Source organism: Ulvibacter sp. 2210JD10-4 (assembly GCF_058148525.1).
On record NZ_JBYVJZ010000001.1, the window covers coordinates 575,061 to 690,403 of the forward strand.

107 protein-coding genes and 2 pseudogenes (2 of these 109 cut by a window edge) are annotated in these 115,343 nt (G+C 36.9%); 64 read left to right on the forward strand and 45 right to left on the reverse strand.

All coding sequences use genetic code 11. The features are described from left to right. The 3 genes in view from dapB to ACY2RT_RS02905 are tightly spaced (at most 41 nt apart) and all read left to right on the forward strand, a layout consistent with a single transcriptional unit that may run on beyond the window. Positions 1-489, forward strand: the 3' portion of a protein-coding gene (dapB, locus tag ACY2RT_RS02895; protein ID WP_490154367.1) for a 4-hydroxy-tetrahydrodipicolinate reductase. Its footprint begins 213 nt before the window's first position; the window shows 489 of its 702 coding nt (coding positions 214-702); its start codon lies beyond the left edge, outside the window; its stop codon occupies positions 487-489. A 41-nt stretch (positions 490-530) separates the two neighbouring features. Further along, positions 531-2,099 (forward strand): signal peptidase I, encoded by a 1,569-nt coding sequence (gene lepB, locus ACY2RT_RS02900; protein ID WP_490154368.1) that lies wholly within the window; start codon positions 531-533, stop codon positions 2,097-2,099. A 21-nt stretch (positions 2,100-2,120) separates the two neighbouring features. After that, complete coding sequence (locus ACY2RT_RS02905; RefSeq protein WP_490154369.1) at positions 2,121-2,750, forward strand: WbqC family protein; 630 nt, start codon at positions 2,121-2,123, stop codon at positions 2,748-2,750. Here the strand turns inward: ACY2RT_RS02905 and ACY2RT_RS02910 are convergent. The 7 genes from ACY2RT_RS02910 to ACY2RT_RS02940 form a co-directional block, all read right to left on the reverse strand. Further along, the gene (locus ACY2RT_RS02910) at positions 2,734-3,780 is read right to left on the reverse strand and encodes an endonuclease/exonuclease/phosphatase family protein (protein ID WP_490154370.1); all 1,047 of its coding nucleotides are present in this window, start codon (positions 3,778-3,780) and stop codon (positions 2,734-2,736) included. The genes ACY2RT_RS02905 and ACY2RT_RS02910 overlap by 17 nt on opposite strands. A 4-nt stretch (positions 3,781-3,784) precedes the next feature. Then, positions 3,785-4,660, reverse strand: a complete 876-nt coding sequence (locus ACY2RT_RS02915) for a rhomboid family intramembrane serine protease (protein ID WP_490154371.1) — start codon at positions 4,658-4,660, stop codon at positions 3,785-3,787. Between the two features lie 2 nt (positions 4,661-4,662). After that, on the reverse strand, positions 4,663-5,436 hold the full coding sequence (locus ACY2RT_RS02920; RefSeq protein WP_490154372.1) for a rhomboid family intramembrane serine protease: 774 nt from the start codon (positions 5,434-5,436) through the stop codon (positions 4,663-4,665). After that, positions 5,437-7,281 (reverse strand): DNA mismatch repair endonuclease MutL, encoded by a 1,845-nt coding sequence (mutL, locus tag ACY2RT_RS02925; protein ID WP_490154373.1) that lies wholly within the window; start codon positions 7,279-7,281, stop codon positions 5,437-5,439. After that, the gene (locus ACY2RT_RS02930) at positions 7,281-7,571 is read right to left on the reverse strand and encodes a riboflavin synthase subunit beta (RefSeq protein WP_490154374.1); all 291 of its coding nucleotides are present in this window, start codon (positions 7,569-7,571) and stop codon (positions 7,281-7,283) included. The genes mutL and ACY2RT_RS02930 overlap by 1 nt, the downstream gene beginning before the upstream one ends. 104 nt (positions 7,572-7,675) lie before the next feature. Beyond that, complete coding sequence (gene ribH / locus ACY2RT_RS02935; RefSeq protein WP_490154375.1) at positions 7,676-8,173, reverse strand: 6,7-dimethyl-8-ribityllumazine synthase; 498 nt, start codon at positions 8,171-8,173, stop codon at positions 7,676-7,678. Next, positions 8,173-8,940 (reverse strand): tetratricopeptide repeat protein, encoded by a 768-nt coding sequence (locus tag ACY2RT_RS02940; protein ID WP_490154376.1) that lies wholly within the window; start codon positions 8,938-8,940, stop codon positions 8,173-8,175. The genes ribH and ACY2RT_RS02940 overlap by 1 nt, the downstream gene beginning before the upstream one ends. 149 nt (positions 8,941-9,089) lie before the next feature. Between ACY2RT_RS02940 and recF the strand changes: the two genes are divergently transcribed. Genes recF through ACY2RT_RS02955 form a run of 3 tightly spaced genes read left to right on the forward strand, consistent with a single transcriptional unit; the run spans position 9,090 to position 10,879 of the window. Continuing rightward, on the forward strand, positions 9,090-10,169 hold the full coding sequence (recF, locus tag ACY2RT_RS02945; RefSeq protein WP_490154377.1) for a DNA replication/repair protein RecF: 1,080 nt from the start codon (positions 9,090-9,092) through the stop codon (positions 10,167-10,169). Continuing rightward, on the forward strand, positions 10,166-10,579 hold the full coding sequence (locus ACY2RT_RS02950) for a lipocalin family protein (RefSeq protein ID WP_490154378.1): 414 nt from the start codon (positions 10,166-10,168) through the stop codon (positions 10,577-10,579). The genes recF and ACY2RT_RS02950 overlap by 4 nt, the downstream gene beginning before the upstream one ends. Before the next feature lie 6 nt (positions 10,580-10,585). Beyond that, entirely contained in the window at positions 10,586-10,879 is a 294-nt protein-coding gene (locus tag ACY2RT_RS02955; protein WP_490154379.1) for a DciA family protein, read from the forward strand. A gap of 55 nt (positions 10,880-10,934) precedes the next feature. Here the strand turns inward: ACY2RT_RS02955 and ACY2RT_RS02960 are convergent, their stop codons facing one another. Both ACY2RT_RS02960 and ACY2RT_RS02965 read right to left on the reverse strand, forming a co-directional pair. Beyond that, on the reverse strand, positions 10,935-11,354 hold the full coding sequence (locus ACY2RT_RS02960; protein ID WP_490154380.1) for a nucleoside-diphosphate kinase: 420 nt from the start codon (positions 11,352-11,354) through the stop codon (positions 10,935-10,937). A 64-nt stretch (positions 11,355-11,418) separates the two neighbouring features. Further along, positions 11,419-12,474, reverse strand: coding sequence for an alkaline phosphatase D family protein (locus ACY2RT_RS02965; RefSeq protein ID WP_490154381.1), 1,056 nt, complete (start codon positions 12,472-12,474; stop codon positions 11,419-11,421). A 78-nt stretch (positions 12,475-12,552) separates the two neighbouring features. Between ACY2RT_RS02965 and ACY2RT_RS02970 the strand changes: the two genes are divergently transcribed. The 3 genes from ACY2RT_RS02970 to ACY2RT_RS02980 are packed head-to-tail and all read left to right on the forward strand — an operon-like array spanning position 12,553 to position 15,237. Beyond that, positions 12,553-13,575: a DHH family phosphoesterase gene (locus ACY2RT_RS02970; RefSeq protein ID WP_490154382.1), complete on the forward strand. Its 1,023-nt coding sequence runs from the start codon at positions 12,553-12,555 to the stop codon at positions 13,573-13,575. Beyond that, a complete protein-coding gene (gldI, locus tag ACY2RT_RS02975) occupies positions 13,565-14,119 on the forward strand; it encodes a gliding motility-associated peptidyl-prolyl isomerase GldI (protein ID WP_490154383.1) in 555 nt (184 codons plus the stop codon). Before ACY2RT_RS02970 ends, gldI begins: the two co-directional genes overlap by 11 nt. A gap of 8 nt (positions 14,120-14,127) precedes the next feature. Next, positions 14,128-15,237 (forward strand): peptidylprolyl isomerase, encoded by a 1,110-nt coding sequence (locus ACY2RT_RS02980; protein WP_490154384.1) that lies wholly within the window; start codon positions 14,128-14,130, stop codon positions 15,235-15,237. Between the two features lie 54 nt (positions 15,238-15,291). On the opposite strand, the gene ACY2RT_RS02985 is transcribed toward ACY2RT_RS02980, so the two are convergent. Next, on the reverse strand, positions 15,292-16,749 hold the full coding sequence (locus ACY2RT_RS02985; protein ID WP_490154385.1) for an aminoacyl-histidine dipeptidase: 1,458 nt from the start codon (positions 16,747-16,749) through the stop codon (positions 15,292-15,294). Positions 16,750-16,836: 87 nt separating this feature from the next. Between ACY2RT_RS02985 and ACY2RT_RS02990 the strand changes: the two genes are divergently transcribed. The 3 genes from ACY2RT_RS02990 to ACY2RT_RS03000 all read left to right on the forward strand — a co-directional run bounded on the left by ACY2RT_RS02990 (position 16,837) and on the right by ACY2RT_RS03000 (position 22,247). Next, positions 16,837-17,904: a DUF3810 domain-containing protein gene (locus ACY2RT_RS02990; protein ID WP_490154386.1), complete on the forward strand. Its 1,068-nt coding sequence runs from the start codon at positions 16,837-16,839 to the stop codon at positions 17,902-17,904. A gap of 80 nt (positions 17,905-17,984) precedes the next feature. After that, positions 17,985-20,948 carry an amidohydrolase family protein gene (locus ACY2RT_RS02995; RefSeq protein ID WP_490154387.1) on the forward strand — a complete coding sequence of 988 codons (2,964 nt, stop codon included), beginning with the start codon at positions 17,985-17,987 and terminating at the stop codon, positions 20,946-20,948. A 6-nt stretch (positions 20,949-20,954) separates the two neighbouring features. Then, positions 20,955-22,247 (forward strand): amidohydrolase family protein, encoded by a 1,293-nt coding sequence (locus ACY2RT_RS03000; RefSeq protein ID WP_490154388.1) that lies wholly within the window; start codon positions 20,955-20,957, stop codon positions 22,245-22,247. Between the two features lie 63 nt (positions 22,248-22,310). On the opposite strand, the gene ACY2RT_RS03005 is transcribed toward ACY2RT_RS03000, so the two are convergent. Together ACY2RT_RS03005 and ACY2RT_RS03010 are read right to left on the reverse strand one after the other, a co-directional pair. Continuing rightward, entirely contained in the window at positions 22,311-23,222 is a 912-nt protein-coding gene (locus ACY2RT_RS03005) for a T9SS type A sorting domain-containing protein (RefSeq protein ID WP_490154389.1), read from the reverse strand. A gap of 98 nt (positions 23,223-23,320) precedes the next feature. Beyond that, the gene (locus tag ACY2RT_RS03010) at positions 23,321-24,817 is read right to left on the reverse strand and encodes a T9SS type A sorting domain-containing protein (protein ID WP_490154390.1); all 1,497 of its coding nucleotides are present in this window, start codon (positions 24,815-24,817) and stop codon (positions 23,321-23,323) included. Positions 24,818-24,885: 68 nt separating this feature from the next. Here ACY2RT_RS03010 and ACY2RT_RS03015 point away from each other — a divergent pair, with 68 nt between their 5' ends. The 13 genes from ACY2RT_RS03015 (at position 24,886) to ACY2RT_RS03075 (ending at position 41,150) form a co-directional block, all read left to right on the forward strand. Further along, positions 24,886-25,692 (forward strand): TrmH family RNA methyltransferase, encoded by an 807-nt coding sequence (locus ACY2RT_RS03015; RefSeq protein ID WP_490154391.1) that lies wholly within the window; start codon positions 24,886-24,888, stop codon positions 25,690-25,692. A 4-nt stretch (positions 25,693-25,696) separates the two neighbouring features. Continuing rightward, positions 25,697-26,938 carry a M48 family metallopeptidase gene (locus ACY2RT_RS03020; RefSeq protein ID WP_490154392.1) on the forward strand — a complete coding sequence of 414 codons (1,242 nt, stop codon included), beginning with the start codon at positions 25,697-25,699 and terminating at the stop codon, positions 26,936-26,938. 132 nt (positions 26,939-27,070) lie between these two features. Continuing rightward, complete coding sequence (locus tag ACY2RT_RS03025; RefSeq protein WP_490154393.1) at positions 27,071-29,278, forward strand: RelA/SpoT family protein; 2,208 nt, start codon at positions 27,071-27,073, stop codon at positions 29,276-29,278. A 22-nt stretch (positions 29,279-29,300) separates the two neighbouring features. Beyond that, positions 29,301-29,753, forward strand: a complete 453-nt coding sequence (locus tag ACY2RT_RS03030) for a Fur family transcriptional regulator (RefSeq protein ID WP_490154394.1) — start codon at positions 29,301-29,303, stop codon at positions 29,751-29,753. A 6-nt stretch (positions 29,754-29,759) separates the two neighbouring features. After that, positions 29,760-31,031, forward strand: a complete 1,272-nt coding sequence (locus ACY2RT_RS03035) for an adenylosuccinate synthase (protein ID WP_490154395.1) — start codon at positions 29,760-29,762, stop codon at positions 31,029-31,031. A gap of 51 nt (positions 31,032-31,082) precedes the next feature. Next, complete coding sequence (locus ACY2RT_RS03040; protein WP_490154396.1) at positions 31,083-32,819, forward strand: OstA-like protein; 1,737 nt, start codon at positions 31,083-31,085, stop codon at positions 32,817-32,819. 9 nt (positions 32,820-32,828) lie between these two features. Further along, positions 32,829-34,019 carry an aspartate aminotransferase family protein gene (locus ACY2RT_RS03045; RefSeq protein ID WP_490154397.1) on the forward strand — a complete coding sequence of 397 codons (1,191 nt, stop codon included), beginning with the start codon at positions 32,829-32,831 and terminating at the stop codon, positions 34,017-34,019. A 137-nt stretch (positions 34,020-34,156) separates the two neighbouring features. Next, positions 34,157-35,557, forward strand: a complete 1,401-nt coding sequence (locus ACY2RT_RS03050) for a tetratricopeptide repeat protein (protein WP_490154398.1) — start codon at positions 34,157-34,159, stop codon at positions 35,555-35,557. Positions 35,558-35,590: 33 nt separating this feature from the next. Continuing rightward, a complete protein-coding gene (locus ACY2RT_RS03055; RefSeq protein WP_490154399.1) occupies positions 35,591-36,610 on the forward strand; it encodes a DUF368 domain-containing protein in 1,020 nt (339 codons plus the stop codon). After that, the gene (locus ACY2RT_RS03060) at positions 36,610-37,632 is read left to right on the forward strand and encodes a DUF368 domain-containing protein (protein WP_490154400.1); all 1,023 of its coding nucleotides are present in this window, start codon (positions 36,610-36,612) and stop codon (positions 37,630-37,632) included. Before ACY2RT_RS03055 ends, ACY2RT_RS03060 begins: the two co-directional genes overlap by 1 nt. Beyond that, on the forward strand, positions 37,625-38,356 hold the full coding sequence (locus ACY2RT_RS03065) for a shikimate dehydrogenase family protein (protein ID WP_490154401.1): 732 nt from the start codon (positions 37,625-37,627) through the stop codon (positions 38,354-38,356). Before ACY2RT_RS03060 ends, ACY2RT_RS03065 begins: the two co-directional genes overlap by 8 nt. A gap of 102 nt (positions 38,357-38,458) precedes the next feature. After that, the gene (locus ACY2RT_RS03070) at positions 38,459-40,507 is read left to right on the forward strand and encodes a DUF349 domain-containing protein (RefSeq protein ID WP_490154402.1); all 2,049 of its coding nucleotides are present in this window, start codon (positions 38,459-38,461) and stop codon (positions 40,505-40,507) included. A gap of 10 nt (positions 40,508-40,517) precedes the next feature. Further along, positions 40,518-41,150 carry a class I SAM-dependent methyltransferase gene (locus ACY2RT_RS03075; protein WP_490154403.1) on the forward strand — a complete coding sequence of 211 codons (633 nt, stop codon included), beginning with the start codon at positions 40,518-40,520 and terminating at the stop codon, positions 41,148-41,150. 6 nt (positions 41,151-41,156) lie between these two features. Here ACY2RT_RS03075 and mazG read toward each other — a convergent pair whose 3' ends face one another. From mazG to ruvX, 4 genes and pseudogenes are all read right to left on the reverse strand, one after another. Continuing rightward, positions 41,157-41,930: a nucleoside triphosphate pyrophosphohydrolase gene (gene mazG / locus ACY2RT_RS03080; RefSeq protein ID WP_490154404.1), complete on the reverse strand. Its 774-nt coding sequence runs from the start codon at positions 41,928-41,930 to the stop codon at positions 41,157-41,159. Positions 41,931-42,183: 253 nt separating this feature from the next. Further along, positions 42,184-42,600, reverse strand: a pseudogene (locus ACY2RT_RS03085) (DUF5606 family protein); the annotation flags it as partial. 59 nt (positions 42,601-42,659) lie between these two features. Then, positions 42,660-43,250, reverse strand: a complete 591-nt coding sequence (gene def / locus ACY2RT_RS03090) for a peptide deformylase (protein ID WP_490154405.1) — start codon at positions 43,248-43,250, stop codon at positions 42,660-42,662. A gap of 6 nt (positions 43,251-43,256) precedes the next feature. Continuing rightward, positions 43,257-43,667, reverse strand: coding sequence for a Holliday junction resolvase RuvX (ruvX, locus tag ACY2RT_RS03095; RefSeq protein ID WP_490154406.1), 411 nt, complete (start codon positions 43,665-43,667; stop codon positions 43,257-43,259). A gap of 95 nt (positions 43,668-43,762) precedes the next feature. Between ruvX and ACY2RT_RS03100 the strand changes: the two genes are divergently transcribed. Then, on the forward strand, positions 43,763-44,578 hold the full coding sequence (locus ACY2RT_RS03100) for a 2,3,4,5-tetrahydropyridine-2,6-dicarboxylate N-succinyltransferase (protein ID WP_490154407.1): 816 nt from the start codon (positions 43,763-43,765) through the stop codon (positions 44,576-44,578). An 8-nt stretch (positions 44,579-44,586) separates the two neighbouring features. Next, a complete protein-coding gene (locus ACY2RT_RS03105; protein ID WP_490154408.1) occupies positions 44,587-45,648 on the forward strand; it encodes a glycosyltransferase family 9 protein in 1,062 nt (353 codons plus the stop codon). Here ACY2RT_RS03105 and ACY2RT_RS03110 read toward each other — a convergent pair. Next, positions 45,645-46,466 (reverse strand): glycosyltransferase family 2 protein, encoded by an 822-nt coding sequence (locus tag ACY2RT_RS03110; RefSeq protein ID WP_490154409.1) that lies wholly within the window; start codon positions 46,464-46,466, stop codon positions 45,645-45,647. The genes ACY2RT_RS03105 and ACY2RT_RS03110 overlap by 4 nt on opposite strands. Positions 46,467-46,505: 39 nt before the next feature. Here ACY2RT_RS03110 and ACY2RT_RS03115 point away from each other — a divergent pair, with 39 nt between their 5' ends. Continuing rightward, positions 46,506-47,267 carry a glycosyltransferase family 2 protein gene (locus tag ACY2RT_RS03115; protein WP_490154410.1) on the forward strand — a complete coding sequence of 254 codons (762 nt, stop codon included), beginning with the start codon at positions 46,506-46,508 and terminating at the stop codon, positions 47,265-47,267. Here ACY2RT_RS03115 and ACY2RT_RS03120 read toward each other — a convergent pair. Further along, positions 47,244-48,050 carry a lipopolysaccharide kinase InaA family protein gene (locus ACY2RT_RS03120; protein ID WP_490154411.1) on the reverse strand — a complete coding sequence of 269 codons (807 nt, stop codon included), beginning with the start codon at positions 48,048-48,050 and terminating at the stop codon, positions 47,244-47,246. The two genes, ACY2RT_RS03115 and ACY2RT_RS03120, sit on opposite strands and share 24 nt — an antisense overlap. Before the next feature lie 92 nt (positions 48,051-48,142). On the opposite strand from ACY2RT_RS03120, the gene ACY2RT_RS03125 reads away from it, so the two are divergent. The 17 genes from ACY2RT_RS03125 (at position 48,143) to ACY2RT_RS03205 (ending at position 65,035) form a co-directional block, all read left to right on the forward strand. Next, positions 48,143-49,207, forward strand: coding sequence for a glycosyltransferase family 4 protein (locus ACY2RT_RS03125; protein WP_490154412.1), 1,065 nt, complete (start codon positions 48,143-48,145; stop codon positions 49,205-49,207). Positions 49,208-49,225: 18 nt separating this feature from the next. Continuing rightward, entirely contained in the window at positions 49,226-50,464 is a 1,239-nt protein-coding gene (locus ACY2RT_RS03130) for an MFS transporter (protein ID WP_490154413.1), read from the forward strand. After that, complete coding sequence (locus ACY2RT_RS03135; RefSeq protein ID WP_490154414.1) at positions 50,457-51,017, forward strand: L-threonylcarbamoyladenylate synthase; 561 nt, start codon at positions 50,457-50,459, stop codon at positions 51,015-51,017. Before ACY2RT_RS03130 ends, ACY2RT_RS03135 begins: the two co-directional genes overlap by 8 nt. 3 nt (positions 51,018-51,020) lie before the next feature. Beyond that, on the forward strand, positions 51,021-52,448 hold the full coding sequence (locus ACY2RT_RS03140; RefSeq protein ID WP_490154415.1) for a CCA tRNA nucleotidyltransferase: 1,428 nt from the start codon (positions 51,021-51,023) through the stop codon (positions 52,446-52,448). Further along, the gene (locus ACY2RT_RS03145) at positions 52,448-53,473 is read left to right on the forward strand and encodes a COX15/CtaA family protein (protein WP_490154416.1); all 1,026 of its coding nucleotides are present in this window, start codon (positions 52,448-52,450) and stop codon (positions 53,471-53,473) included. Before ACY2RT_RS03140 ends, ACY2RT_RS03145 begins: the two co-directional genes overlap by 1 nt. 23 nt (positions 53,474-53,496) lie before the next feature. Beyond that, a complete protein-coding gene (locus tag ACY2RT_RS03150) occupies positions 53,497-54,003 on the forward strand; it encodes an IS1096 element passenger TnpR family protein (RefSeq protein WP_490154417.1) in 507 nt (168 codons plus the stop codon). A gap of 41 nt (positions 54,004-54,044) precedes the next feature. Next, on the forward strand, positions 54,045-55,103 hold the full coding sequence (locus tag ACY2RT_RS03155; protein WP_490154418.1) for a nucleoid-associated protein: 1,059 nt from the start codon (positions 54,045-54,047) through the stop codon (positions 55,101-55,103). Positions 55,104-55,281: 178 nt separating this feature from the next. Further along, a complete protein-coding gene (locus tag ACY2RT_RS03160; RefSeq protein ID WP_490154419.1) occupies positions 55,282-56,181 on the forward strand; it encodes an ABC transporter ATP-binding protein in 900 nt (299 codons plus the stop codon). A 6-nt stretch (positions 56,182-56,187) separates the two neighbouring features. Beyond that, complete coding sequence (locus ACY2RT_RS03165; protein ID WP_490154420.1) at positions 56,188-57,024, forward strand: ABC transporter permease; 837 nt, start codon at positions 56,188-56,190, stop codon at positions 57,022-57,024. A gap of 129 nt (positions 57,025-57,153) precedes the next feature. Continuing rightward, on the forward strand, positions 57,154-59,526 hold the full coding sequence (locus ACY2RT_RS03170) for a T9SS type B sorting domain-containing protein (protein WP_490154421.1): 2,373 nt from the start codon (positions 57,154-57,156) through the stop codon (positions 59,524-59,526). Between the two features lie 22 nt (positions 59,527-59,548). Further along, the gene (locus ACY2RT_RS03175) at positions 59,549-59,845 is read left to right on the forward strand and encodes a hypothetical protein (RefSeq protein WP_490154422.1); all 297 of its coding nucleotides are present in this window, start codon (positions 59,549-59,551) and stop codon (positions 59,843-59,845) included. Between the two features lie 67 nt (positions 59,846-59,912). After that, positions 59,913-60,722, forward strand: coding sequence for a class I SAM-dependent methyltransferase (locus tag ACY2RT_RS03180; protein WP_490154423.1), 810 nt, complete (start codon positions 59,913-59,915; stop codon positions 60,720-60,722). Next, on the forward strand, positions 60,719-61,234 hold the full coding sequence (locus ACY2RT_RS03185) for a DinB family protein (RefSeq protein WP_490154424.1): 516 nt from the start codon (positions 60,719-60,721) through the stop codon (positions 61,232-61,234). Before ACY2RT_RS03180 ends, ACY2RT_RS03185 begins: the two co-directional genes overlap by 4 nt. Positions 61,235-61,477: 243 nt before the next feature. Beyond that, complete coding sequence (locus ACY2RT_RS03190; protein WP_490154425.1) at positions 61,478-62,059, forward strand: hypothetical protein; 582 nt, start codon at positions 61,478-61,480, stop codon at positions 62,057-62,059. Between the two features lie 155 nt (positions 62,060-62,214). Next, complete coding sequence (locus ACY2RT_RS03195; protein ID WP_490154426.1) at positions 62,215-63,288, forward strand: hypothetical protein; 1,074 nt, start codon at positions 62,215-62,217, stop codon at positions 63,286-63,288. Positions 63,289-63,454: 166 nt separating this feature from the next. Further along, positions 63,455-64,630, forward strand: a complete 1,176-nt coding sequence (locus ACY2RT_RS03200) for a DUF6932 family protein (protein WP_490154427.1) — start codon at positions 63,455-63,457, stop codon at positions 64,628-64,630. Positions 64,631-64,657: 27 nt separating this feature from the next. Next, positions 64,658-65,035, forward strand: a complete 378-nt coding sequence (locus ACY2RT_RS03205) for a VOC family protein (RefSeq protein ID WP_490154428.1) — start codon at positions 64,658-64,660, stop codon at positions 65,033-65,035. Positions 65,036-65,116: 81 nt separating this feature from the next. Here the strand turns inward: ACY2RT_RS03205 and ACY2RT_RS03210 are convergent, their stop codons facing one another. Both ACY2RT_RS03210 and ACY2RT_RS03215 read right to left on the reverse strand, forming a co-directional pair. Beyond that, complete coding sequence (locus tag ACY2RT_RS03210) at positions 65,117-65,494, reverse strand: helix-turn-helix domain-containing protein (protein WP_490154429.1); 378 nt, start codon at positions 65,492-65,494, stop codon at positions 65,117-65,119. Continuing rightward, on the reverse strand, positions 65,472-66,038 hold the full coding sequence (locus ACY2RT_RS03215) for a TlpA family protein disulfide reductase (protein ID WP_490154430.1): 567 nt from the start codon (positions 66,036-66,038) through the stop codon (positions 65,472-65,474). The genes ACY2RT_RS03210 and ACY2RT_RS03215 overlap by 23 nt, the downstream gene beginning before the upstream one ends. Before the next feature lie 97 nt (positions 66,039-66,135). On the opposite strand from ACY2RT_RS03215, the gene ACY2RT_RS03220 reads away from it, so the two are divergent. From ACY2RT_RS03220 to ACY2RT_RS03230, 3 genes are read left to right on the forward strand one after another with little or no spacing between them, the layout of a single operon-like run. Further along, entirely contained in the window at positions 66,136-67,497 is a 1,362-nt protein-coding gene (locus ACY2RT_RS03220) for a Gfo/Idh/MocA family protein (RefSeq protein ID WP_490154431.1), read from the forward strand. A 5-nt stretch (positions 67,498-67,502) separates the two neighbouring features. Continuing rightward, positions 67,503-68,594 (forward strand): mevalonate kinase family protein, encoded by a 1,092-nt coding sequence (locus tag ACY2RT_RS03225; protein WP_490154432.1) that lies wholly within the window; start codon positions 67,503-67,505, stop codon positions 68,592-68,594. Between the two features lies 1 nt (position 68,595). Continuing rightward, positions 68,596-69,435: a sugar phosphate nucleotidyltransferase gene (locus tag ACY2RT_RS03230; protein ID WP_490154433.1), complete on the forward strand. Its 840-nt coding sequence runs from the start codon at positions 68,596-68,598 to the stop codon at positions 69,433-69,435. Between the two features lie 53 nt (positions 69,436-69,488). On the opposite strand, the gene ACY2RT_RS03235 is transcribed toward ACY2RT_RS03230, so the two are convergent. The 7 genes from ACY2RT_RS03235 to ACY2RT_RS03265 all read right to left on the reverse strand — a co-directional run bounded on the left by ACY2RT_RS03235 (position 69,489) and on the right by ACY2RT_RS03265 (position 79,059). Next, entirely contained in the window at positions 69,489-71,756 is a 2,268-nt protein-coding gene (locus ACY2RT_RS03235; RefSeq protein ID WP_490154434.1) for an aconitate hydratase, read from the reverse strand. Positions 71,757-71,925: 169 nt separating this feature from the next. After that, positions 71,926-73,089: an acyltransferase family protein gene (locus ACY2RT_RS03240; RefSeq protein ID WP_490154435.1), complete on the reverse strand. Its 1,164-nt coding sequence runs from the start codon at positions 73,087-73,089 to the stop codon at positions 71,926-71,928. Positions 73,090-73,142: 53 nt separating this feature from the next. After that, positions 73,143-74,096 (reverse strand): AAA family ATPase, encoded by a 954-nt coding sequence (locus ACY2RT_RS03245; protein ID WP_490154436.1) that lies wholly within the window; start codon positions 74,094-74,096, stop codon positions 73,143-73,145. 14 nt (positions 74,097-74,110) lie between these two features. Next, complete coding sequence (locus ACY2RT_RS03250; RefSeq protein ID WP_490154437.1) at positions 74,111-75,562, reverse strand: peptidylprolyl isomerase; 1,452 nt, start codon at positions 75,560-75,562, stop codon at positions 74,111-74,113. Further along, positions 75,540-76,394 carry a peptidyl-prolyl cis-trans isomerase gene (locus tag ACY2RT_RS03255; protein ID WP_490154438.1) on the reverse strand — a complete coding sequence of 285 codons (855 nt, stop codon included), beginning with the start codon at positions 76,392-76,394 and terminating at the stop codon, positions 75,540-75,542. Before ACY2RT_RS03255 ends, ACY2RT_RS03250 begins: the two co-directional genes overlap by 23 nt. Further along, the gene (locus ACY2RT_RS03260) at positions 76,394-78,355 is read right to left on the reverse strand and encodes a peptidylprolyl isomerase (protein WP_490154439.1); all 1,962 of its coding nucleotides are present in this window, start codon (positions 78,353-78,355) and stop codon (positions 76,394-76,396) included. The genes ACY2RT_RS03255 and ACY2RT_RS03260 overlap by 1 nt, the downstream gene beginning before the upstream one ends. A gap of 170 nt (positions 78,356-78,525) precedes the next feature. Then, entirely contained in the window at positions 78,526-79,059 is a 534-nt protein-coding gene (locus tag ACY2RT_RS03265; RefSeq protein ID WP_490154440.1) for a hypothetical protein, read from the reverse strand. Between the two features lie 364 nt (positions 79,060-79,423). Between ACY2RT_RS03265 and ACY2RT_RS03270 the strand changes: the two genes are divergently transcribed. The 6 genes and pseudogenes from ACY2RT_RS03270 (at position 79,424) to ACY2RT_RS03295 (ending at position 83,365) form a co-directional block, all read left to right on the forward strand. Further along, complete coding sequence (locus ACY2RT_RS03270) at positions 79,424-79,876, forward strand: hypothetical protein (protein WP_490154441.1); 453 nt, start codon at positions 79,424-79,426, stop codon at positions 79,874-79,876. Between the two features lie 240 nt (positions 79,877-80,116). Further along, a pseudogene (locus tag ACY2RT_RS03275) lies at positions 80,117-81,340 on the forward strand (IS1380 family transposase); the annotation flags it as partial. 287 nt (positions 81,341-81,627) lie between these two features. After that, positions 81,628-82,083, forward strand: coding sequence for an SRPBCC family protein (locus ACY2RT_RS03280; RefSeq protein ID WP_490154442.1), 456 nt, complete (start codon positions 81,628-81,630; stop codon positions 82,081-82,083). Continuing rightward, positions 82,083-82,325 (forward strand): hypothetical protein, encoded by a 243-nt coding sequence (locus ACY2RT_RS03285; RefSeq protein ID WP_490154443.1) that lies wholly within the window; start codon positions 82,083-82,085, stop codon positions 82,323-82,325. The genes ACY2RT_RS03280 and ACY2RT_RS03285 overlap by 1 nt, the downstream gene beginning before the upstream one ends. Next, positions 82,322-82,765 (forward strand): DinB family protein, encoded by a 444-nt coding sequence (locus tag ACY2RT_RS03290; RefSeq protein ID WP_490154444.1) that lies wholly within the window; start codon positions 82,322-82,324, stop codon positions 82,763-82,765. The genes ACY2RT_RS03285 and ACY2RT_RS03290 overlap by 4 nt, the downstream gene beginning before the upstream one ends. Positions 82,766-82,861: 96 nt before the next feature. Continuing rightward, positions 82,862-83,365: an OmpH/Skp family outer membrane protein gene (locus ACY2RT_RS03295; RefSeq protein ID WP_490154445.1), complete on the forward strand. Its 504-nt coding sequence runs from the start codon at positions 82,862-82,864 to the stop codon at positions 83,363-83,365. Between the two features lie 35 nt (positions 83,366-83,400). Here ACY2RT_RS03295 and guaB read toward each other — a convergent pair whose 3' ends face one another. The 8 genes from guaB to ACY2RT_RS03335 all read right to left on the reverse strand — a co-directional run bounded on the left by guaB (position 83,401) and on the right by ACY2RT_RS03335 (position 90,949). Continuing rightward, positions 83,401-84,873, reverse strand: coding sequence for an IMP dehydrogenase (guaB, locus tag ACY2RT_RS03300; RefSeq protein WP_490154446.1), 1,473 nt, complete (start codon positions 84,871-84,873; stop codon positions 83,401-83,403). Positions 84,874-84,953: 80 nt separating this feature from the next. Continuing rightward, positions 84,954-85,442, reverse strand: coding sequence for a hypothetical protein (locus ACY2RT_RS03305; protein WP_490154447.1), 489 nt, complete (start codon positions 85,440-85,442; stop codon positions 84,954-84,956). Further along, positions 85,442-85,972 (reverse strand): FMN-binding protein, encoded by a 531-nt coding sequence (locus tag ACY2RT_RS03310; RefSeq protein ID WP_490154448.1) that lies wholly within the window; start codon positions 85,970-85,972, stop codon positions 85,442-85,444. Before ACY2RT_RS03310 ends, ACY2RT_RS03305 begins: the two co-directional genes overlap by 1 nt. A gap of 100 nt (positions 85,973-86,072) precedes the next feature. Further along, complete coding sequence (locus tag ACY2RT_RS03315; protein ID WP_490154449.1) at positions 86,073-87,251, reverse strand: porin; 1,179 nt, start codon at positions 87,249-87,251, stop codon at positions 86,073-86,075. 136 nt (positions 87,252-87,387) lie between these two features. Beyond that, complete coding sequence (locus tag ACY2RT_RS03320; RefSeq protein WP_490154450.1) at positions 87,388-87,864, reverse strand: heme-binding domain-containing protein; 477 nt, start codon at positions 87,862-87,864, stop codon at positions 87,388-87,390. Between the two features lie 3 nt (positions 87,865-87,867). Beyond that, a complete protein-coding gene (locus ACY2RT_RS03325; protein ID WP_490154451.1) occupies positions 87,868-89,406 on the reverse strand; it encodes a bifunctional metallophosphatase/5'-nucleotidase in 1,539 nt (512 codons plus the stop codon). A gap of 1 nt (position 89,407) precedes the next feature. Beyond that, positions 89,408-90,271, reverse strand: coding sequence for a hydroxymethylglutaryl-CoA lyase (locus ACY2RT_RS03330; RefSeq protein WP_490154452.1), 864 nt, complete (start codon positions 90,269-90,271; stop codon positions 89,408-89,410). A 63-nt stretch (positions 90,272-90,334) separates the two neighbouring features. Next, entirely contained in the window at positions 90,335-90,949 is a 615-nt protein-coding gene (locus ACY2RT_RS03335; RefSeq protein ID WP_490154453.1) for a LysE family translocator, read from the reverse strand. Between the two features lie 68 nt (positions 90,950-91,017). Between ACY2RT_RS03335 and ACY2RT_RS03340 the strand changes: the two genes are divergently transcribed. Continuing rightward, positions 91,018-91,935: a T9SS type A sorting domain-containing protein gene (locus ACY2RT_RS03340; protein WP_490154454.1), complete on the forward strand. Its 918-nt coding sequence runs from the start codon at positions 91,018-91,020 to the stop codon at positions 91,933-91,935. Here the strand turns inward: ACY2RT_RS03340 and ACY2RT_RS03345 are convergent. Then, positions 91,925-92,938 carry a quinone-dependent dihydroorotate dehydrogenase gene (locus ACY2RT_RS03345; protein WP_490154455.1) on the reverse strand — a complete coding sequence of 338 codons (1,014 nt, stop codon included), beginning with the start codon at positions 92,936-92,938 and terminating at the stop codon, positions 91,925-91,927. The two genes, ACY2RT_RS03340 and ACY2RT_RS03345, sit on opposite strands and share 11 nt — an antisense overlap. Before the next feature lie 578 nt (positions 92,939-93,516). After that, positions 93,517-96,366, reverse strand: a complete 2,850-nt coding sequence (locus ACY2RT_RS03350; RefSeq protein WP_490154456.1) for a TonB-dependent receptor — start codon at positions 96,364-96,366, stop codon at positions 93,517-93,519. Positions 96,367-96,846: 480 nt separating this feature from the next. Here ACY2RT_RS03350 and pepT point away from each other — a divergent pair, with 480 nt between their 5' ends. Further along, positions 96,847-98,088: a peptidase T gene (gene pepT, locus ACY2RT_RS03355; protein ID WP_490154457.1), complete on the forward strand. Its 1,242-nt coding sequence runs from the start codon at positions 96,847-96,849 to the stop codon at positions 98,086-98,088. 119 nt (positions 98,089-98,207) lie between these two features. Here pepT and yajC read toward each other — a convergent pair whose 3' ends face one another. The 4 genes from yajC to ACY2RT_RS03375 form a co-directional block, all read right to left on the reverse strand. Then, positions 98,208-98,498 carry a preprotein translocase subunit YajC gene (gene yajC, locus ACY2RT_RS03360; RefSeq protein ID WP_490154458.1) on the reverse strand — a complete coding sequence of 97 codons (291 nt, stop codon included), beginning with the start codon at positions 98,496-98,498 and terminating at the stop codon, positions 98,208-98,210. 3 nt (positions 98,499-98,501) lie between these two features. Continuing rightward, on the reverse strand, positions 98,502-98,990 hold the full coding sequence (locus ACY2RT_RS03365; RefSeq protein ID WP_490154459.1) for a DUF1573 domain-containing protein: 489 nt from the start codon (positions 98,988-98,990) through the stop codon (positions 98,502-98,504). Between the two features lie 54 nt (positions 98,991-99,044). Continuing rightward, the gene (gene nusB, locus ACY2RT_RS03370; protein ID WP_490154460.1) at positions 99,045-99,989 is read right to left on the reverse strand and encodes a transcription antitermination factor NusB; all 945 of its coding nucleotides are present in this window, start codon (positions 99,987-99,989) and stop codon (positions 99,045-99,047) included. 82 nt (positions 99,990-100,071) lie between these two features. Further along, on the reverse strand, positions 100,072-101,166 hold the full coding sequence (locus tag ACY2RT_RS03375; protein ID WP_490154461.1) for a Glu/Leu/Phe/Val family dehydrogenase: 1,095 nt from the start codon (positions 101,164-101,166) through the stop codon (positions 100,072-100,074). A gap of 118 nt (positions 101,167-101,284) precedes the next feature. On the opposite strand from ACY2RT_RS03375, the gene ACY2RT_RS03380 reads away from it, so the two are divergent. The 6 genes from ACY2RT_RS03380 (at position 101,285) to ACY2RT_RS03405 (ending at position 111,073) form a co-directional block, all read left to right on the forward strand. Further along, positions 101,285-103,042, forward strand: coding sequence for an ABC transporter ATP-binding protein (locus ACY2RT_RS03380; RefSeq protein ID WP_490154462.1), 1,758 nt, complete (start codon positions 101,285-101,287; stop codon positions 103,040-103,042). A gap of 65 nt (positions 103,043-103,107) precedes the next feature. Next, positions 103,108-103,506 (forward strand): PUR family DNA/RNA-binding protein, encoded by a 399-nt coding sequence (locus ACY2RT_RS03385; RefSeq protein WP_490154463.1) that lies wholly within the window; start codon positions 103,108-103,110, stop codon positions 103,504-103,506. 84 nt (positions 103,507-103,590) lie between these two features. Next, positions 103,591-106,110, forward strand: coding sequence for a M14 family zinc carboxypeptidase (locus ACY2RT_RS03390; protein ID WP_490154464.1), 2,520 nt, complete (start codon positions 103,591-103,593; stop codon positions 106,108-106,110). 223 nt (positions 106,111-106,333) lie between these two features. Beyond that, on the forward strand, positions 106,334-108,205 hold the full coding sequence (locus ACY2RT_RS03395) for a CBS domain-containing protein (protein ID WP_490154465.1): 1,872 nt from the start codon (positions 106,334-106,336) through the stop codon (positions 108,203-108,205). Beyond that, positions 108,186-109,397, forward strand: a complete 1,212-nt coding sequence (locus tag ACY2RT_RS03400; protein ID WP_490154466.1) for a succinylglutamate desuccinylase/aspartoacylase family protein — start codon at positions 108,186-108,188, stop codon at positions 109,395-109,397. Before ACY2RT_RS03395 ends, ACY2RT_RS03400 begins: the two co-directional genes overlap by 20 nt. A 59-nt stretch (positions 109,398-109,456) precedes the next feature. After that, positions 109,457-111,073, forward strand: coding sequence for a SulP family inorganic anion transporter (locus ACY2RT_RS03405; RefSeq protein WP_490154467.1), 1,617 nt, complete (start codon positions 109,457-109,459; stop codon positions 111,071-111,073). A 1-nt stretch (position 111,074) separates the two neighbouring features. Here the strand turns inward: ACY2RT_RS03405 and ACY2RT_RS03410 are convergent, their stop codons facing one another. Beyond that, positions 111,075-111,407, reverse strand: coding sequence for a tRNA-binding protein (locus ACY2RT_RS03410; RefSeq protein WP_490154468.1), 333 nt, complete (start codon positions 111,405-111,407; stop codon positions 111,075-111,077). Between the two features lie 82 nt (positions 111,408-111,489). On the opposite strand from ACY2RT_RS03410, the gene ACY2RT_RS03415 reads away from it, so the two are divergent. Continuing rightward, entirely contained in the window at positions 111,490-112,044 is a 555-nt protein-coding gene (locus tag ACY2RT_RS03415) for a thioredoxin family protein (protein WP_490154469.1), read from the forward strand. Here the strand turns inward: ACY2RT_RS03415 and ACY2RT_RS03420 are convergent, their stop codons facing one another. Together ACY2RT_RS03420 and ACY2RT_RS03425 are read right to left on the reverse strand one after the other, a co-directional pair. Then, positions 112,045-112,575: a YfiT family bacillithiol transferase gene (locus tag ACY2RT_RS03420; protein ID WP_490154470.1), complete on the reverse strand. Its 531-nt coding sequence runs from the start codon at positions 112,573-112,575 to the stop codon at positions 112,045-112,047. A gap of 68 nt (positions 112,576-112,643) precedes the next feature. Further along, complete coding sequence (locus ACY2RT_RS03425) at positions 112,644-113,576, reverse strand: peptidylprolyl isomerase (protein ID WP_490154471.1); 933 nt, start codon at positions 113,574-113,576, stop codon at positions 112,644-112,646. Between the two features lie 212 nt (positions 113,577-113,788). On the opposite strand from ACY2RT_RS03425, the gene ACY2RT_RS03430 reads away from it, so the two are divergent. Further along, on the forward strand, positions 113,789-114,865 hold the full coding sequence (locus ACY2RT_RS03430) for a serine hydrolase domain-containing protein (protein WP_490154472.1): 1,077 nt from the start codon (positions 113,789-113,791) through the stop codon (positions 114,863-114,865). On the opposite strand, the gene ACY2RT_RS03435 is transcribed toward ACY2RT_RS03430, so the two are convergent. Beyond that, a protein-coding gene (locus ACY2RT_RS03435) for a RecQ family ATP-dependent DNA helicase (protein WP_490154473.1) crosses the window boundary here: on the reverse strand, positions 114,846-115,343 show its end. Its footprint extends 1,695 nt past the window's final position; the window shows 498 of its 2,193 coding nt (coding positions 1,696-2,193); its start codon lies beyond the right edge, outside the window — the gene reads right to left on this strand; it ends in the stop codon at positions 114,846-114,848. The genes ACY2RT_RS03430 and ACY2RT_RS03435 overlap by 20 nt on opposite strands.

A 115,343-nucleotide genomic window follows, 5' to 3' on the forward strand; every position in this document is an offset into this window, starting at 1 on the left:
ACTACAGGATGGTTATCACATTATAAAGAAATCATAAATAAATGTGAAGCCTGTAACGGAAGCTTTATTTATGCGTCCAATTTTTCCGTTGGTGTAAATTTATTTTTTAACCTTAATGAATATGCAGCAAAATTACTAAGACATTGGAAGGAATATAATGTTACCATTAAAGAATTTCACCATACGCAAAAGAAAGATGCACCAAGTGGAACAGCAATTTCATTAGCTGAAGGAATTATAGAGCATTCCAATAAAAAAGATTGGAAATTGAATGATGCACATGAAGATGAAATTGAAATTACGGCACAGCGTGTCGATGATGTAAAAGGAACACATCTTGTTTCATATACGTCACAGATCGATACCATATCATTGAAACATGTAGCACATTCCAGAGATGGGTTTGCCATAGGAGCAATTCTGGCAGCAGAATGGCTTCAGCATAAAAAAGGAGTATATTCGATGCGAGATGTACTTCAGATCACATAAAAATTAAAATGCTGAAACAATTCAGTATAAAAAATTAGATTATGAGTTTTACAGGTTGGTTACTATTTATTCTTATCATTCAGCTGATCCATTTTATGGGTACCTGGAAGTTGTATGCCATAGCAGGGAGAAAGGCCTGGGAAGCAGCCGTTCCCATATACAATTCTATTGTATTAATGAAAATTATCAACCGCCCCTGGTGGTGGACTATCTTGCTCTTTGTCCCTATTGTAAACCTCATTATGTTTCCGGTGATCTGGGTTGAAACACTTCGGAGTTTTGGAAGAAATAGTACTACAGACACTGTTTTGGGAGTAATTACTCTAGGACTTTATATTTTTTACATTAACTATACACAAGATGTAACATATATAAAAGAAAGAGACTTAAAACCAAGAACATCCACCGGAGAATGGGTAAGCTCAATTTTGTTTGCAGTAGTGGCAGCTACCATTGTACATACGTACTTCATGCAGCCCTTTACTATTCCAACTTCTTCTTTGGAAAAGACCTTACTAGTTGGTGATTTTCTATTTGTAAGTAAATATCATTACGGTGCACGGACACCAATGACACCAATCGCCTTTCCGATGGTGCACGATACTATTCCGGTAATAAAAACAAAATCGTACCTGCCAAAACCACAAATACCCTACTTTCGCTTTCCCGGATTTCAGGATATAGAACGAAATGATATTGTTGTTTTTAGTTGGCCAGTAGATAATTTTATAGACATAGGGCCTCCTCCCAAAGGCTATGCTTACAAGCCAATTGATAAAAAATCAAACTATGTAAAACGTTGTGTGGGCCTTCCGGGAGACTCTTTGGAAGTGCGTGACGGCTATGTATATATTAATGGTAAACAAAACGAATTACCGGACAGGGCCAAGCTTCAGTTTGGCTATGCATTTGCGACTTCAAAATCATTAAATCCACAGTTTGCCATAGAGCAATATAATATTACCGATCTATATCCCATGGATCAAAACTATCGGACTTTTCAAGCACATATGACCGATGCCGAATATGAAAAGTTTAAAAATTATCCGAATCTTGATACTATCATTAAAACTACGGCAAAAAAGGGAGAGCGTAATCCCGGTACCTTTCCGCAAGATTCTCAATTTTCCTGGAATACCGATTTCTTTGGCCCAATCTATATCCCAAAAGCCGGTGCCAGTGTAGCTATTACACCCGAAAGCATTTCTTTATACAAAAGGATCATAGAAGTGTATGAAGGCAGTGAAATTGGGCTAGACAATAAAATTACCCAATCCGGAACCCAAGTCTTACTAAACGGTTCTCCAATTACCGAATATACTTTTAAAATGGATTACTACTGGATGATGGGTGATAACCGAAGTAATTCTCAAGATGCTCGTATGTGGGGCTATGTTCCATTTAATCACGTAGTGGGGAAACCCGTGTTTGTATGGATGAGCTGGGATAGCAATGCAAAAGGCCTCGCCAATAAAATTCGTTGGGAACGTTTATTTACTACAGTAGGCGGAAGTGGACAACCGGTATCATATTTTAAATACTTCTTAATGGTACTTGGAGCCTGGTTTGTTTTTAATTTCTTTAGAAAAAAGAGAAAGGCTAAAAAATAAACGTATCAACACAAAACGTTTATGAAAAAGATCCTTCTTCATCCAACCTATTTTCCTTCCATTGCTCAAATGGTAAGTGTGGTAAATGCGGATGAAGTAATTTTTGAAGTAGAGGATAATTACCAAAAACAGACTTATAGAAACAGAGCCTACATTGCCCATTCCAATGGAAAGCTCTTGTTGAATGTGCCCATCAAACATTCCAAAGACGGTACACGGCAAAAAACAAAAAATGTGATTGTGGAAAATGACTTTAACTGGCAGTCACAACATTGGAAGTCTTTACAAACTGCATATCGGACTTCCCCTTTTTTTGAATTTTATGAAGACGAATTAGAACCCTTATTTACAAAACCGGTAAAAGGCCTGTTACACCATAACCTTACCATTTATGAAGTTCTTTGTGATTTAATAGGAATTGAGGTTGTTTTTTCAAAAACGGAAACATTTGAGAGCAGCCCTATCATTACTGACCTTCGCTTTATGGTGGAAGCAAAAAAAGAAAAAAAATACAATTTATCGCCTTACACTCAGGTATTAGAGACGCATCATGATTTTTTATCCAATCTTTCGGTACTGGATCTTTTATTTAATGAAGGGCCTAATACACTATTTTATCTGGAGTCGCAACAAATCAATCTTCAGCTTTAGCTCCCCACCCTAAAGTTGCGGTCACCGGATAGTGATCCGAAAAAGATTTCTTTACCGTGTCAAACATTAAGACGTCAAACATTTCAGAAGTTAGAATATAATCAATACGCATAGGGTACCCGTCAAATTTATAAGTAGTTCCAATTCCGGAACCACGTGCAATAAAAGCATCGGTCATATTTTCTTGTAGCTTTCTATATACATACGAAAAAGGTGTGTTATTAAAGTCCCCGCTAACAATCACAGGATATGGCGAAATTGCTTTATGATCCAAAATAGCATTGGTCTGTTTTTCTTGCATTACAAAAGCGCGGGACATTCTCTTACGTAACCTGTCTTTATTCCCTTCTTGCAAATAACCAACCGTTGGTAAAATTCCCAGCGATTGTAAATGCAAATTATATACCCGAAGTGTGTCTTTTCCTTTTACAACATCAGCATATAAGGTATTGTTATGTGAATCTGCAAAATCAAAAGCTCCGGTTTTTGCAAAAGGATATTTTGAAAAAATAGCATGCCCTAATTTATTATTACCATCTTTAAAATGAATAAATTGAAAAGGATATAAGGAAAAATCAAAGTTACTGTCCCTATAATATTCCTGGATACAAACAATATCCGGATGTTCCTTCTCCAATATTTCTGAAATAGTTTCTGAAACATCTGTAGACGGTTCTTTTTCGTATGCATTGAACAATCGGACATTATAACTCAAAATACTTAATGTATTGGTATATTTTGAAGGGTCTCCCTCCGAAGAGATTTCAAAAAAAGGATTAAAGTGAAAATAGGCAATAAATAACACGGAAAGTGACACTAAAGCTTTTCGTTTCAACCGAAACAACCAATAGGCAGCAAATAGTATATTAAGTAATAGTAACGGAGAAACTGCAAGGCTTAATAATGAAAGTGTTGGAAAGGTTTTGGGGGGTAAATAGGGCAAAATAAAGGAAACCAATAGCAGAAACGCTGCTATGGAGTTACCCCAAAAAATAAGTTTATAAAAAAGCCCCTTTTTTTTTGAACGCATTTGGTTAGTCTTCTTTTCCTGCCTTGAACAGAAAATCTTTTTCAGCTTTTGTAAGACTATCATACCCACTTTTCCCTATTTTATCTAAAATAGCGTCTACTTTCTTTTGGTTGTTAGTCTTTTCGTTATTATTCTTAGAACGAACAGAATCCTTACGTGTTGTACGATGTACTTTTTTAAATGGTTTTTTTGTGCGAGGAGTGAATATACCTTCAAACCAATCTAAAATATTTTCAAACCAGCGGCCTATATCATTTCCTTTTGCTAATTGCATTGCATATAGATAACCAAATACAGCACCTCCTAAATGAGCCAAGAGTCCTCCGGCATTCCCAGAAGTAGGTAATTGAATCAAGTCCTTCAACACAAAAAAGACTCCGATATGCCATAGCTTAACGGTAAAAAAGAAAATCCTTACAGCTGTGTTAGGTGTATATGCTGCAATAAATACAACAATGGCTGTTACTGCTGCCGAAGCTCCTAATAAATAACCTCGTTCGTTGGAGAAAACAGGAAACAAATTATACGAAAGTACATATAACAAGCCTCCGCAGATGGCTCCTAATAAATAGATGGTTAAAAACCTTTTAGGAGTAAATAAATTGAGAACAAAACCGCCAAACCAATAAAGCCAAAGCATATTCCAGAAAAGATGCCAAAAACCAAAATGCAGAAAACCATAGGTTAGAAATGCCCAGGGTTGGGTGATAAATTCAGTAAAAGAATCCGGCAATACAAACCAACTGGTTAGTTGTGCAACCGGGATGTTAAAAAAGAATGCAAAAAGATTTACCAGCAGAAAAACAGCAAGATTAATTACAATTAATTTTACTACTATTCCTGCAGTTTTAAATTGATATGATAAACTATTAGCTGCCATCTCTAATTCCAACGATGATTATCAAAACTGTTCTTTTTCCAATAGTAGGCCATAATAAATCCAAATAGTGCCCCTCCAATATGCGCCCAATTTGCAATATTCTGCCCAAATAGTGAAAACCCTGTGATCCCGGAAAATAAATCCAACACTATTAATGCAGGAATAAAATACTTAGCTTTAATGGGTATTGGTAAAAAGATAAGCATCAATTTCACATTTGGGTACATCAATCCAAAAGCAACCAGTACTCCGTAAATAGCTCCCGATGCACCTACAGCACTTGTAATATAGGTCCTTATCATATCCTCGATATTAGAAGTATCCATTCCATTAGGCACATTAACACTGTATTGACCTGAAGAAAGAATCTGGCCCTCTGCTGAATTTAATAACTCAAAAATTTGTGTTTCATTAAGCCCTGCCTGTACCAAATCTGAAAAACCCGCATGAAAATGATAATAACCAACCAAAGTATGTATTAGAACAGCACCTAATCCGGCTGAAAAATAAAAGAATAAAAACTTATTCCGGCCCCACTGTGCTTCTAAAGGCGAACCAAACATATACAGCGCAAACATATTAAATAATATATGCATGAAGCTATTGCTGTCATGCATGAACATATGCGTGATAGGTTGCCAGATCTGAAAATTTGGATTTTCGAAATAATACAAGGAAAATAATCTGTACGCTGCTTCACCAGATAGCATGGAACCAGCATAGACCAAAACGTTAACAATGATTAATATTTTAACTGTTTCTGTAATTCTTCCCATCTACATAAATTTTTTATCAAAGTCGGTTACATCAAACGTAACTAAAATTGGTTTGTTGTAGGGCGACATACTTGGTTCTTTGCATGCAAACAATTGATTGATCAAATGTTCACGTTCCACTTTGTTTAAAGTTGTTCCGGTTTTTATTGCCATACTCTTTGCCATAGACTTTGCCAGAAGGTCATTTTGGCTAAATCCGGCCTCCGGAACTTCCTCATTAATATCACTTATTAAAGATTCCAAAACATTTTCTACATGGCTTTCAATAATAGATACGGGAATACCACTAATTTCTACCTGCTCATCTTTTAATGCAGAAAAAACAAAACCGGTGTGCTCTAATTGTTCTCTTACTTTTTCTAATACTTTGATATCTGGTTTGGTAAAATGTAGTTGTAATGGAAACAGTAATTGTTGACTTACAGCTTCTTGTACCGTAATATTTTTAAGTAATTCTTCATATAAGATACGTTGATGAGCCAAATGCTGGTGAATTACCATCATCCCACTCTTTATAGGGCTCATAATGTATTTATTTTGAAGCTGAAAGGTAATTTGCCTAGCTTCTTCATTTTCGTTGTTAAAAAGACTTCCGGTCACTTCTTCACTTTCAAACTCAATGTTCTCCACAGACGTAACTTCCCCGGTATCTTGTTTTAAGCCTACATAGAGAGATTCCCATGATGCATCTTTCTCACGTTTATACGAAGTATTTCCAATACCCTTCTTTGCGTCTTTCTGAAAAGGATTAAAATCTCTGTCCACCTCGATCGTAGGAGCTACCGGTGATTTCTTACTGTATTCATAAGGAGTATCGAAGCCGGAATCTTTATTAAAATCGAGAACGGGAGCAATACTAAATTGCCCCAGACTATGCTTAATTGTAGCCCGAAGCATTGCATAGATGGCATGTTCATCATCAAACTTGATTTCGGTTTTGGTAGGATGGATATTGATATCGATGGATTTTGTATCCACTTCAAGGAATAAAAAATACCCTGGTTGTGTACCTTCTTTTATCAATCCCTCGAACGCGGCATTAACTCCATGGTGTAAATATGGACTTTTAATAAAGCGGTCGTTCACAAAAAAGAACTGCTCACCTCTGCTTTTTTTAGCAAATTGAGGTTTTAATACGAACCCGTTTACTTTAACGATCTCTGTTTCTTCTGCTACCGGAACTAACTTTTCATTGGTTTTGGTTCCAAAGATATTTACAATTCGTTGCCGTAAATTACTGGAAAGTAAATTAAAGACATCACTCCCGTTGTGGAGCATAACAAATGTGATCTGTGGGTGTGCTAATGCCACACGATGAAATTCATCAATAATATGGCGTGTTTCCACAGGATTACTCTTCAAAAAATTACGCCGAGCAGGAATATTATAAAACAGGTTTTTTACTAAAATAGTCGTGCCCTTAGGTACAACAGCTACATCTTGTGAAGTAACTTCACTTCCCTCGATTGTGATCTTTGTACCAACCTCCGTTTCCCCGGTTTTGGTTTTTAACTCAACATGAGCAATAGCTGCAATAGATGCCAGTGCTTCACCTCGAAAGCCTTTGGTATGGATATTAAAAAGGTCTTCTGCAGATTTGATCTTTGAAGTTGCATGACGTTCAAAGCACAAACGGGCATCGGTTGCACTCATTCCAATACCATTATCAGTAACTTGTATAAGTGTTTTCCCGGCATCTTTAATTACCAAAGTGATAGTGGTAGCTTTTGCATCGATGGCATTTTCCAACAATTCCTTTACTACAGAAGCAGGACGTTGTACGACCTCTCCGGCTGCTATTTGATTGGCAACATGATCTGGTAAAAGCTGAATAATATCAGTCATTATAACTTCTGAAAAAATATAGATAAATCGAAATCGATTATGTACAGAAATAATAAAACTAAAATTGCAATAATGAAAATGAGCCTTCGGTTTGCACTTCTGTTTTTAGAATGGCGTAAATCTTCCCAGGCATTTCTAAACTTTCCTTTTAGTCCGGGATTACTGCCAACAGTAGTTCGAAATTCATCAAATCTATGTTTAATCTCAAAGGGGCTTCCTTCTCCTTCGTTTTTGTAATAACGCGGATTATAACTAAATTTTTTGTTTTTGCGTGTTTTTAAAATTCCCATACAAGTCGTTTTCAAATGTACTCAAAATACAGCAGTTTTTGAAGTAGTTTGTTATGCTTTCTTATCAACAATTATCGTTCCGAAGAAAAAGAAATCAGAAAAATTTAAAACTTAGCCTCTTTGCCTAGTTGTGCCATTTTAATGGCAGCTATAGCAGCTTCGGTACCTTTATTACCGTGTTTTCCTCCGCTACGGTCTATAGCTTGTTGCAGATTATTATCGGTTAACACACAAAAGATGACCGGGATATTATTTTGAATGTTTAGGTCTTTAATTCCTTGGGAAACAGCTTCACAGACATAATCAAAATGTTTGGTTTCCCCTTGTATCACACTACCAATAGCAATAATGACATCCAGCATATCGTAGCTCTGCTGCATTTGTTTACAACCATATACCAATTCAAAACTACCGGGAACATTCCATCGAACTATATTTTCACTAATTGCTCCGCAATCTTTCAAAGCATTAAAAGCGCCCTGAAACATACCTTCTGTGACATCATAGTTCCATTCTGAAACAACAATCCCAAACCGAAAGTCTTTCGCGTTTGGGATTGTGGCTTTATCGTAAACAGATAAATTTTTATTTTCAGTAGCCATTACTTATTCATTGCTTCTGTTTGGCCTACATATAATTGTGCTTTGGCAGCTTCAGGAGAACCCGAGAAATCATCGGTGATCTTCTTGAAATGCTTTAATGCTACTTCTGTCTTACCCAGATTCATAGCTGTAATACCGGCTTTCAGTAAAAAACGAGGAGCAGATACTTCATTATCACTTAAAGTAACTGCTTTTTCATAATATGCCAAAGCATCACCTTCTTGCCCCAATTGTACAAAAGCATCACCTATAGCTCCTTTTGCCAGAGGCCCTAACATTGCATCTTTACTTTTAAAATCATCCAAACGATCAATTGCGTTCTGGTATTCGCCAATATTCATAAATGCCATTCCGGCATAATAGTTAGCAAGATTGCCGGCTTTGGTACCGCCGTAATTATCAATAATATCCAGGAAACCGTATTTACCTTCACCTCCGTTTAAAGAGAGGTTATACAATGAATCTTTAGTTGTAGATGTTAGAGCTTGCTCAAAATATTGTTGTGCCGGGAACATTTCGTTCATAGCTTCGCTTTCCTTTGGTTCCTGAATAAATTGCTGGTATCCCAGATATCCAAGTACACAAACTGCCACAGCCCCTACGAATATTAAAATATACTTTTGGTTTTTCTCTACCCAGGCTTCGGTTCTCGAAGCACCTTCATCCAGTGTATTAAATACTTCTGCCGTTGTACTATTCTCTTCTATTTGAGATTGTCTCTCAGCTTTATTTTTCGGTCTACCGCCTCTTTTCTTGTAGGTTGCCATAATTTTATTTGTTGAAGCGCAAAAATAAAATATTTATTAGAATTTTAAAGGGAAAAGATTCCTTATTTTTCAATAATTTGCAGGCTCGTTTCCAGTATTTTTTCTGAAATGATCTAAAAACTTTAAAAATAGATAAGTTTCTCATTATTATGTTTTTACAATCACTGTCTCTACTTAATTACAAAAACTTTGAATCTGAATCATTTACATTCGATCCAAAAATCAATTGTTTTGTAGGTTATAATGGTGTTGGAAAGACAAATGCACTGGACGCAATCTATCATCTATCATTTGGAAAAAGCTATTTCAACCCAATCACCAGCCAGAATATAAAACATGGAGAAGACTTTTTTGTGATCGAAGGGGTTTACAAGAAAAATGACAGAGATGAAAAAGTAATTGTAAGTGCCAAGCGTGGGCAAAAAAAGATCATAAAACGCAACGGCAAACCCTATGAAAAATTTAGCGAGCATATAGGCTTTTTACCCTTGGTCATTATTTCTCCTGCAGACCGCGACCTTATTATTGAGGGAAGTGAAACACGGCGAAAATTTATGGATGGGGTTATTTCTCAAGGAGATTCTGAGTACTTACAGAAATTAATTGCATATAATAAGGTCCTTGTGCAACGTAATTCACTATTGAAGTATTTTGCCGTCAATAATACCTTTAACCAAGATACTCTGGACATTTACAATGAACAGCTACATTCTTTTGGCTTGGTAGTTTTTGAAAAAAGAACCGCTTTTCTGGAAAAATTTGTACCTATCTTTCTGAAACGGTATCAATCCATAAGTAATAGTAATGAAAAGGTAAGCTTAGCATATAAAAGCCAACTGCAGGAAAAAGAACTATTGTCACTCTTAGAAGAAAATATTACGAAAGATAAATTTACACAGTATACCAACTATGGAATTCATAAGGACGACCTGTACTTTGAAATTGAAGGGCATCCTATTAAAAAATTTGGATCTCAAGGGCAACAAAAATCGTATTTGATCGCTTTAAAATTAGCACAATTCGATTTTATTAAAGAACAAAGTAAAGTAACTCCCATTTTGCTGCTGGATGATATTTTTGATAAGCTGGATGAGCAACGGGTAGCACAGCTCATTGCCTTAGTTGACAATGAGAGTTTTGGGCAATTGTTTATTAGTGACACACATGGTGACCGTACAGAAGAAGTGGTGAAAAAAGTCCATCAAACATATAAAATGTTTCCATTATGAGAGTTATTGCTTTTTTATCTTTATTTGTTTTGATCTCCTGTGGAAGACAAGATCCAGCAGTTCAAATTGAAAAATTAAACGGGTATTGGGAAATAGAAAGTGTGATAATGCCGGACGGTACTAAGAGGGATTTTGGTATTAGTACTACTATAGATTTTATTGAAGTGATTGGTGATAGTGGTATACGTAAAAAAGTAACTCCAAAACTGGATGGTAGTTTTCTGGTAAACAATTCGGCAAAGAAGTTTACTCTAAAAATTGAAGAAGATAGCCTTAGAATGTATTACGAAACTCCTTTTGATAGCTGGAAAGAGACCATCTTGATAGTAGAAGACAGCCTGCTAAAAGTAAAGAACAGAGACCAAAAAATTTATAGCTACAAAAGATTCAGTGCATTTAATTTTAACTAAAGTTCCATGGCAAAAAGAGATGGTGAAAATACAATTGGTGACGTACTCAAGAACTTCATTGAAAAAAATGAGCTTCAAAAGGGTCTGGATAAAATTTCGGTGAAAGAGGCCTGGCATACTGTTCTGGGAGATGCTATTGCCAAATATACAACCAATGTAACTTTGGATCGTGATACGCTTTATGTACAATTAAGTTCTTCTGTATTACGGGAAGAACTAAGCTATGGAAAAGAAAAGATTATCCGGCTCCTCAATGAAGAACTAGGAAAAGAACTCGTCAAAAAATTAATACTGCGTTAATAAAAAAGCCACTCGCTCAAAGCGAATGGCTTTTTATACATATTTTCAATATCTCTTAAAACATCTCTCTTCCCGAAAAATGAAAAGCTCCTTCGATAGCAGCATTTTCATCACTGTCACTACCATGAACAGCATTCTCACCTATAGAAGCAGCATATAATTTTCTAATAGTACCTTCGGCAGCTTCGGCAGGATTGGTAGCACCAATCAAAGTACGAAAATCTTCAACAGCATTGTCTTTTTCAAGAATAGCAGCTACAATTGGCCCACGGGTCATATATTCAACCAATTCACCAAAAAACGGTCGTTCTTTATGAATTTCATAAAATTTCTTTGCATCTGCAGTTGTCATTTGGGTTAGCTTCATGGCTACGATTCTAAAACCGGAAGCTGTAATTTTTTCAAGAATCGCACCAATATGTCCTTTTTCAACACTATCGGGCTTTAACATTGTAAACGTTCTATTTGTTCTCATAGGGTTTTTAAATTTTGGGCAAAAATACGCTTTTAGATGTCAAAAACAAGGTGTTAACCATAGTTTAATATTGTTGCTCAAATTCTCCTAAAATCTTATTCTCCCTACCTCGTATTTTCATCATTACTTTCTTTTTATCGAAATCAAACTGTAAGACTCCAAAATTAAGGTCTTTTACCAATTTACCTATGCGATACCTATTAGGATCATCCGGACTATCCGGATAGGTATGTGTCAACCCACTTGTTGTAAAATCTATCAGTTTGTAGTTTAGCTCCGGAACCGTTGCCACAGAAAATTCGGCTGAATGTCTGTCTCCACTTACAAATATTATATTTTTTGCTTTGGCACTTTCCAATATTCGGTACATTTTTGACACTTCAGAAGGGTGATTTGCCCATTTTTCCCATCCGTGCTCGTCTGCTAAAAACTGAATACTACTAACAATAATAGTAAAGTCAGTACTATCATCCTGTAGTTCGTTTTCAAGCCATTCCCATTGAGTTACGCCTAGAATACTTCCTCCTTCGTTTTCATTCCACGGGTCATAACGCCTTCCTTCTACTATACTTTTATGTAGAGAGTCGCGAAAAAAGCGAGTGTCTAAAAGTATTACCTTTATCCCTCCCTTATCTGTAAGGTATTTTCTTGAATAATAAATTCCTTTTTGTTTTCTTAAAGGGTCATTTTCAGGGACTTTCAGAAAATCCAGAAATAATTGTTGTGCTTCTTCCTTTTTTTCCCATTCTGCTCCTGCATCATTTTTCCCATAGTCATGATCATCCCAGGTACCAATGACAGTTGTCGATTCTGCTAACAAGCTATAATCCGGATTTGCAAGGACTTTATTGTAATCTGACCTCATTTTCTCCATATCGTCCGTATCTGCATAAATATTATCTCCTCCCCAGATAAACAGGTCGGGGTTATTTTCTAAAATTGGTTTCCACAGGGGCTGTTCCCGGTCTTGATCATTACAACTGGCAAATACAATTGTGAAGTCACTTTTTTCTTCGGAAGATACTGTCGTTTCTATAGTGGTTTCCGGGAGTGCTTCCTTTTTACTTTGCTTACAAGAAACTACAATTACTAACGCAATAAATAAAACAATGTTTTTCATTTAAATGTATGTTAAGGCACTCCAAAAGTAAGTAATCAAATATTACTTAAAAATTAATAAATCGTATCTTCGCCTCCTATGAATTCAGAAACCACAGCAATAGTTAAGAAACTACTCAATTCGCCTAAAAATATCGTGGTAACAGGGCACAAAAACCCCGATGGCGATGCAGTGGGTTCCTGTCTGGGAATGGCTTTCTTTCTAAATAGCCTTGGGCACAAGGCCAATGTGATCATGCCTAATGACTTTCCGGATTTTTTAAAATGGATCCCCGGATGTTCTGAAATTGTAGTTCACGAGCAGAATGTTGAAAAAAGCCTGGAATTAATTAATGCTGCTGATATCATTTTCACATTGGATTTTAATAGCCTTAACAGAACAGGAGAGCTTCAGAAATATCTCGAAGAAAGTGATGCAGATTTTGTAATGATAGATCATCATCAGGCACCGGATGACTATGCTGCAGTAATGTACAGTGATGTTACTATGAGTTCTACCTCAGAAATGGTATACCATTTTATGAATGCTTTGGATAAACTAGAAGTACTTTCTGTTGAAATTGCCACTCAATTATATACCGGAATAATGACAGATACAGGTTCTTTCAGGTTCCCGGCTACTACAGCAACTACACACAGGGTGATTGCGCATTTAATTGAAGTTGGTGCCAATGGTACTGCTATTCATCAAAAAGTGTATGATACCAATAGTCCGAACCGTATGAAATTATTGGGAGTAGCCCTTAAAAACCTAAATATCCTGCCGGAATATCATACTGCGTATATTTCCCTTACACAAAAAGAATTGGATACTAGCAATTTTAAAAAGGGAGATACCGAAGGATTTGTAAACTATGCTCTTTCGGTAAATAATGTTAAGCTCGCTGTCATTTTTATTGAAAACAGGCAGGAAAATATTGTGAAAATATCATTTAGGAGCAAAGGAGATTTTTCAGTAAATGATTTTGCAAGAAATCACTATAATGGTGGTGGTCATATTAATGCTGCAGGAGGAAGAAGTTCGAAATCACTCTCTGAAACAATTACTGAATTTATTAGTATCTTGCCTAGCTATAAAAAAGAACTATCTCATGTTTCGTAATATATCTTATCTCCTTATATTCGTTGTGATAGCTGTTTCCTGTAAGAGTCCTGAAGCAAGAAGACCTTTACAGAGAACTTCAGGTACATTTATTAAAGAATCTGCAGAACGAAACAAAAAGATTTATCAAAAAGAAGAAGCAAGCATTACCGAACTAATGAATTCAAACCCACAGAATGATTATATCGCTTCAGAAAACGGGTTTTGGTATTATTATAATATAAAAGATACTCTCATTACACAAATGCCGGTATTTGGTGACGAGGTAACATTTACATACAATGTTAAAGACTTAAATGGTAAAACTATTATTTCGGAAGTAGAGAACGGTTTACAAGCCTATAAAGTAGACCAAAGTAATCAAGAGTTGATCTCAGGAATAAGGGATGGTATTAAATTAATGAAAGAAGGAGAACAAGTAACATTTCTTTTCCCATCCTATAAAGCATATGGGTACTACGGTATTGAAAACAAACTGGGAACAAATATTCCAATTCAAAGTACAGTAACTTTAAAATCAATAGAACAATCACAAGAAAATTAATTAGAACTATGAGAAAACCAACACTGTTATTTTTATTATTATTATCCTTGTCATTTGTCGCTTGCGAAGACAAATATCCAGATTTGGGAGATGGGATTTATGCAGAATTTATCACTAATAAAGGAACATTTGTAGCAAAACTATACAATGAGGCAACTCCATTAACAGTTTCCAACTTTGTTGCCCTTGCAGAAGGTAATAATACATTGGTAGATTCTACATACAAAGGGAAAAAGTTTTTTAACGGACTTACATTTCATCGTGTTATAAAAGACTTCATGATCCAGGGAGGTGACCCAAAAGGAGATGGTAGTGGAAATCCGGGTTACCGTTTTCCAGATGAGTTTGTAGATAGCCTAAAGCATAGTAAAAAAGGGCTGTTGTCTATGGCAAACTCCGGGCCCGGAACTAATGGAAGTCAGTTTTTTGTTACCTTAAAAGAAACTCCCTGGTTAGACGGTAAGCATACCGTTTTTGGAGAAGTCGTATTGGGCCAGGAAATTGTAGATTCCATTGGTGTAGTAGAAACTACAAAACCAGGTGATAAGCCAGTTGATGCTGTTATTATGCAAGAGGTGAATATCATTAATAAAGGAGATTCAAAACTAAGCTCTTTTACTGAAGAGATGGAAAAGATCGAAACAGAAAAGAAAGAAAGAGAAGAACGTGTAAGTAAAGTTGCTGCAGACCAAGCTATTGAATTTAGTGCCTTAGCTGAAAAAGCAGAAGAACTGCCTTCAGGATTAAAGATATACTGGAACCACAAAGGAAAAGGAATGAGACCAGCCGAAGGAAGCAAAGTGAGAATGAACTATGCCGGTTATTTCCCTAACGGTAAACTATTCGATTCAAACATAGTGGAAGTTGCCGAAAAATATGAAACTGTAAATTCGGCAGGATTGGCAGCAGGCCAATACACTCCGGTTGGAACAGATTATAGTAAAGATGCCCGATTGATACCAGGCTTTAGAGAAGGATTATTGCAGATGAGCCTTGGAGATAAAATAACATTGTTTATCCCATCTCATTTAGGATATGGTGAACGAGGTTATCCACCGGCAATTCCACCTAACAGTGATCTAGTATTCGAATTGCAATTAGTTGATATAGTTGAGTAAGTAAAGTCTATAAACAAAAAAGCCGCTTGAAATTCAAGCGGCTTTTTTTAATCTTTATTTTTTTGGAATATTCTTTAATATTTCCAACACAAACTCCCAATATTTCTGAGTGGAAGAAATACTGGCCCGTTCGTCCGGAGAATGAGCTCCTTTAATCGTTGGCCCAAAAGAGATCATATCCATTTCCGGGTAATTTTGCCCCAATATTCCACACTCCAAACCTGCATGGCAAGCAGCTACATTTGCCTTTTTGCCGTTCATTTTTGTGTAAATTGAATCTAAAACTTCCAGGATCGGGCTATCCATGTTGGGAGCCCAACCCGGATAAGCCCCTGAAAAGGTGACATCACAACCCCCCATTTCAAAAACAGCTTTCAATGTATTTGCCATATCCTCTTTTGAGGATTCTACAGAAGAACGTGTTAGACACTCAATTTTTATATTTCCGTTCGCCACCGCAACCTTAGCAATATTGTTAGAAGTTTCCACTAAATCCTCAATAGCAGGGCTCATTCTGTACACTCCATTATGAGCTCCATACACTGAATTAACAAACAGGATTTGATCTTTAGCATTCATTATTTTTTCTGAAGAAACAGAAGTCTTTTCAACTGTAATCGTGAAATCAGGTTCCAGTAATTTATATTCAGTAGAAATTTCTGCAGCTATCTTCTTTATTTCTGAAAGAAATTCATCTTCATTAGCAGAAGGTACAACAATGGTAGCTACACTCTCTCTTGGAATTGCATTCCTAAGGCTTCCTCCATGTAATTCTGCAATATGCATAATATCTTTGGTTGCATATAACAGACGATTCATCATTTTATTTGCATTCCCTAACCCTTTTATAATATCCATTCCGCTGTGTCCACCCTGGAGTCCTTTTACTGTTATCGTATATACTTCGGAATTTGCAGGAGTATCCATTTGCATATAGTTTCGGGTAGCAGTAACATCGACACCTCCTGCACAACCTACTCCAATTTCATCATCTTCTTCAGTGTCCAGATTAAGTAAAATATCACCTTGTAAAACACCTCCCTTTAAGCCCATTGCTCCTGTCATCCCTGTTTCTTCGTCGATAGTAAATAAAGCCTCTAAAGCCGGGTGTGCAATGGTTTCACTCTGCAAAATTGCCATAATTGTTGCTACACCCAATCCGTTATCGGCACCCAGTGTAGTACCTTTGGCCCTTACCCAATCATTATCAATATACATCTCGATTCCCTGCGTATCAAAATTGAAATCGGTATCGTTGTTCTTTTGATGGACCATATCGAGATGCGACTGCATTACAACAGCTTTTCGGTCTTCCATTCCCTCTGTAGCAGGCTTGCGGATGATTACGTTTCCAACTTCATCTTCAATGGTTTCCAATCCCAGGCGTTGCCCAAAATCTTTCATAAAAGCAATGACACGCTCTTCCTTTTTTGAAGGTCTGGGTACTGCATTTAAATCGGCAAAATTATTCCAAATGACTTTAGGCTCAAGGTTTCTTATAACTTCGTTCATTTTAATTTTTTTTCTGAGTCACAAAATTACTGTTTTAACACACGTATAAAAATTATGTGGTAAAAGATTTCTTTGTAAGTTTGAGATATGCAAAGAAGAACCCGTCTCATCCTCACCTTTTTATTACCATTTCAAGTTATTGTTTTACAGATTCTGAAACATTTTCCCGAATTTGTAGAAACCTATTACAGTCGGGGCATATACCCCGTATTATCTAAAATATCACGTTATCTCTTTGGATGGATCCCTTTTTCATTAGGCGATATTTTCTACCTACTCATCGCGATTTTGGCATTGCGCTGGTTGTATAAAAATTTCTATCGTTTATGGAGACAGCCAGTTTGGTTTTTTGTAGATATAACTGCAACGCTTTCTATAGTTTATTTTATGTTCAACCTCCTTTGGGGTTTTAATTATTATCGTGTTCCACTGCATACATCTCTCAATTTACAAAACGATTATACAACGGAAGAACTTATAAGGACTACCGAGAGGCTTATTTTAAAATCCAATGAAATGCATCGCCAATTAGGCTATGCAGATTCTATAAAAATTGACCTTCCTTACACTCAAAAAGAAATTTTTAATAAATCTATTGACGGCTACCGGAATTTAGAAAAAGAGTTTCCAAGTTTAGGATATTCGCCTCGAAGTATTAAAAAAAGCGGCTGGAGTCTAGGACTAACCTATATGGGATATAGTGGTTATTACAATCCTTTTTCCGGAGAAGCTCAAGTCAACAATCTGATTAAAACCTACAAGTTTCCAGTAGTAAGTTGTCATGAAGAAGCACATCAAATAGGCTATGCCCGTGAAAATGAAGCAAATTTCATTGCTACATTGGCAACCCTTCATAACGAAGACCCTTACATACAATACTCTGGGTATATTTTTGCACTGCGTTATTGTGTCAATGAAATTGCACGAAGAGATATAGATAAATACCATGAGATCATAGAAACGGTGAATCCCGGAATACTAAAAAGCTATAAGGAAATGCGCGATTTTTGGGCAAGCTACCAAAACCCCTTTGAAACATTGTCCAAGAGCTTTTGGGATCAATTTTTGAAAGCGAACAATCAGTCCAAAGGAATTATGAGTTACAGTTATATGGTTGCTTTAGTAGTTAACTACTTTGAAGACAAACCTTTTTAAGTGTTAAACCCTCCTACTCTTTTTGCTAACTTATTTTGCATCCCTATCTTTAAAATTCTTTTTTAAATACTGATAACCAAATGAAAAAAATTACAAGTATTCTCTTGCTTCTTTTTTGTACCGGACTTGCCATGGGACAGGATTATTTCCCTAAGAACGATGGTGTAAAAGAAAAGAACAATAATTATACTGCGTTTACAAATGCAGTATTGTATGTCACACCATCTCAGGTGGTCAAAAAAGGCACCTTATTGATCCAGAATGGAAAGGTAATAGCGTCTGGAAAATCTGTGAACATTCCACAAAACGCGATCGTTATCGACTTAGAAGGAAAGCATATCTATCCTTCCTTTATTGATCCTTATACCGGATTTGGAATAGAAAAGCCGGAGCCTGCAGAAGGTCAAGGGCGTTCTCCTCAATACGAATCCACCCGTGAAGGGTTTTATTGGAATGATCACATCATGCCTGAAAATGAAGGAATTAGTAAGTTTAAATACGATAAAAAAGTTGCAGATGAATACCGCAAAATAGGTTTTGGTGTTCTAAACACTCATATTATGGATGGTATCGCGCGAGGTACCGGAGTGTTGGTAGCTTTAAATGATGAAGGTGGTGATGCCAGCCGTATCATAGAAGATGCATCCGGACAATATTATTCTTTCTCAAAAAGTGTCGCCAGCCGTCAGTCATATCCCGGTTCTTTGATGGGTGCAATGGCGTTGCTTCGCCAAATGTATTATGATGCAGATTGGTATGCTAAAGGAAATGTAACCACCAAAGATCGTTCTTTAGAGGCATTGATAGAAAACCGGAACCTTACCTCTTTCATTGAAGCAGGTAACAAAGGTAACAACCTAAGAGCAGATAAAATTGGTGACCTATTCAATATTAACTATGTAATTGTAGGTGGTGGTGATGAATATGAAATGATCGATCATATTAAAGCAACCAACGCAAGATATATTATTCCAATTAATTTTCCCGAAGCTTTTGATGTAAGCGACCCTTATATGGCCAATTATATTTCTTTGGAAGATATGCGTGCCTGGAATCAAGAACCCACGAACCCAAAAGTACTTTCCGATAATGGGATTACCTTTTCCCTGACGACACATGACTTAAAAAAGCCTTCAGAATTCAAAGGAAATCTAATGAAGGCTATTACCTATGGTTTGGATAAGACTAAAGCTTTGGAGGCTCTAACTACCATCCCTGCACAATTATTAGGTGAAAGTGATAAGATTGGATCATTACAACCTGGGCGCTATGCCAATTTTTTGATCACTTCCGGGGCTATTTTCGATAAGGAGACAACTCTTTACGAAAACTGGGTACAAGGAAATAAAAATGTAATTAACGATAAGGATCAAAAAGATATTCGAGGAAGTTATACGTTTTCTGCCGGTGGAAAAAATTATGATTTAATACTATCCGGTGAAGTAGCAAAACCAAAAATTGAAATAAAAGCAGGTGAAGTAAAATATCCTGCTAAGATCGAATATGAAAAGAACTGGGTAACACTTTCCTTTACTGATGAAGCTACCAAAGATGTATATCGGTCTACAGCTATAGTTCCAAAAGACGGAAACAACTTTTCAGGGAAAATAGTCCTGCCAAATGGATCGGAAAGTAGTTTTATGGCAACAAGAAAGGGAGATGCTCCTTCTAAAGGAAGTACCAAAAAAGAAAACACAGAAGCTAAAGAACCGGAGGTTGTACCTGTAACCTATCCTAACATTGGTTATGGTTTTAGTACAAAACCGCGTCAGCAAGATATGTTGTTTAAAAATGCAACGGTGTGGACCAGTGAAGATGCCGGTATATTAAATAATACAGATGTGCTAGTTAAAAACGGAAAGATCTCAAAAATTGGAAAAAACCTTTCTGCCGGTGGAGCAAAAGTCATAGATGCTACAGGAAAGCACCTCACCGCAGGAATTGTTGATGAGCATTCACATATAGCAGCTTTGTCAATTAACGAAGGCGGTCACAATTCTTCCGCAGAAGTGAGTATTGAAGACGTAGTTGACCCTGAAGATATAAACATCTACAGGAATCTCGCCGGAGGTGTAACATCAATACAGATCTTACATGGTTCAGCGAATCCTATTGGTGGGCGGTCAGCTATTATAAAACTGAAATGGGGAGAAGAAGCGGACAACCTGATCTATGAAAACAGTCCGAAATTTATCAAATTCGCATTGGGTGAAAATGTAAAACAATCCAATTGGCAAAGTTTTTCCCGTTTTCCGCAAACACGTATGGGTGTTGAACAATTGTTTGTTAATTACTTTAACCGGGCAAAAGAATACGATACAAAAAAGAAGAGTGGACAACCTTATCGATACGATGAAGAAATGGAAGTTCTGGCTGAAATCCTAACAGGTGAACGTTTAATTAGTTGTCACTCATACGTACAAAGCGAGATCAATATGCTAATGAAGGTAGCTGAACGTTTTAATTTCCGGGTAAATACATTTACACATATTCTTGAAGGTTACAAACTGGCAGACAAAATGAAAGCTCATGGTGTAGGAGGTTCTACTTTTAGTGACTGGTGGGCCTATAAGTTCGAAGTAAATGATGCGATTCCGTATAATGCTGCTATAATGAACAGCCAGGGAGTAACGGTTGCTATTAACAGTGACGATGATGAAATGTCCCGGAGATTAAATCAAGAAGCTGCAAAGGGAGTCAAATATGGTGGGATGAGCGAAGAAGAAGCCTGGAAAATGGTTACTATCAATCCTGCTAAATTGCTTCATTTGGACAGCCGGGTAGGAAGTATAAAAGAAGGAAAAGATGCAGATCTGGTATTGTGGACAGACCATCCTCTTTCGGTATATGCAAAAGCAGAAAAAACCATTATTGATGGAAAAGTATATTTTGACATTCAACAGGATAAGGTTAAACGGGAAGCTATTAAAGCAGAGCGCAACAAACTCATGAAAATGATGTTACGTGAAAAAGAAGGTGGCGGAAAAACTCAACCGCCTAAAAAGGAAGATAAGATTCATTTTGAATGTGAAACCATAAACTAGATCGCTATGAAAACATTACAATATTTTATAATCTCAGTAACATTGAGTTTAGGTTTTATCGGGCTTGCACAGCAAACGCCTGCTCCGGCCCAAGAAGAAGCCATTACCATTACAGGAGCTACGGCACATATTGGTAATGGCACTATAATTGAAAACAGCGTTTTGGTTTTTGAAAATGGTAAAATAACTGCTATCGGTGATGCAAATACACCTTCCAAAGGAAGAATAGTCGATGCCAAAAGAAAACATATATATCCGGGTTTTATAGCTCCTGCGAAATCGTTGGGGCTGGTAGAGGTCAATGCTGTACGCGCCAGTAATGATCAGGATGAACTGGGAGATTACATTCCAAATATTCGAAGCATCATTGCATACAATGCCGAAAGTAAAGTAGTAGAAAGTATGCGCCCTAATGGTGTGTTGCTTGGGCAAATAGCACCTAAAGGAGGGCGAATTTCCGGAACGTCTACCATTGTACAGTTTGATGCATGGAATTGGGAAGATGCTGCTATTAAAGTTGATGATGGTGTTCATTTAAATTGGCCAAATACTTTCCGAAGAGGACGTTGGTGGCTTGGAGAGCCTCGCGGATGGAATCCTAATAAAGATTATGCAAAGCAAGTAGACGAATTAATGGTCTTTATTGTAAATGCTAAAGCCTACGGAAAGGCAAACTCCTCTCCTCAAAATGAAGGTTTTAAAAATATGCAGGGGTTATTTAATGGTTCGCAAAAACTGTATATCTATGCACAAGGCGAAAAAGAAATGATAGATGCTGTGACAACCGCTAAAGAAATTGGAATACAAAATGTTGTCGTTGTTGGGGGTTATCAAGCAGATAAGATCATACCTTTTTTGAAGAAGCACAATGTTCCGGTATTAGTTCGTCATACCCATACAGTTCCATATATGGATGATGATGATTATGATTTTCCATACAAACTTCCAAAAATATTAGCAGACGGTGGCTTATTGGTCGCTTTGCAAAATGCTAATACTTCAAATTTTCAAGCCCGTAATATGCCTTTTTATGCCGGACAGTTGGTAGGACAGGGAATGGATAAGGAAACTGCTTTACAGCTAATTACTTCAAATACTGCAAAGATCCTGGGAATTGATGCCGATTACGGAACTCTGGAAACTGGCAAAAGTGCTACTTTATTTGTAAGCGAAGGAGATGCTTTGGATATGCGTACCAACCAACTTATACATGCTTTTATAGATGGGCGTGAGATCTCGTTGGAAACACACCAAACAGAATTATGGAAACGCTATATGGAAAAATATAGCAGGGAATAGAATTAGATTCTCAAAAATAAAAAGCAGCTCAATGAGCTGCTTTTTATATGTAAATCCATTAACCTATTTTTTGATCAATTTTTTAGTAACTGAATTTCCTTCAGAAATAATTTCAACAAAATACATTCCGCTTGTTAAAGTGCTTAGATTTATCGTAATACTTTTGTTTTGGGGTTGTTTTATTTCAGAAAATAATTGCTTTCCTCCAACATTATACAAAGTAACCAGAGTTTCACCCGTTAAAAATTGAGATTGAATTTGTATTTTTTCAGAAACAGGATTAGGATATAATTGCAGATCACTAAAAATTGTTTCGGTAATACCTAAGACCCCATCTGTTTCAATTTCAAAGTTATAGGTTTCAAAATCACATTGATCTTGTAAAGGGGCCATTCGTGTGTATATGATCTGTGGATTTGCTATATTTTGGTAGGTTTCCGGATCTGCTATCACATTAGTATCATTTATTGCATCCTGTGAAGTAATGTAGTATTTAAACTGAAAATTAAATTGATCCTGAGGTCCCAAAGCCTGGGATTCATTCGTGGTAAGGTCGAAAATAGCACTACCGTCCCCATCTCCTTCATTTATAAATATATCATCCGGTTGTTGGTCCAGAAAAGGAATTAAGGGTACAATCAATTCCATTGTAGTAACATCCCATCCTTGCCCGGCTGTACTTTGTAACCTTATAAAGACTACTTGCGGATTAGATTCATTGGTATGTGCTGTAGGATTTGCATATGCATTGATTCCGCTTAATGCATCTCCCGATGTAGGATGATATGTGACCACTACATTGCTTTGTCCGTTGATGACCTGACTTTCCCGAATAGTCATATCAAATATTTCTATTTGATCTCCGGGGTTATTCACATCACATAAGATTATTGGGTCAGGAATTCCTGCCGTAACTTGTCCTTTAACAACAAGTGTTGTAAGTACAGCTACTAAAAAAAGTAGTATTCTTTTCATTATATTTTTTTGGAAAGATACTAATTCTCTTGCGATCTATGTATTATGCAAAAAAACTATTTACAGTCTCCCAAACTCTTAGACGAAACAATATTTGCCTACCTTTTGACCAATTTTTTGATAACCGAATTTCCTTCGGAAGTGAACTTTACAAAATATATCCCGCTAGATAAAGCTGAAATATCTAAAGCAATACTTTTATTTTGAGGCTGCTTTACTTCAGAAAAGAATTGCTTACCACTAACATTATACAAAGTGACTTGGGTCTCACCCGCTAAAAATTGAGATTGAATTACAATGCTATCTGATGCCGGATTGGGGTACAATTGCAGGTCGCTAAAAATGGTTTCAGGAATATTTAAGACTCCATCCGTTTCAATCTCAAAACTGGTAAGTGCATACCCGCCTGTATCTGTATTGGTCAAACGTACATAAATACGCTGTGGATTTGCAATATTTTGGTAGGCTTCCGGGGTAGCAATAGCATTTTGCCCGGTATCCGAATCGGCTAAAGTTATATGATATGTAAATAAAAATATCAACGGATCCTGGCTCCCTAACATTTGAGCTTCAGAGGCAGTTAGGTCAAAAATGGCAAGTCCGTTGTCATCTCCTTCATTTATAAATATATCAACCGGATTTACTACTATAATTGGTGTGCTTCCTATAACTACCAAAGTAAATGATGACAATCTATAACAACCGGATGTTACGTATTCTAAACGTGTCCAAACCGTTTGTCCCGAGCTAACAAATGCCTGGGGTATTGCAATTGGATTTATATTATTTATTGCGTCTGCCTCACTCGTATAAAATGATATTGGTAAAAAATCTGCGGGGTTTTGTACTCCTATTATAAAAGGGGCATTTATGGTAAGGTCAAAAGTTTCAAATCCATTGTCATCACCATCAATTAACTCTATGGTTTCGTTAAAGCCCGGGTCCGGTTCATTCGGAATATTGTATACTACTAATTCTAATTCTACTACTTGAAAACAATTTGTAATGGCACTTTCAGCCCGCGCATATATAGTTTGAGAGTAAGGAGTATTATTTAAATATATACCATCTAATACTAATATCCCTGCTTGAGCATCTGCCAGATTTTCATGATAGGTTATTACGATATTGGGGTCTCCATTTGCTATTTCAGTATCTTTAGTTGTTAAATCAAAAGTTGCAAAACCGTCATTATTATCATCGCAAATTTCCAGAGGAGTTGGTGTAGCTGAGCTAGGAAGGGGTAATACGATAAGATTTAGTGTAGTAGTATCAAAATCTCCATTGGAAATATTTTCAACCCTGGGAAAGACAATTTGAGGATTTATTGTATTAAAATAAGACGTTGCACTTAAAATAGTGTTTATACCATTTTGTGCATCAGCTAGTGTTTCGTGATATGTTACATTATACTCTACCGGGTTTTGACCACCTAAAATTTGAGCTTCAGCCTGAGTTAAATCAAAGATCTCCATTTCATCACCGGGATTGTTCACATCACATTGCTCTAATGGATCTGGCTGATTTGCAACAGCTTGTGCCTGAACATTACTTACAAAGAAAACTAATACGACTACAAGTAATAGATTTTTCATATACTAATCGCTGGATATTTTTTGGAAAGATACTAATTATATACTAATGCTCTTGCTATCTTTGCTTCATGCACAAAACTATTTCCAGCCTTCAAAATCCTTTAGTGAAGCAGGTAGTACAGCTTTCTGAAAAAGCCCGGGAACGAAAAAAAAGCGGGTTGTTTGTAATTGAGGGGCAACGTGAAATACAATTGGCTCTTAAGGGAGGATATATTCTGAAAACAGTATTGTTTTGTCCGGAGATCATTACAGAAGAAGAAATTAAAAGTATCAAAGAACTGGCAAATTCTGAAGCCGAATTTATAGAAACCTCTATTGAAGTCTATCAAAAATTAGCCTATCGTACTACAACCGAAGGGCTTATTGCCATAGCTGAAGCAAAAGACCTGACTGTTAAAAATTTAAAATTTAAAACTAAAAATCCTCTGATACTAGTAGCTGAAGCACCGGAAAAACCCGGAAATATAGGAGCACTGCTTCGCACGGCAGATGCAGCTAAGCTCGACGCTGTCATTATCGCCGACCCAAAAACCGATCTGTATAATCCCAATACCATTCGCAGTAGTGTGGGATGTTTATTTACCAATAGTATCGCTACAGGAACTACAGGTGAGATCATTAACTTTTTAAAAGAAAATAACATCATTATTTACTGTGCCGCCTTACAGGCTTCCATCAATTATCACAATTGTAACTTTAAAGAACCCTCTGCAATCGTAGTTGGTACGGAAGCTACCGGGCTATCTCAGGAATGGTTAGAGAATAGCTCCCAGAATATTATTATTCCTATGCAAGGAGAAATAGATTCCATGAATGTTTCGGTGGCAGCAGGAATCCTTATCTTTGAAGCCAAAAGACAACGAGATTTTTGCTAAAATTATGACCTCACAAGCCCTTTTTTATACCATTATTGGTATTCTACTTTTAAACTTTATTGTAGATAAAATACTCGATTACCTTAATGCACAGCATTTTAACGATCCTATACCTCCTGAATTAGAAGATGTATATGACAGATCAGAATATCAAAAATCACAGTCGTATAAAAAAGAGAACTACCGCTTTGGTTTGCTTACCTCAACGGTCTCTCTAGTCGCAACTTTGGCATTTTTCTTTTTGGATGGCTTTGCCTGGGTAGATGAATGGGTACGTTCTTACAGTGAAAATAATATAGTAATTGCTCTGATGTTCTTTGGAAGTATTCTGTTGGCAAGTGATATTTTAAGTACTCCTTTTAGCTATTATCACACATTTGTGATCGAAGAAAAATTTGGATTCAATAAAACTACCCGAAGAACATTTTTTCTGGACAAATTGAAAGGCTGGGCAATGATGGCAATTGTTGGAGGGTTATTATTGACTGCTATTGTTTGGTTTTATGAATCTACAGGAAGTGATTTCTGGTTATACGCATGGGCGGTTGTAACGGTTTTTGCTGTATTTATGAATTTGTTTTACGCAAGGCTCATCGTACCAATTTTCAACAAACAAACTCCTTTGGAAGCCGGTGAACTTCGATCAAAAATTGAAACTTATGCCAACAAAGTAGGTTTTACTTTGGATAAGATTTTTGTAATCGATGGATCTAAACGAAGTACCAAAGCAAATGCATATTTTTCAGGTTTTGGAAGTGAAAAAAGAGTTACTTTATATGATACACTCATTAACGACCTGGAAGAAGAAGAAATTGTAGCAGTACTGGCACACGAAGTAGGGCATTACAAAAAGAATCATATTATTATTAATCTTGTCGCTTCAGTGCTTACTACCGGATTCACCTTTTGGTTACTTTCCCTGTTGGTTGGAAATCCACTACTTTCTGAAGCCTTAAGTGTATCTCAACCGTCATTTCATATTGGATTGATTGCCTTTGGAGTTTTATATACGCCTATTTCGGAAATAACAGGCTTACTCATGAACTATCTTTCCCGAAAATTTGAATATCAGGCAGATAATTATGCAAAAACAACATTCAGGGCACAACCTTTAATTTCCGGACTGAAAAAGCTCTCTAAAAATAGCTTGAGTAACCTCACACCCCATCCTGCCTATGTGTTTGCCCATTACTCTCATCCTACCCTCTTACAACGTTTTCAAAATTTGAAGAATACGGTGAAATAACATCATTTTACTAAAAATCTAATGCCAGGGATATATCTGAAATAAATTCCCGGTGATCACTGCCAATTTAGCACTTTCTCAAAGGGCATAAAATTTGTTGTTAGTTCCAAAGGTTAATTGTATTTTAGATTTATGACTGAAGCGGTTTTAGAAGAAGAAAAAAAAGAACTTGCCAGACAATACAAGGAGTTACTAAAGGTTAGCTACCGTACACTTTCCGCGAAAGATAAAAAGCTGATTCGTAGTGCTTTCGATGTATCGGTAGACGCGCATAAAGAACAGCGCCGTAAATCTGGCGAGGCGTACGTATTTCACCCTATTGCTGTTGCCAAAATAGTGGCTTCAGAAATTGGCCTGGATGCAACCTCTATTGCCGCTGCATTACTCCACGATGTAGTAGAAGATACTTCCTATACACTTGCCGATATTGAACAGATGTTTGGGGAAACCGTTGCGCGAATTGTAGATGGATTGACCAAGATCTCCAATATTCCATATGAAAAGGATGTCTCCTTACAGGCAGAGAATTTCAGAAAAATGCTGTTGACACTTAATGAGGACATTCGTGTGATCATTATTAAGATTGCCGACCGTTTGCACAATATGCAAACGATGGAGTCGATGCCGGCACACAAGCAGGTAAAAATCGCTTCGGAAACACTGTACATCTATGCACCTATGGCACACAGGATCGGGTTGTATAATATTAAGACCGAACTTGAAGACCTGGGCTTAAAATATACAGAGCCTGAAGTATATGAGGACATACTAAGTAAGATCAAAGATAGTAAAGAGCAACAGGACAAATACATTAAGACTTTTTCAAAAATAATTGAAGATTCGTTAAATGCCGAGAAATTAGATTATCTTATTAAAGGGCGTCCAAAGTCCATCTTCTCCATTCGCAGAAAAATGCTTGCTCAAAATGTTAGCTTTGATGAAGTATATGACAAGTTCGCTGTGCGGATTATATACAAGAGCGACAATCCGGAAAGTGAAAAATTCATTGCCTGGAAAATTTATTCGATTGTAACAGATCATTTTCGTCCTAATCCAATCAGGCTTCGGGACTGGATATCATCTCCAAAATCTACCGGTTATGAAGCTCTTCACATCACCGTTATGGGACCCAAAGGGCGTTGGGTGGAAGTACAGATTAGAAGTGAACGGATGAACGAAATCGCCGAAAAGGGATATGCTGCACACTACAAATACAAAAACGAGGAAAAAGAAGACGGTGGTTTAGACGACTGGTTGAATAAATTACAGGTTACCCTGGAGAATGCAGAAAGCAACGCAGTTGACTTTGTAGAAGAGTTTAAACTCAACCTATATGCCAAAGAGATCTTTGTTTTTTCCCCTAAAGGAGACCTGTATTCTCTTCCCAAAGGTTCTACCGCTTTAGATTTTGCATTTCACATTCACACCGAAGTTGGTTTGCACACGAGAGGTTCAAAAGTAAATGGCAAACTGGTTCCTTTAAGCCATGAGTTAAAAAGTGGGGATCAAGTAGAAATTATCACTTCAGAAAAAGCAAATCCCTCTGCAAACTGGCTCGATTACGCAACTACGGGTCGTGCCCGGTCTAAGATCAAGTCTTCACTTAAAGAAGAACAAAAACAGATAGCGAATGAAGGAAAGGTAATTCTCGCGAGAAAGCTTAAATCACTTAAGATAACCCTGGATGAAAAAACTATTAATCAACTGGTTGTTTATTTTAAACTAAAAACAAGTTTAGATCTGTTTTATCGTGTTGGTGCAGGTATTATTGACAATTCTATGCTAAAGGACTTTGCTGCATCCCGAAGTAATGCCTTTGTTAGTTTCTTTAAGAACAGGATCAGAAAACCGGGAACTCCGGAAGATGTAAATAAAGATGAGATCACACAGAAATTCGATCAATTGGTCTTTGGTAAAGAAGATGAAAAACTTGATTATAAAATGGCCAATTGTTGTAATCCCATTCCCGGAGATGATGTCTTTGGCTTTGTGACTGTAAATGAAGGCATCAAAGTACATAAAAAGAATTGCCCAAATGCTTTACAGCTACGTAGTAATTACAGCTATCGGATTATGCCCGCCAAATGGATAGACTCTACTCAAAGTGACTTCAAAGCAGAATTGTCCATTACCGGGATCGATACCATTGGTTTGGTCAATGAAGTAACTAAAGTTATCTCTGGCAACCTCCATATCAATATGAAAAGTGTTCATTTTGATAGTGATGACGGTGTTTTTAACGGTAAAATTGTCGTCGTTGTAAAAAATAAGGCAATTCTTGATAACCTGGTGAAAAACATTAAAAAAATAAACGGAATTGATAAAGTTACACGATCATAATTGAGTAACTTTGCTGCTTTGTATGAGCTCTAAAACAAATCAAAATAATCAGGCGATCGTTAAAAATGTTTTCACGGGCTTTTTAGAAGAAAGAGGACACCGTAAAACACCGGAACGATATGCAATACTCCAGGAGATCTATGATCATGACGATCATTTTGATATAGAATCTTTATATATCAATATGAAGAATAAGAACTATCGTGTAAGTCGTGCTACGTTATACAACACTATCGAATTATTACTGGAATGTGATTTGGTAAGAAAACATCAATTTGGACAAAACCAGGCACACTACGAAAAATCATATTTCGATAAACAACACGACCACGTAATACTTTCGAACGGAGAAGTGATTGAGTTTTGTGACCCACGCATACAATCCATAAAAAAAACTATCGAAGAAGTCTTCGATATCGAAATTACAAACCATTCTTTGTATTTCTACGGAAATAAAAAAACATCCAACTCTTAAAAAATTATGGCAGTAGACTTACTACTTGGACTACAATGGGGCGACGAAGGAAAAGGGAAAATCGTTGACGTTCTTACCAAAAACTATGATATCATCGCTCGCTTTCAAGGTGGTCCCAATGCCGGGCATACTCTGGAATTTGACGGTATAAAGCACGTTTTACATACTATTCCCAGTGGTATTTTCCACGAAAATGCTGTAAATCTGGTAGGTAATGGTGTTGTGATCGATCCAGTGATCTTCAAAAAAGAATTGGACAATCTTTCAAAGTTTGAAGGAGATTTTACAAAAAAACTCCTTATTTCAAGAAAAGCACATCTCATTTTACCAACACATCGTTTGTTGGACGCAGCTTCCGAAGCATCAAAAGGAAAAGCTAAAATAGGTTCAACCCTTAAAGGGATAGGTCCTACCTATATGGACAAAACCGGAAGAAATGGTATTCGTGTAGGAGATCTGGAAATGAAAAACTGGGGAGAAAAATACAGAGCTTTGGCAAATAAGCATGAAGCAATGATCGATTTTTATGATGTAGACCTGCAATATAATTTAGCAGAGCTGGAAGCCGATTTCTTTGAAGCTGTTGAAGTTTTAAAATCTTTACAATTCATTGACAGTGAAGAATACCTGCATCAAGCTCAAAGATCAAATAAGACCATTTTGGCAGAAGGAGCTCAGGGGTCACTCCTGGACATTGATTTTGGAACCTATCCTTTTGTAACCTCTTCCAACACTACTGCAGCAGGAGCCTGTACAGGATTGGGAGTTGCTCCTGGAAAAATAAAAGAGGTTTTCGGAATCTTTAAAGCTTATACCACCCGTGTAGGTAGTGGGCCCTTCCCTACCGAATTATTTGACAGTTATGGTGAAACTATGGGACGCATTGGAAATGAGTTTGGAGCTACTACCGGCCGCCCAAGGCGTTGTGGGTGGTTAGATCTGGTGGCATTAAAATATGCGGTACAGGTAAATGGCGTTACACAGTTGATGATGATGAAAGGGGATGTCCTGAGTGGTTTTGATAAACTGAAAGTGTGTACTGCCTACAATTATAAAGGAGAAACTATTAAGCATCTGCCTTATAATATTGAAGCTGAAAATGTAACACCAATTTATGCCGAAATGGAAGGTTGGAAAGATGACCTGACCAAAATGACCGATGTTTCTCAATTTCCAAAAGCATTGAACGCTTATATTGACTATTTGGAAAAAGAACTGGAAGTTCCTATTAAAATTGTATCAGTAGGGCCGGATAGAACACAGACCATTCATAGGTAACACTTTACCTTTGGTAGTTGACGTTAGTATTGTAATAAATAGCATTCTGTATTGAAATTATCAAAGAACATATTCTTTATACCTTTATTTTTCTTTGGAATTGTGCTTCACGCTCAAGAAGAAAATGATAAAACCATTGTTTCGGTACAATCCGGATATCTGGAAAAAAAACCGGAATTTCCCGACGCCGTAATTTATACAAAAGACAATACCGGGCAAGTCTATATAGTACACGAAGGAGTGGAAATGTGGTGTGATCAGGCCTTTGTATATTTAAAAGATAACTTTGTAAAAGCCTATGGAACTGTTCGAATTACACAAGGAGATACCGTTTCTATGAACAGCAAATATGCTGAGTATAATGGAAATACCCAGTTTGCATTTGCCAGTGGAGACGTCGTATTGACCGAGCCTAAAACCACGCTTCGCACAGATACCCTTTATTTTGACCGGATTAAACAACAGGCTTACTACCGTACAGGAGGAACCGTTAGAGATACAGCTAGTACACTTACCAGTCGTATTGGCAGATATTATGCAGAAACAAAGAAGTACCAGTTCCTTTCTAACGTAAAGATTAAAAACCCAAAATATACCGTAAACAGTGAACAACTGGATTTTTATTCTGAGAGTGGTGGTGCTTATTTGTATGGCGAATCTACTATTGTAAGCGAAACCAGTACGGTTTATTGTGAGCGTGGTTATTATGATACTCGTAACGATACCGGATATTTCGTGAAGAACTCCCGCGTAGACTACAGTAATCGTATCTTGTATGGTGACAGTATCTATTTTGACCGAAACAAGAGCTTTGCCTCTGCTACCAACAATATAAAAGTATTGGATACGGTAAATAAAAGTATTATTCGGGGCCATTACGCCGAGGTGTTTCGCGAAAAGGATTCTGTATTTATTACCAAGAGAGCAGTAGCGGTAACACTTAGAGATAACGACTCCATATATGTACATGCAGACACACTTCGGGTTACGGGAAAACCTGAAAATCGTATTATTAAAGGATTTTATCGAGCCCGTTTGTTCAAAAAAGGGCTTGCAGGGGAGCAACCTACAAGTGGAAAATGTGATTCTATTTATGTAGATCAGAAAAAGGGAATTACCAAATTGCTGCGAAATCCGGTGTTGTGGAGTGGTGAGAACCAAATGACTGGAGATACCATTCATATTCTATCCAATACCAAAACGGAAAAACTGGATACATTAAAAGTATTCAACAATGCTTTTTTGATACAAAAAGACAGTGCCGGTTACAATCAGGTTTCGGGAGAAAGACTCATTGGACTGTTCACCAATAATGAACTGGATACCATAAACATTATCAAAAATGCACAAGTAATTTATTTTCCCCGAAACGACAAGCAAGAATTGATTGGGATCAATAATACGGTTTCCAGTTCCATTCAGATGTATCTGGAAGAGCAGCAAATCACTGGGATTAGGTTTGTAAAACAGGCTAAGGGAAAAATATATCCGCTTTCAGAATTTCCTGAAAATGCACGCCTCCTGCCGGGCTTTGATTGGCGAGGCGAAGAACGTTTATATAAAATGAATGACCTCTTTAAAGGAAAACCTGCACCTGTATTACCCAAAATAAAGGGAATTCCATTGCCTGAAGACGAGGGAGAGTTCTTTGAAGACATTCCGGAGGACGAACTCAATATTCCTGAAGCTTCCAAGCTAAAGCCAAAAAACTTTCAAAACGACCCGGACGCACCCAAACCCAAGACCCGTGATCCGGAAAAAGACGGGAATGAAGGTGGTAAAAAATAATATACGTTTGTGAAAAAGGATTTCTTTACATATCAGGCTCAAACGACACCACACCCACTTGCAATGGAAATCTCTCATGCAAAAGGAAGTCATATCTACGATATGAAAGGGCACAAATATTTAGACTTTGTAGCAGGTGTATCCGCCTGTACTTTGGGCCATTGCCATCCACGGGTTATTGAAGCTGTAAAAAAACAACTGGATAGTTATCTACATGTGATGGTGTACGGTGAATATATTCAAGCTCCGGCTGTGCAACTCTCTAAGTTACTTGCAGAGAACTTACCTACACCTCTGGAAACTACGTATTTAGTGAATAGCGGTACCGAAGCCATTGAAGGCGCTATAAAATTAGCACGTCGCGTAACCGGAAAAAAAGAGATCATATATGCACATCATGCATATCACGGAAATACCATGGGAGCACTAAGTATTATGGGGTTTGAAGAACGAAAAAAACCTTTTGAGCCACTTCTCCCCAATTGTCACCCAATCCAGTATAATAATGAAGAAGACCTCAATAAAATAACCTCAGAAACTGCTGCTATTGTTCTTGAAACCATTCAAGGAGGTGCTGGATTCATTTTTCCTAAAGACAATTACCTGAAAAAAGTCAAAAAAAGGTGTGATGAAACCGGTACATTATTGATTCTCGATGAAATTCAACCGGGATTTGGACGTACAGGAAAACTTTTCGGATTTGAACATTTCGATATTGTTCCGGATATTTTGGTTATGGGTAAAGGAATGGGTGGAGGTTTACCCATTGGAGCGTTTACAGCTTCAAAAGATTATATGGACTTACTAAAGGATAACCCTAAACTTGGCCATATTACCACTTTCGGAGGGAATCCGGTGATCGCTTCTGCCGCTTTGGCAACGCTAAAAGAAATCATTGAAACCGATTTGATACCTCAAACCCTTCAAAAAGAAAAATTATTCAGGGAATTGCTTACACATAAGCTTATCAAAGAAATTCGTGGTAAAGGGTTAATGTTGGCTTTACTTGTAGAATCTCCGGAAATTGCTTCCGAAATAATTTTAGCCTGTAAAGAACGTGGATTGATCCTTTTTTGGCTTCTGTTTGAGCCAAAAGCAATTCGTATTACACCTCCTCTAACCGTCACAGAAGCTGAAATTAAAGAAGGTTGTGCCATATTGACGGATGTGCTGGATGGTATTCAGAAAAAGATAAATTAATTTACTACATTGAAATTCAGCAAAATAAGTTCTAAAAATTCTGTTAATAATCCTGTTAACAACAATAACGGCATAACTATTGAATTCTATATTACATTACTATCTTTAAAATAGAAGAAACAGTTAAACCGCTGCGTATGCAATTGAGCCCTAACGAGCATAACAACTTCTCACTTACCCGATTTGAATCCATGCTAAAGACTAATAGTGTCCTCTTTTTTGACTCCGAAGAGTTCGAAGAGATCATCCACTATTATCTTGAGAACGGAAAGATCGCCCTTGCAAAGAAAGCTACAAAACTTGGGCTGGAGCAGCATCCTACTTCCACTAATTTGAAATTGTTTAGAGTGGAAATGTATATTTTCGAAAATCAGTTAGACACTGCTGAAGAATTATTGGATGAATTACATGTTTTAGAACAGTCCAATGAAGAGATATATATTCAAAAAGCGAATATCTACTCTCGCCGTGATAAACATAAAGAAGCAATTTTATTATTAGAAAAAGCCTTAGAGATCACCAATGATCAGGCAGATGTACTCTCACTACTTGGAATGGAATATCTTTTCATGGAAGATTTTGAAAATGCCAAATATAATTTTATGAAGTGTTTGGAACAGGATGAAGAAGATTATTCTGCTTTATATAACATAATTTACTGTTTTGATTATTTGGAACAACATGAAGCTGCCATTGATTATTTGAATGATTTTCTGAATAAAAATCCATATTGTGAAGTTGCCTGGCATCAGGTTGGAAAACAATATTTTACGCTAAAAGAATACAAAAAAGCATTAGCGGCATTCGATTTTGCCATCATAAGTGACGAAAGCTTTATAGGTGCTTATCTGGAAAAGGGGAAGGTTTTAGAGCGTATGAAGATGTATAACGAAGCTATCGAAAGTTATACCATTACTTTAGGCCTGGACGACCCAACTTCTTTCGCTTTGTTGCGAATAGGTAAATGTTATGAAAAGCTAGGTGATAACGAATTGGCACTTCAGTTCTATACAAAATGTGTAGAAGAAGATGCTTTGTTGGATAAGGGATGGATTGCAATTACCGATTTTTACTTTAAAAAGAAAAACTATCAGAAAGCATTCTACTACATAGATAAGGCAATCAATATTGATAGTGAAAATGTGCTCTATTGGAAACGATATGCAAAAATAAGTAATCGCTTAAGCAAATATGAAGAAGCTGAACACGGTTTCCGAAGATCTATAGAACTGGGTAATTATGAACTGGAAACCTGGATCTCCCGCAGTGATATCTTAATTCGCTTAGGTGAATATGAAGCTGCTGTCAATAATTTATTGCAGGCAATGGAATTTTATCCTGAAAATGCTGAAATAGAATTCCGTTTGTCGGGATTGTTCTATTATCTCAATGAAGATAATAAGGGAGAATTTCACTTAAAGAACGCTTTAATTCATGACCCTGAATATATTATTATCATAGAAGAATTATTCCCAACAGTTTATAACAGGAACAACGTAAAAGAAATTATAAAAATTCATCAAAATCCTTCACTTTAATTTGTGTATTTTTGAGGCTTATATTTAGAGTATATGCCTTCCCGAAATTTTTCTCAATATCTTGTCATTACCCTGAAGGGTTTAGCAATGGGTGCTGCAGATGCGGTTCCCGGAGTATCCGGAGGTACTATTGCTTTTATATCAGGAATCTATGAAGAACTGGTTACAACAATTAGCAATGTTAACCTTTCACTTGTCAAAACAATTCGTAAGGATGGTTTTACTGCCTTTTGGAAACAACTCAACGGAAATTTCTTAACGGCACTATTATTAGGTATTATTATTAGCTATGTATCGTTTATGCGATTGGCAAAATACCTGATTGAAAATCATCCTATTCTAATATGGGCCTTCTTTTTTGGTTTGATCGTAGTAAGTATTTACTATGTAGGGAAGCAAATTTCCAAATGGTCCTTAGGAACCATCATGGCTATTTTAATTGGAACCGTAACAGCGTATTTCATTACCACACTTCCTTCCTTAGGTACTAATGAAAATTCTTTTTACTTATTTTTTGCAGGGGCAATTGCTATTTGTGCTATGATATTACCGGGAATTTCAGGCTCTTTTATTTTAGTGATCCTTGGTGCCTATAAAACTTTAAGTGATGCTATCGCAGATCTGGATTTTAAAAAATTATCGCTCTTTATTCTGGGAGCTGTTATAGGTTTGTTGAGTTTTAGCAGGGTTTTAAAATGGCTTTTCAAAAATTATAAGAATCCAACCCTGGCATTGCTTACCGGTTTTATTATTGGTTCTTTAAATAAAGTGTGGCCCTGGAAAGAAACCATTTCGGTTTTTTCTAAAGAAGAAGGAAAGATCATTGATTTTTCAACTGTTTCAGATGTTGGCACTCTTTCAGTATTACAAAAAAATACCCAGGATTTCGAAACCTATAAAACTGCCTTAGAAAAAAGTGTAAGTCCGTTTTACTACTCAGAGATCAATACATCAAATGACCCACAATTGTTCTATGCACTTCTTTTTATGGCTATTGGCTTCTTGAGCATATTTGTTTTGGAACGAATTGCAGTAACCAAAAAGAATACCTAATGTACGAAGAGCGTTCTTTTGGAGATAAGGTCTGGTTGGTTCTAAAAGGGTTAGCAATGGGTGCTGCAAATAAGGTTCCCGGAGTATCGGGTGGAGTAGTTGCCTTCGTTGCGGGGTTTTATGAAGAATTTATTTATTCGCTACAAAAAATAAACAGAAAAGCTTTTGCATTATTATTCGACGGAAGATTTAAAAGTTTTTTCCAATATATCAACGGCCGTTTTTTAGGACTCCTCACTTTAGGGATGATTATTAGTTACTTTAGTGTTTCTAAGCTATTGGACTATTTGCTAGTGCATTATGAATTGTATGTATGGAGTGCGTTCTTTGGGATGATCATTGGTTCTATCTATTTTATTGCCAAAGATTTTGGCGATTGGAACCGTAAATATCTCGCTTATCTTATATGCGGGATCATTGCGGGTGTAAGTATTAGTTTCTTAGAACCTGCCAAAGAGAACAGTAACCTCTTTTTTGTTTTTTTCTGTGGAATTATAGGTGTTTCGGGAATGACATTACCGGGCCTTTCCGGTTCTTTTATCCTGATACTATTAGGTAACTATGTATTGCTTTTGGTGGATTCGGTAAATGCATTGTATAATACAGTTGCAGATCTGTTTCGGTTTGATCTAAGTTTTGTAGATGATATAGGTCGTATCGAATTATTGAAAGTACTTGTGGTCTTTGCATTGGGGTCGTTGGCAGGATTAGTATCCTTGTCACACCTTTTGGCTTATGTGCTAAAGCGTTTCAAAAAGGCCACCTATGCAGTCATTATAGGTTTTATAGCAGGTTCTTTGGGTGTTGTCTGGCCATGGAAAGAAAAATTGGTGGAATATGATGCCCTGGGAAATATTAGATACGATGCAAACGGCCGTGAAATTATTAATGGATATGATCGTTTCTTGCCATCAGAATTTTCGTTCGAAACCATTTTGGCAATTTTGTTTATCATTGTAGGTATCATAATAGTGTTAAGTTTAGACTGGTACCAAAAAGCAAGAAACCACCAACATGGCTAGATATGGTTTGATAGGAAAAAAAATTGACTATTCTTTTTCAAAAACTTTTTTTTCAGTAAAATTTGAACAAGAAAACAGGCAGGACTCGTATCACAACTTTGATATTCCTTGTATCGAAGAACTTCCGGAAATCATTGCCAAAAACAAAGATCTGAAAGGGCTCAATGTTACTATTCCTTACAAAGAAACCGTAATTCCTTTATTAGACAGGGTCGATAAGGAAGCTCAAAAAATTGGAGCGGTAAATACCATAAAAATTCAACGGGACGGGAGGCTTATTGGCTATAATACAGATCATTATGGCTTTGCAAAAGCATTAGCAAATCTATTCCCAGTCAAAGAAAAAACCGCCTTGATTTTAGGAAGTGGTGGTGCTGCAAAAGCAATTGCATATGTTTTGGATGCAATGCAATTTGATTATAAGATAGTATCCAGAGAAAACAGCGAAACAACTATATCTTATGAAGACCTCACCCAAGGAGTAATTACATCGCATTGCCTTATCATTAACTGTACTCCGCTGGGCACTTTCCCTAATATCCAGGAATGCCCGGATATTCCATACAAATACCTAACAAAAGATCACATCTTGTTTGATCTTATTTACAATCCCCGTGAAACCGAATTTTTAAAAAGAGGATTCGCAAAAGGGGCACGAGTTAGTAACGGTTTAAAAATGCTGGAATATCAGGCAAAAAAGTCCTGGAAAATCTGGAAATCATAAATTTCTTTTAAAAAAAACCAAAAAAGCGTTGTATCCTTTGCTGTTTGCGCAGTTGTTAGTATCTTGAACAACTAAGATTAACGAACCTAAACATTGAAAGATATGTCTGACGAAAAATTGCCAAAAGAAAAAAGTATTCCCGATGATCAAGAGATAATTGATGATGGTGTAAAAAATGGTTCTGAAGCAATAGAAAATGAAGAAAGTATTGCTTCTGAAATTAATGAAGAAGTAGACATCCCTGATGAAAAATCTACTTTAGAAGATTCTGCAGATACTAAACCTGAAAAGGCAACACCTTCTGCTCCTGTAGCAGACGAACTTGCTGTGAAAAAAAATGAAGAAGAATCAGAGGTCGAGGAAGAATCAGAAGTTGAAGAAGAACAAGAAGTAGCATCCTCTGACGACGAAGAGGAAGAACATACTGAAGAGGAAGAACAGAAAGATTATCATTCCCTTAGCAAAGAAGAATTAATTTCAGAATTTAAGAAACTACTTAAAAATAAGCCCATTCAGGAAATAAAGAATGAGGTTGAAGAAATTAAAACTGAATTTAATGCCAAATTTGCCGAAGAACTGGAGCATCAAAAAGAGAAGTTTCTTGCCAATGGAGGTAATATTATAGATTTCCACTACACTACTCCCCTAAAAAAGGAATTCAATTCGGTATACTTTGACTTCAAAGAAAAAAGAAATAATTACTACAAAGACCTAAAGAAAGACCTTCAGGCAAATCTTAGCAAGCGCCTTGAACTAATTGAAGAATTAAAAAGCCTTTTAAATGCAGAAGAGAACATAAATTCTACTTACAAGCATTTCAAAGATATTCAGGAACGGTGGCATTTAGCCGGGCCTATACCACGTGATAAATACAATATAGTATGGAACACATACCACCACCATGTAGAGAATTTTTATGATTTTTTACACCTCAACAGAGAATTTCGTGATCTGGATTTTAAGCATAACCTGGAACAAAAAATTAAAATAATAGGACGTGCCGAAGAACTTGCGCAGGAAGAAGACATAAATAAGGCATTCAGAGAATTGCAGATGCTTCATAAAATGTGGAAGGAAGAAATTGGGCCGGTCGCAAAAGAATATCGTGAAGAGGTTTGGGAAAAATTTAGTGCCTCAACAAAAGTTATTCATGACAAACGTCATGAATTATTAAAGGAAAGAGAGAAAGAGTTTGAAGTTAATTACGAAAAGAAAAAGCAACTTATTGAAGAAATAAATCAGGTTTCCGCAACCACAAAGCCAAGTCACCAGTCCTGGCAAAATGCTATTAAAAAAGTACAGGAATTACGGGATAATTATTTTGAGGTGGGAAAGGTACCACGATCTAAAAATAAAGAGATCTGGACTTCTTTCAAGGAAATTACACGTATTTTCAATCGAGAAAAAAATGAGTTCTATAAAAATCAGAAAAAAGAACAATACACAAATCTCGAAAAGAAACTCGAACTAATTAAAATAGCTGAAGAAAATAAAGACAGTGACGATTTTGAAGTCGTAACTCCTTTAATGAAAAAAATTCAGAATGACTGGAAAAAGATTGGTCATGTTCCCCGTAAAGACAGTGATAAAATTTGGAAACAGTTTAAAAATGCTTGCAACCATTATTTTAATCAGCTTCACGAACAAAAAAATGAAGCAAACAAGGAAGAGCTTGCTCATTATGACGCCAAAACGCAACTATTGGATACAATTACCTCTTTTGAGATAACAGGTGATCATAAAGCTGACCTTGAAAAGATTAAAACACAGATCGCTACTTGGAAAGAAATTGGTAAAGTACCTTATCACAAACGTAATATTGAGCGCAAATTCAACAAGACCTTAGATACTCTTTTTGGTAAGTTAGATCTCGACAAAAAGGAAATTGAGCTTATTAAATTTGAAAATAAATTGAGCTCAATGGTATCACAGGAAGATGACAGGAAATTACAGAACGAGCAATTCTTTATCTCTAAAAAGATTGGAGAAACAAAAGATGAGATCAGACAACTGGAAAATAATCTGGGCTTTTTCCAGAATTCAAAAAGTGATAACCCACTGGTAAAGGAAGTACATCAAAACATTGCTAAGCATAAAGAGCAGTTGGAAGTTTGGAAAGCAAAACTTTCAAAAATCAAATCTCTACGATAAAATAACCCCTATGGTATCATGTATTCTGTGCCATAGTGATGAAACTAAATTTATTGGATCTTTCCAGGATATTACTTATTACCAATGTAGTAATTGTAAATCTATTTACAAGAACCCGATAGTTTTTTTGTCTCCTGAAGCTGAAAAGGAACGTTATTTACTACATCAAAATGATGTTGGTAATATTCAATATCAAAAATTTGTATCTCCTATCATAGAAGGTGTCCTGAAGCATTTTACTTCTAAAAGCAAGGGTCTTGATTTTGGTGCAGGAACCGGCCCCGTCATTGCAAAGCTACTTTCAGAAAAGGGGTATCATATACATTTATACGACCCTTTTTTCTACCCGGACAGGTCTGTTTTAAAAAATGAATATGATTTTATTGTTTGCTGTGAAGTCATCGAACATTTTCACGATCCTCTCAAAGAATTTCAATTACTGTACAAACTATTAAAACCCGGTGGAAAACTATTTTGTATGACCGAATTACTTCCGGAACCGGGAAGATTTGAAGCGTGGTACTATAAAAAAGATCCCACACATGTCATTTTCTATTCTGAAGAAAACCTGAATTGGATCAAAAGAAGTTGTTCTTTTTCTAAAGTAAGTATTGAAGGTAGATTGGTCGTTTTTTCGAAGTAATTAAAACTACAGTTGTTTTGCTTCTTCCCAGTAAACATCCATTTCAGCTAAAGTCATTTCTTTCATGCTCTTTCCCAGTTCTTTTGCCTTATTTTCCAAATACTGAAAACGTTTGATGAACTTTTTGTTTGTTCGCTCCAAAGCATTTTCGGGATCAACTTTTAAAAAGCGGGCATAGTTTATCATTGAAAAAAGCACATCACCAAATTCTAATTCTATCTTTGCTTGATTGCCAACACTTACTTCATATTGAAGTTCTTGCAATTCTTCTTCTAATTTTTCAAAGACCTGTTGAGGCTCTTCCCAATCAAACCCCACTCCAGCGACTTTATCTTGTATTCTATTAGCCTTTACCAGAGCCGGCAATGATTTTGGAACTCCTTCCAAAACACTTTTTTTACCTTCCTTTAACTTTAAGTTTTCCCAATTTTGTTTTACTTCCTCTTCATTAGCAACATCAACATCTCCATAAATATGAGGGTGGCGTGAAATAAGTTTTTCACATATATCGTTTGTAACATCTGCAATGTCAAAATCATTTGTTTCGCTTCCAATCTTAGCGTAAAAAACAATATGAAGTAAGAGGTCTCCCAATTCATTCTTAACTTCCTGTAAATCATTTTCCAGGATGGCATCACCTAATTCATACGTCTCTTCAATTGTAAGATGGCGTAGTGATAACATGGTTTGTTTTTTGTCCCAGGGGCACTGCTCTCGCAGTTCCTCCATAATGGTAAGCAAGCGGTCAAAGGCTTTTAGTTGGTCTTCTCTGGAATTCATATAACAAAGCTACTATAAAAGCTTTTCTGAAATAAGGAGAGTTATTAAAAAGGATTAACAAAACCCGGCGATCCTTAAAAAGGATTGCCGGGTTTATATAGTAGAATATTATAACTGTTTATTTTTTCCTTGCAACCGTACTTTTTCCAGTTCCGCCCTTCTTTGCTGAAGAAGCTTTAGGCGCATCAAATTTAGAATTTGTTGCAGGATGGGTTGTTTTTATCATATCTTCTTTTTGCTTGGCAAGTTCAGTATTTTCTTTATCATCGCTCTCTTCTTCAGGTTCGGAAAAATCTGTCATGCCACTTTTTAAAAGTAAATTATACCACTGTATCACTTTTTTGATATCACTGACATACACACGGTCTTCGTCATAATCCGGAAGTACTCCAAAGAAATATTCTTCCAATTCATCTTTGGAAGATTTATGGCTAATGGCTTCACCTCCATTTTCTTTTTCTGCGATCTTACTAAAGACTTCCCGTAACGGAACTTCTTCAGTAAGGGTATAAATAGCAATTTCACTAAGTAAACTCACATTGTGACGGGCACTTACACTAATTCTTTTTCCGTCAAGTAATGACTCTGCCAAAAAACCACTACGTGTTTGGCTTTTTAATTCGTATAAACCGGGTTTTCCGGTAATTGATAAGATTTTTTCTAAACTCATAGGTCAATCCTTTTTAAGGAGTGCAAATATCTTTTGTTTGGTTTATAAATCCAAAGGTCTTACCGTTTCTTTTTCGCAAGCGGAAAACGCATACGATAATTTACATCGATCTTTCCTTTTGAAATATTGGTAAGCTTGCTTTTTATTAAACGTTTTTTAATTGGAGATAGTTTATCTGTAAATAAAACACCTTCAATATGATCGTATTCATGCTGAATGATCCTTGCTACGATTCCTTCAAAAGTTTCTGTATACTTTTTGAAGTTTTCATCATAAAATTCCATAGTAACTTTTGGTTGGCGAAAAACATCTTCATTGATATCCGGAATGCTTAAACAGCCTTCATTAAATGCCCATTCATCTCCTTCTTCTTCAATTATCTGTGCATTAATAAATACTTTTTTAAAAGTGGAAACAAATTCTCGCTCCTCTTCAGTAAGGTCTTCATCATCTTCAAAAGGTGTCGCATCTACAATGAATAAGCGAATAGGAAGTCCAATTTGTGGGGCAGCCAGGCCAATACCACGAGCACCATACATAGTCTCAAACATATTCTCAATAAGCTCATCCAGCTTAGGATATTCTTTACTGATGTTTTTCCCCTTTTTCCGTAATACCGGGTCGCCATAGGCGAAAATTGGTAATATCATATCAATTTATTTGTTATGAAGATAATCTTGTAGGATTATCGTTGCACTGATCTCATCGACCAATGCTTTATTTTGCCGTTGTTTCTTTTTCAGGCCACTATCAATCATAGTTTGAAAGGCAATTTTACTTGTAAAACGTTCATCAATTCGTTTTATAATAAGTTTTGGAAATAGTTCTGCCAACTTAACTAAAAACTTCTGAATGTGTTCCTCTACACCACTATGTGTACCATCTTTTTGCCTGGGCTCACCTACTAATACCAATTCTACCCCTTCCGAAGTCACATAATCCTTCAGAAAAGGTAATAATTTATTGGTTTCTACCGTAGTCAAACCCGAAGCAATTAATTGCAGTTCGTCTGTTACAGCAATACCGGTACGTTTAGTACCGTAATCTATGGCAAGTATCCGTCCCATTCAGGGAGCAAAAATAATAGTTTACAAAATAGTATACTAAAAATGTATGCTTTATTAAAAGGGACATTTATCTTTGTTAAAATTTATTCTGAAAAATGACCCATTTACAACAACTTATTGAAAATGCATGGGACGATCGATCCCTTTTACAGAATCCGGAAATTATTGCAGCCATAAGAGAAGTGGTCCGTTTATGTGATGAAGGAGAACTGCGATGCGCCCAGCCAACTGAGAATGGCTGGCAGGTAAATGAATGGGTGAAGAAAGCGGTAGTTCTGTATTTTCCAATTCAAAAAATGGAAATGATGGAAGTAGGTATTTTTGAATATCACGATAAAATTCCGTTGAAACGAGGGTATGAAGCAAAAGGCATTCGGGTAGTTCCTCATGCTGTAGCACGTCACGGTGCTTATATTTCCAAAGGTGTGATCATGATGCCCAGCTATGTGAATATTGGTGCATATGTAGATGAAGGAACCATGGTAGACACCTGGGCGACAGTAGGTAGTTGTGCCCAAATAGGTAAGAATGTTCATCTAAGTGGCGGTGTTGGAATTGGTGGTGTTCTGGAACCTTTACAAGCGGCACCGGTTATCATAGAAGACAATGCTTTTATAGGGTCCCGGTCTATTGTCGTGGAAGGAGTACGTGTTGAGACCGAAGCAGTACTTGGTGCTAATGTGGTATTGACAGCTTCTACCAAGATCATTGATGTAACCGGAGATACCCCAAAAGAAATGAAAGGAATAGTTCCGGCACGTTCGGTAGTGATCCCGGGAAGTTATACCAAACAATTTCCTGCGGGAGAATACCAGGTTTCATGTGCCTTGATCATTGGGCAACGCAAAGAAAGCACTAACAAAAAGACCTCTTTGAATGATGCGCTTCGTGAATATGATGTCGCTGTTTAAATTAGTATATGAAGATCCTTGTAATACAGCATAAAATGATTGGCGATGTACTTACAACCTCCCTTCTGTTTGAAGTATTACACTCACATTTTCCAAATACACAGCTAGATTACCTTATCAATTCAAGTACAAAACCGGTAGTTGAAAACCATCCTTTTATTAGTAATTTATTATTATTCACCCCGGAAATTCAGGCCTCCAAAAAAGAACTTCGTGCTTTCAGAAAAAAAATAAAAGATGAAAGATATGATGTCGTTATCGATGTATATGCAAAACTTGGCAGTGCTATTCTTTCAAAGATCTCAGGTGCCAAAAAAAGAATTTCATACCGCAAATGGTATACAAGGCACAAATATACGCATACTTTTACGCCAAAGACTGTTTCAGAACTAAATGAAGGGCTAGCGATAGAGAACAGAATCATGCTGTTAGAACCCCTTATCGAAAGTATAGTGACAATTCCCAAGCCTAGGATCTACCTGCAAGAAGAAGAATTTCAAAAGGCGCAACAATTATTGGAAGCGCATCAAATAGATCTTGGAAAACCGCTTTATATGATCGGGGTTATGGGAAGTGCCGAAAACAAGACCTATCCACTCTCTTATATGGCGAAACTTTTAGATTTTATCGTATCGGAAACGGAAGCACAATTACTCTTTAATTACATCCCAAAACAACAAACTGAAGCCGATATGCTATACAATATGTGTTCAGAAACAACCAAAGAGAATATCTATAAAGATATCTATGGAAGTGACCTTCGTGAATTTTTGGCGCTTACTAAACATTGTGATGCATTAATTGGTAATGAAGGAGGGGCTGTGAATATGGCAAAAGCCTTGGATATTCCTACCTTCTCTATTTTTTCTACCTGGATATTAAAAGAAGCCTGGAACAGTTATGAGGAATCCGGAAGAAATACTTCAGTACATTTAAAGGATTTTCATCCGGAATTGTATACCAAACATCCAAAAAAATATAAAAAACAAGCTTCTGAAATGTACAAACAATTTGCCCCGGATTTTATCATCCCGGTATTAAGAGAATTCCTTTCAAGAATTTCAAATTAATCTTTCTGTATTCCAAATTTGGTATATACTGCTTTTTGCTCTTTCGTAGTCTTTCTAATGGCAGCGTTCTTTTCCTGCATTTCGGGTTTCACATAGCCACGCGCATGATCCAGATGCAGACATATAGCTGTATAACGTAACTGTTTGGCTTTGATTCCCAAATTGAACATACGCTCTCCTAATTCACGATCTTCGCCTCCATATTGCATACGTTCATCAAATCCGTTCACTTTTAAAATGTCTTCCTTCCAACCGGAAGAATTGTGTCCATTCCATGTTGCTTCGGTTGGAGTGATCCAGTTAAGAAACTTTTCTTTTAAGTCTTTAGAGGTAAGTTTATTATTCTTAAATGAAGATTTCAATCCATTACTTTTCAACCAATTGATATTGAAACAGTTTTCATTTTTAATATCCCCTTCTGAAATTTTTTCTGAAATAGACATAGGTAGTTTAAAATACCCTCCCGATAAAAAATAGCCTTTTTCTCTATACTGAAGATGTCTTGCCACAAAATCCTTTCGAGGAATACAATCCCCATCACTAAATAACAGGTAATCTGTAGCGGAAGCTTCAATCGCTTTGTTCAGGATCTTTGTTTTTTGAAAACCGTGGTCTTCATGCCATACATGTACAATTTGCAAGGGAGATTCCTTTTTAAAACGATCGATCAATTCTCTTGTTTCACTAGAAGAGCCATCATCGGCTATAATGACTTCAAAGTTGATTTCGGATTGACTTTCATACCCCCATAGTACTTTTTTTAACCATTCCGGCTGATTATAAGTACTAATGATTACTGAAAGTTTAGGTACTACCATTGTGCAAAAATAACTATTTTTATGAGCGAAATATAACACATGCCAAAACTAAGTGCTTTACTTATTGTATATAATGAAATAAAACATCTTCCGGATGTAATAGATACGCTTTCCTTTGCCGATGAAATTATTGCAGTAGATTCTTTTAGCACAGATGGCACCTACGAAGCTTTACAAAAAGATGACCGCGTAGAAGTATTTCAGAAAAAGTTTGAAGATTATGCTTCTCAACGCAATTATGCGATATCTAAGGCAACTTATAATTGGATATTATTTATAGATGCAGATGAGCGGATTTCTAATGTCCTTCAAGAAGAAATTCAACAAATAATCCGATCCAATAATCCAAAAACTGCTTATTATTTTTATCGACAGTTCATGTTTAATAAAAAACCACTTCGTTTTAGTGGTTTGCAAACAGATAAAATATATCGCCTTTTTCAGAAAGACAAAGCACAATACATCCCATCAAAGCTGGTTCATGAAAATCTGGAAGTAAAAGGCGAAAGTGAGATACTTAAAAATAAATTATTACACTATTTCTATGATGATTACCATACCTACAAAAGCAAAATGATTGCTTACGGTAAACTGAAAGGAAAAGAACTTTATTTAAAAGGTGAACGTTACTCGGTCTTTAAAAGATATTTTAAACCTCTTTATAAGTTTTTAACTCATTATATAGTTCGTCTAGGAATCTTAGATGGAAAAAAGGGGTGGATCATTAGTAAACTAAATGCATTAAGTGTTGCCGAACGCTATAAAGAACTTAAAAGATTACGCGCGTCTTCTCCAGAATAAATACTTTTGTTTTAAGCGAATTTTACGATGGTATTTATGTTGAAATCTTGAAACCAGATCCCACATCAACGTAAAAATCTTAGTATAATCTTCTCCTGTAAGTTTTGCATATTCGTCGCTCATTACTTCTACCATTTCTTTTTTAGGAGTGATCCGGGAAAAGTTCTTTATGCGCTCTTTAAACGATAACGGCTTAAAATCCATACGATTGAGATCTACCAAATAAAAATCATAACCATCTTCGTTCTTTACAATAAGGGTATTTCCCGGAGAATGGTCTTTGAACAAAATATTGTTCTTGTGTAGCTTCCAGGTAAAAGCGGTAAACTGCCGTAAGATATTCTCGTGATCAGGATAATTTGGGTCTTCGACTAGTTCACGGTAAGTCAGGTCATATTCCAGATGCTTACTTATGTAATAGCTGTCTTTTAAACCTATACTATCTGTATTCTCAAAAAAAGCAATAGGCTGAGGTGTTAAAATTCCTTTTTCCAGTAGTGCATTCCCATAGGTATACGAACGCTCTGCTTTTGATTTACGAAAGTACTTATATACAATTTTGTTCAGCAGATTGGGTTGCCTGAAAGATTTTACATTGACCGTCGTTCCTTCAAGGTCAAACAATTTAATAGTATTACGCTCTCCGTCGCCTAAAACTTTTCCTTTAGTCTTAAAGTTCGCTATAATAGCAATAATAGCCGTGATACTATAAGTGAAGTCTTTGTGAACTACTCCGTCCAGAATAACTTCTTCTTTGTATCTGACTTTTTTTAAGCTCTTCATTGAATTAATTATACAATTGCAAAAATACACTTATTAATTTGTATCCATTTATATAAAAAAGATACCTTTATACTTCTGTAAACACGGCTATTTTGAAGCAGATCTTTCTTGAAACACATAATATAAAGAATCCTTTCACCGGCTTTGGTCAATACAATTTTTATTTACTGAAGGGTTTACATCATTGCAATGATCTTGAAATAAAATTTACGGTACACACTCAAAAAAAAGGTTTTCTGAAGACAGAGTTCGGAAACTTTTTCAATTATAAATTCTATATGGGGCTGCGTAGGTACCCATTGCTTCGTATCCGTAAAAAATATGCCCTGTGGCATTCCGTTAATCAAAATACCAAAGTGGAACCTTACTTTGACCTACCTTATGTACTCACCATTCACGATGTAAATTTTATTGAAGAGATCTCCAATGACCTTACACATCCCCGGAACCTTAGGTTCATTGAAAAATTAAACCGTGCCAATGCGATCACCTATATTTCAGAATATGCCAAAACATCAACTCACAAGTATTTTGATGTGCCAAATGTCCCGGAATATGTGATCTATAACGGAAACCCTTCCGAAGCAGCCTTAGATCTTTCAAATTATACACCAGTAAACAACATAAAGGGAAAATATCTTTTTACCATTGGTGATTTCTGGGAGAGGAAGAATTTTCACCTACTGGTACAAATGATGCCTTTTTTAAAGGATTTTAAACTCATTATAGCAGGAAACAATGATAGACCCTATGCCGAGAAAGTACGCTCCGTGATCTCAGAATTAGGCATGGAAGACCGGGTCACACTTGCCGGAAGAATCACCGATGAAGAAAAACAGTACCATTTAAAAAATGCCACTGCTTTTGTATTTCCTTCGTTACGTGAAGGGTTTGGCCTGCCTCCAATTGAAGCCATGAGATTTGGCACCCCTGTATTTCTTGCAAATGCTACGTCCTTACCCGAAATTGGAGGTAAAGCAGCTTTTTATTGGAACAACTTCGAACCGGAAGATATGGCTTTAGAAGTCATTAGAGGGCTTCAGGATTTTGATGCAAACAAAGAAGTATATACTCAAAGATTAGTTGAGCAAGCCGCTTCATTTAATTGGAATACGGCTGCAAAACAGTATCTTGAGGTATATAGATCACTAGTATAAAACCAAAAAAGAGAACTCATGGAATTAATTGCAGGGAAACTGGGCCACACTAAAGAGACTTTTTTATATGCTACGGCAAAAGGACTGGAAAGAGCTTCTTACTATGGAGTAAGAGGATTGATCGTTCTTTATATGGTAGGGGAAACAATTGGCATGACACATGAAAAGGCTCTTAGCTTTTATGGCTGGCTTACTACCGTCTTGCTATTCTCAGAAATAGTAGGCGGGGTTTTGGGAGACCTGCTAATCGGAAACAAAAGAGCAGTCCTTATAGGTGGGACCTTGCAGGCACTGGGTACATTTGCCTTATGCATCCCTTCGACAATCGGGTTATATATTGGGATTGGACTCATTACTATTGGTTCGGGTCTATTCGCACCTAATATCGTAGCACAATTTGGGAAAATATATCTGGATAAGACCAAACTGCTGGATGGTGGTTTTACCATATTTTATACACTAATTAATATTGGTGCTTTTTTAGGAGTTCTGGTAATAGGCCTTCTGGGTGAAAAGAATTTTATATATGGATTCGCTTTTGCAGGAATCATTAGTATAGTTGCCGTCGTACTGCTTTTTTTGACACAAGACAAGCCAATAGACAACAGTATTCATGAAAAAAGTTCTGGTTTTAAAGGAGTCATATATGTTGCTCTGGCCATTATTGTGATAACACTTTTTTGGGGCATTTATGAACTATTTGGAGGAAGCCTGTATTTTATACAGTACGAGCTTTCACAAAACTTCAATATGAATTCATCAAGAAATATACTGCAATCTATTGGTTCCGGGGCCACTATTATCATTGGTATTATAGCTGCTATTCTTTGGTCTTTTCTTTATGCAAGCAGACTTTTAAAATTAGGAATTGGGTTTTTAACCATCGCAATAGCAATGGGTCTGCTACTTCTTATTCCGGAATATCCGGACGGAAGCAGCATTCCTGTTTTTATTATAGCATTATTGTTTATTGGTGCTGCAGAGATCCTTATTGCACCTACCATTAACTCGGTCATTACAAAATATTCGAACCCAAAATATTTAGCTATTATCTTTAGTGTGGCCTTTATACCCATTCGGCTTTTTTATGTCTTATCCGGGTTCATTTCCGAACATACATATGAATATCCCAAACTACCTTTTATCATTGGATGTGTTATCTATACATTATTATTTGTTGCACTGATCATCCTCTTTGTGGTAATGAAAAACACCGGGAAAACCCACCCCGTTAATCAACTGGAGAATAATGAATAATGAAATAAATAAAGCGCTCGAAATATTAAAAAAAGGGGGGCTCATCCTCTACCCTACGGATACTGTTTGGGGAATTGGATGTGATGCTACTAATGCCGATGCAATTGAAAAAGTCTATAAGTTGAAAAAACGAACTGAAAGTAAATCACTTATTTGCCTGGTAAATGACTTTAAAATGCTTAACCAATTTGTAGAAGAGGTACCGGAAGTTGCTTACGATATTTTAAAATATGCGAACAAGCCTACCACGATCATTTACGACGACCCCATTCGCGTTGCGGAAAACCTGATATCCGTCGATAATTCTCTGGCAATTAGAGTGGTACAAGATGATTTTTGCAAACAACTCATCAGGAAATTTTGTAGGCCAATTGTTTCCACTTCCGCAAATATTAGCGGTGAAAAAACACCACTGACCTTTCAAGAAATAAGCCCACAAATTTTGGAAGGCGTGGACTATGTCGTAAATTTGCAACGTACAAAAAAAGCCGGAAAACCTTCAGCGATCATTAAGCTGAAAAATGACGGAACGGTTCACGTAATTCGACATTAAGAAATGCACAAACCCCATAACTTTAAAAACGCATTACAACATCCCGTTTTTAAAACCATTTTACAAGCTGCTTCAAACCTGGAAGTTGAAAGTTTTGTAATTGGTGGTTATGTACGTGATTATATATTAAAGCGTGGTGATGCCAAAGACATAGATGTAGTTGCTGTTGGAAATGGTATTGACCTGGCAAAGGAAGTTTCCCATCTCCTTCCGGGAAAGCCAAAAGTTTCAGTCTTTAAAAATTATGGTACCGCCATGTTAAAAAGTGGTACTATTGAAATAGAATTTGTAGGTGCCCGTAAAGAATCTTACCGTGAAGACAGTCGGAATCCGGCTGTAGAGAATGGGACTTTAGAAGATGACCAGAATCGAAGAGATTTCACCATCAATGCATTAGCGCTAAGTTTGCAAAGCTCTAATTTTGGGGAACTTCTTGACCCTTTTAACGGGATGGAAGACCTAAAAAACAAGATCATCCGCACACCTCTTAATCCGGATGTAACCTATAGTGATGACCCTTTGCGAATGCTAAGGGCCATCCGATTTGCTGCACAATTGGGTTTTAACATTGAAAAAGAGTCCCTACATGCAATCACCCGTAATGCCAAACGTATTGAGATCATTTCCAAAGAGCGTATCGTCGATGAAATACATAAGATTTTGGCAACAGAGACACCTTCAAAAGGTTTTGGATTATTGCATAAAACCGGATTATTGCATTTTATTTTCCCTGAATTGATCGCTTTACAAGGCATAGAAGAAATTGAAGGGCAACGCCATAAAGATAATTTTTGGCACACTCTGGAAGTAGTCGATAATATTTCACAAACAACTCAAAACCTATGGCTTCGCTGGGCGGCTTTACTACATGATATTGGCAAAGCACCTACAAAGAGATTCGATAAAAAAAACGGCTGGACCTTTCACGGGCATGAGTTTGTAGGTTCAAAAATGGTCTACAAGCTTTTTAAAAGATTGAAAATGCCTTTGAACGATAAAATGAAATTTGTTCAAAAAATGGTATTAATGAGTTCCCGCCCTATAGTTTTGGCAACAGATGTTACCGATAGCGCGGTGCGTCGCCTTATTTTTGATGCTGGTGATCATGTGGATGACCTGATGACGCTATGTGAAGCAGATATTACCACTAAAAATCCTAAAAAGTTTAAAAAATACCAAAACAATTTTAAATTAGTACGGGATAAAATTGTGGAAGTGGAAGAACGCGACCATATTCGTAATTTTCAACCTCCGGTAAGTGGTGAAGAGATCATGGAAACCTTTGGATTAAAACCATCTCGTGAAATAGGTATTATAAAAGAAGCTATAAAAGAAGCTATCTTAGAAGGCGAAATTCCGAATGAATATGAAGCTGCCAAAGAATATATGCTGCAGAAAGGAGCCGAACTTAATTTAACACTCGCAAAATAATGTATCGTAAATCCGTTAAAGCCTCATTGATCTTAGTTTATCTGGTAATTATTGCCGGAGCAATGGTGCGTATGACAGGCTCCGGAATGGGCTGTCCGGACTGGCCAAAATGTTTTGGATATTATATTCCCCCAACAGATGCTTCGGTTTTGGAATGGAAACCCGAAAGATATTTTGAAAAAGGGAACGTTATTATCAAAGACAGAACCTTAAAGGTAGCAGCTAGTGACTTTACGACTTCAGAAATATTTAATCCGGATAATTGGCTAGCATATACAAAACACGATTATGCCTCTTTTAATGTCTGGCATACCTGGATAGAATATATCAATCGGTTATTTGGTGCACTATCAGGGCTTGCTATTTTAATAATGGCATTACTTTCCTTCAAAAAATGGAGATTTGAAAAAAGAATTACATTGCTATCATGGCTGGCGGTTGTTTTAATTGTATTTCAGGCATGGTTAGGTGCCATTGTAGTTTATTCGGTTTTAGCGCCTGTTAAAATTACAATTCATATGCTAATGGCATTAGTGATTGTTGCTCTCCTGTTATACTTGCTATACATTTCTAAAGTAGAACGGAAAAACTATAATGTTTCTCAAGGTTATAAAACAGTACTGATATTTGCCATTAGTTGTACTGTGATACAAATAGCTTTGGGAGCTCAGGTGCGGCAATATGTGGACGAGCAGGTAAGCTTGTTAGGATACGAAGCAAAGTCACAGTGGCTTACTAATCCCACATTGGAGTTTTATTTTCACAGGACACTTTCCATATTGATCATCTTTATTCATATTGCACTCTGGTACTTTAACAGAGCGTATAAATATGGTTTTAAATTGATCAACTTCCTGGTCATTTTATTGGTAGCTGAAGTAATTACAGGAATTACAATGTATTATTTTGACTTCCCATTTCTATCTCAGCCCCTGCATCTCGTCTTTGCAGCATTACTTTTCGGGCTTCAATTTTATGTTGTTTTAGAAGCGTTTCAACAAAGAAATGAGTGGAAAAGTTCGTAACTTTGTCGACTAATTTTTAGTGAATGATTTATCGTTTTAGAATAATACTCGATACACATGAAGATGTATTTCGTGATATCGAAATCGAGGCTGCTGCCTCTCTGGAAGATTTCCACAATGCCATTACGCAAGCTTTCGGTTTTGGAGGACAAGAAATGGCTTCTTTCTATACCAGTAATGACTTATGGGAACAAGAAGAAGAGATCGCTTTATTTGATATGAGTGAAGAACCCGGAAGTGTTAGGGTCATGAACGAAACCTTTCTGGAAGATGTAGTTTCAGAAATGGAAACCAAACTCATTTATGTATACGATTTTTTAAATATGTGGACATTCTTAGTCGAATTAGCAGAAATTGCCGAACCGGAAATTGGAATGATCTACCCCAACTTAATGTTCGCGCACGGAGAAATTCCCGAAGAAGCACCCGAAAAAGAATTTGTTGCAGAAGATAGTGACCTTACAGATTTTGAAGACGATTTTGACTCTGAAGATTATGACAGTCTGGATTTTGATGAAAACTGGAACTAATTCACTTTCCCTTTAATTTATTAATACTTAGTACAACCTCAATGATCAACCTATTTACAACACACATTGCCTCGCTATCTATTCACAGAGTTGGAAATAAAAGCCGAAACGAAGCTATATTACTTTCTTCTGAACCCTATAAAATGGATGATGAATTAACACCTCTTTTAAAAGAATTCTTTCTGAAGCCATTCAGGGATAAAGAAGAGAATTACTTTCAGTTTACTCATGAAGCCGATCTGGAATTCAATGAAATTTATGCTATTGCCTCAGAGATTTTTCAGCATCCTGAAACCATTCATGAGCAAAGCAAAAAAATAACAAAACATCTTTTTGATCAATCGATGCATCCACATATAAAAAGTGGGGAAGTCTACATTGCCTATTTGGAGAACATGCAAATTGATAATGAAAAAGTAGACGGAATAGGTATTTTTAAATCTGAACTCAAACAGGAGTTCCTTCAGTTTTCCGAAAAAGAAAACCAACTGGAAGCCTTTTTACAACAAGGTGTAAACCTCAACAAACTGGATAAAGGCTGCCTGATCTTCAACGTAAAAAAAGAGGAAGGCTACAAAGTGCTGTCTGTGGACAGTAATCGTTACGATGCCCGCTATTGGTTAGAAAGCTTTCTGGGCGTAGACACTTTTGAAGATGAAAATTTCTTTACAAAAAAGTATTTAAAATTTTGTCAGGGATTTGCAAAAGATGTGGTTTTTCCTGCTGAAGACAAAAAAGAAGAGGTGCTGTTTATGAACCGTGCCGTAAATCATTTTGCGAAAAACGATACCTTCGAAGAAACTGCCTTTGTAAATGAAGTGATCGATAATCCGGACCTTATCCCGGAATTCAATCACTATAAGACAGAGAAAGCCCCCAAATACAGTATTGAGGACCTCACTACCTTCCCCATTGCCAATACAGCAGTAACTGACGCGAGAAAAAAGATAAAGAATGTGATCAATCTGGATACCAACATCCAGATCAAAATGGATTTCATTAATCCGGAAAGTGCCGAGAAGTTTGTTGAAAAAGGCTGGGATGAGGAAAAACAGATGTATTACTACTTAGTATATTTTAATCAGGAACAAAAAAGTTAATTAATTTGTCATTCCGAACAAATGTGAGGAATCCCTTCATAAAAAGATTCTTCGCTTCGCTCTGAATGACACTTCATGCTGTCAACTCCAAGCTTCCGACTGACAATAATTACAATCCATTGTAACGAATTCTCTTTTGGTTCGTCATACTTTTAACTTTTAACCAAAAAAGATCTTCGTGCAATCCATACTCACTATTAACAACCTCACCAAGAAATTTGGCCCCATTACGGCAGTCAAAGACCTGTCATTTACAATTGAAAAAGGAAACGTCTACGGCATCTTAGGGCCCAACGGGAGTGGTAAATCCACAACATTGGGAATTGTTCTAAATGTTGTAAACAAAACCAACGGAGACTTTCATTGGTTTGACGGTTCCGGGTCCACACATGAAGCCTTAAAGAAAGTAGGTGCCATTATCGAACGCCCTAATTTTTATCCGTATATGACAGCGATCCAGAACCTGGAACTAGTCTGTAAGATCAAAGGGGTCTCTATCAAAAAAGTGGAAGAAAAGCTGGAAATAGTTGGATTGGCAGAACGCAAGAACAGTAAATTCCGGACTTTTTCTTTAGGTATGAAACAACGTCTGGCAATTGCTTCGGCATTACTGAACGATCCTGAAATATTGATTCTTGACGAACCTACAAATGGTTTGGACCCACAAGGTATTCACCAGATTCGGGAGATTATTAAAAAAATCGCTTCAGAAGGAACGACCATCCTTCTGGCTTCTCACCTTCTGGATGAAGTGGAAAAAGTATGTACGCACGTAGTGATCCTCCGTAAAGGGGAAAGCCTCTATACCGGTAGTGTGGACGGGATGAATGCCAGTCACGGATTCTTTATGCTTCAGAGTAGTGATATGAATGCATTGCAATCCATTCTGGAAGGACATCCTACCTTCGGAAATATTAAAAAAGAAGGAGACCTGTTAGTTGCTTATTTAAACGAACCAATGAACAGTTCAGAATTGAACAAATTACTTTTTGATAAAGGCATTACCCTTTCTCATTTAGTAAAACGAAAAGAAAGTCTTGAAGAACAATTCCTTGAACTTACCAAAAAACAAAACTAACACACCATGCTACGATTACTCAATATAGAATTACAAAAAATAAAGTATAACAAATCTGCCAGGGTAATTACCATTGTATATTTTGTACTTATAACCTTCATTGCACTCATCGCTTCTATTGAATTTAATTTTGGGAGCGTCAACTTCAGAGTAGCAGATCAGGGTATTTTTAATTTCCCTTTTATATGGCATTTCAATTCCTTTATGGGAGCTCTTTTAAAGATCTTTCTCGCTATCGTGATCGTCTCCATGATGGCAAACGAATATAGCTATCGTACACTAAAACAAAATCTTATCGATGGTCTCAGTAAGAAAGAGTTTGTACTTTCAAAGTTTCTAACAGTTATTCTATTTGCGACCATATCTACAGTTTTCCTTTTTGTGGTCTCTATGATACTGGGGCTGAGTTTTTCAGATTATAAAGAGATCGGGATCATCTTCAGCGATCTGGAATACCTGCTCGCCTATTTTGTTAAACTCGTAGCATTCTTTTCCTTTTGTTTATTTTTAGGCGTATTGGTGAAACGTTCGGCATTTGCTTTAGGTTTCCTCATTATCTGGGCCATTGCTGAAAAGATATTGTATGGGCTATTGAAATGGAAATTTTTTAAGGACACTAATATAGCCGAAAATGTGATGCAGTTCTTCCCACTGGAATCTATGTCCAACCTTATTACAGAACCTTTTTCAAGATTGGGAGCCGTACAGTCTGCGGCAAGTCAACTGGGAGAAGAATTCACCAAGAGCTATGATGTTCCGGTACTAGGCCTTTTTATTACGCTGGTCTGGACCTTCCTTTTTATTTACTGGTCCTTTTTAATTCTAAAAAGAAGAGACCTGTAGCTCCTTAGTCGTTTTTATTTTTGAATGGATTGCTGAACTAAATATTACGTATATTTAGCAGTCAATCAAGGAGACATGCAGTCCTGTAAAAATTGCTTAGTACTTTTATTAATTTTTTTGCCAGCCTTTATGGTAGCGCAGGAAATAGAGCTATTTAAGCAATTTAACGGCAGGTACGATTATCTTGCCTTTGGAAATACTTTGAATACTGCTGAAAATTCCGGTGGCAACAATCCTTGCGATATCTTAACTGAAAGCAGCGCAGACTTTATCCTCCAGCCGGGACAAACTATCATTGCAGCCTATTTGTATTGGGCCGGTTCCAGCGAATTTGGTGATCTGGAAGTTGAACTAAATGGTATTCCTGTTACTGCCGAAAGAACCTTTGCATACGAGTTGAATCCACTAGCACGTTATTTTGCAGCCTTTGCAGATGTAACCACTATTATACAAAACGGTGGTAATGGAAACTACACCCTTTCGGAATTTGATATCACAGCAGAGATTGCCAGTTATTGTGGTAATCAAACTAATTTTGGAGGTTGGGCGGTAACTGTTGTTTACGAAGATCCAACCCTCTCTTTAAATCAGGTGAACATCTTTGACGGGCTCGAAACCGTCTCTCAAATTAATACCAACCTTACCATTCAACTCAATAATTTGAATGTACTGGATAATATTGGAGCTAAAATTGGCTTTCTTGCCTGGGAAGGAGATGCTTCTTTAAGTGTGAATGAGACTTTACAGATTAACGGCAATATAATAAGTAATCCACCTTTAAATCCGGCAGACAATCAATTCAACGGTACCAATAGCTTTACAGGATCGGACCAGCTCTATAATATGGATATCGATTTTTATAATATCGAGAATAATATTCAACCCGGAGATACCAGTGCCACAATCGACCTTACTTCCAATCAAGATCTGGTGATGATCAACAATGTGATTACAGTTCTCAATACAGAACTCCCAGATGCCACCATAGAGATTGATAACGTTATTGGAGGCACCGAATGCGGCAACAGAGACATAGAAGTAGCTTATACCGTCTATAATGTGAACAGTACAGCCGAGCTTCCAGCCAATACACCCATTGCATTTTACGCCAATGCAACAGTGCTGGGAGTAACAGCAACCACTACTGCCTTGCCTATTGACGGATCTGAAAGTGGAACCATAAACTTATCTATCCCTTCCGGTATTCCGGCCGATTTTCAACTAATAGCTTTCGTAGATGATGGTGGTGCCGGTAACGGAATTGTAAATGAATCCAATGAGGACAACAATCAATTTATACTGGACTTTCACCTGCTGGTATTCCCGGAAACAAAAGGTATTGTTGGATTGGAGCTCTGTGATGTAATTGGTGACGAATTCTTCGACCTTACCCAAGCGACCGCAAGTATCGACCCTATCAATACGATCTCCTATCACGAATCTGAAGACGATGCCACCAACAATGTCAATCCAATTACAAATCCCGAAGCCTATCAGAATCTGGTCAATCCACAAGTGATATGGGTACGGGTTTCCAACCCCGATTGTTTTGTAGTAGAACATTTTAATATTGAAGTGCTGGCATGTGCCTTACCGGATGCTACCATTACCATTGATAATGACCTGAATGCATGCCGCCAACGCGATCTCACTATAGCATATACCGTTTACAATATTGACGCCACAGCTCCCTTACCGCCGGAAACACCCATAGCATTCTATGTGGACGGTCAACTACTGGGGCAATCCGAAACCCGGGAAAGTATTCCTATTGGAGGAAATGAACCCGGAGTGATCGTCATTACCCTCCCCGATACTACGCCCGGTTCTTTCCTGTTGAAGGTTGTGGTAGATGATGACGGAACCGGTAACGGAATCGTTCTGGAATGGAATGACAATAACAATGAATTAGACGTTACCGTCACTTTTGAAAGCATCCCTCCTATCGGTTCACTTCCGGACCTGCTGAAATGTGATGAAGGTTTTGACACTGCTACCTTCGACCTCACAACACAAAACGAAAATATATCTACAGATCCCAACGACGAGATCACTTTCTATACCACTTTTGAAAATGCAGTTGCAGAGGAGAATGCAATCAGTGACCCCGGAGCCTACATGAACGGAGCAGATCCGCAGACCATTTATGTACGTCTGGAAAACGAAATATGCTTTACGGTAGGGGAATTTTTATTGAGAACCGAAAACTGCGCACCCTGGATCCCGGATGGTTTTTCACCAAGCGGTGACGGCATCAATGATGTATTTGAAATAACAGGGCTTCTCAATGTCTATGACAATTTTGAATTGAAGATCTACAGTCGCGAAGGCAACCTGATCCACACAGGCCGAAACGAAGACGGGTTCTGGGATGGTATCGCTACGGAAGGCTTACTATTTACCGGAAATCTGGTACCCGTAGGCACCTATTACTACGCCTTGATTCTTAACGACCCTGAATTTCCCGAACCTTTTTTAGGGTACGTATATATCAATTATTAATTTTTTTGCGTTAGCATATAGTATGCTAACTAAAAAAACCAACTCCAGATCGCTTTGGATACTCATTGTGAGTTCCCTAAGTATAGCTCTGCTATTGGCTTTTTTTAACGGCGGAAGCTTCAGTTCCGGTTGGATGGAAGAAGGAAGCGGTTGGACCGCAGCAATGATAAATGCAGTGGTTATTTTCCTTGGACAATACCTCTTATACGGAGTACTTTTCAGAAAAACACATTTTCCCGGAAAGATCGTATTAAGCATGTTCTTTGGAGTGATCGTAGGTGTAATGGCTATGTTCCTCATCTTCTATACACTTAAATAGCCCTTCCGGAAGGAACTTCATTTGCTTTACAATTTTCATTAATTTTATAGAAACTGAAACCGCATCTATGAAAGAGAACAATGCCTATATTTTAGGAACCGATACCGAAGAATTACACCGCTTAGGAGTACAACATCAGGTTTGGGCAGAAGAAGCGCAACACGGTTGGCGCCTGGCAAGATTCAATATAGGGCAAACCCTGTTGGACCTGGGATGTGGTCCCGGCTTTTGTACTGAAGAATTGGCGTATATCACCGGAACCTCCGGGAAGGTGATCGGTGTGGACAGATCTGAAGTCTATATAGAGCAGCTCAAACGAATAAGCACATTGCATCGCCTGAATATTGAAGCCATCTGTTCCGATTTCGATGAAATGCAACTGGAACCTAACAGCCTGGACGGAATGTATTGCCGCTGGGCACTGGCGTGGCTCTCCAATCCAAAAGACGTATTACAAAAAGTATACAATGCTCTCAAACCGGGAGGTAAAATGGTGATCCATGAATACTATGACTGGTCCACCCACCAGACCGAACCCTATAAGCCCGGTTTGGCGAAAGCCATTGCTGCCGCCTTAAGAAGTTTTAAGGATTCTGAAGGAGAAATAGATATAGGCAGAGAGCTTCCTCGTATATTGGGAGAACTGGGAATGAAAGTTGACAATATCCGGCTGATGTCCAAACTCGCCACGCCGGAGCAGATTACCTGGCAATGGCCCGAGACCTTCTATAAAAGCTACTATCCGCGACTGGTGGCTGTCGGGTACCTTACCGAAGAAGAGTTAAGCAACGCCCTGAGCGATCTGGAAGAACTAAAACACACCCCCGGAGCAACCTTGTGTTGCCCCTTGATGGTAGAAATAATTGCAACAAAATGACAACACGACAAGAATGGACCGCCCACGTCTTTAATCTGGGCATAGACCCGGGGTGGGCACAAAATATCATGACCCGTGTACAGGATACAGAGGTCAGATTGAAGCACTATTGTACCCCGTTGACCGATGCACAACTCTCCTACCGGCCCAACGGTACCTGGAGCATTAAAGAGCATATCGGGCATTTGATAGACCTGGAACCATTGCACCAGGGGCGACTTCAACAATTAGCCGCTTTACAACCCGAGCTTACCGGAGCCGATATGTCCAATGCCAAGACCGAAGCTGCCGACCACAATGCACAAACACTGGAAGCCTTACTGGAAGAATTTCACCGGGTAAGGGCTGCTTTTATAGAAGAATTTAAAACTTTACCCTCAGCCAGTTTACAGCATGCGGCCCAACACCCGCGCCTTAACGTTCCCATGAAACCGGTAGACGTACTCTTTTTTGTTGCAGAGCATGACGACCATCATCTGGCTACGATCCTGGAGAACATTGAGGCTCTATAAACTAATATAAGGTCTTTTATTGTATGCCATTGTTTATAAAACGGGCAAACTTCTTTACAAATTTGTTTTTCAGCTTATTACATTTCCTTTATCTTTGGTACTCTCCCCATCGATCACCGAAGCCTTGGCGTAGGTGATCCTAGCGTAATAAGACAATTTAATACTATCAATAGTATCCCCTAAAATAGGTAGATACTGATGTATTTTACATCAGTATAAACAAGTTAGGCAAAATTAAAAGAAATGACACAAGAAACATTAGATGTATTACAAAAAGTGAATGAATTTTATGATTCAGCTTGGAATAAATTGATAATTGCTACAACTGTCATTTTTGGACTTGTTGGTGTAATAATCCCAATAATTATACAATTAATTCAAAATAAAACATTTCAAAATCAAAGAGAGCTATTAAGAAGAGAAATGGAAGAGGAATTTGAAAAAAAATTCAAAAAATCTATTAAGAAGAGTAATAAAAAATTAAATAAAAAAGCTAATAAAAGTTATTATAGATTGGAAGGAATGAGCTATCATTTACAAGGAAAATCACATTGCGAAACTCAGAGGTACGCTGAAGGTGTTGTTGACTTTTTGAATGCTTCAAAGTTTTATTTAGCTGGAAAAGAATATAATAATCTTTCTATTGTATTAGAAAATATTCTAAAGGCATTAGAGGACACAGATAAACTAAATCTCGATGAACAACTTCAAAAAGCGAATTGGAATTTAGAAGAATATTACGCATTTATGACTAATAATGACCCCAAATTAATAGTCAATAAAAAAGTATTAAAAATCAAAAAAATGCTAAAGGAATTAGAATAACTTTGCCTAACACCGTGTATAATTCATTACTGGTTATAGCCTACTTACGAAAGTCCTCGCGGACTTTCTATCAGTGATTTATTTGCTAACTTTAATGCTTAAACACGCAACGAAATCATACACAAACACGTTGGGCTTAATTAAAAACGAACTAAATGCAAATAACCGAATTACTGAAATTAACCGAATGGTTCTCTGAAAATATTATCGACAATGGAGTTCCAACGAAATACACAGCACTTTATAACCAAATGAATGCTAACATTAGGAGAAATAACAACCAACAACTTGTTCCTTTTGAATCTCAAAAAGAAAGTTTAATTGAATCCATAAAAGGAATAAATTTTCAATCTTTAAGCCTCGAACAGATTAACTTTCTTGAAAAACTTGAGATTACGGAACTTATTGGAGAATCTGGTGTTAGGAAAATTGAGCAAATTCTAAGTGAAAACGCTTTAGATATAGCAACTGCTACAAGTAAAATAAAAGAATCCTCTGATATAATTACCAAAGCACAGAGCACAATTAAAGAACTACAAACTACGCTATACAAATCTTTTGAAATAGAAGAAAGCGAAGAAGTGGAAGATGATAAGGTATTAATGCGAGTTTATTTTCAAAATGATGTGTCCATTGAAAATTTATCTGACTTTAAAAAATTAAGTGCCACTTGGTATGATATAGGTAGAGGAATTGCAATGGCTCAAGACAAAAGTCCAGAAGATTTTAATATAATCGGAGCAAAAAAAGGTTCTATTATTATAGAAATGGCTGTAATTGTTGGACTTGCAACAAGTGTGAGTAAAATTCTACTTGAGTCTCTAAAAGTTGCTGATAGATTTATCAACGTACTTAAACAAGTGGAGGAACTTAAAGGCTTAAAACTTGGGAATAAAAAGATAGCTCTAGAACTGAAAAAAGAAGCTGAAAAAGAGAGAGACGAAGGAAAAGCCACAATTTTGCAAAATGCTATCGCAGACTTAAAATTAAATGCAGAACAAAATGGAGACAAAGTTACTGCTTTGGAAAAGTCAATTACAAAACTAATTTCATTTACCCAAAACGGTGGAATTGTCGACTTTGTGCAACCAAATGAACCTGAAGAAGAAGATGACAATGCAGAAATTAGAGAGGAAATTCAACGATTGAAAACGAATATTGGAGAAATAAGGCTTCTGGAAAATCAAATTAAATTATTAGAAAATAAAGTGAACGGAGAAAATAACTAAGCCCAACATTGTGTATAAGTAATAGCGGCTTAAGTGTAAAATGAAAGTATAAACGTAAAATAAAGGTCAGTTATAAACCGAAAAGTTAATGTGTAAAAATCCCGCTACTTTTCATATACAAGACCGTTAGCTATAAGGTTAACCAGCAATGAAATAGTATTAAATTATGACAATACCGGAATTTACAAACGAAGGAAAATTACCAACAGGAATACACATTTGTTCAGGTGAAGAGTTTATAAATAGATTTTGCTTAAATGAAATTCGTGAAAATTTCGAAAAGCCAATAAGTGATATTTTGGATTACGCAAAAGAAAGAGGAGCCGTTGAAATTTTTATAGGAGGTTCATTTATAACTGCAAATAAAAATCCGAAAGATTTAGATTGTGTTATTGTGTTTAATGAGGATAGATATATTCCTAACAATACAGAAGAAGTTTCTATAAAGGGGTTAAAATTTGATATTCTATTTGCTTCTCTAGAAAGCCCTAATTTAATTGACTCCTACATAAAACTATTCTCAACTTGCAGATACGGTAGCAAAGATGTTGGAGTTATTCAAATTGACCTTTATGCAAATAATAAAACATGGGAAATAAGACATTACCCCAATGACGAAGATTTTGAAATTATAAAAAGAGTTTATAATGACCGTAGTTTAATTGATTTAAAAGAGAAAAAAGGAATATTGGTAAGTATTCACGGACTTTTAAGCCGAGCTGAATGGAATCAGGAAATTGCACCTATCGCTAGTAGCCAAGATTGGATTTTTGCTCCATACACTTACGAAACCAATAAACCTGATTTACTCTTTAGGCCAGGAAAAAGGTCTAAAGTTGTTGACGATTTTAGAGATTGGATATATGACCTACAAGATCGATTTGAAGGAGAAATTTCAATAATTGCTCATTCTTTTGGAACATATATTATTGGTGCATACCTAGAAGGCTTTATTAATGAAGAGTTTCCTCCTGTAACCTTTAATAGTATAATTCTAACGGGCTCAATTTTAAATAAAAATTTTGAATGGGAAAAGTATAGAGGATATAGTGTAGGCTGTGTTTATAATACAATTGCACCTAATGATGAATTTGTTAAATATATGCCTGCAACTGAATTGAAAAGATTCATCGGTATGAGTAATATTTTTGGACAAGCAGGTATTGAAGGGTTTGAAAGTAAAACATCTATGTTAACGCAAAATAGTTTTAAGATATTAAATCATACTAATTCAATAAAAAGAGATGTTATTGAAAGTAAATGGATGCCATTTTTAAACGCTAATAGATATTCATACAGAACAGAAATGATGGAATATTTTAAAAGGAAACATAGTAAATAAAACTCTACAACTAAAAACACAACCCCTATGGCAACACCAAACATCCTGGGATTAAGAACCACCATCTACCATGTAGGTGATCTGGAAAAGGCCAAAGAATGGTACACAAAAGCATTCGCAACTAAGCCTTATTTTGACGAACCTTTCTACGTTGGATTCAATATAGGAGGCTACGAATTGGGGCTGCTCCCCGAAAAGAACCCCACTACCCAAAAAACAGAAAGCGTCCTGACCCTCTGGGGTGTGGAGGATATTCATAAGAGCTACGATTGGTTTCTCGAGGTTGGAGCCACAGAGAATGAAAAACCAAATAGTGTAGGTGGCCCACTCATGGTAGCAAGTGTAAAAGACCCCTGGGGAAATGTGATAGGGTTGATCTATAATCCCGTATTCCAACTGAAATAAAATTAAAAATTGACCTATGCGTCATCTTAATTTGTCTTATTTGTCAATTTTTTAATTACCCTGATTTATAAGCTGAAATAACTATTTAGGCCCCGAAGCCTTTTGAAGTATCCTATTTCTATATTCCGAAGGAGTTACACCTTCCCTTTTTTTAAAGAATCGGTTAAACGAAGATTTTGAATTAAACCCACATTCTGTCCACAGCACATCGATATTAAGATTTTGATAAAAACTGTCTTGCAATTTATCTTTAAATAATTCAAGTCGCAGGTCATTGAGATAATTGGTAACAGAATCTCCATAGACCACATTAATAGCCTGAGATATATACCTGCTATTAGTTACCATTTTCTTTGAAATATCCACTATTCTAAGCTCCGGATTCAAGTACAGCCGTTCTTCACGGATCACCTGGTCTGCCTGTTCAAAAGATGGATTACTCAGCCTGCAACAGATCATCCAAAATAATATGAACCTTCTCACTATCCCAATTGGCTGCTCCAATTTTTTCGATAATGATCTCTCCTTTCTTTGATATAAGATAGGTTGCAGGGATAGTTTGCGTTTTTAAAACTTCAGGAGGGGTTTGTACTTCAATATAGACAGGGAAAGTGTAGCCTTTTTTCTGAAGGAATTTTTGTACTACAGAAGGCTCTTCCGGTGATACAAAGTAAAAATCTACCCGATCACCATAGGTGTCATACAACTTTTGAAGCGAAGGCATTTCAGCAATACAGGGTGGGCACCAGGTAGCCCAGAAGTTTACCAGCACCACTTTACCTTCAGACTGCGATAGATTTTGAGTGTCAGCTTCCAAAGTTCCCAAACGCCAATCATAATCGGTAAGAAGCTGCCTTTCCTCTACGTCAATTTCCGAAGGGCTAAAAGCGATAACCCGCTGTACAAAAACCTGTATGGGCATCCGGGTCTGCGGAATGATCAATAACGCAATAGCTGCGAGAAAAAGTAAATTACCCCAATTTTTCTTCAAAAAAGTTCTCATTGATAAATAGTAGGTATCGTTTTGTAAAGCTAACAATAGAAGCTATAATAATGCTTAAATTTATTCTAAATTTGTTAGCAACTCATAAACCAAAAACATGAATTCAAGAAGAGATTTTGTAAAGAAAACGGCGATTGTTGGAGCCGGAATCACACTGGCACCTCAACTCACCTTTGGAAACGGATTAAACCCCTCTAAAGAAAAATTGAATGTAGGCCTCATTGGAGTTGGGTTAAGAGGGACTAATCACTTGAATAATGTACTGTTGCGGGATGATGTAAATGTAGTTGCCATTTGTGATGTTGATGAGAGGCGAAATGTGATCGCTTTGGAAATGATCAAAAAATTCGGGCAAAAAAAACCAAAGGTCTTTGCTAAGGATGAATACGACTACAAGAACCTTCTGGAACTCCCCGAAGTGGATGCCGTCATTATTTCCACTCCCTGGTTATGGCATGCCCGTATGGCGAAAGATGCTATGCTTGCCGGGAAATACACCGGGCTGGAAGTTTCTGCTGCCAATACTATGGAAGAATGCTGGGACCTCGTGAACCTTCACGAAGAAACAGGTTCGCACTTAATGATCCTCGAAAACGTATGCTACCGCAGGGATATCATGGCAGTGCTCAATATGGTACGTGAAAATGTATTTGGAGAGTTACTCCACTTTAGATGTGGCTACCAACACGACCTTCGTTTTGTGAAATTCAATGATGGCAAGACCGCCTACGGGAAAGGAGTAGAATTTGGTGAAAAAGGAATTTCCGAATCGGCCTGGAGAACCCAACATTCCCTACTCCGCAATGCAGATGTCTACCCCACCCATGGTGTAGGACCTATTGCTACTATGTGTAACATTAACCGGGGAAATAGGTTCGTGTCCATGACCTCTATGGCTTCAAAAGGAGTTGGATTGCATAATTATATTGTAAAACATGGCGGAAAGGATCATCCCAATGCAAAACTAAAATTCAGACAGGGAGATATTATTACTTCCATGATCGAAACTGCTAATGGTGAAACCATTATCGTTACCCACGATTGTAACTCACCACGTCCCTACTCCCTTGGGTTCAGGGTACAGGGAAGTGAAGGCATCTGGGAAGTGGACGGTAACCGAATCTATATAGAAGATAAAGCTGAAAATTCACATCGTTGGGATGAAGCAACCTCATGGTTAGAAAGATATGACCATCCGTTATGGCAAAAATATGGTGAAAAAGCGATGGGCGCAGGTCACGGAGGAATGGATTTCTTTGTGATCCATGCGTTTGTAGAGTCTGCAAAACAAAACATAGCCCCTCCTTTAGATGTGTACGATGCTGCTGCCTGGAGTGCGATCACGCCGCTTTCTGAAGTATCGATCGCCAATAATGGTGAACCTCAGGATTTTCCGGACTTTACACGTGGCAACTGGGTAAAAAGACAGCCTTATAACTGGATAAAAGATACCTATTAGTCCTAGTGATTTCAGAAAATAAAGATCGTATTACCATTGTCGCTCCGGGAAGGGTCTGCCTTTTTGGGGATCATCAGGATTACTTAGGGCTTCCTGTAATCGCCTGTGCCATCAACAAAAAGATTGTACTTACTGCTGAAACAAATTCAGAAAACAAATTCAATATTTTTTTACCGGATATTGAATCACAAAGAATCATTCCAATTTCCGAAACATTTGAGGTCCTGCAACCTCGCGATTACTTTGCTTCTGCCCTTCGCGTAGTAAGGCGTTACGGTTGCTTTCCTTCTAAAGGATACACCATTACCATAAAAGGAGATATTCCGATAAATTCCGGAGTTTCCAGTTCTTCAGCGCTTGTAGTTGCCTGGGTTCATTTTTTACTGAAAGCATTTGGATGTGAGCAACCCATCACTAAAAAACTTATAGGGCAACTCGCTTATGAAGCCGAAGTGTTGGAACATAACGAACCCGGTGGCAAAATGGATCAATATACCAGTAGTATTGGGAGCATTGTGTTTATAGAAACAGGAGTCCCCTTTGCAATCAGAACCATTGGAAATTCATTAGAAGGACTCATTTTAGGAGATTCGGGAGTAGCTAAAAAAACAATTAGTGTTCTTTACAATGCAAAAGAAAATACTTTAAAAGCGATTGCCCATATACAAGAACATATTTCAAATTTTGAGCTGGAAAAAGTAACTGTCAAACAAATAGATATGTTTTCAAGATATATTCCTGAAAAGTTGCAACCTTATTTTTATGCAGCAGTTAAAAATCATGCCATCACTCAGGAAGCTTTATTGGAATTTGAAAAAGAAACTATTGACCTTGAAAAGGTCGGACAACTTATGTCGCAACACCATTCTATTTTAAAGGATATTTTAAAGATAACTGTTCCTGAAATTGATACCATGATAGATGCTGCATTGGCAGCAGGGGCATATGGAGCAAAGATCGTAGGTTCCGGAGGAGGTGGAAGCATTGTTGTGATAGCTCCTGAAGGAAAAGAAGAAGCTATTTGCAATACTATTTTAAATGCTGGAGCCAAAGCGGCATGTCAGGTTACAGTAACGACAGGAACACACAGTAAATAATATGCATGAAAACCTGGTCATATTAGCAGCCGGAGCTTCTTCACGAATGAAGCGGTCTGCCGGCAATTCAACACTTTCCGAAGCAGAAATACAAAACGCCAATTCGCAGAGTAAGGCTCTTATCGGACTGGGAAAAGACAATCGTCCCTTGTTGGATTATCTTTTGCTGAATGCCAAAAAAGCCGGGTACAAGAATATCTTCCTGGTAATAAGCGAACAGGCAGATGCATTTAAAAATCTTTATGGAAATGACTTCAAAGGATTACATATCTCTTATGCAACCCAGTTCATTCCCGAAGGTCATCAAAAACCATTTGGTACTGCCGATGCTTTATTACAGTCTTTAGAGCAGTATCCAAATTTACAGGAGAAAAGTTTTACCGTTTGTAATAGTGATAATTTATATTCGGCAGAAGCTATGGGAGCGCTTCGAAAAACGGAAGCATCTAATGCTTTTATCAGCTATGACAGGGAGGGATTGGATTTCTCTATGGAACGTATCTCGAAATTTGCATTGGCAATTGCAGACACTGAAAATTATTTGACAACTATCATTGAAAAACCTTCTGCTACAGAAGTTTCTAATTATAAAGACAATGACGGAAAATTCAGGGTGAGTATGAATTTATGGAAGCTGAACGGCTCTCAGGTCTTTCCGTATTTAAAAGAGTGTCCTATACATCCGGAAAGAAATGAAAAAGAATTACCCACTGCAGTCCTGAATATGTGTAGTTCGTTTCCCAAAGCAGTAAAAGCTATTCCATTTAAAGAACATGTTCCGGACCTTACTTCAAAAGAGGATATTTCGATTTTAAAAAAATATATAGCCGATCATTTTTAAGCATAAAAAACTCCTGAAGATCAGGAGCTTTTATTATCGGAATGCGCAATATATTAGGCATTATTTTCTTTTTTGATAAGGTTCAAGGCAGATCCTTCACGATACCATTCTATCTGTGACTGGTTATATGTATGATTTACCATAATGATGTCTTTGCTTCCATCCGCATGTACTACTTCGATGGTCAATGGTTTTCCGGGAGCAAAATCAGCAATATCGGTAAAGTTGAACGTATCGTCTTCTTGGATCTTGTCATAATCTGCTTCATTCACAAAGGTAAGTCCCAGCATTCCTTGTTTCTTCAGGTTGGTTTCGTGGATACGGGCAAATGATTTTACCAGTACAGCTGCAACGCCCAGATGGCGTGGTTGCATCGCTGCATGTTCACGGGAAGACCCTTCTCCATAATTATGATCTCCCACAACAATAGTCTTAATTCCGGCAGCTTTGTATTCGCGCTGTACATCCGGTACTCCACCATATTCACCCGTCAATTGATTTTTTACAAAGTTGGTCTTTTTATTATACGCATTTACTGCTCCTATCAATGTATTATTGGCTATGTTGTCCAAATGCCCTCTAAAACGCAACCAGGGACCGGCCATAGAAATATGGTCTGTGGTACACTTTCCAAAAGCTTTGATCAATAGTTTTACACCTTGTAACTCGGCATCTTTAATAGGTTCAAAGGGTGTTAAGAGCTGTAACCTTTCAGAGGCGGGGTTTACTTTCACTTCAATGGCACTTCCATCTGCCACGGGTTCCAGATATCCGGCATCTTCCACTTCAAAGCCTTTTGGCGGTAATTCAATTCCGTGGGGTTCGTCCAGCAGTACTTCCTGACCTTCTTCATTTAAAAGTGTATCATTCATTGGGTCGAAATCCAATCGGCCGGAGATAGCGATAGCTGCTACCATTTCCGGTGAGCCCACAAAAGCATGTGTATTCGGGTTACCATCGGCACGTTTTGAAAAGTTTCGGTTAAAGGAATGAACGATCGTATTTTTTTCGTCACCTTTTCTATCGCTTCTGTCCCACTGCCCAATACAAGGGCCACAGGCATTTGTAAATATGGTAGCTCCCAGATCTTCAAAAATAGACAGCAAGCCGTCTCGCTCTGCAGTATATCGTATCTGTTCAGAGCCAGGATTGATCCCAAAATCACTTTTGGGCTTTAGTTTTTTATCTATTGCCTGTTGTGCGATCGATGCAGCCCGGGTTAGGTCTTCATAAGAAGAATTGGTACAGGAGCCTATGAGTCCCCAATCCACTTTAATGGGCCAGTCATTTGTTTTTGCTTTTTCCCCAAGTTGGCCAACTGGAGTCGCCAGATCCGGAGTAAACGGCCCGTTAAGGTGAGGGCGTAATTCGGAGAGATTGATCTCGATCACCTGATCGAAATAGTTTTCAGGATTTGCATATACTTCATCGTCTCCAGTAAGGTGTTCTCTTATTTTATTTGCTTCATCTGCAATTTCAGCTCTATCGGTTGCTCTAAGGAAACGTTCCATAGAGTCATCATATCCAAATGTGGATGTAGTGGCCCCAATTTCAGCTCCCATATTACAAATAGTGCCTTTTCCGGTACATGACAGGTTTTTAGCTCCGGGTCCGAAATATTCCAGAATTGCTCCTGTTCCTCCTTTTACGGTAAGGATTCCGGCAACTTTTAAAATAACATCTTTAGAAGCCGTCCATCCGTTCAGTTCTCCGGTTAATTTCACTCCTATTAGTTTCGGGAATTTCAATTCCCAGGGCATTCCCGCCATTACATCTACAGCATCTGCACCTCCAACACCTACGGCAACCATCCCTAAACCTCCTGCATTTACAGTATGTGAGTCGGTACCGATCATCATTCCACCGGGAAATGCATAGTTTTCAAGAACTACCTGATGAATGATTCCCGCTCCCGGTTTCCAGAAACCTATTCCATATTTATCTGAAACGGACTCCAGGAAATCAAATACCTCATTACTGGTTTCATTGGCACGCTTTAGATCGGGTACAGCCCCCTGTTTGGCCTGGATCAAGTGATCGCAATGCACTGTTGTAGGTACAGCCACCTTTTGTTTTCCGGCTTGCATGAACTGTAGCAACGCCATTTGCGCTGTTGCATCCTGACAAGCGATTCTATCCGGCGCAAAATCAACATAATCTTTACCACGCGTAAAAGCCTTTGATGGCATTCCGTCCCAAAGGTGATTGTATAAAATCTTTTCGGAAAGCGTTAAAGGTTTTCCTACTATTTCACGTGCTTTATCTACTCTTTCGGCCATTTGTGAGTAGACTTTTTTAATCATATCGATATCGAATGCCATGGTTGTCTTTTTTGATTTTAAGTTCTGCGAAAGTACAAAATAAATCCTAAATTCAAAAATATACAATGAAATACGGTATTCACTGCATATTTTTTGTTAAATATTAAATTTTATTGAATTATATTGATAATAATTAAATTTTTGATATAAATAATTATTAAATTAATAATCAGAATTTTTTAAACCTGTTTCTAAAAAACGGCCTGTCACGAATATCCATCATCGGTTTTTCATACCAACGGTATAAAACATATGCCAACACAATCGTAATTGCAAGGTAGCCTACCGAAAAAAGCCCTTTGTGTAGCCACGTTCCTGATGCTACGGGTAGCTTATACTTCATCAATTGAAGTACGATGGAATAATGCAACAGGTACATGGAATACGAGATGAGGCTGATAAAGGTTATGGAGCTCCGCATCAATTTTGGTGCCTGCTGCATCTCTGAAAAGACCGGAAGTGACATTGCAATACTCAACGAACAAAGTGGCAGATATAACACATTCCAGAAAAAAGAATGAGTTTCGGGAGAAATACGGCCCAACGCAATATAAAAATGAACTGCCATAAACAAGACAATCCCTAATGCAAAAAACGATGCTTTATATTTTGTCCAAAATGAAACTCGTACCTGAGAAATATAGGCTGCCAATACCCCATAGTAAATAGCATCGATCCTATAGAGGGTCACTGCTTTTAGATTTTCGTTCCAATAGTTTAACGAATTGCCTCCTGTTTGGGTATTGTACCAAACCTTGGTAGCTAAAAAGAAACCTATAATAAGTAAAGTAACTATGAAGAAGAGTTTTTTACGTGAGGTTCTTCTCACTAAAAGTATAGACACGTACATTAGCAAAGGCCCCAGGATATACGCAAATTCTTCTACGGGTAAACTCCAGGACTCTGTAAAGAAAATATCCATCCGGTCGGAGGCATTCTGAAGGAAGAAGAAATATCTCCACAGGCTGTCTGGTAGATCTCTACCTAAGTAAAGAGCTACCGCAACATTGACAAGTAAAATTAAATAGTAATTTGGGAGTGTCCGAAACCATCGCCTGATAAGAAAATACCTGAAATGTTTCTCTTTAAATTCAGGGTCGGTAAAAAGCCTGAAGAGTATTCGCCCAATAAGAAATCCACTTAAAACAAAAAAAATCTCCACACCCATGACACCCATGAGGTGAAGAATCTCTACGAAGCTCCCTTCGGCTTCCGGGAAAACCCACAATGCATGCGAGCAAACGACAAACAATATAGCTGCTGCACGCATACTATCCAGGCCAAAGATCCTTTGACCATAATCTATCTTAAAAAAAGATCTGTGTCCCGACATGAAACGAAGGTAATCAAAAACAGAAAGATAGGATTTTATAAGGAAAGAAGGTGCTAATACAAGCTATGAATAATTTCTTCAATACTAAGCCCTTCGGCCTCCGCCTTATAGTTTTTAATTAATCTGTGTCGCAGTATTCCTATTGCTACTTTTTGTACATCTTCGATATCCGGAGAAAATTTGCCGTTAAGTGCCGCATAGGCTTTTGCTCCTAATATCAAATTTTGCGATGCTCTGGGGCCGGCACCCCAATCAATATAGTTTTTAACGATCTCCGGGGCAGCCTGACTTTTTGGACGGGTTTTACCCACCAGGGTAACTGCATATTCCACTACGTTATCGGCCACAGGAATTTTTCGGATAAGGTTTTGGTATTTAATGATCTCTTCGGAAGAAAACAATGGATTTACAATTGCAACATCACCGGAGGTTGTTGTTTTCACTACTTCAACTTCTTCAGAAAAAGAAGGGTAATCCAGATTCACTGCAAACATAAAACGGTCCAATTGTGCTTCGGGTAAAGGATAAGTTCCCTCTTGCTCAATGGGGTTTTGTGTAGCTAAAACAAAATAGGGTAAATCCAGTTTATAATGTTTTCCGGCTATGGTCACAGCTCTTTCCTGCATTGCTTCCAACAAAGCAGCTTGTGTTTTTGGAGGCGTACGGTTGATCTCATCTGCCAAAATTATATTTGCAAAGATGGGCCCTTTTATAAATTTGAATTCCCGGTTCTGGTCCAAAATCTCAGATCCTAAAATATCGCTGGGCATTAGATCCGGAGTAAACTGTATTCTCTTAAATTGAAGTCCTAAGGCTTCAGCAACAGTATTTACCAAAAGTGTTTTTGCTAATCCCGGAACGCCAATTAGTAGTGCATGACCACCCGAGAATATGGACAAAAGTACTTGTTCTACTACTTCATCTTGTCCAACTATTACTTTTTTAATTTCTTGCCGTAGGGCATTATATTTTACTACTAATTGTTCTACTGCTGCTACGTCTGACATAAGTATTTTGTTAATTATTTTTTAACCCAATTGCTGGAAAATTCACAGTCTTGATAATCTTCATTAACACTCACATACGTCTCTTTTATCTTCTTTGCTTGCCATATTCCAATGGTTTTAATCTGTTTTTCCTTGAGTGCAAGTTCTTTAATTTTTTCATAATCTTTAACATAGTCAGACTTATGCTCTTCATATCGATTGGTAACCGTAAGGATTTTGAAGCTGCTTTTTCCTGTGTAATCCCTGTCTGTGTATACTTTTGAAACTTCGTTTTCTTTTAAATTGTATACCTGAGCACTTAAAGTTGGGTCCATCTTTGTAAGGTCAAAATGTGTGTCGCCTGTTACAGGGTTAACCAACTGCCCTCCATTATTTCTTGTTTCTACTTCATCTGAATATCTTCTGGCAGCTTCAGCAAAGGTCATTTCTCCACTTACAATCTTAGCCCGGATTGAATCGACTTTTACTCGAGCCTCATCTATTGTTTTTTGAGAAACTTCAGGAAATAAGATCACATGTCTTACGTCTACCTCCTGCCCCCTGATTTTTTCCACATATAGTATATGATAACCAAAATCGGTCTCAAAAGGCTCACTCACTTCACCTTCCAATAGTGAAAAAACCTGATCTTTAAATTCTTTAGCATAGGGCGAGTTACGTTTAATCCCGGGAATTAGTCCTCCTTTTGCCGCACTCCCATCCTTTGAATATAATACAGCCTTTGTAGCAAAACTTGCACCATTATCTACAACGTCTGCCCGCATTTGACTTAATCTGTCTATTACTCTTTGTTTTGCTTCTTCTGTAATCTCGGGTTCAATTATGATTTGTGCAACTTCCACTTCGGCACTAAATACCGGGCGATCGTCTTCCGGGATAGAGAAGAAAAATTCACGAACCTCTTCCGGGGTAACCTCTACATTTTCAACTACCTTACGTTGCATATCGCTTGCCAGCCTAAGTGTTTTATTTACTTCAAACAGGTCCTTACGCAGTTTTTCGATATCATCTTTTCTATAGTAGCTGGCTACTTTTTCTTCACTTCCTAATTCACTAATCATGTATTGTAACTGCTGTTCTATCTGTTGGTTTATTTCGACATCAGATACCAGTATACTATCTTGTTTTGCATGATGGGCATACAGTTTGTCTTCCAGCAATTTTCCGAATAGTTGACAACGTGTGATCCCGTCTGTGGAAATACCTTGCGCATCAAGCTCCAGGTAACTTTTATCAATATCACTGTCCAAAATCACATAATCACCCACTACCCCGCTTACACCTTCAGCTTTATAACGTTTAAAAGGCACTACTGTATCCTTTTTTTGAAGTACATCCGTTATACTGTTTTCATTGCTTTTTGCCACACCCGTACTATCTACGGTAACCACATCCTGTGCAAAAGTCGATACTGAGGTTATCATTAATAGCGCTAAAAGGAGGCTATTGATTTCTATAGATCTCAAAGTTTTTGTTTTTAATAGCATCTTTAGTAATATCTTTTTCAAGTTTCTTTATGAGTTCCAGCTTTCTTTTATTGAGAATGATCTGCGTTATGGTTGGTTTAACATGAGAAAGTGGTGCAATATCATTCGGGTTTAAAATATCCTGAATTTTCACCAAATATACTCCTAATGAATCTTGTAATTGTGTAAAATTAGATTTTTTTAACACTTGTTCCTCGTTACCATTTATAACGGGTAGTGTATTTACCAGGGCTTCTTTTTTAACCCATATAGAATCATTAAAGTTAAATTCTTTAAACTGAATACCAAGTGTACTCAGATCGGTCTTGTCTTCTTCATTAAAACGGTCAAGCTTTTGTCTCGTAGCAGCTATGTTCGAATAATTATCATCTACAACTATGTACCTAACCTTTAGCAACACATCATTGAGTTTGAAATTATTCTTATTCTGTTCATAAAAATCTGCTAATTCACTTTCTGAAACGGTACTGTCCAATTGCTGTGATACAATAGTGCTTTTATAGGCTTCTGTATACAGGTCGTTCTTATATTCCTGAACAAGTCTGTCATAAGTAGCAAGTTTCTCTTCTGAAAGATTGATCTTTGCTTGATTAATTAGTAGTTGCTGGGTTGCCCAACGGTTAATATAGTTGCTCACAATGAGTGTACTATCTTCTTTTGAAGTGCTTTCGGAAATGAGTTTTTCTATGTCTTCTTTGTATAGATAGGTGTCATTAGCACGTGCAACCGGGATTTTTTCGGTATCCCTTTTAAAATAGTCACAGGAGACAAAAAGAAAAATGCAAAAAAAGAATATAACTATGGTGCGCATTAAGAACTCAATTCTTTGATAACTTTTCTGAGGGCTTTTTTATTGACATCTACTTCGTATTTTTTTCGCAACTCTTTTACCCAATTCTCTTCGAGGTGGTTTTGATAATTGCTCAATACTTTCCCTTTCACTTCGTCTAAGGTCTTTATGCTGGGCTGAATGATTTCTTTTACTTTTACAATAACAAAAGAATCGTCTACAGGATATATTTTTGAAACTCCTTCAACTACTTCAAAATTTTCAGGAAGGTCACTCTGGTCTATCTCAAAAACTCCATTCGAAATGATCACATTTACTTCTTCCTTGGTATTTAATTGACTTTTAATGTCTTCTTCTGTTTTACCTTGTTCTAACAACATACTAACATTTTGGGCCGTTGCATTATTTGTAGCTGAAACTATAATAGCATCAACTCGTTTTTTCCAGACATATTGTTCTTTTCTGGCATCGTAAAACGCTTGCAGACCTATTGAGTCATTCTTTGCTTTACCCCAGATATTTTTATCCATTACGTCAAAAATGAGTAACCCGTCTCGGTACTCAGTAATTATACTGGCATATTCTTCATTTTCAAACTCTAATCTGTCTCTGAAGTAATTCTTTAATTCTAAGGTTTCAAATTCGTCAAACATACCATTAATTAAGCCTTCTTTGGTTTTATAAGCTTTTGTCCTGCGTTGACGTTCGTTAATATATTCTGCAAAATCACTATAATGTAACGCTCTATCTCCAATAGTAAAGATCATTTTGTCTTGTTCTTTAGAGAGTGTATCGTAAACCCATTTTCTTTGCAACACCTCATCTTTTAAATAATCTTTAAAAAAAGACTTATATGCACCGTTGTAGGTATAGCCATATTTGTCTTTGATTTTTTTATTGACCTTGTTGGTCACAATTTTTGAACGGCTTGCATCCTGAACTCTTTGTAACAGATCTTTTTTCTTTTCTTCAAAAGTTGGGATCGTATGTATTTCGTCCAAACGAATAAGATGCCATCCAAAATTTGTTTTTACAGGTTCAGAAACATCTCCGGCAGCTTCAAGTGCGTATGCAGCTTCTTCAAATTCTTCCGATCGCAGGTCTCCTTTACTGAATTTATTGAGTTGCCCTCCACGTTTTCCAGAGCTTTTGTCATCAGAAAACTGTTTTGCCAGGTTTTCAAAAGATTCTCCTTGTTGAATAAGACTATGTAACTCCTTTATACGCTCTTCAGGATCAAACGTTCGTGTAGAGTCTGCTTTGTCCGAGAGCATAATATGGGATACTGTAAGCTCATGCATTCTTTTTCTACGGTCTAGCACCTTAATAATATGATATCCAAACTGTGTTCTTACAATCTCAGAAATCTCTCCAACCGGTGTATTGTACGCTGCTGTTTCAAAAGGATATACCAAAGAAAAAACTGAAAAATAGCCCAGATCACCACCGCGTTCCTTTGCAGAAGGTTCTTCTGAAGTTTCTTTAGCCAGTTTCTCAAAATCTTCTCCTTTTAAAGCTCGTTCCCGTATCTTTTCAATTTTATTATAAGCAGCAAGAGTATCCTGAGGCAGATCATCAAAAGTTGTAAACACCAAAATATGGGACGCATTGATCTCTTCTAAGCCTCGTTGATATGCTTCCATAGCAAGGTCATCATTCACCTTATCTTCATAAAGATAGTTACGGGAAAGTTGTTCCTGATATTTTGAAAATTCCTTTTTGTAATTATTGTCTTCATGTAACTTTTGTTGATATGCCTCAGCAATTTTCAGCTTATAATCTATAAACAGTTCTAAGTAATTTTCAACATTTTTCTGAGAATCATCCTGAACCAATTCGAGGTTTTTCTTATAAACTCTAATAAATTCCGAAGTATAGACAGGAGTCTCATCTATAGTAAGTAAAACATCTTTTTTCTTTTGAGAAATTGCTGAAAATGTAAAAAGAAACAGTAAAAAAAGTGGCGTTAATTTTCTATACATATTTAAAACTTATTTTTGAGATATAAACCTCACAAAAATAACAAAAAGCTGTTGTTACACAAGTTTGTTAACACTAACGTTTTCACAAAATTTATAGTGTATTGTAAAATACGCAGGTTTAAATTATATAGTATAAACATAGGTATAACTAACTTTTATTACAAAGCTAATTAATTCCTCTTTTTGCGAGAATTTTTTATACTATCAATATACCTCTTACGTGCCACTTGTTCAGCGTTACTAATAGAATCATAACGCCTCTGGCTTATCAAATAATTCACGTGTCTTATAGAATCACGTTTCTTGGTATCTATGTTTCTAAGAGAGTCTTTTTTTCGTTTGATAATCTCCTTATACTTTGCACGGAGCAAGGTAACTTTTTTCTCTTCCTTTACCATAGTTTTATATCTAGGGTCGTTAACAGTTCTTTTTATATAATCAGGATGGGAGCGACCATGTAGTATGCGATATAACTTTTCCTTCTTAGTCTCTGGAATATAGAACTCTTTGGTTTTATATTCGGGTAAAAAATCAGGTTCATACGTATAATATGTATCACCATTTTCATCAACCCTTTTAAGCGGTTCTTTTTCAAGATTAGTTTCTTCTAAATACTCGATGATCTTTTTTTCAAATTCAACTTTTGTAAGTTCTTGTGCTGATAGTGTACAGGACACAACTAGGAATACTATTAAAATTTTCATTTTGCCTTTAGTTAGCGTTATTGTGTTCCTCAATAACATTACTAAATAAAAACAGCGTGGAACATCACCTACAGTTCTCACGGTACGACCAAGTACCAATGCACTAATAAGCAACGCCCACGCCTTTAAGACGAAGGGTAACTTACTTGAGTAGTGCATATATTAAAATTGGTCGTTTTTGAAAACTCTACAAGTAAACGCTTCTATATTTAATCAATATTTTATGTCATAATTTTATCATTTTGTACTGTAAATATAGGCATTTACGGTGTTTTTTCGTCAAAATTAAGGTGTAAATTAGTAAAATTTAAAAGTTTTTTGTAATATTGTGTAATACTTTTTGTAATACGTTGAAGTATTAAGTATGAAGCTAAAAAGAAAGATAATAATCAAAGATAGTCCTACTAAGAAACTACTCAAAGAACGTCTTGAGGAAGTCGAGTCAGAGATTGGAAAATTGGAAAAGGAACGTAAAGAGATACAAACTGCTCTTGACGCAATATCCCCTAAAAGGAGGTTTGCTAGACTTTTGTACAGTAAAGATGACCCATTAAAGCAAAAGGCGATTTACTGTCTCCGAAAAGAGGGGATGATTTTATCAATCAATGGAATGTTGGAAATACTTTTTAAAGAGGAGCCAGAATTGAAGGAAGATCTAGAAACTATCAATAACTCATTACGCTTGGCAGTATTTAGGATGGTAAAAAACAAAGAACTAATCCTGTTGGATTTACCTCATGTAAAAACAAACCATTACGCACTAAAGGGTTGGGCAGATGAAAACGGAAATGTTAAAGAGAAATACATATATGATTAATACAAGAAAACCAGTAGCGCGAACTACTGGTTATTCTTATACAAATAGGGGCCGCTCAGGTCGATTGCGAGGTTTTTGACAGCCCATGCAAATCGGTTCAATTCCGATGCGGTCCACTATTTATCATAATGTTAAGGTAAAGATACGAAACTTAAATTTAAGCGCAAATCATCTTTTTCACCTTTTAAATTTAAAATTTCAATATGAAGTTAGTCGTCAGGTAATTTAAAGACATCTTCAAAGAAGGTAAACCCCTTCGGTGGTATAAATTTCGTAATCAATGAAATGCGAAATAAAAAGGTGGCTACCACTATAGATAAAGCTCTTGGGAAAAGGGTTAAACAGGCAACTTATTCTTACAGCGATATATTACTTTATTGGATATATTCAAATTTATGCGGTGCAGAAAGATTGGAAGACACCGTATTTTTAAAATCGCATTTACATAGCATACCGGATTTAGCAAACCCTTCACCAGATAGGGTATCCGGCATATTTCGTTCATTGGCATCACCATTAACCACTTATAAATCGAATAATGACGTAGAGCATGAATTTAACGTAAACAAGCGGTTAAATGGTTTAATGCTTGATATTGCAAAGAAGCTGAACGTTATACATGGCGATACTTTGGACTATGACAACGTAATAATCGAAACCGAAAAGCACGATTCCAAATGGACTTATAAAAAAGTAAAGGGGTATCAGCCTGGGGTTGCGTTCATTGGTAAAACCCCTGTTTACATAGAAGCAAGGAACGGAAACAGCCCAGCATCGTACAAGATGAAACAGACACTCATAAGATGCCTGAACTTACTTTATGATAAAGGTATCGAGGTAAAGTATTTCCGTAGCGATTCCGCTGCATTTCAACAAAGCATTATACGCACACTAGAAAGCAACGAACTTCAATTTTTCATTAGAGCAAATACTACCGACTACTTAAAATCCGAGGTAAAACTCATAACCAACTGGGAAAAGGTGACCGAAAAGGGATTTACATACGAGGTTGGTGAAATGGAGTACTACCCCTTTGTAAATAGTACAAAGGCATACAGGGCAATAGTAAAGAGAATATTAACAAAAGGCAAGTACCATTACTATACAATTCTGACTAATAACAAATCAATGTCCCCTAAAAAGGCATTACACTTCTACAATCAACGTGGGGCAATAGAACGTAATTTTGACGACCTTAAAAATAATTTTAATTGGAAACGCATACCTTTTTCATTCCTAAATGAGAATCTGGTGTTTATGATAGTAAGTGCTATTTCAAGCATCGTATACTCCTATATAATCAATCGGTTCAGTAAGAAGGTAGATTTTGTAAAAAGCACATTCAGGTTAAAGAACTTCATCTTTCACTTTATAACTGTAAGTTCTATTTGGAAAAGTAATCGCCTAAAACTATTCACAAACAAAAACTACCAAAAAATCTTTTCGTTAAGTGTAACCATATAGGGAACGTGCGCTCTTTCGCTAAATAATCACCAATTTTAGTGGATATCCGAACTAATTTTCAATCATAAATGGTTTTCAGAGCTAGAAATAAGCCTTATTTTGTGCATATTATGGTTTAACGACTAGACTTGCGGATTTTACATGTATTCCGGTACATACAAATTATATCAAAAAAATGTAACTTGCAGTAGCTATATATATGAGATAAGCCATACCGAATTTTTGTCTATAAGTTAAGTATTTCTAATGGTCAATAGCATTTTACTAAAAACCTAAAAACTGAAGAGATGAAATATACATCTGAAATCATCATCAACCTGCCTCGTGAAGAAGTCATAAAAAAACTGGACAATCCGGACAATATGAAACACTGGCAACAAGGATTGATCAGTTATGAAATTTTAAGCGGCTCCCCAAAAGCCGAGGGAGCCAGAATGAAACTGGAATACAAAATGGGAAAACGTGATCTGGTACTCACCGAAACCATTCTCAAAAATAAATTTCCAGAAGAGTTTCACGCTACTTACGATACAAAAGGGGTACATAACATTCAGCAAAACTTTTTTCAGGAAGTTGATTCCAATACTACTAAATGGGTTTCCAAAACCGAATTTCAATTTCAGGGTTTTGGAATGAAAATGATGGGTTGGTTAATGCCGGGCGCTTTCAAAAAACAGTCCATGAAGTATTTGCAGGATTTTAAAAATTTTGTAGAAAATGGCACATCTGTAGAAGGTAAATAATGACCGAACGTATTAAAATGATCTGGGACTTTCGTGGTCCCAATGCAGCTCCCATTGCACAACATCACGCCAAACACCTGGAAGAGTTCGCCATAGCTGAAGGCCTGCAAAATACAATTCAGGGAAGTGAACAAATTACCGCTATGCATCACATCGCATATCTGGTAGTGGAAAAGCAACATATGAATACACTGAGAGTGTCCTTAAAGCCAAACAGAGGTCAACTTTATAAAGAAAAATGAAAGATTTTTTTAAAGATAAGTTTCAATACAATTACGACTGTAATCAGCGTATGATCGATACTATTAAATCTAAACCACAAGCATATACAAAAAGAGCGCAGACACTTATTAGTCATACCTTGAACGCACAAAACATCTGGAACAGCCGTATTCTTGGTATCCCCTGCAAACAGGGAGTTTGGGATACCTTCAAAATTGAAGAATTGCAGGAACTTAATAAGGAAAGTCACTTACATAGTCTTAGTATTCTTGAGAACACTGATTTAAATGCTAGTTGTAAGTATCAAAATACCAAAGGGGATTCTTTTAATAGACGCATAGAGGATATCTTATATCATATTATCAACCACAGCAACTATCACAGGGGGCAATTAATGACTGAATTAAAAAGTAATGGGGTCACACCAATAAGTACCGATTTTATCTTCTTTAAAAGGTAGTTGTCACCTCTTATTTATTGTAACATCCTGTTAAAAATTAAATAAATATCAATTTTTTTAGTAGTATTGCAGCCCAATAAAATAATAACAAAACTCATGAAAATCTTTAAAATTCTATTTCTGTTTATCTCTGTAACTGCCTTTGCTCAAACAAAAGTAGGTACTGTTGATGTTGATTTTATACTTTCAAAAATGCCCGAACTTCCGGCAATACAAAAACAAATTGAAGACTACGGAAAAGAACTTGACGTAGAATTCAATAAAAATCTGGAAGCTTACAATGTTTTAGTGAAGGCTTATACGGATGGGGAAGCTGGTTTTACAATCGCTCAAAAGAAGACAAAACAAGATGAGATCCTAAATGCGGAAAATGAATTGAGCAAATTTCAGCAGAATGGTACTAAGCTTATAAATATACGACGTGATGAATTGGTAAGACCTTTATATCAAAAAATAGGTGTTGCTCTGGAAAAGGTTGCTGAAACTGAATCTTTTACACAAGTACTTCAATTAGACACTACTATAGTATATGCTGATAACAATTACGATCTTACTATAAAGGTCCTGAAAGAATTAGGCATTACTGTAGAGGAAGAATAATTTTTATAAAAATATTAGCTGTTGGAAGCACCTGATTATCTGGAATAATTTGGTGCTTCTTTTGTAATGGTAACATCGTGCGGATGACTTTCATGTATTCCCGAAGCCGTAATTTTTATAAACTTTCCGCTTTCTTTTAAAGTATCTATATCTTTAGAACCACAGTAGCCCATTCCGGCCCTCAACCCTCCAATAAATTGTGTCATACTTTCAACCAATTCACCTTTATAAGGCACCCGGCCCACAATGCCTTCCGGCACCAGTTTTTTGATATCGTCTTCCACATCCTGAAAATAACGGTCTTTAGAACCTTGTTTCATTGCTTCTACGGACCCCATCCCTCTATAGGATTTAAACTTACGCCCTTCATAAATAATGGTCTCTCCTGGAGATTCTTTTGTTCCGGCTAACAATGAGCCCAACATAACACTATCTGCCCCTGCTGCAATGGCTTTTGGAATATCTCCGGTATACCTGATACCGCCATCTGCGATAACCGGAACGCCCGTCCCTTTAATAGCTGCTGCTACTTCTAAAACGGCAGAGAATTGTGGAAATCCAACTCCGGCCACTACGCGTGTTGTACAAATAGACCCCGGCCCGATTCCAACTTTTACAGCATCGGCTCCTGCTTCAACCAGGTATTTAGCAGCATCTCCGGTAGCAATATTACCTACTACAACTTCTAGTTCGGGGAATTTTTTCTTTACTTCTTTTAAAACTGAAACCACACCTTTTGTATGTCCGTGTGCCGTATCAATGATCACTGCATCTACTTGTGCATTTACAAGTGCTTTGGTACGTTCTACAGCATCTGGCGTAACTCCCAAAGCTGCTGCTACACGTAATCTTCCAAATTCGTCTTTATTGGCAGTAGGTTTTTGGGTTAATTTTGTAATATCCCGAAACGTGATCAATCCCAGCAAAGTTCCATCCTCAGATACTACAGGTAATTTCTCAATCTTGTTTTTTTGAAGAATGATCTCTGCTTGTTTTAAAGAGGTCCCTTTTGCTACAGTTACTAAATTTTCAGAAGTCATTACCTCACTGAGTTCACGCTCATAATTTTTCTCGAATCGGAGGTCACGATTCGTCACAATACCAATTAGTTTCCCTTCATCATTTGTAATAGGGATTCCTCCAATGCTATACTCCCGCATTGTGCTTTGTGCATCGCCCACTGTAGCAGTTTTTGGTAAGGTAACAGGATCTTGTATCATTCCACTTTCGGCACGCTTCACTTTTCTAACTTCCACTGCTTGTTGTTCAATGGACATATTCTTATGCAATACCCCTATACCTCCTTCGCGTGCCATTGCAATAGCCATAGCACTTTCGGTCACCGTATCCATTGCTGCGGAAACAATAGGAACATTCAATGAAATGTTTCGGGTAAATTTTGTTTTGATAGAAACTTCTCGTGGTAATACTTCAGAATAGGCAGGCACTAAAAGTACGTCATCGTAGGTAAGGCCTTCTCCAAGAATTTTGTTGTTGTGTGCAGTCATTGCAATTAAATTTATATTCCGAAGTACCGGAAAGTGGTTACTATTTAATTGCGTGCAAATATACTACATTTAGTTGAGATTTATTGTTTTTTGAACAACTGTATTAAAACAGCAATGGCACCTATTACAAATACAGTAGTCATAACAATTCCGGAAATCAATACCACATACTTCATCCACAGCATTCCTTTCCACAATAAATAAATACCGCCAAAAGTGAGTATGATAGAAAAGAAAGGTTCTATCATCAAAAAAGCTTTTAATTTTCTGGGTAATGAGGTAATGCTAATCAATCCTCCCAAAAAGAAAAAAATGAAAGAGATAGACAGCACATGTGTATGCAAAATAGTGAGCATCTCACGCTCTCCTTTTTCAAATTTCATCACTTTTGCATTTACTTCTTCTTCATTGCCCAAATAGTTTTCCACCATACCATCCGGAGTAGTAGATTCGGTCTGGCCCACAAATAATAGTCCTGTCATGTAGCCAATACTCAATACAATGACAAAAGCTGCTATAAATAGTTTTACATGTTTCGGAAAAGTATGAATAAGACCGTTTAGTTGCATTACAGAATATTTTGCTTTTGAAGCACAGCGATACTTAGCAACAGGTTATTCATTGCATTGGTCATGGAACGTACAGAAATAGTTGCTCCACTAATAGGTATGATATCCTGATTGTATTTTAGCTCATTTGAAGAGGAAGAAGCTCCATTGAATTGCCGTAGCCAGCGTTTACTTCCAATTTCCCCACCGTATTCTTCACGATATACCAGAACCTTACTTTTGGTAATAATAAAATCCTTGTCAAACAACACCAGGTAATCAAAAGTAGCCGTTTTGCTGGGCGCGTTACCTATATATCCATACCCAAGTAAGTTTCCGTTAGAGGTGATTTTGAAAAGATTTTCGTCTTCAAATTCTGAAACTGTTTTGTCGTTCATATCCTTCGGAATGACAATGGCCTCCTTTTGGAAATTTTCAGTCTCATAAAACTTTGCCATTACTTTATCTGCTTTCTTTTGTATCTTTTCAGGAACAGCAAAAGCAGCACAAAAGATTATAATAACAAAAAAAGAAAACAACTTTTCAATCATAATGCAAAGGTATTTAAATTAAAAACTCTAACAACAAAAAGAGTCAAAACCTCTTGTTGCATAACAAGAGGTTTAAACTAACAAACACTTAATAAAAGGATTAGAACCATACTCCAATCCCAAAGTTCAATCGGTCGTCCACATCGCCTCCTTCTACTTCATTATCTCTAAACTGGTAGTCTCCCTTTACCACAACACCGGGAGCAATATGATAGCTTAATCCCGTAGTAATATCTGTGCGGTTATAGGCATCATTTCGTGCTAAGTCACCATCAGTTTTTGCATGTGTATCATAGCTTTCGTAGCGAGCAAAAGCTACCAGCCTTTGTTTTGCGGATAGTGGCAAAATGTTGTAAGCTCCTTCTATATAGTATCCCTGCAAAGCACTACCCAGGTCTTTCCCTGTTAAATTATTATATGCCTCGGTATCTCCTAATGCTGCGTAAATGAACTGCCCTCTGGCTGAGAATTTTTTAAAGCCATAACGTGCATCAAATCCTACCATCGAAATATCAATATTGGAACCATCCAACATTTCAACGTCATCTTCAGCCTGTGTTTTTCCAAAATAACCGGAAAGCCCCAGTCGCAATCCCGGAAGACCATAATAATCTAATTTTGCTGCAAAAGTAGGGGAATCTACAGTAGACTGGATCGCTTTTTGGCGACCGCCACGAAGTCCGTTACTTCCCTTTAAGAATCCGTCTGCGCCGCCTTCTCCATCTGAAGTAGTTGATTTAAATCCATTAAAAATGTATGCCTGATAACCTAATGAAGCATCAGGAAAACGTCCATTTACACCTACTCCGATTTCTCTCCAGGTAGTTGGTATGATACTGTTATCTACCGCCGGGCGTTCTGTTCCATTAAAGGTAGTTGGTTCGTGAAATTCGTTAACGATCCCCATTGGTACCAACATCAATCCTCCTCTAAGGCTTACATTATCACTAACTACATAATTTACAAAGGCTTGCTCAACAAATACCTCTTCTACATGTTCCAATTCTATTTCGGAAACAAATTGCGTTCTTTCATTGAATTTATATCCTAATAAAAGTACCAATCGTTGAACATCAAGTTCTCCATTGTCTCCTTCCGGCTGGTTATAGGTTATCTCACCATAAGCACCAATGGTAACTGCTTTACCAAAGTTTCCCGAGAGGATACGTTGTGCGGCATTTTGTTGTAGTTGAGGATTGAGTGAAGTTGAATCTTGTGCTGTTTGCGCGAAAGAAAATGCGGCAATAAGCAATGCTGAAAGAGTTAGTAGTTTTTTCATTTGTTCTTATTTAGACTTAATATAAATAATTGAATAATTAAGGTGCAAAATTACTATTGAAAAAACTTTTAAGCAAGCTTATTTAGATTAATTTTAAATAAAAATAAGAAGATTTTTAAAAATTGCTGACAAACAACTAATTAGAAGATACATTTAATTGCCCTTTGTATTGAAGCTTTGCAACGGTAGCCCATTGTAATAATAAAATCTTATCGTTTTCTTCCAGATTTTCATGTACCCAGGTATAAGAGTTTAAAGGCATCTCCCCTTCTTTTACCATTTCAATTACTTCTTCGAGTTTATGATCTTTCTTTTTAATGGAATAGTCTTCCCAGGTAGAAACATTAAAATGTCCTTTACCATGTTTAATATGGCCTTCCAGCCAAAATGAAATAGGAGCTACTTCTGCATACCAGGGATATTCTGTTTGGTTACTATGGCAATCGTAACAATTCTCTTTTAAAATTAAGGCTACCTGCACAGATGGTTTTGTTTCACTTTCAAAGGCAATTACTGTTTCATATCCCTGATTATTTTTATCAGGGCGTATAAATTGTATAACCACTAAGGCAACTAGCGCAAGTATCAAAAAATATCTTATAAACTTTTTCACATTCTATTTTTTAAGGGATTTCAAATATAAAATTACTGCTTTTCTAATATCTGAAGCTGTTTCAGTTTCTTTTGGTTCATATACTTTTAAAACGCCTTTATTTTCCGGTGTTAAAAAAGGAATATCATACCCTTTAAGTAAAAAATCACTAAAAGCTATTTTGTATGTTTTTGTACTTTCAATAGGATTGCCTTCCAATAACCAACCTCCGGAGGAACTTTCTGTTAAATTATATCGTTGTAAATAGGCTCCTGTACCGCTTTTGGATTTACCAAAATCAAGTACTTTAATTAAAAGATCGCCTGTTATATCTACTTTTATGACCTGGCCTCCAAATGGCAATACCCTAAAAATATCTAAGCTTGTCACTTCTCCCTGCAGTACATCATCTAACCGTATGGAGCCTCCATTTACCAATGCTGCATCTGTTTCAACTTCAAAAGATAGAGCCATAGCATGTGTTATTATATCACCAAGGTTTGTTTGTACCCCTCTACTTGCGCTATCGGTCCCGTCCAATGGTGGGCTTGCATAAAAGATCACCTCATTAGGGTCTGCAATCACCTCTTCTATCTTACTTTTCAAAATAGAATTCCATTTGTCTACAATTACAGCTACTTCAGGTTGAGATGCTATTTTCTCATCAATAGGCATTAGATGGGAATCTATTTCCAGATTACCTGTCTTCTTATTATACGTAAGCGTATGAATGTAAATTGTTTTTGCGTTGGCATCTGCTTTTGCAATAATTGCATTCCCGGATGGAACCAACATACTATTATGTTCATGTCCGCCCATAATGAATTGAAGCCCGGAAAAGGATTTTGCCAATATTTTATCCTGCTCAATTTTAATATGGGTTAGGCCGACAACTATATCTGTTGTTTCCTTTAACGTCTTGTAGGCTCTTTCCGCTTCAGTAAAAATATCTCCATAGAACACAAAATCCTGGGGATTGGAAGGAATGGTAACACTAAAAAAGCCTATTTTTATTTCTGTTCCATCCGCATCAGCAAAAGTGAGGGTGTGTGTATTTTTTACAGGAATGTCTGCGAAGGGTTTCTGAATTTTAAATGGCTCGTTTCCTGTTTCGGTTACACGTAACACATTTGCAGAAGTCCATTGAAAGTTAGACTCATCCAACCGTTTCTGAAGTGCCTCTGCTCCTATATCAAATTCATGGTTTCCAAAAGTGACAAGGTCAAATTTCATAGCGTTCATTACTTCTATCATTTGTTTTCCGCGAATGCGTTCTCCTTCGTATTTTATTGTTCCTAATAAAGAAGGATTTAAAAAATCTCCCGCCATAAACATAAAGGTGTTTGGATTTTCACCGGCAATGGAATCTCTTACATGAGCTACTCGTGCCATTCCTCCATACTTACCACCGCTTAAGGGAGCTATTTCGTAGACATCATTTAGCTGAATGAATTTGAAAGTAATGATCCCGTCATCAGCTTTGTTTCCGGAAACAGATTGCTTGGGCTTACAGCTTATAACTAGCAATCCCAAAAGCAATGATATTGTAATAATTTGCTTCATTTTAGTGGTATTTTGTAAAAATCTTTGTAGCCTCATTATGCGAGCTTTCAAAAGACATTGTATTTATATTACTGTCTACTTTTTGAGCCGTAAAATAGCTCAGCATTTTTTCAGTAGGCATATTCCCAGTTAGCTCATCTTTTGCCATTGGGCAACCTCCAAATCCTTGAATCGCACCGTCAAACCTTCTACAACCTGCTTTAAAAGCAGCATCTACCTTTTCATGCCAGGCAGTTGGTGTTGTATGCAAATGTGCTCCAAATTCTATCCCGGGGTACGACGGAATTAAATTTGAAAACAAATAGGTAATTATTTCCGGAGTAGATGTCCCTACCGTATCACTCAACGATAATATTTTAACACCCATGTCCGAAAGTTTCTCGGTCCACTTCCCTACTATTTCCACATTCCACGGATCTCCGTATGGGTTTCCAAAGCCCATTGATAAATAAGCGACTACCTCTTTATTGTTAGCTTCTGCCAAATTCAAAATTTCCTGTAATACATCTATTGACTGTGCTATGGTCTTATGGGTATTACGCATTTGAAAATTTTCAGAAATTGAAAACGGATATCCTAAATATTGAATTTCGGGATGTACAACAGCGTCTTGAGCTCCTCTTACATTTGCAACAATTGCCAGAAGTTTACTCTTAGTGGCAGAAAGGTCCAATTGAGATAACACCGCTGCCGTATCCTGCATTTGCGGTATTGCTTTTGGGGATACAAAGCTTCCAAAGTCTATTGTGTCAAATCCACAACGCAATAGAGATTGTATGTATTGTACTTTTTCTTTGGTAGGAATCCAATCTTTAATGCCTTGCATGGCATCTCTAGGGCATTCTATGAGTTTCACTTTTTGCATTCCCGTAAAGATAGCATTTCTAATGGCATATTGAAGCTACAAAAAACAGTATTCAAAAGAAATTTAGGGAATTAAAATAAACACGGCGATCCCTACAAAAACTAAAATCTGTAGCCACTTTAAACCTACTCCAACTGTTTTGTGTTCGCGTAAATATTTGGAAATACTTCCGGCCAAAAGAGCGATCGTACTAAAGGTCACAAATGAAACCAGCATAAAAGTAATCCCTAAAATAAAAAATTGAAGCGCTGTATTCTCACTTGGATTCCACAAAAATGCCGGAAAGAATGCAAGGAAAAAGATCATCACTTTAGGGTTGACCAAATTCATAATAACGCCTCTTTTAAAAAGTCCTGCATTTGACTTCTTTGGAGCATTATCGCCTATAGAAACCTTAGCATCACTCTTATATACTTTGTGAGCTAAGTACAGTAAATACAAAGCACCAAAAACCTTAATCCCGTAGAAAATACTCTCTGAAGCAGTAATTATTGCCGAAACACCAAAGGCAAGTAATGCGGTATGAACAATACAGCCACTGATAAGTCCTGCTGTAGTTGCAATTCCACTTTTACTACCATTTACAAGTGATTGAGTAAGTACATAAATATTATCCGGCCCCGGCGAAATGGACAATGCCAGAGTTGCCAATGAAAACGAAATAAGTGTTTCTAACATTTTTTAAAAATAGTATTAATTGTGAAGTTTCTGTGATATTTGAAATTTAACTTGCATAAAAAATTGTTATGAAAAAGAATGTATTATCCCTTATTTTAATTGCTTTTATTACAACACTGTTGTATTCACAAAACTCAACTGCTATATACACAATTACTTTTGATAGCAATTGGAGCCAAGCCGCACATCCACATTCCAGTGGTAATTTACCTGCCAATGCACACTGGTCTAAATTAGTAGGTGTTACTCACACCAATGCTGTTACCTTTTTGGAAATGGGACAAACTGCTACTGAAGGAGTGAAAGATATCGCCGAATTAGGCAGTAACACTGTGTTCTTTTCTGAAGTAAACATTGCTATCACTGCAGGAACCGCCAACCAGATCATTGATGGAGATGGATTGCCTACTGCATTGGGGCAAACTATAATTAATGATGTAACAACAACAGATGAATTTCCGTATCTCACACTTGCATCCATGATAGCTCCTAGTCCGGATTGGATGATTGCCGTAAACAGTATTAATCTCTTAGATGGAAATAATGACTGGAAGGATTCGATTATAATTGACCTGTTTCCTTATGATGCGGGAACCGATAGTGGAACAGATTACACTTCTACAAATAGCGAAACAAATCCTAAAGAACCTATTTCAAGTTTGCAGGGAGTAGCTCCTTTTTCTTCCGAAAAGATTGGAACTTTAACAATCACATTGGAAAATATACTAGGTGTTTCTGGTTTTGAAACGGAAAATTCAATTCAGATCTTTCCAAATCCGGCCAGAGAAAATATCACAATTACAACTCGAAGTAATTTAGAAACGGTTGAGGTCTACAATATATTAGGTGAAAAAATAGCTTCAGTTAACAACATTAATAATTCAGAGTTAATAGTTGATATTACTGAATTTGCTTCGGGAGTTTATGTATTACATACTATAGACGAAAATAATAAGGCAACTACAAAAAAAATTATTAAGCTTTAAGTAATGCCTTATTAATATCCCTGATTAGTTTTGGGCCTTCATAAATGAAGCCGGTGTATAGTTGAATTAAGCTTGCTCCGGCTTCAATTTTTTCCAAAGCATCTTCAACGCTATGGATACCTCCAACACCAATAATTGGAAAAGCGTTGTCACTTTTTTCTGAAAGGAAACGGATCACTTCCGTAGCTCTTTTTGTCAAGGGTTTTCCACTTAACCCACCTAATTCTTTCTTGTTTTCTGAGATCAATCCGTCACGGGCTATCGTAGTATTGGTTGCAATTACTCCATCGATCTTAGTTTCTGATACAATATCGATAATATCCAGCAATTGTTCATTGATTAAATCAGGAGCTATTTTTAAAAGAATAGGTTTTCGTTTTAGATTTTCACTATTCTTATCCTGAAGTGTCTGTAATAGATTTGTTAATGGCTCTTTATCCTGAAGTTCTCTTAGATTAGGTGTGTTGGGCGAGCTCACATTTACAACAAAATAATCTACATGATCGAATAATGCTTCAAAACAGATTAGATAGTCATCTACTGCTTTGTCATTGGGTGTAATTTTATTTTTACCAATATTCCCTCCAATAAGAACCTTCTTATTGGTTTTAAGCCTTTCCACAGCTTCCTTTACACCTCCATTATTAAAGCCCATCCGGTTAATTAGAGCTGCATCATTTTTTAAACGAAACAATCGCTTTTTGGGATTGCCAAGTTGTGGCAGCGGTGTTACCGTACCAATTTCTATAAAACCAAAGCCAAAGTTAGAAAGCTCTTTATATAGCCTGGCATCTTTATCAAATCCGGCTGCCAGACCTACAGGATTTGGAAATTTTAAACCAAATAATTCTCGTTCCAGTTTAGGGTTTTCAATTTTATACATACTTCTAAAAAGCCCGCTAAAACCAATTGTGTTTAAAAATCGGATCACCGAAAAAGTGAAATAGTGAATTCTTTCCGGATCAATGAGGAAGAGGATTGGTCTGAGAATTATTTTATACACCTTAATTTATTTGGTTTGTTAATGAAATTATTTCAATGAATTTGTAAAATCAATGATTTTTTGAATTCCTAAAGTGATATTGGGTGCAAAGGTTTCAATAAATTTTAAATTTAAAGGCATATTTCTATTCTTTTGATATTCATTTATAGTTTTTTTCCATTAAAATTGACAAATGCGAGTCGAAAAACATATTTATCCGGTTCAAAATAGAAATCTGTCCTCGGAAGTAATGCCATATTAAATTTTTCTAAAAGATATTTTGCCAATGTTTTGATGTTGCTGTAAAAAAAGTGCTATCTCTTTCCGAAGTTTAGGTAGCCCTAAAATTAGTAAATAGTTATTGTTATCTAAATTCCTGATAAGTTGAACAATTGGATTTGGAATTGGAAAGGGAGATTGTCCAAAGCCAAAATGATATATGGTATTTCCCTGATCTCACAACTTCTTTAGCTTTTGGTTCATCAATAAGGTGGCTGAAGGCTTTAAATTGCTGGTTGAATCATTTATTAAGGCCATAAAACAAAAAGAGGTTGTCTTAATTTTAGACAACCTCTTTAAAAACCAATAGGTCTTTATTATTATTTGATCAATATATTAAGTCTTGCAAACAAGAACCTTCCTCCAACACCAAATTGCTTAGAGCGTCTTGAGTAAATAAATCTTCCGGAAGATCTGAAAGCTTCGTCTGCTTCATCCGGATAAACATCTAAAAGGTTATTCGCGCCTAAAGTAAACTTCAGGCTCTCAGAAAAATTATGAGAAACACTAAGGTCAGTAACAATTTTTCCAGCATATATTCTATCGACTGTTGGATCTGTATTATTGGTTGCTTCTTCAACTTCACCAAAGTAACTGTTTCTTAAATAGAAATTCCAATTGTCGTTAAGACTTAGATTATTTGTGAGAGTTCCCTGTGTGTTTGGCACAGCAGATTCCAGATAGATCCTGCTGGTGGCATCGAAAAATGTATCTGTCAAACCTGCATTGGTAATCGTAGCAGGTATGTTGATGCCTTCAACTGTAGTTTCAGAATACGTAAAAGAAAGAGTATTTGTTAACTTCATATTATCTGATACATTCATATTGTTTTCAACCACAAAATCAATTCCTTTTGTTTGAGTATCGACAGCATTTGTAAAAAATGCAGCCTGGCTGGCATTAGCCTGAGCAAATAGTGCTGCTAATTCTGCATTTCCATTATCATTGAACTGCCCACTTAAAACTACTCTGTCGTCAATATTGACCAGATAGCCATCTACCGTTAGTTTTACTTTCGGACCCGGTATATTGGCCGTGAATCCAGCTGTAAAACCTATGGACGTTTCTTCTTTCAATTCTTCTATCCCTAATATTCTTGCAACACGGGAGGTATTAGGAAAAATACCCACTTCGTTTGGCACTCCATCGACAAATATGGTCGAAGTAGAGTTAAAATGAATTTGATGTAAGGACGGGGCTCTAAAACCGGTTTGGGCTGACCCACGAATGTTTAAATTATCGGATGCCTTCGCCAGGAAAGATACTTTTCCGTTTAGGGTTCCGCCAAAATCAGAGAAATTCTCATATCTTGCTGCAGCTGTAGCTCTGAAACTTTCTGTAAAGTCTGCTTCAACATCTACATACCCGGCTACAGAATTTCTATAAGCGTCCACTTCATTTTCAGGTTTAAAGCCTGGAAAAACCTGAATACCTCCCGGCCGTGTGCTTCCGAAGAAATCTGTTGGAACAACAGAGTCAGGGTCTGTAGGGTCGTGAACATTTCCTTCCATATTATACTGTGCATAAGAAGCTTCCTCACCAGCAGCAATAACATAGTTCTCTACCCTGTATTCGGCACCAAAGGCTATATTCAAACCAGACAATACATCATCATAAAATTTAGAAAAATCCAGATTTGAAGTGTTTTCTCCATAATTAAACCCTCCGGCATCTGCTTCAAAAGGAGTTGAATTTCCTAAAGAGGCATTTAAAGAATTGGCGATTCGATATGTGAAATCATTTTTACCTGTATTATTACTTAGGTCAACATTCCAGTCACCTATCTTACCTTTTATCCCAATGGCCAGCGCTTTGTCTTTAATATTTGTATTGATCTCAGGTAAGAATCCATTTATCCTGGCGGGAGTATAAGCTCTGGACTGATAAGGCAATCTATAAAACCCTGCCGAATTTCCATTTTTAAAACCTAAACCACCAAAAGCATAAACTTTAAGGTTATCACCTACGGGTAACTCAAAGTTTCCAAAAAACTGTCCTCCTCTTAATTCAGATTGCCCAACACGCATGTTGAAATCACTTCGGGTTAATCCTCTGGCAGCAAGCTCTGCTGTGGTATTATCATCTGCCAATAGTCCTTGCAGGTCTTCTTTTGTTGCATCTGTAGGAAGGTTTAACCCTGCCTGATTACCATATAAGATAACATCTTGTACATCATCATCCAATAATAAGCTTAGGTCATATCCATCATTAGCTGCAAATCTTTCAACAGTATTATAAAGATTGAATATTTGGCCTTCCCATTCTATCATTCTATTGGTAGCACCTCTAAAATCAAAATTACCTGTAAAGTTGATGAACCCGCCATCATCTCCAAGAGGCAAACCATAGTTTGCACCTATATTTATTTTTTCGCCATCTACTCCGTCATCCGGATTTTCACTGGTAAAATTCGCTCCTGTTGTAATATTAAGAGCTAGCTCGTTCGTGGCTTTCTTTAAAACAATATTAATCACACCGGCAATTGCGTCAGACCCGTACTGCGCAGCGGCTCCATCTCTTAATATCTCAATGCGCTCAATAGAATTTACCGGTATTGTATTTAAATCGGTTCCTACAGACCCTCTTCCAAAAGTTCCGTTTACATTCACCAAAGCTGTTTTATGACGTCTTTTCCCATTTATTAATACCAATACTTGATCTGGGCCTAATCCTCTAAGAGAAGCAGGAGCGATATGGTCGGTACCATCTGAAATAGTTTGGGTATTGGATGAAAATGAAGGAGCCGCATAATTAAGGATCTCTGTCACCGTAACTTGTGGTGCACTCGCAATAATTTCTTCCATATTCAATACATCAACCGGAACTGCAGAATTTATGGCAGTTCTTCCGGGGTTCCTTGTACCAATTAGAACAATTTCATCCAGAGCAACTCCAGATTTAAGTGATACATCCATAGTGGAGCCACTTACGGGTACCTCCCGGGTTTCATAACCTACATAAGAAAACACTAAAACATCTCCTTGTGTGGCCTCAATAGTATAATTTCCATCAAAATCTGATAATACTCCTCTTGATGTTCCTTTTATAACAATTGATACACCCGGGAGTGGTTCTGAGATATCATCGGTAACAACACCGGACACCTGTGCATTGGCTACAATCATTGTTAATAATGCAATGAAAGTTGTAAAAAAGTTTTTTTGCTTCATAATAGTATTGATTATTTAAATTAATTAAGACGATTTTTAAAGTATACCTTTATTTTGATAAGGGATGGGATAGGATGGTACATCGAAATTACGTTTTCGATAAAAACCCTATATCTTTGGTTATCTACAATGTTCAGCAGTGTGTCTTTGTTAAAAATATGGCGCATAACTTATCTCAAATAAATTTCCTGGAAACAAATATTTTCAAAGTGATACTTTTTGGAAAAAAGTCTAATTAGTAAAGTCATTGAATCGCCCTTTTTTGAAGGGCATCAGAAAGAAGTCAGTAAAACTCTGGAAAATAGTTGCATCTGGTTGTTAACGACCACCAGGTTTTATTTTTCCTGTGAGATCTAAAAGTTGATAGTTTTATTTGTTTGCTTGTTTTCTACAAGGTACATATTTTAAATTTGAGTGTTGTATTCATCCAAAATTGTGTTACATAATTCAGGTTTATTATATCTTTGAAAAAAATAGTATATGATCGATAAACAATACCTCATCAACCGCTTTATAAGTTATGTAACCGTAGATACAGAAAGTGACCCTGAAAGTGATACTACTCCGAGCAGTGCTAAGCAATGGAACCTTGCTAATGCATTAGTGGATGAATTAAAGCGTATTGGACTGCAAGAGGTCACCATAGATGAAAATGCATATATCATGGCGACACTGCCTAGCAATGTGCCCTATGAAGTTCCCGTGATTGGTTTTATATCGCATTTTGATACTACGCCTGACTTTACCGGTGCGAATGTAAATCCGCAGATCATTGAAGATTACGATGGAAGCGACATTGTTTTAAACCAAGAACAGAATATTATTTTATCTCCTGATGATTTTGAAGATCTTTTGCTGTATAAAGGAAAAACATTGATCACTACAGACGGAACAACGCTTTTGGGTGCTGATGACAAAGCAGGTATTGCTGAAATAATTTCAGCAATGGAATATCTTATAAATCATCCGGAAATTAAACACGGGAAAATCCGTATAGGTTTCACTCCCGATGAAGAAATTGGACGTGGTGCTCATAAATTTGATGTGGAGAAGTTTGGTGCAGACTGGGCCTACACTATGGACGGAAGTCAGATTGGTGAGCTGGAGTACGAAAATTTTAATGCGGCAGGTGCAGTTGTTACCATTAAGGGGAAAATTGTACACCCCGGTTATGCTAAAGGAAAGATGATCAATAGCATGTATATTGCTACAGATTATATTAATTCTTTACCCCGTTTAGAAACCCCGGAACATACGGAAGACCGCCAAGGCTTTTTTCACTTACATAGTATTAATGGAGAAGTAGACGGGACAAAGCTTCAGTATATCATTAGAGATCATAACAAGCTACACTTTGAAGCACGAAAAGAAATGATGCTTAAATTGGCTAACGATTTGAACTCTCAGTATGAAAGAGAAGCTATTTCAGTAGAAATAAAGGATCAGTATTTTAATATGCGGGAAAAGATCGAGCCGGTAATGCATATTGTAGAAATTGCCGAAAAAGCTATGAAGCAAGCAGGAATCGAACCTATCATAAAGCCTATTAGAGGAGGTACAGATGGCTCACAGTTAAGTTTCATGGGACTTCCTTGCCCAAATATATTTGCCGGTGGGCATAATTTTCATGGCAGGTATGAATATGTCCCGGTTGAAAGTATGCTTAAAGCAATAGAAGTGATTGTTAACATTGCCCAGGAGGTTGTATCTCAAAAAAAATAAAAGCATTCTTGTTCAGGGCTTTTTTTAAACCTACACTGTTTCATTTTAATATTAAAAATATTCAAATAAAAAACCTTCAGTTTTCACTGAAGGTTTTTTATCGTTTTAGAAAAGTGCAACTATTTTTTTACAGGAGCATTTATCTTTTTTGTCATATCCATGGAGAGTGCAGAGCGTTCAAATTTCATTTTACCGGCTCCGGTCTCTATAATGCAAGTCCCGTCATCGTTTAAATCCAATAACTTTCCATGCATTCCACTTTTAGTAACTACTTTATCTCCTTTTTTCAGGCCTTTATTAAAATCTTTTTCTTGCTTTAACTTTTTTCGCTGTGGTAATACAATGAAAAAAATTATAAAAACAGCAAAAAGTAAAAGAGGTCCAAGGAATTGTTGCATTTCACCACCCATTTCTTATTGGGTTTTTAAGATACCGTTTTGGCCTGTTGCAGCAGCACCTTCAGGAGCATTTACAAAAGCCTTAATCTTGATAGTTTCTTTACCGGCAGCTGTGTTAGTAGTAATTGTTACTGTTTTGCTTACCTGATTTTTCCCACTACCGTTAAACTTTACCAGTAACTCACCTTTATCACCAGGGGCAACAGGTTCTTTTGTATATTCCGGTACTGTACATCCACAACTACTTTTAGCATCTACTATTACTAAAGGAGCATTTCCTGTATTTGTAAATTTGAATACATGTTCCTTTGGGGTGCCTTGATCGATGGTTCCAAAATCAAATTCGGTTTCTTCAAAAGTCATAACAGGAACCTCTCCTGCTTTCGCATCACGTTCTGCAGCAGCTGCAACATTTTCTTCGCTCACTTTGTCTGCAGCATTTTCTTTACATGAAGTAAAGGCAAAGACAGATAATACTGCTACAATTAAGATTGATTTTTTCATAGAATAAAAAATTTTTAAGTTTTAAGCGTCGCTAAAATACTTATTTTTTTGATTTTACGTAAGCCCTCGCCCAATTTTATTTAATTTCTTGGCTTCGGAAAAATCTTTCACCAATTTATCCAGAATCCCATTAATAAACAAGCTACTTTTTGGTGTTGAATATTCTTTCGAAATTTCCAGGTATTCGTTAATGGTAGCCCTCACAGGAATAGAAGGAAAATTCAAAAACTCTGAAATACCCATCTTCAAAATAATCATATCAATCCCGGCAATACGCTCCTTATCCCAGTTAGGGGTTTTACCTTCAATTTCTTTGTTTAGTTTTTCATCGTTCAAAATTACTTTCCGAAGTAATTGCAGCGCATATTCACGGTCTTCTTCATTTTTATACAGATCCGGAATTAATGTAGTACCTATGTTTTTTGCAGAGACCTTAGAAAGTACTTTTACCAAAACGGTATTAACTATAGGAAAGTCATCCAACCAGGTAAGGCGCTTGTCTTCAAGGTATTCATATAATTTTTCATTAGGTGCGATCACTTCTTTATATACCCTGACAATGAATGCCTTATCTTCGTTAAAACTGGTGTCTTTTTTTGAAAGATATTCTTCATACCAGTCCTGCTGAATTAAAGATTTAAAAAGAATACTAACATATTCACCATCTTCCTTCCAGTAATCTAGTTTTTTGTTTTTTATGGCTTTAGAAAGGGAACTGTCTTTCGCTATTAGCTGAAGTAATCTATTATCTACAAACGCTCTGCTAGGGTTTCTTTCCAAGTCTGTAGCCAAATGCTTTTGCTGAGATTTAATAAGGTAGTCCTCTGCATGTTCCTGCATGGCAACCAACAGTTGAAGCATTAATAGATACAAATCATGCATTTGGTCTATACTGTACCATAAGAATTTTTCCTGCTTATCAAGGTCCTGATGCTCTCTTTGATTGAATGCGTAAATGGACTGTAACACTTTTACCCTAATATGTCTTCTTGTGAGCATAGTTATAATATAAAGAACTTTTGTAAAAACAGCGCACAAGTAAATACTTGTGCGCTGTAAAGATACTATTTATCTATAGAAACTAGTTGTTTTTTTTTGCGTCAATTCTAGATTGAGCAATATCCAATGCTGCTTTGTGAGCTGTAACTCCGTCTGTTTCTGCATTTGTAAGAATCTCTAATGTTGTATTATAGATATTCTCTGTCTTACGAATTATCTCCTGACGCCCATAATTCTCTAATTCAGCATAAACATTTATAATTCCACCGGCATTAATTAAAAAGTCTGGAGCGTAGACAATTCCTCTTTCACGAAGCATCATTCCGTGTTTTTGTCCATCTGCCAATTGGTTATTAGCAGCACCTGCAATTACCTTCGCTTGTAACTGATGGATTGTATTGTCATTAACTGTTGCTCCTAAAGCACAGGGTGCATAGATATCCATAGGTTCTGCATACAAATTACTACCGTTGTAGATATCCACACTATATTTATCACGAACTTCTTCCAAACGTTCTTGGTTGATGTCGGCGATATATACTTTAGCTCCTTCATTGGTCAGGTTTTCAACTAAAGCCTCTCCTACATTACCAATACCCTCTACATAAATAACTTTGTCTTCCAGAATATCACTTCCAAAAGTATATTTTGCTGCTGCTTTCATTCCCATAAAAACTCCATAAGCTGTTATTGGGGATGGATTTCCGGCCCCTCCTTTTGCTTCAGAAATACCCGTAACAAAGGGTGTTACAGTACGAACCAGATCCATGTCCTCTGTTTCCATTCCAACATCTTCTGCTGTAATGTATCTTCCGCTTAAGGAGTGTACAAATTCACCAAAACGTTTCATTAACTCAGGTGTCTTCTCTGTCTTGGCATCGCCAATTATTACGGCTTTACCACCACCTAAATTTAATCCGGTGATTGCAGATTTATAGGTCATTCCGCGAGAGAGTCTTAGCACATCATTCAAAGCTTCCCATTCACTATTATATTGCCACATGCGAGTGCCTCCAAGAGCTGGTCCCAAAACCGTATTATGGATTCCGATTATTGCTTTTAATCCTGTATCTTTGTCGTTGCAAAAAACAACTTGTTCATGATTATCGAAAGATAATTGCCCAAATACTGGGTCTATTTTTTGAAGTTCATTTGACTTTACTACTTCACTTATCATAAAAATTTTTGATTTTATAGATTCCTTAAAAAGGACGTGCAAAAGTAGTGGTTTAGTGACATTCCAACAAAGAAATTGTTGTTAAAATAAGAATTTATAATAAATACTATTCCTTTAAATGAAAGAGCTTCAATACCTTAATCGTTATTTTATTAAATATAGAGGAAGACTGCTTTTAGGGCTTTTTATTACTATTATCGCAAGGATTTTTGCATTACTTGCTCCAAAGTTTATTGGAGATTCAGTAACTGTAGTTGAAAAATCGATTAGTGGTGAAATTACAGACATTGCATTAGTAGAATCTGAATTGCTTACAAACATTCTGCTAATATTGGGAACTACGCTTCTCGCCGGTTTCTTTACTTTCTTAATGCGACAAACCTTTATTGTAGTTTCTCGTTATATTGAATATGATCTCAAAAATGAGATCTTTCAGCAATATGAAAGGTTATCCCTCAGTTTTTATAAGCAAAACCGCACAGGAGATTTAATGAACCGCATAAGTGAAGATGTCTCGAAAGTACGTATGTATGTTGGGCCTGCAATCATGTATAGTACTACAACTATTACATTATTTATTGTGGTGATAAGCTATATGTTTTACAAGGCTCCATTACTAACGCTGTATGCTATTGCTCCCCTTCCGGTGTTATCTTTAGCCGTGTACAAGTTGAGTGTGGCTATCCATAAACGCAGTACCATAGTACAACAATACCTATCTAAACTTACTACCTATACTCAGGAGAGTTTTAGTGGAATTTCAGTTATAAAAGCCTACGGAATTGAACCCAGGGTCAATGAAAGTTTTGTAACCCTTTCCGAGACCAGCAAAGAAAAAAATATAGATCTGGTAAAAGTGCAAGCACTTTTTTTTCCTCTAATGATACTGCTTATTGGTGTAAGTAACCTTTTAGTTATCTATATAGGAGGAAATCAATTTATCAATGGTAAAATTGAGGATCTGGGAACTGTTGTCGAATTTTTAATTTATGTAAACATGCTTACCTGGCCGGTTGCAGTTGTAGGCTGGGTAACATCTATGGTACAGCAGGCAGAAGCTTCACAGAAACGTATTAATGAGTTTTTAAAAGAAGAACCCACTATAAAAAATACGATTGCCGAAGCAACGCCCGTCATTGGAAAAATTGAATTCAATAACCTGAGTTATACATATCCCGAAACAAATATCACTGCTTTAAAAGAAGTTTCATTTAGTGTTAATCCAGGAGAGACACTTTCTATTATTGGAAACACAGGATCCGGAAAATCTACTGTTTTAGAATTAATTGGCCGTTTGTATGATGTGGAGAGCGGACAGCTGAACATTGATGGAACTCCTATAAACAAATTAAACCTTAATAGTCTTCGTAGTAGTATTGGCTATGTACCGCAGGATGCCTTTTTATTTAGTGATTCCATTAGTAACAATATTAAATTCGGAAAAGAAAATGCCACTGAAGCCGAAGTCATTGATGCGGCTAAAAATGCAGCAGTACATAAAAACATAGAGGGTTTTAGCAAAGGGTATAATACTATTCTTGGGGAACGTGGTATTACATTAAGTGGTGGTCAAAAGCAAAGAGTTTCTATTGCTCGCGCTATCATTAAAAACCCACAAATTCTATTATTTGATGATTGTCTTTCGGCGGTAGATACCGAAACTGAAGAAGAAATCTTACAGAACCTAAACAAAATCTCGCAGAATAAGACCACAATAATTGTGAGTCACAGAGTCTCATCGGCTAAAAACGCAGATAAAATTATTGTTTTGGAAGAAGGGAAAATTATACAGCAAGGTACTCATAATGAGCTAGTAAACACAGATGGCTACTACAAAGAACTGTATGCAAAACAACTTCTTGAAAAAGAAATATAACGTTTGCTTTGGCATATTTATATTTTTTTTAGATTTTTGGCAAAACCTTAACAAAATTGACAATTATGAGTGATCAGTATATGATGGAGAAAGAAGAAATATTTTCAAAAGTAATGCGTGCCGGAAGACGTACTTATTTTTTTGATGTAAGATCTACCAAAGCTGGAGATTACTACCTGACAATAACCGAAAGTAAAAAATTTACCAACGACGACGGTTCTTACCATTACAAGAAACACAAGATATATCTTTACAAGGAAGACTTTTCTGAATTCCAGAATAATGTAAACGAGATGATACAGTATATCATCGATGAAAAAGGTGAAGAAGTTATTAGTGAACGTCACCAGAAAGATTTTAAAAAGGAAGAGCATCAGAATGCAGAAGCAACTCCGGAAGCTGATGCAAATACAAAAGAGCCTACAGCCTCAGATTTCACAGATGTTGAATTTGATGATATATAGTTAAATCTATATTAAAATTTATATAAGCCGCTTCGATATATCGAAGCGGTTTTTTTATCTTTAAACACTACTCAACCAAACCCTATGAAAAAACTGATATATCTCTCATTTCTATTATTTTCAATTTCTTCTATTGCACAAGACTATAATGTAGACCTAAGTTATTACCTTCCAAAAGATATCAAGTATGATCAAAACATTCCAACACCTAAAAGTATTATTGGGCATGAGGTTGGAGATTGGCATATAACACATGACAAATTAATACAATATTTGTATGCCTTGGCGGAAGCCAGTGATCGTATTACCGTCGAGAACCGCGGAACAACCTTTGAAGGTCGTCCCCTATTGCTTCTAACCATTACTTCTCTTGCCAATCATGCAAATATTGAAAGTATTAGAACAGATCATATAGCCTTAACTGAAGCCAATGCTGCAGCCTTAAATACAGCTTCCATGCCAATTGTAGTATATCAGGGCTATTCTATTCATGGAAATGAACCCAGTGGCTCAAATGCAGCACTTGCCATAGCCTACTATTTAGCAGCTGCCCAAGGCCCTAAAATTGATGAACTATTAAACAACACTGTCATTCTTTTTGATCCCGCCCTTAACCCGGACGGGTTACAGCGTTTTGCCTATTGGGCGAATATACATAAAGGAAAAAACATCAATCCGGACCCCTATGACCGTGAGTACAGCGAGATTTGGCCGGGAGGAAGAACAAACCATTATTGGTTTGATATGAATCGCGACTGGCTGCCTGCACAATTACCGGAAAGTCGTGCTCGTATTTCTACATTTCACCAATGGTATCCCAATATTTTGACAGATCACCACGAAATGGGTACCAATGCAAGCTTTTTCTTTCAACCCGGAATTCCTTCGAGGACGCATCCTTTAACACCAAAGAAAAATCAGGAATTAACCGGCGACATTGCAAAGTTTCATGCCAGAGCATTAGACAAAATAGGTAGTTTTTACTATTCCAAAGAAAGTTTCGATGATTTCTACTACGGAAAAGGTTCTACTTTCCCCGACATTAATGGCAGCATTGGAATTTTGTTCGAGCAGGCCTCTGCCCGTGGACATGCCCAGGAAAGCGATAATGGAATTTTAACCTTTCCCTTTGCTATACGCAATCAATTTACTGCTGCCTTTTCCACTTTAGAAGCTGCTGTAAAAATGCGTAAAGAAATTCTGGATTATCAACGTGAATTTTTTAGTAATGCCCGTAAGGAAGCATCAGGGAGTGGTGCTATTGTATTTGGCGACGAAAAAGATGCTTCAAAAGTGTATCATTTAGCTGAAATTTTAAAACGCCATAAAATTAAATTTCATGAAGTGAAAAGTGACTTTACCAGTAATGGGAAGCATTTCAAAAAAGGATACAGCTACGTTGTTCCGAAGAATCAAAAACAACACAGACTGATAAATGCAATGTTTGAAAAGCGTACAAAGTTTCAGGATAGTTTATTCTACGATGTCAGTGCGTGGACGTTTCCTCTGGCTTTTAATTTAGATTATATTGAAAATGGGGCCATGAGCAATGCGGGTGCCGAAGTAACAGATCTTCAAAAGAAAACCGTTCTTGCACCTGCAAATTCTAACTATGCTTATTTAATGGAATGGCATGACTACTATACCCCAAAAGCGCTTTATCTTATTCTGAAAAAAGGATTACGTGCCAAAGTAGGAATGAAACAATTTTCAATGGACGGAAAAAAGTATGATTATGGTACCATTTTAATTCCGGTGCAAAATCAAAAATTTTCTGCAACCGAACTTTCAGCATTTATAAAAGATGTTGCAGCAAAGGCAAATGTAGTTATCCAAAGTGTTAGTACCGGACTCACTGAAGGAATTGATCTGGGAAGTAACCAGTTTCGTGCTTTAGAGCTTCCAAAAGTAGCTATAATTGTAGGAAGTGGAGTTACTCCTTATGATGCTGGTGAGATCTGGCATTTATTAGACCAGCGATATGATATTCTGGTCACAAAAATTGACACCCGTAATTTTAGTCGTACCGACCTAAGTAGTTATACAGATATTATTTTAACCAATAGCTGGGGGAACAGGTTAGGTAAAAAGGATGCCGAAAAATTAAAAAACTGGGTACAAAACGGAGGTACTTTAATTGGCTATAAAAATGCAGGGAATTGGTTTAACAGTAATGAATTATTAAAAATGGAGTTTAAGACCAAAAAGGATACTGCTCAAAATATTAGTTTTGAACAAAGAAGAGATTACCGGGGAGCACAGGTAATTGGGGGTGCTATCTTTGAAACCAAATTAGACCGGTCACACCCCATAGCTTTTGGATATAAAAACAATACATTGCCAGTATTTAGAAATTCTACAATTTTCTTAAAGCCTGACCATAACAGTTATAACAATCCTATTCAATATACTTCAAACCCACTTTTAAGTGGTTATATTTCGGAACCCAATCTAAAGGAATTACAAAATACTTCAGCGTTTAAAAAAGGGAATCTGGGTAGTGGACAAGTTGTTTATTTTACAGACAACCATAATTTCAGAGCTTTTTGGTATGGCACCAATAAATTACTAATGAATGCTATTTTCTTTGGAGATGAAATGTAAAGATTTAATATTCAAATAATTAACGATTAAAAATATTCCAGAAGATAAAATCAATACTAAGGTTTCAGCAAATAAGTAAGACAATAAATTAAACGATTTATCTTTTATCAAAATATGTCATTTGTCATATTTTGAGATTTTTTTAACCCTTATCTTTCTTCAAATTTTAATGCATGATATATTTCCTTAAAGGAATCTGACATGTATTTTTTAAACATTGATAATGGGTGAACAAAAAGTAGATCGTAGTATCAATAAAGAGGATCGTGCCAAATTTATAGGTTATCTTCTTAAGGATATCAAAGCTCTCGAGGAAATGCTCGAAAAAGGGATTATTGAAGATGATATTGTTCGTATAGGTTCTGAACAGGAATTCTGTTTAGTAACAGAAAACTGGCGTCCTTCGGACAGGGCTGAGGAAATTTTAGCAGCCATCGATGACCCACATTTTACGACAGAATTGGCTCGCTTCAATCTTGAAATAAATCTGGATCCTATAGAATTAAAAGAAGATTGTTTTTCAAAAGTTGAGGAGCAATTAAATACGCTCCTTAAAAAAGGAAAAGAAGTTGCCGAAAAATACAATACTAAAATTGTTTTGACCGGCATCTTACCAACGATCAGTAAAAATGAATTGGAGTTTTATTATATGACACCGCAACCCAGATATTGGGCGTTAAATAGTATGATAAAAGAGTTAAGAGGTGGTGATTTTCAGCTTCATATCAAAGGAGTGGATGATCTGTCCATTAATCATGATTCTGTTATGTTTGAAGCCTGTAATACAAGCTTTCAAATGCATTTACAAATAGTTCCACAAGATTTTATTTCAAGCTATAACTGGGCGCAGGCAATTTCAGGCCCCGTTTTAGGTATTAGTGCCAATTCTCCTCTGCTTTTAGGGCGTGAGTTATGGAATGAGACCCGTATTGCATTGTTTCAACAAAGTATAGATACCCGGCATTCATCATACGCCCTAAAAGACCAACAAGCACGTGTTTCGTTTGGAACCCAATGGGAGTCTGGGTCTGTCGCCGAAATATTTAAAGATGACATTGCACAACACAAGGTTATTTTATCGAAAGAGATCGAAAAAGATTCTTTGGAAGAACTCAAAAATGGAAACATTCCAAAATTAACCGCACTCAACCTCCATAATGGTACTATTTACAAATGGAACCGTCCTTGTTATGGAGTTGGTGGTGGAAAACCTCACGTACGAATTGAAAATCGTTATATAGCCTCCGGCCCTACTACGTTAGATGAAATGGCAACGTTTGCCTTTTGGGTAGGGCTTATGGTAGGACGGCCTAAAAGATTTGATGATATGCCTTCGGTAATGGATTTTAGAGATGCCAAAGATAACTTCATCAAGGCAGCCAGGTCAGGAAAGTATTCAGTGCTAAATTGGATGGGGAAAAACTTTTCAGTAAAAGATCTGATCCTCAAAGAATTGTTACCTATGGCCCGCTCAGGACTTGAAAAAATGAATATTGACCCTATTGACATTGAAAAATATATGGGAATCATTGAAGAACGTGCTTTGGGTATTACCGGCTCACAATGGATGATTACCAATTACCGGAGCTTAAGAAAAACAATGAAAAAGGATGATGCTCTTAGGATTTTAACCAAAGCAATACATGAGAATCAACAAAATGGCAGTGTTTTAAATAATTGGCCAAATCTGAGCAAAGAAAAAGCTATTCTTTCTTCTGCACATTTAGTGGGACACATTATGTCCACTCAATTATTTACTGTTAATGAAAATGATTCGGCCAGTCTCGCCACATCTATAATGGACTGGAAAAATATTCATCATGTTCCGGTAGAGAACCAATCTAAAAAACTGTGCGGATTACTTACCTGGAGTCATATGAAAAAACATCAAAAAAGCGACAACGTCAAAAAAGTGTCAGATATTATGGTAAAAAGTGTTAGCACTGTGGCACCATCTACGTCTATTGATGAAGCAATTGCTATTATGAAAAAAAATGAATATGGGTGTCTTCCTGTTGTTAAAGAAACAGAATTGGTTGGCATTATAACTATTAAAGATGTAATTCCATTTGACAATGGTGAAACTTCAAAGTAAAGTATTAGAACAATCCGTAGAGGTACATAGAATAATTGGTCATATTAAGGGTAGGTCTTCCGGCCCGACTGTAATTTTTGTTGGTGGAATACATGGCAATGAACCTGCAGGTGTATTTGCACTTCATAAAGTTATCACACAACTTCGCGAAAGTAACACGCCTGTTACAGGAAATATCTATGCTATCGCCGGTAATTTAAAAGCCTTAAAAAGAGGAGAACGCTTTCAAAAAGAAGACCTGAACAGGCTTTGGTCCCTTAATGAAGTGAAAAAGTTACACAATGGAGCACTTCTTAATCCTAAGAACCAGGACCGGGAAGAACAGGTAGCCCTCTATAAAAGCTTTAAAGAAATTCTTGAAACAGAAACCGGCCCTTTTTACTTTTTCGACCTGCATACTACCTCCAGTGAAACTATTCCATTTATTACAGTAAACGATAATTTACTCAACAGAAAATTTACAAATCAATATCCTGTTCCTGTTGTTTTGGGTATTGAAGAATATCTTGAAGGTCCATTGCTTAGCTATGTAAATGAATTGGGGTATGTCGCTTTTGGTTTTGAAGGCGGCCAGCATGATGACCAGTCTTCTATTGACAATCATCTCGCTTTCATATATTTAAGCCTTGTTTTTACAGGCGCCATAAAAAAAGATGCTACTGACTTTAATTATCACATTAACACGCTTATTAGAAATAGTTTAGAGGTGCAAGGGTTCTATGAGATATTCAACCATTTTATGATAAGCCGTAAAGATGAATTTTTAATGAAACCGGGCTTCATTAATTTTCAGAAAATAAAAAAAGGGCAAGAGCTTGCGACATGTAATGGGGAAAAAATAATTGCTGTTAAAAACGGAAAAATATTTATGCCTCTGTATCAAGATCAGGGAAGTGATGGTTTTTTTATTATCAGGAGCATTCCAAAATTTTTTCTAAACCTCTCCGCAGTGCTTAGAAAAACACGTTTTGACCATATATTAGCTTTACTGCCGGGGGTGCGATGGAATACTACTAAAAAAGATTCACTCATTGTCAACCTTAAGTGGGCACGCTTTTTCCCGAAAGATTTCTTTCACCTTTTGGGATACAGAAGTAAAATAGTAGACAGAAATCATCTCATTTTCAAAAATCGCGAAGTTGCATCAAAAAGAGAAGATTATAAAGAAACCCACTGGTTTCAGAAAAATTAAAAGCATACGCAACGCTTAAATCTAAAAACCTATCTTTGCCGCTTTTTTAAGCGAAAAATATGTTGCAAAGAACCATTAAGAATTTTACGCAGAATCCTAAAAATGACATTTTATCCGGGCTTACCGTAGCGCTGGCTTTGGTGCCGGAAGCTGTAGCTTTTGCTTTTGTAGCGGGCATCGACCCTTTGGTAGGTTTATATGGTGCTTTTATGATGGGTATTGTTACCGCTCTGTTTGGAGGGCGACCGGGAATGATCTCAGGAGCTACCGGAGCAATGGCCGTTGTGATGGTGCATTTAATTCAAAAAGGAAATGAAGTAGGAAATGCATTAACTACCCCTATCGAAAATTTGGGGCTTCAATGGTTGTTCATTACTTTACTCTTTGTTGGTGGTATTCAAATTTTGGCTGGAGTTTTACGTCTAGGAAAATTTGTACGTTTGATACCACATCCTGTAATGATGGGGTTTGTAAACGGTTTGGCTATTGTTATTTTTCTTTCACAATTAGGCCTTTTTAAAGAAAATGTGGATGGAGTTCAACAGTATATGCAGGGAAGCAATTTGTGGGTCATGTTAGGTCTGGTAGGGCTTACTATGGCAATTATGTTTGGGCTTCCAAAACTTACCAAAAAAATACCGGCTGCATTAACTGCTATTATTGTTGTTGCCTGTATTACTATTTTTGGAGGTGTTGATGTAAGTACTGTTGGTTCTTTTATTAAAGACGGAGGTGGTGAAGGCTTACAAGGTGGATTACCTACTTTTCAAGATCAAATATTTGCATTATTATATACTTTGAAAGGCCATTGGGACCTTATTCTTACCACTGCACTTATATTGGCAGGAGTAGGTCTAATTGAGTCATTGATGACTCTTAACCTGATCGATGAAATGACAGAAACCCGAGGAAGTGGTAATCGTGAATGTGTAGCCCAAGGAGGAGCAAATATTCTTAATGGATTATTTGGAGGAATGGGTGGCTGTGCCATGATTGGGCAGTCCATTATCAATATTAATTCTGGCGGACGAGGTAGGCTCTCCGGGGCTGTAGCTGCAATTGCATTGCTTTGTTTCGTTTTGTTTGGCGCTCCTTTAATTGAACAAATCCCCATAGCAGCGTTAGTTGGTGTAATGTTCATGGTGGTAATAGGTACATTTGCATGGAGTAGTTTTAGGATATTGCATAAAATTCCTCTTTCCGACGCAATCGTTCTAATTGCCGTTTCTGCCATTACTGTATGGCAAGATCTGGCAATAGCTGTAATTTCCGGTGTTATTATGAGTGCATTGGTTTTCGCCTGGAAAAATGCTACGATGATCCGGGCACGAAAGCGAATTAAAGAAGACGGTACAAAAGTATATGAGATCTGGGGGCCTTTGTTCTTTGGGTCTGTGCAAAACTTCAATTCAAAATTTGATTTTAAAACCGATCCTGATACAATTGAAATAGATTTTATTGAATCTAAAGTAAGTGATCATTCCGGGGTTGAAGCACTTCGCAATATTGCCAATAAATATTTGGAGAGCGGGAAAAAAGTAAAACTAACGCATTTAAGCCCGGATTGTAAGACATTGCTGTTGAAATGGGATCCGGAATTTGAGTCGGTGATCGAAGAAGCTGTTGATGACCCCCGTTACTATGTTGTGACAGATATGATGGATAGTGAAGTGTAATTTAAGAAATTCGCAGCCCGTTTGGTGTAGGTTTATTAGGTTGTAATAAGGTGATATCTTTTCCTTGAACTGTACCCAATACGAGGCATTCACTCATAAAAGGGCCTATCTGTTTCTTTGGAAAGTTGATAACCGCTATTACCTGTTTCCCAAACAATTCTTCTTTAGTATATAGTGTTGTTACCTGTGCAGAAGATTTTTTAGTTCCTATTTCTTTTCCAAAGTCAATGAACAGTTGATACGAAGGATTACGTGCTTCGGGAAAATCTTTCACTTCAAGAATAGTTCCTACCCGCATATCTACTCTTTCAAAATCATTCCAAGAAATTTCCATAGAATCTGTGTTTAAGTGTAACCAAGATAGTAAATTTGCGACATATAAATTGCTCACTTACAACTGTAAAATATAAAGAATTATGGCACTAACTCCTTCAAACATGATTTCCTTAGGGACCAAAGCACCGGATTTTACCTTATTGGATACCATTACTTCAAAACCTGTTAGTTTACAGAATATTCGTGGCGAAAAAGGGACTGTAGTAATGTTCATTTGTAATCATTGCCCATTTGTAAAGCATGTGAACGAAGAAATTGTTCGTCTTGCAAATGATTATCGCGTAACGGGCTTTGGTTTTGTTGCCATTAGCAGTAATGATGTTGAAAACTACCCGGAAGACGGTCCTGATAAAATGTGGGAAATGGCCAGAAAACACAACTACAGTTTTCCATATTTATATGATGAAACGCAGGAAATAGCAAAAGCCTATGATGCTGCCTGCACCCCGGATTTTTATTTATTTGATGATGAATTGAAATTGGTTTATCGTGGGCAACTGGACAATTCCCGTCCCGGAAACGGTATTCCTGTAAATGGGAGGGATCTTAGGGAAGCCTTGGATAATATTCTTAATAATCATCCACAGCGAGAAGACCAAAAACCAAGTATTGGGTGTAATATCAAATGGAAATAATTATTTCCACCCTTCTTTAATCAATAAATTTTCAATGTGTGCATAGTGGTGATTACTATGCCATGCGTATATTCCTGTAGCTTCAGCTAAAGAAATATGTTTATTCCCGTCCGGATGAATAAATTCTTTCTGAAATTCTACATAGGTAAGCCCTTTCAGTAAAAAGACCAGTTTAGCGTGAAGTGTTTTTATTGAAACCAATGACATTTCTATAGGCACTGCCTTGTAATCATTTAGCTCTGCCCACTTTTTTTCATTGTACGCCTTGATAATTGGCGTATCTTCTGTCAATGTCCATTTAAAACGTGTATAACTGTTATGGTGGCTGTCATAGATGTGGTGTATCACCTGCTTTACGGTCCAACCGTCAGGACGATAGGGAGTGTTTAATTGTTCTTCGGAAAGAGATGTAACCAAATTGGAAAGCCTGTTTGGAAAATGCTCTAAAATAGAGATCCAGGCTTCTAAGATTTCGTGAGTAATGTTTGATGGGCAATCAAATTTGCCAATTGGGTATTTTAATTTTTCCATATCCATGACATAAAAATACGAAACGCCCCGATTCAACGAGGCGTTTTCAGTTAATATATTTATGGAAATTATTTTACGTCTATCAATTCAACATCAAAAACCAATGTTGCATTAGGAGGGATCACACCACCAGCACCTTGCGCCCCATAGGCCAAATGCGGAGGAATTACAAAACGCGCCTTATCTCCTACCTGCAAAAGTCCAATCCCTTCATCCCAACCTGCAATTACATTTCCCATTCCTAAAGGAAATTCAATGGGGTTGCCTCTTTTGTATGAGTTATCAAATTCACCTCCATCTGCAAACATCCCTTTGTAATGAACTCCTACGGTTTTTCCCTTTTCGGCTTTAGTGCCTTCTCCTTTTTGAATGATCTGATATCTCAAACCACTTTCGGTTGTTTCAAAACCTTCAGAAATTGAAGTCAATAATTCTTCCTGTGCCTTTTTAGCAGCTGCTTCACGTTCGGCTTTAGCTCCGTTAAATTGTCTGAAACTTTCCACAGCATTCCAGCTTTTTGCCACTTCTCCTTCACGAATGATCTCCACTTTTTGCATGGTATCTCCTTGTGCAATACTATCTACCACATCCTGTCCTTCCACAACATGTCCAAAAACAGTATGGTTGTTATCTAACCAGGGAGTTGGGACATGTGTAATAAAGAATTGACTTCCATTGGTTCCTTTTCCTGCATTAGCCATTGACAACACACCAGGCACATCGTGTTTTAGATCCGGATGAAATTCATCATCAAAATTGTAACCCGGGCCACCTGCCCCAGTTCCGTTGGGGTCTCCTCCTTGAATCATAAAATCCGGAATCACTCTGTGAAACGTTAACCCGTCATAATATGGAGTACCCTGAGGCTGTGCCGAATTTTCAAGATCTCCTTCTGCGAGGGCAACAAAGTTACCAACCGTTCCCGGAGTTTTATCATGGGTAAGTTTTATTAAAATTGCACCTTTTTCAGTAGAGAATTTTGCGTATATACCGTCTTGCATATTTCTTTTTTTAAAATGAAGCGCAAAGGTAAGAAAATTAGAATCAAAACTTTATAGTTATAACAAGTGAATATATAAAGTATATATTTGTTTTAGTATATTATATTATACATGATTTGCTAACTTCTTTTAGGTATAATTAAATTGGTAAACTATTAAATATCATGAAACTAAAATCATTGAAAATCAGTTGTTTTTCCTTATTCCTAATCATGTTATTGATTCTCTTCATAAGTTGTAAACATGATAAAGATAAGAGTACTGAAGCTTTAGGATTTGAAAATCCAATTGTAAAAAATGAACTTGGAAATAGAATAGATTCTTTACTAAAAAAAGAGGTTATCAGAGGATTTTCGGGTGCTGTTTTAGTAGCGGTCAAAGAGGATGTAATTTTAAAAAAAGGATATGGATTTACAGATTCTACAAAATCAGTTCCTGTTAAACACAACACAAAATTCTATATCGCTTCTACCACAAAAGGAATTACCGGTGTGGCTGCTATTTTAGCTGAAGAAAATAATATAGTCTCTCTGGATAGTCCTCTAGAAGACTTTTTACAAGATGTAAATCCTCCTTTCTCCAAAATGACTTTGCATAGTATGTTAACTCATACTTCTGGTCTTCGAGCCAATTACAAATCCTTTGGGTCTCTTACTGCTGAAGAAAATATTGCATTGGTCTATGATAATGATGTTTTAGATAATGAGTTCAATTATACAAGTGCCGGCTATTGGTTTACGGGAGCTATAATTGAAAAATTATCCGGGAACACTTATGAAAGTTTTGTAAGAGAAAAACTATTTGACAAACTACAAATGCGAGAAACAAATTTCTGGTTTGAGGTAAATGAAAATGACAATACTGAATTTGCTCAAAAACTTGAAAAATTTCCTCCGGAAGGCAAATCCGCTCCAAACTGGGGATATATTGCAGCTGGTGGAATTATAAGCAACGTAGATGATCTGTATAAATATCAGAACTATGTTTTTAGTGATGATTTTGGCCAGGAAAAAAGAGCAAAACTGTTTGGGCCGCATATAACACTTAACAGCGGGATTGAAATAGGTTATGGTTGGTATAAAACTAAAACAGATAGAGGTACCAGTGAGTATTGGTCCAGAGGTGGAGAATCATTTGGACATAATTCTGCAATACGACATTTCGTTGATGAGGATATTGTTATTATAATAGTAACGAGTTGTGGTGAGCTGGAAGGAGATGAAGTTGAGGCAAATCGTTCCGTAAGCAATAAAATTGAGGAGTTAGTATTTAATTCGCCACCTCACTAATAAATTTGATACGGTACAGTCGAAGCTCTTCCAGATCGTAATCGCCGTCAAACTCATCCATGGCATCTTCAATCTTATCGGTTTCAGCCTCTAAGAAATATTCATGGATCTCTTCTTGTTGGTCTTCATCAAGAATATCATCGATCCAATAGTTGATATTAAGTTTCGTTCCACTATAGACAATAGCCTCCATTTCTTTGATAAAATCCTGCATATCCAAGCCTTTTGCAGAGGCAATATCATCCAAAGGTAATTTTCTATCTACGTTCTGTATGATATATAGTTTAAGGGCACTATTGGTTCCTGTGGATTTTACCACAAAATCATCCGGCCGCATAATATCATTTTCTTCTACGTAATTACTAATAAGTGTTACAAATGATTCCCCATACTTTTTCGCCTTCCCTTCTCCTACTCCATGTACATTGGAAAGTTCTTCTAAAGTTATAGGGTATTTAAGCGCCATATCCTCCAGAGA

Excerpts from the sequence above, each read along its gene's own strand:
- lepB (WP_490154368.1), top strand. The coding sequence starts at position 531 with ATGAGTTTTACAGGTTGGTTACTATTTATTCTTATCATTCAGCTGATC.
- ACY2RT_RS02905 (WP_490154369.1), top strand. The coding sequence starts at position 2,121 with ATGAAAAAGATCCTTCTTCATCCAACCTATTTTCCTTCCATTGCTCAA.
- ACY2RT_RS02910 (WP_490154370.1), bottom strand. The coding sequence starts at position 3,780 with ATGCGTTCAAAAAAAAAGGGGCTTTTTTATAAACTTATTTTTTGGGGT.
- ACY2RT_RS02915 (WP_490154371.1), bottom strand. The coding sequence starts at position 4,660 with ATGGCAGCTAATAGTTTATCATATCAATTTAAAACTGCAGGAATAGTA.
- ACY2RT_RS02920 (WP_490154372.1), bottom strand. The coding sequence starts at position 5,436 with ATGGGAAGAATTACAGAAACAGTTAAAATATTAATCATTGTTAACGTT.
- mutL (WP_490154373.1), bottom strand. The coding sequence starts at position 7,281 with ATGACTGATATTATTCAGCTTTTACCAGATCATGTTGCCAATCAAATA.
- ACY2RT_RS02930 (WP_490154374.1), bottom strand. The coding sequence starts at position 7,571 with ATGGGAATTTTAAAAACACGCAAAAACAAAAAATTTAGTTATAATCCG.
- ribH (WP_490154375.1), bottom strand. The coding sequence starts at position 8,173 with ATGGCTACTGAAAATAAAAATTTATCTGTTTACGATAAAGCCACAATC.
- ACY2RT_RS02940 (WP_490154376.1), bottom strand. The coding sequence starts at position 8,940 with ATGGCAACCTACAAGAAAAGAGGCGGTAGACCGAAAAATAAAGCTGAG.
- recF (WP_490154377.1), top strand. The coding sequence starts at position 9,090 with ATGTTTTTACAATCACTGTCTCTACTTAATTACAAAAACTTTGAATCT.
- ACY2RT_RS02950 (WP_490154378.1), top strand. The coding sequence starts at position 10,166 with ATGAGAGTTATTGCTTTTTTATCTTTATTTGTTTTGATCTCCTGTGGA.
- ACY2RT_RS02955 (WP_490154379.1), top strand. The coding sequence starts at position 10,586 with ATGGCAAAAAGAGATGGTGAAAATACAATTGGTGACGTACTCAAGAAC.
- ACY2RT_RS02960 (WP_490154380.1), bottom strand. The coding sequence starts at position 11,354 with ATGAGAACAAATAGAACGTTTACAATGTTAAAGCCCGATAGTGTTGAA.
- ACY2RT_RS02965 (WP_490154381.1), bottom strand. The coding sequence starts at position 12,474 with ATGAAAAACATTGTTTTATTTATTGCGTTAGTAATTGTAGTTTCTTGT.
- ACY2RT_RS02970 (WP_490154382.1), top strand. The coding sequence starts at position 12,553 with ATGAATTCAGAAACCACAGCAATAGTTAAGAAACTACTCAATTCGCCT.
- gldI (WP_490154383.1), top strand. The coding sequence starts at position 13,565 with ATGTTTCGTAATATATCTTATCTCCTTATATTCGTTGTGATAGCTGTT.
- ACY2RT_RS02980 (WP_490154384.1), top strand. The coding sequence starts at position 14,128 with ATGAGAAAACCAACACTGTTATTTTTATTATTATTATCCTTGTCATTT.
- ACY2RT_RS02985 (WP_490154385.1), bottom strand. The coding sequence starts at position 16,749 with ATGAACGAAGTTATAAGAAACCTTGAGCCTAAAGTCATTTGGAATAAT.
- ACY2RT_RS02990 (WP_490154386.1), top strand. The coding sequence starts at position 16,837 with ATGCAAAGAAGAACCCGTCTCATCCTCACCTTTTTATTACCATTTCAA.
- ACY2RT_RS02995 (WP_490154387.1), top strand. The coding sequence starts at position 17,985 with ATGAAAAAAATTACAAGTATTCTCTTGCTTCTTTTTTGTACCGGACTT.
- ACY2RT_RS03000 (WP_490154388.1), top strand. The coding sequence starts at position 20,955 with ATGAAAACATTACAATATTTTATAATCTCAGTAACATTGAGTTTAGGT.
- ACY2RT_RS03005 (WP_490154389.1), bottom strand. The coding sequence starts at position 23,222 with ATGAAAAGAATACTACTTTTTTTAGTAGCTGTACTTACAACACTTGTT.
- ACY2RT_RS03010 (WP_490154390.1), bottom strand. The coding sequence starts at position 24,817 with ATGAAAAATCTATTACTTGTAGTCGTATTAGTTTTCTTTGTAAGTAAT.
- ACY2RT_RS03015 (WP_490154391.1), top strand. The coding sequence starts at position 24,886 with ATGCACAAAACTATTTCCAGCCTTCAAAATCCTTTAGTGAAGCAGGTA.
- ACY2RT_RS03020 (WP_490154392.1), top strand. The coding sequence starts at position 25,697 with ATGACCTCACAAGCCCTTTTTTATACCATTATTGGTATTCTACTTTTA.
- ACY2RT_RS03025 (WP_490154393.1), top strand. The coding sequence starts at position 27,071 with ATGACTGAAGCGGTTTTAGAAGAAGAAAAAAAAGAACTTGCCAGACAA.
- ACY2RT_RS03030 (WP_490154394.1), top strand. The coding sequence starts at position 29,301 with ATGAGCTCTAAAACAAATCAAAATAATCAGGCGATCGTTAAAAATGTT.
- ACY2RT_RS03035 (WP_490154395.1), top strand. The coding sequence starts at position 29,760 with ATGGCAGTAGACTTACTACTTGGACTACAATGGGGCGACGAAGGAAAA.
- ACY2RT_RS03050 (WP_490154398.1), top strand. The coding sequence starts at position 34,157 with ATGCAATTGAGCCCTAACGAGCATAACAACTTCTCACTTACCCGATTT.
- ACY2RT_RS03055 (WP_490154399.1), top strand. The coding sequence starts at position 35,591 with ATGCCTTCCCGAAATTTTTCTCAATATCTTGTCATTACCCTGAAGGGT.
- ACY2RT_RS03060 (WP_490154400.1), top strand. The coding sequence starts at position 36,610 with ATGTACGAAGAGCGTTCTTTTGGAGATAAGGTCTGGTTGGTTCTAAAA.
- ACY2RT_RS03065 (WP_490154401.1), top strand. The coding sequence starts at position 37,625 with ATGGCTAGATATGGTTTGATAGGAAAAAAAATTGACTATTCTTTTTCA.
- ACY2RT_RS03070 (WP_490154402.1), top strand. The coding sequence starts at position 38,459 with ATGTCTGACGAAAAATTGCCAAAAGAAAAAAGTATTCCCGATGATCAA.
- ACY2RT_RS03075 (WP_490154403.1), top strand. The coding sequence starts at position 40,518 with ATGGTATCATGTATTCTGTGCCATAGTGATGAAACTAAATTTATTGGA.
- mazG (WP_490154404.1), bottom strand. The coding sequence starts at position 41,930 with ATGAATTCCAGAGAAGACCAACTAAAAGCCTTTGACCGCTTGCTTACC.
- def (WP_490154405.1), bottom strand. The coding sequence starts at position 43,250 with ATGATATTACCAATTTTCGCCTATGGCGACCCGGTATTACGGAAAAAG.
- ruvX (WP_490154406.1), bottom strand. The coding sequence starts at position 43,667 with ATGGGACGGATACTTGCCATAGATTACGGTACTAAACGTACCGGTATT.
- ACY2RT_RS03100 (WP_490154407.1), top strand. The coding sequence starts at position 43,763 with ATGACCCATTTACAACAACTTATTGAAAATGCATGGGACGATCGATCC.
- ACY2RT_RS03105 (WP_490154408.1), top strand. The coding sequence starts at position 44,587 with ATGAAGATCCTTGTAATACAGCATAAAATGATTGGCGATGTACTTACA.
- ACY2RT_RS03110 (WP_490154409.1), bottom strand. The coding sequence starts at position 46,466 with ATGGTAGTACCTAAACTTTCAGTAATCATTAGTACTTATAATCAGCCG.
- ACY2RT_RS03115 (WP_490154410.1), top strand. The coding sequence starts at position 46,506 with ATGCCAAAACTAAGTGCTTTACTTATTGTATATAATGAAATAAAACAT.
- ACY2RT_RS03120 (WP_490154411.1), bottom strand. The coding sequence starts at position 48,050 with ATGAAGAGCTTAAAAAAAGTCAGATACAAAGAAGAAGTTATTCTGGAC.
- ACY2RT_RS03130 (WP_490154413.1), top strand. The coding sequence starts at position 49,226 with ATGGAATTAATTGCAGGGAAACTGGGCCACACTAAAGAGACTTTTTTA.
- ACY2RT_RS03135 (WP_490154414.1), top strand. The coding sequence starts at position 50,457 with ATGAATAATGAAATAAATAAAGCGCTCGAAATATTAAAAAAAGGGGGG.
- ACY2RT_RS03140 (WP_490154415.1), top strand. The coding sequence starts at position 51,021 with ATGCACAAACCCCATAACTTTAAAAACGCATTACAACATCCCGTTTTT.
- ACY2RT_RS03145 (WP_490154416.1), top strand. The coding sequence starts at position 52,448 with ATGTATCGTAAATCCGTTAAAGCCTCATTGATCTTAGTTTATCTGGTA.
- ACY2RT_RS03150 (WP_490154417.1), top strand. The coding sequence starts at position 53,497 with ATGATTTATCGTTTTAGAATAATACTCGATACACATGAAGATGTATTT.
- ACY2RT_RS03155 (WP_490154418.1), top strand. The coding sequence starts at position 54,045 with ATGATCAACCTATTTACAACACACATTGCCTCGCTATCTATTCACAGA.
- ACY2RT_RS03165 (WP_490154420.1), top strand. The coding sequence starts at position 56,188 with ATGCTACGATTACTCAATATAGAATTACAAAAAATAAAGTATAACAAA.
- ACY2RT_RS03170 (WP_490154421.1), top strand. The coding sequence starts at position 57,154 with ATGGTAGCGCAGGAAATAGAGCTATTTAAGCAATTTAACGGCAGGTAC.
- ACY2RT_RS03175 (WP_490154422.1), top strand. The coding sequence starts at position 59,549 with ATGCTAACTAAAAAAACCAACTCCAGATCGCTTTGGATACTCATTGTG.
- ACY2RT_RS03180 (WP_490154423.1), top strand. The coding sequence starts at position 59,913 with ATGAAAGAGAACAATGCCTATATTTTAGGAACCGATACCGAAGAATTA.
- ACY2RT_RS03185 (WP_490154424.1), top strand. The coding sequence starts at position 60,719 with ATGACAACACGACAAGAATGGACCGCCCACGTCTTTAATCTGGGCATA.
- ACY2RT_RS03190 (WP_490154425.1), top strand. The coding sequence starts at position 61,478 with ATGACACAAGAAACATTAGATGTATTACAAAAAGTGAATGAATTTTAT.
- ACY2RT_RS03195 (WP_490154426.1), top strand. The coding sequence starts at position 62,215 with ATGCAAATAACCGAATTACTGAAATTAACCGAATGGTTCTCTGAAAAT.
- ACY2RT_RS03200 (WP_490154427.1), top strand. The coding sequence starts at position 63,455 with ATGACAATACCGGAATTTACAAACGAAGGAAAATTACCAACAGGAATA.
- ACY2RT_RS03205 (WP_490154428.1), top strand. The coding sequence starts at position 64,658 with ATGGCAACACCAAACATCCTGGGATTAAGAACCACCATCTACCATGTA.
- ACY2RT_RS03210 (WP_490154429.1), bottom strand. The coding sequence starts at position 65,494 with ATGATCTGTTGCAGGCTGAGTAATCCATCTTTTGAACAGGCAGACCAG.
- ACY2RT_RS03215 (WP_490154430.1), bottom strand. The coding sequence starts at position 66,038 with ATGAGAACTTTTTTGAAGAAAAATTGGGGTAATTTACTTTTTCTCGCA.
- ACY2RT_RS03220 (WP_490154431.1), top strand. The coding sequence starts at position 66,136 with ATGAATTCAAGAAGAGATTTTGTAAAGAAAACGGCGATTGTTGGAGCC.
- ACY2RT_RS03230 (WP_490154433.1), top strand. The coding sequence starts at position 68,596 with ATGCATGAAAACCTGGTCATATTAGCAGCCGGAGCTTCTTCACGAATG.
- ACY2RT_RS03235 (WP_490154434.1), bottom strand. The coding sequence starts at position 71,756 with ATGGCATTCGATATCGATATGATTAAAAAAGTCTACTCACAAATGGCC.
- ACY2RT_RS03240 (WP_490154435.1), bottom strand. The coding sequence starts at position 73,089 with ATGTCGGGACACAGATCTTTTTTTAAGATAGATTATGGTCAAAGGATC.
- ACY2RT_RS03245 (WP_490154436.1), bottom strand. The coding sequence starts at position 74,096 with ATGTCAGACGTAGCAGCAGTAGAACAATTAGTAGTAAAATATAATGCC.
- ACY2RT_RS03255 (WP_490154438.1), bottom strand. The coding sequence starts at position 76,394 with ATGCGCACCATAGTTATATTCTTTTTTTGCATTTTTCTTTTTGTCTCC.
- ACY2RT_RS03260 (WP_490154439.1), bottom strand. The coding sequence starts at position 78,355 with ATGTATAGAAAATTAACGCCACTTTTTTTACTGTTTCTTTTTACATTT.
- ACY2RT_RS03265 (WP_490154440.1), bottom strand. The coding sequence starts at position 79,059 with ATGAAAATTTTAATAGTATTCCTAGTTGTGTCCTGTACACTATCAGCA.
- ACY2RT_RS03270 (WP_490154441.1), top strand. The coding sequence starts at position 79,424 with ATGAAGCTAAAAAGAAAGATAATAATCAAAGATAGTCCTACTAAGAAA.
- ACY2RT_RS03280 (WP_490154442.1), top strand. The coding sequence starts at position 81,628 with ATGAAATATACATCTGAAATCATCATCAACCTGCCTCGTGAAGAAGTC.
- ACY2RT_RS03285 (WP_490154443.1), top strand. The coding sequence starts at position 82,083 with ATGACCGAACGTATTAAAATGATCTGGGACTTTCGTGGTCCCAATGCA.
- ACY2RT_RS03290 (WP_490154444.1), top strand. The coding sequence starts at position 82,322 with ATGAAAGATTTTTTTAAAGATAAGTTTCAATACAATTACGACTGTAAT.
- ACY2RT_RS03295 (WP_490154445.1), top strand. The coding sequence starts at position 82,862 with ATGAAAATCTTTAAAATTCTATTTCTGTTTATCTCTGTAACTGCCTTT.
- guaB (WP_490154446.1), bottom strand. The coding sequence starts at position 84,873 with ATGACTGCACACAACAACAAAATTCTTGGAGAAGGCCTTACCTACGAT.
- ACY2RT_RS03305 (WP_490154447.1), bottom strand. The coding sequence starts at position 85,442 with ATGCAACTAAACGGTCTTATTCATACTTTTCCGAAACATGTAAAACTA.
- ACY2RT_RS03310 (WP_490154448.1), bottom strand. The coding sequence starts at position 85,972 with ATGATTGAAAAGTTGTTTTCTTTTTTTGTTATTATAATCTTTTGTGCT.
- ACY2RT_RS03315 (WP_490154449.1), bottom strand. The coding sequence starts at position 87,251 with ATGAAAAAACTACTAACTCTTTCAGCATTGCTTATTGCCGCATTTTCT.
- ACY2RT_RS03325 (WP_490154451.1), bottom strand. The coding sequence starts at position 89,406 with ATGAAGCAAATTATTACAATATCATTGCTTTTGGGATTGCTAGTTATA.
- ACY2RT_RS03330 (WP_490154452.1), bottom strand. The coding sequence starts at position 90,271 with ATGCAAAAAGTGAAACTCATAGAATGCCCTAGAGATGCCATGCAAGGC.
- ACY2RT_RS03335 (WP_490154453.1), bottom strand. The coding sequence starts at position 90,949 with ATGTTAGAAACACTTATTTCGTTTTCATTGGCAACTCTGGCATTGTCC.
- ACY2RT_RS03340 (WP_490154454.1), top strand. The coding sequence starts at position 91,018 with ATGAAAAAGAATGTATTATCCCTTATTTTAATTGCTTTTATTACAACA.
- ACY2RT_RS03350 (WP_490154456.1), bottom strand. The coding sequence starts at position 96,366 with ATGAAGCAAAAAAACTTTTTTACAACTTTCATTGCATTATTAACAATG.
- pepT (WP_490154457.1), top strand. The coding sequence starts at position 96,847 with ATGATCGATAAACAATACCTCATCAACCGCTTTATAAGTTATGTAACC.
- yajC (WP_490154458.1), bottom strand. The coding sequence starts at position 98,498 with ATGGGTGGTGAAATGCAACAATTCCTTGGACCTCTTTTACTTTTTGCT.
- ACY2RT_RS03365 (WP_490154459.1), bottom strand. The coding sequence starts at position 98,990 with ATGAAAAAATCAATCTTAATTGTAGCAGTATTATCTGTCTTTGCCTTT.
- nusB (WP_490154460.1), bottom strand. The coding sequence starts at position 99,989 with ATGCTCACAAGAAGACATATTAGGGTAAAAGTGTTACAGTCCATTTAC.
- ACY2RT_RS03375 (WP_490154461.1), bottom strand. The coding sequence starts at position 101,166 with ATGATAAGTGAAGTAGTAAAGTCAAATGAACTTCAAAAAATAGACCCA.
- ACY2RT_RS03380 (WP_490154462.1), top strand. The coding sequence starts at position 101,285 with ATGAAAGAGCTTCAATACCTTAATCGTTATTTTATTAAATATAGAGGA.
- ACY2RT_RS03385 (WP_490154463.1), top strand. The coding sequence starts at position 103,108 with ATGAGTGATCAGTATATGATGGAGAAAGAAGAAATATTTTCAAAAGTA.
- ACY2RT_RS03390 (WP_490154464.1), top strand. The coding sequence starts at position 103,591 with ATGAAAAAACTGATATATCTCTCATTTCTATTATTTTCAATTTCTTCT.
- ACY2RT_RS03395 (WP_490154465.1), top strand. The coding sequence starts at position 106,334 with ATGGGTGAACAAAAAGTAGATCGTAGTATCAATAAAGAGGATCGTGCC.
- ACY2RT_RS03400 (WP_490154466.1), top strand. The coding sequence starts at position 108,186 with ATGGTGAAACTTCAAAGTAAAGTATTAGAACAATCCGTAGAGGTACAT.
- ACY2RT_RS03405 (WP_490154467.1), top strand. The coding sequence starts at position 109,457 with ATGTTGCAAAGAACCATTAAGAATTTTACGCAGAATCCTAAAAATGAC.
- ACY2RT_RS03410 (WP_490154468.1), bottom strand. The coding sequence starts at position 111,407 with ATGGAAATTTCTTGGAATGATTTTGAAAGAGTAGATATGCGGGTAGGA.
- ACY2RT_RS03415 (WP_490154469.1), top strand. The coding sequence starts at position 111,490 with ATGGCACTAACTCCTTCAAACATGATTTCCTTAGGGACCAAAGCACCG.
- ACY2RT_RS03420 (WP_490154470.1), bottom strand. The coding sequence starts at position 112,575 with ATGGAAAAATTAAAATACCCAATTGGCAAATTTGATTGCCCATCAAAC.
- ACY2RT_RS03425 (WP_490154471.1), bottom strand. The coding sequence starts at position 113,576 with ATGCAAGACGGTATATACGCAAAATTCTCTACTGAAAAAGGTGCAATT.
- ACY2RT_RS03430 (WP_490154472.1), top strand. The coding sequence starts at position 113,789 with ATGTTATTGATTCTCTTCATAAGTTGTAAACATGATAAAGATAAGAGT.